98 protein-coding genes, 1 tRNA gene and 1 riboswitch (2 of these 100 running past the window's edge) are annotated in these 115,343 nt (G+C 63.8%); of the genes, 39 read left to right on the top strand and 60 right to left on the bottom strand.

Features of this window, described 5'->3' with window-relative positions; all coding sequences use genetic code 11:
- Window positions 1–1,947, top strand: the 3' portion of a protein-coding gene (locus C7453_RS18665; RefSeq protein ID WP_141288688.1) for a hypothetical protein. It extends 447 nt beyond the left edge of the window; only the last 1,947 of its 2,394 coding nucleotides appear in the window; the start codon falls outside the window, past its left edge; the stop codon is at window positions 1,945–1,947.
- A 37-nt stretch (window positions 1,948–1,984) separates the two neighbouring features.
- Window positions 1,985–2,752: a flagellar hook assembly protein FlgD gene (locus tag C7453_RS04820; RefSeq protein ID WP_114726393.1), complete on the top strand. Its 768-nt coding sequence runs from the start codon at window positions 1,985–1,987 to the stop codon at window positions 2,750–2,752.
- Window positions 2,753–3,073: 321 nt separating this feature from the next.
- Here the strand turns inward: C7453_RS04820 and C7453_RS04815 are convergent, their stop codons facing one another.
- Complete coding sequence (locus C7453_RS04815; RefSeq protein ID WP_114726392.1) at window positions 3,074–3,874, bottom strand: response regulator transcription factor; 801 nt, start codon at window positions 3,872–3,874, stop codon at window positions 3,074–3,076.
- A gap of 636 nt (window positions 3,875–4,510) precedes the next feature.
- Here C7453_RS04815 and C7453_RS18660 point away from each other — a divergent pair.
- The 8 genes from C7453_RS18660 (at window position 4,511) to C7453_RS04775 (ending at window position 14,167) form a co-directional block, all read left to right on the top strand.
- The gene (locus C7453_RS18660) at window positions 4,511–4,759 is read left to right on the top strand and encodes a hypothetical protein (RefSeq protein WP_141288686.1); all 249 of its coding nucleotides are present in this window, start codon (window positions 4,511–4,513) and stop codon (window positions 4,757–4,759) included.
- Window positions 4,760–5,434: 675 nt separating this feature from the next.
- Window positions 5,435–7,594, top strand: coding sequence for a hypothetical protein (locus C7453_RS04805; protein ID WP_245948786.1), 2,160 nt, complete (start codon window positions 5,435–5,437; stop codon window positions 7,592–7,594).
- A 122-nt stretch (window positions 7,595–7,716) separates the two neighbouring features.
- Window positions 7,717–8,133: a flagellar basal body rod protein FlgB gene (locus C7453_RS04800; RefSeq protein ID WP_114726389.1), complete on the top strand. Its 417-nt coding sequence runs from the start codon at window positions 7,717–7,719 to the stop codon at window positions 8,131–8,133.
- 16 nt (window positions 8,134–8,149) lie between these two features.
- A complete protein-coding gene (gene flgC / locus C7453_RS04795; RefSeq protein ID WP_114726388.1) occupies window positions 8,150–8,557 on the top strand; it encodes a flagellar basal body rod protein FlgC in 408 nt (135 codons plus the stop codon).
- Between the two features lie 195 nt (window positions 8,558–8,752).
- Window positions 8,753–9,496 carry a flagellar basal-body rod protein FlgF gene (gene flgF, locus C7453_RS04790; RefSeq protein ID WP_114726387.1) on the top strand — a complete coding sequence of 248 codons (744 nt, stop codon included), beginning with the start codon at window positions 8,753–8,755 and terminating at the stop codon, window positions 9,494–9,496.
- A 175-nt stretch (window positions 9,497–9,671) separates the two neighbouring features.
- A complete protein-coding gene (locus tag C7453_RS04785) occupies window positions 9,672–11,324 on the top strand; it encodes a flagellar hook-associated protein FlgK (RefSeq protein ID WP_114726386.1) in 1,653 nt (550 codons plus the stop codon).
- A gap of 23 nt (window positions 11,325–11,347) precedes the next feature.
- Window positions 11,348–12,445: a flagellin gene (locus tag C7453_RS04780; RefSeq protein ID WP_114726385.1), complete on the top strand. Its 1,098-nt coding sequence runs from the start codon at window positions 11,348–11,350 to the stop codon at window positions 12,443–12,445.
- A 285-nt stretch (window positions 12,446–12,730) separates the two neighbouring features.
- Window positions 12,731–14,167, top strand: coding sequence for a tetratricopeptide repeat protein (locus C7453_RS04775; protein WP_114726384.1), 1,437 nt, complete (start codon window positions 12,731–12,733; stop codon window positions 14,165–14,167).
- Window positions 14,168–14,343: 176 nt separating this feature from the next.
- On the opposite strand, the gene C7453_RS04770 is transcribed toward C7453_RS04775, so the two are convergent.
- The 3 genes from C7453_RS04770 to C7453_RS04760 all read right to left on the bottom strand — a co-directional run bounded on the left by C7453_RS04770 (window position 14,344) and on the right by C7453_RS04760 (window position 18,557).
- The gene (locus tag C7453_RS04770) at window positions 14,344–16,869 is read right to left on the bottom strand and encodes a TonB-dependent receptor (RefSeq protein WP_245948785.1); all 2,526 of its coding nucleotides are present in this window, start codon (window positions 16,867–16,869) and stop codon (window positions 14,344–14,346) included.
- 600 nt (window positions 16,870–17,469) lie between these two features.
- A complete protein-coding gene (locus tag C7453_RS04765; RefSeq protein WP_170143129.1) occupies window positions 17,470–17,850 on the bottom strand; it encodes a cytochrome c3 family protein in 381 nt (126 codons plus the stop codon).
- Window positions 17,847–18,557, bottom strand: coding sequence for a ferric reductase-like transmembrane domain-containing protein (locus tag C7453_RS04760; RefSeq protein ID WP_114726382.1), 711 nt, complete (start codon window positions 18,555–18,557; stop codon window positions 17,847–17,849). The genes C7453_RS04765 and C7453_RS04760 overlap by 4 nt, the downstream gene beginning before the upstream one ends.
- Window positions 18,558–18,834: 277 nt before the next feature.
- On the opposite strand from C7453_RS04760, the gene C7453_RS04755 reads away from it, so the two are divergent.
- From C7453_RS04755 to exaC, 3 genes are all read left to right on the top strand, one after another.
- On the top strand, window positions 18,835–19,620 hold the full coding sequence (locus C7453_RS04755; protein ID WP_114726381.1) for a sulfite exporter TauE/SafE family protein: 786 nt from the start codon (window positions 18,835–18,837) through the stop codon (window positions 19,618–19,620).
- Between the two features lie 502 nt (window positions 19,621–20,122).
- Window positions 20,123–21,016: a helix-turn-helix domain-containing protein gene (locus C7453_RS04750; protein WP_245948783.1), complete on the top strand. Its 894-nt coding sequence runs from the start codon at window positions 20,123–20,125 to the stop codon at window positions 21,014–21,016.
- A 136-nt stretch (window positions 21,017–21,152) separates the two neighbouring features.
- The gene (gene exaC / locus C7453_RS04745; protein ID WP_114726668.1) at window positions 21,153–22,673 is read left to right on the top strand and encodes an acetaldehyde dehydrogenase ExaC; all 1,521 of its coding nucleotides are present in this window, start codon (window positions 21,153–21,155) and stop codon (window positions 22,671–22,673) included.
- A gap of 65 nt (window positions 22,674–22,738) precedes the next feature.
- On the opposite strand, the gene C7453_RS04740 is transcribed toward exaC, so the two are convergent.
- Complete coding sequence (locus C7453_RS04740) at window positions 22,739–25,096, bottom strand: TonB-dependent receptor (RefSeq protein WP_170143128.1); 2,358 nt, start codon at window positions 25,094–25,096, stop codon at window positions 22,739–22,741.
- A gap of 68 nt (window positions 25,097–25,164) precedes the next feature.
- On the opposite strand from C7453_RS04740, the gene C7453_RS18655 reads away from it, so the two are divergent.
- Together C7453_RS18655 and C7453_RS04720 are read left to right on the top strand one after the other, a co-directional pair.
- Window positions 25,165–26,586: a sensor histidine kinase gene (locus tag C7453_RS18655; protein ID WP_170143127.1), complete on the top strand. Its 1,422-nt coding sequence runs from the start codon at window positions 25,165–25,167 to the stop codon at window positions 26,584–26,586.
- Window positions 26,583–27,224, top strand: a complete 642-nt coding sequence (locus C7453_RS04720) for a response regulator transcription factor (RefSeq protein ID WP_114726377.1) — start codon at window positions 26,583–26,585, stop codon at window positions 27,222–27,224. Before C7453_RS18655 ends, C7453_RS04720 begins: the two co-directional genes overlap by 4 nt.
- Window positions 27,225–27,361: 137 nt before the next feature.
- On the opposite strand, the gene C7453_RS04715 is transcribed toward C7453_RS04720, so the two are convergent.
- From C7453_RS04715 to C7453_RS04705, 3 genes are all read right to left on the bottom strand, one after another.
- Window positions 27,362–28,966: a porin gene (locus C7453_RS04715; RefSeq protein WP_114726376.1), complete on the bottom strand. Its 1,605-nt coding sequence runs from the start codon at window positions 28,964–28,966 to the stop codon at window positions 27,362–27,364.
- Between the two features lie 179 nt (window positions 28,967–29,145).
- Window positions 29,146–30,330, bottom strand: coding sequence for a cytochrome c (locus C7453_RS19295; RefSeq protein ID WP_170143126.1), 1,185 nt, complete (start codon window positions 30,328–30,330; stop codon window positions 29,146–29,148).
- Window positions 30,331–30,340: 10 nt separating this feature from the next.
- On the bottom strand, window positions 30,341–32,092 hold the full coding sequence (locus C7453_RS04705; protein WP_114726374.1) for a methanol/ethanol family PQQ-dependent dehydrogenase: 1,752 nt from the start codon (window positions 32,090–32,092) through the stop codon (window positions 30,341–30,343).
- Between the two features lie 630 nt (window positions 32,093–32,722).
- Between C7453_RS04705 and C7453_RS04700 the strand changes: the two genes are divergently transcribed.
- From C7453_RS04700 to C7453_RS04670, 8 genes are all read left to right on the top strand, one after another.
- Window positions 32,723–33,499 (top strand): c-type cytochrome, encoded by a 777-nt coding sequence (locus C7453_RS04700; protein WP_170222008.1) that lies wholly within the window; start codon window positions 32,723–32,725, stop codon window positions 33,497–33,499.
- The gene (locus C7453_RS18880; RefSeq protein WP_170143124.1) at window positions 33,496–33,654 is read left to right on the top strand and encodes a hypothetical protein; all 159 of its coding nucleotides are present in this window, start codon (window positions 33,496–33,498) and stop codon (window positions 33,652–33,654) included. The genes C7453_RS04700 and C7453_RS18880 overlap by 4 nt, the downstream gene beginning before the upstream one ends.
- 16 nt (window positions 33,655–33,670) lie before the next feature.
- Entirely contained in the window at window positions 33,671–34,201 is a 531-nt protein-coding gene (locus C7453_RS04695; RefSeq protein ID WP_114726372.1) for a cupredoxin domain-containing protein, read from the top strand.
- A complete protein-coding gene (locus tag C7453_RS04690) occupies window positions 34,198–35,943 on the top strand; it encodes a cbb3-type cytochrome c oxidase subunit I (protein ID WP_114726371.1) in 1,746 nt (581 codons plus the stop codon). The genes C7453_RS04695 and C7453_RS04690 overlap by 4 nt, the downstream gene beginning before the upstream one ends.
- Window positions 35,944–35,950: 7 nt before the next feature.
- Window positions 35,951–36,556, top strand: coding sequence for an SCO family protein (locus C7453_RS04685; protein ID WP_114726370.1), 606 nt, complete (start codon window positions 35,951–35,953; stop codon window positions 36,554–36,556).
- Entirely contained in the window at window positions 36,553–37,293 is a 741-nt protein-coding gene (locus tag C7453_RS04680) for a cytochrome c oxidase assembly protein (protein ID WP_114726369.1), read from the top strand. The genes C7453_RS04685 and C7453_RS04680 overlap by 4 nt, the downstream gene beginning before the upstream one ends.
- A 154-nt stretch (window positions 37,294–37,447) precedes the next feature.
- Window positions 37,448–38,251, top strand: a complete 804-nt coding sequence (locus C7453_RS04675) for a prephenate dehydrogenase/arogenate dehydrogenase family protein (protein ID WP_114726368.1) — start codon at window positions 37,448–37,450, stop codon at window positions 38,249–38,251.
- A 35-nt stretch (window positions 38,252–38,286) separates the two neighbouring features.
- Window positions 38,287–38,622 carry a host attachment protein gene (locus C7453_RS04670; RefSeq protein ID WP_141288680.1) on the top strand — a complete coding sequence of 112 codons (336 nt, stop codon included), beginning with the start codon at window positions 38,287–38,289 and terminating at the stop codon, window positions 38,620–38,622.
- Between the two features lie 26 nt (window positions 38,623–38,648).
- On the opposite strand, the gene C7453_RS04665 is transcribed toward C7453_RS04670, so the two are convergent.
- Window positions 38,649–38,960: a hypothetical protein gene (locus C7453_RS04665; protein ID WP_141288678.1), complete on the bottom strand. Its 312-nt coding sequence runs from the start codon at window positions 38,958–38,960 to the stop codon at window positions 38,649–38,651.
- A gap of 190 nt (window positions 38,961–39,150) precedes the next feature.
- On the opposite strand from C7453_RS04665, the gene C7453_RS04660 reads away from it, so the two are divergent.
- The 3 genes from C7453_RS04660 (at window position 39,151) to lptG (ending at window position 42,766) form a co-directional block, all read left to right on the top strand.
- On the top strand, window positions 39,151–40,425 hold the full coding sequence (locus tag C7453_RS04660; protein ID WP_245948781.1) for a glycosyltransferase family 4 protein: 1,275 nt from the start codon (window positions 39,151–39,153) through the stop codon (window positions 40,423–40,425).
- 170 nt (window positions 40,426–40,595) lie between these two features.
- Window positions 40,596–41,690, top strand: a complete 1,095-nt coding sequence (gene lptF / locus C7453_RS04655; RefSeq protein WP_114726666.1) for an LPS export ABC transporter permease LptF — start codon at window positions 40,596–40,598, stop codon at window positions 41,688–41,690.
- Window positions 41,687–42,766, top strand: a complete 1,080-nt coding sequence (gene lptG, locus C7453_RS04650) for an LPS export ABC transporter permease LptG (protein WP_245948780.1) — start codon at window positions 41,687–41,689, stop codon at window positions 42,764–42,766. The genes lptF and lptG overlap by 4 nt, the downstream gene beginning before the upstream one ends.
- 87 nt (window positions 42,767–42,853) lie before the next feature.
- On the opposite strand, the gene C7453_RS04645 is transcribed toward lptG, so the two are convergent.
- From C7453_RS04645 to C7453_RS04620, 6 genes are all read right to left on the bottom strand, one after another.
- Window positions 42,854–43,810, bottom strand: a complete 957-nt coding sequence (locus C7453_RS04645) for a CDP-alcohol phosphatidyltransferase family protein (RefSeq protein ID WP_245948779.1) — start codon at window positions 43,808–43,810, stop codon at window positions 42,854–42,856.
- A 55-nt stretch (window positions 43,811–43,865) separates the two neighbouring features.
- Window positions 43,866–44,582 carry a phosphocholine cytidylyltransferase family protein gene (locus tag C7453_RS04640; protein WP_114726363.1) on the bottom strand — a complete coding sequence of 239 codons (717 nt, stop codon included), beginning with the start codon at window positions 44,580–44,582 and terminating at the stop codon, window positions 43,866–43,868.
- A complete protein-coding gene (locus C7453_RS04635; RefSeq protein WP_114726362.1) occupies window positions 44,582–45,709 on the bottom strand; it encodes an inositol-3-phosphate synthase in 1,128 nt (375 codons plus the stop codon). The genes C7453_RS04640 and C7453_RS04635 overlap by 1 nt, the downstream gene beginning before the upstream one ends.
- Window positions 45,699–45,890, bottom strand: coding sequence for a hypothetical protein (locus C7453_RS04630; protein WP_114726361.1), 192 nt, complete (start codon window positions 45,888–45,890; stop codon window positions 45,699–45,701). Before C7453_RS04630 ends, C7453_RS04635 begins: the two co-directional genes overlap by 11 nt.
- A gap of 386 nt (window positions 45,891–46,276) precedes the next feature.
- Window positions 46,277–47,416, bottom strand: a complete 1,140-nt coding sequence (locus C7453_RS04625) for a glycerate kinase (protein ID WP_114726360.1) — start codon at window positions 47,414–47,416, stop codon at window positions 46,277–46,279.
- Between the two features lie 262 nt (window positions 47,417–47,678).
- Window positions 47,679–48,995 (bottom strand): MFS transporter, encoded by a 1,317-nt coding sequence (locus tag C7453_RS04620; protein WP_245948778.1) that lies wholly within the window; start codon window positions 48,993–48,995, stop codon window positions 47,679–47,681.
- A gap of 189 nt (window positions 48,996–49,184) precedes the next feature.
- Between C7453_RS04620 and C7453_RS04615 the strand changes: the two genes are divergently transcribed.
- From C7453_RS04615 to C7453_RS04605, 3 genes are all read left to right on the top strand, one after another.
- Window positions 49,185–50,423 (top strand): sugar diacid recognition domain-containing protein, encoded by a 1,239-nt coding sequence (locus C7453_RS04615; RefSeq protein WP_114726359.1) that lies wholly within the window; start codon window positions 49,185–49,187, stop codon window positions 50,421–50,423.
- An 84-nt stretch (window positions 50,424–50,507) separates the two neighbouring features.
- The gene (locus C7453_RS04610; RefSeq protein ID WP_141288676.1) at window positions 50,508–50,891 is read left to right on the top strand and encodes a hypothetical protein; all 384 of its coding nucleotides are present in this window, start codon (window positions 50,508–50,510) and stop codon (window positions 50,889–50,891) included.
- A gap of 123 nt (window positions 50,892–51,014) precedes the next feature.
- Window positions 51,015–51,194 carry a CsbD family protein gene (locus tag C7453_RS04605; protein ID WP_114726357.1) on the top strand — a complete coding sequence of 60 codons (180 nt, stop codon included), beginning with the start codon at window positions 51,015–51,017 and terminating at the stop codon, window positions 51,192–51,194.
- A gap of 33 nt (window positions 51,195–51,227) precedes the next feature.
- Here the strand turns inward: C7453_RS04605 and C7453_RS04600 are convergent, their stop codons facing one another.
- Entirely contained in the window at window positions 51,228–51,689 is a 462-nt protein-coding gene (locus C7453_RS04600) for an Lrp/AsnC family transcriptional regulator (protein WP_114726356.1), read from the bottom strand.
- Window positions 51,690–51,795: 106 nt separating this feature from the next.
- Here C7453_RS04600 and C7453_RS04595 point away from each other — a divergent pair, with 106 nt between their 5' ends.
- Complete coding sequence (locus C7453_RS04595) at window positions 51,796–53,298, top strand: aminotransferase class V-fold PLP-dependent enzyme (protein ID WP_114726355.1); 1,503 nt, start codon at window positions 51,796–51,798, stop codon at window positions 53,296–53,298.
- A gap of 78 nt (window positions 53,299–53,376) precedes the next feature.
- Here the strand turns inward: C7453_RS04595 and thiC are convergent, their stop codons facing one another.
- Together thiC and pckA are read right to left on the bottom strand one after the other, a co-directional pair.
- Window positions 53,377–55,257 (bottom strand): phosphomethylpyrimidine synthase ThiC, encoded by a 1,881-nt coding sequence (gene thiC / locus C7453_RS04590; protein ID WP_114726354.1) that lies wholly within the window; start codon window positions 55,255–55,257, stop codon window positions 53,377–53,379.
- A 67-nt stretch (window positions 55,258–55,324) separates the two neighbouring features.
- Window positions 55,325–55,436, bottom strand: a riboswitch (TPP riboswitch).
- 115 nt (window positions 55,437–55,551) lie between these two features.
- Window positions 55,552–57,171, bottom strand: coding sequence for a phosphoenolpyruvate carboxykinase (ATP) (pckA, locus tag C7453_RS04585; RefSeq protein WP_114726353.1), 1,620 nt, complete (start codon window positions 57,169–57,171; stop codon window positions 55,552–55,554).
- Window positions 57,172–57,471: 300 nt separating this feature from the next.
- On the opposite strand from pckA, the gene C7453_RS04580 reads away from it, so the two are divergent.
- The 3 genes from C7453_RS04580 (at window position 57,472) to C7453_RS04570 (ending at window position 61,122) form a co-directional block, all read left to right on the top strand.
- Window positions 57,472–58,863 (top strand): sugar porter family MFS transporter, encoded by a 1,392-nt coding sequence (locus tag C7453_RS04580; protein WP_114726352.1) that lies wholly within the window; start codon window positions 57,472–57,474, stop codon window positions 58,861–58,863.
- Window positions 58,864–58,945: 82 nt separating this feature from the next.
- Complete coding sequence (locus C7453_RS04575) at window positions 58,946–60,091, top strand: aminotransferase class I/II-fold pyridoxal phosphate-dependent enzyme (RefSeq protein ID WP_114726663.1); 1,146 nt, start codon at window positions 58,946–58,948, stop codon at window positions 60,089–60,091.
- Between the two features lie 155 nt (window positions 60,092–60,246).
- On the top strand, window positions 60,247–61,122 hold the full coding sequence (locus tag C7453_RS04570; protein ID WP_170143123.1) for a retroviral-like aspartic protease family protein: 876 nt from the start codon (window positions 60,247–60,249) through the stop codon (window positions 61,120–61,122).
- On the opposite strand, the gene gluP is transcribed toward C7453_RS04570, so the two are convergent.
- Together gluP and C7453_RS04555 are read right to left on the bottom strand one after the other, a co-directional pair.
- On the bottom strand, window positions 61,055–62,281 hold the full coding sequence (gene gluP, locus C7453_RS04565; protein WP_245948847.1) for a glucose/galactose MFS transporter: 1,227 nt from the start codon (window positions 62,279–62,281) through the stop codon (window positions 61,055–61,057). The genes C7453_RS04570 and gluP overlap by 68 nt on opposite strands.
- A gap of 520 nt (window positions 62,282–62,801) precedes the next feature.
- Complete coding sequence (locus C7453_RS04555; protein ID WP_114726662.1) at window positions 62,802–63,458, bottom strand: LysE/ArgO family amino acid transporter; 657 nt, start codon at window positions 63,456–63,458, stop codon at window positions 62,802–62,804.
- A gap of 75 nt (window positions 63,459–63,533) precedes the next feature.
- Between C7453_RS04555 and C7453_RS04550 the strand changes: the two genes are divergently transcribed.
- Window positions 63,534–64,430, top strand: a complete 897-nt coding sequence (locus C7453_RS04550; RefSeq protein ID WP_114726348.1) for a LysR family transcriptional regulator ArgP — start codon at window positions 63,534–63,536, stop codon at window positions 64,428–64,430.
- A 60-nt stretch (window positions 64,431–64,490) separates the two neighbouring features.
- Here C7453_RS04550 and C7453_RS04545 read toward each other — a convergent pair whose 3' ends face one another.
- From C7453_RS04545 to C7453_RS04470, 16 genes are all read right to left on the bottom strand, one after another.
- On the bottom strand, window positions 64,491–66,197 hold the full coding sequence (locus tag C7453_RS04545) for a methyl-accepting chemotaxis protein (protein WP_114726347.1): 1,707 nt from the start codon (window positions 66,195–66,197) through the stop codon (window positions 64,491–64,493).
- Window positions 66,198–66,560: 363 nt separating this feature from the next.
- Window positions 66,561–68,069 (bottom strand): NADH-quinone oxidoreductase subunit M, encoded by a 1,509-nt coding sequence (locus tag C7453_RS04540; RefSeq protein ID WP_114726346.1) that lies wholly within the window; start codon window positions 68,067–68,069, stop codon window positions 66,561–66,563.
- A 180-nt stretch (window positions 68,070–68,249) separates the two neighbouring features.
- The gene (mutL, locus tag C7453_RS04535) at window positions 68,250–70,136 is read right to left on the bottom strand and encodes a DNA mismatch repair endonuclease MutL (RefSeq protein WP_114726345.1); all 1,887 of its coding nucleotides are present in this window, start codon (window positions 70,134–70,136) and stop codon (window positions 68,250–68,252) included.
- A gap of 141 nt (window positions 70,137–70,277) precedes the next feature.
- Complete coding sequence (locus tag C7453_RS04530) at window positions 70,278–70,805, bottom strand: DUF3035 domain-containing protein (protein WP_114726344.1); 528 nt, start codon at window positions 70,803–70,805, stop codon at window positions 70,278–70,280.
- Window positions 70,806–70,815: 10 nt separating this feature from the next.
- On the bottom strand, window positions 70,816–71,352 hold the full coding sequence (gene lspA, locus C7453_RS04525) for a signal peptidase II (protein WP_114726343.1): 537 nt from the start codon (window positions 71,350–71,352) through the stop codon (window positions 70,816–70,818).
- Window positions 71,349–74,240 (bottom strand): isoleucine--tRNA ligase, encoded by a 2,892-nt coding sequence (gene ileS, locus C7453_RS04520; protein WP_114726342.1) that lies wholly within the window; start codon window positions 74,238–74,240, stop codon window positions 71,349–71,351. Before ileS ends, lspA begins: the two co-directional genes overlap by 4 nt.
- A gap of 119 nt (window positions 74,241–74,359) precedes the next feature.
- Window positions 74,360–75,307, bottom strand: coding sequence for a bifunctional riboflavin kinase/FAD synthetase (locus C7453_RS04515; RefSeq protein ID WP_114726341.1), 948 nt, complete (start codon window positions 75,305–75,307; stop codon window positions 74,360–74,362).
- Window positions 75,304–76,029 (bottom strand): acireductone synthase, encoded by a 726-nt coding sequence (mtnC, locus tag C7453_RS04510; protein WP_114726340.1) that lies wholly within the window; start codon window positions 76,027–76,029, stop codon window positions 75,304–75,306. Before mtnC ends, C7453_RS04515 begins: the two co-directional genes overlap by 4 nt.
- A 7-nt stretch (window positions 76,030–76,036) precedes the next feature.
- Window positions 76,037–76,576 carry a 1,2-dihydroxy-3-keto-5-methylthiopentene dioxygenase gene (locus C7453_RS04505; RefSeq protein WP_114726339.1) on the bottom strand — a complete coding sequence of 180 codons (540 nt, stop codon included), beginning with the start codon at window positions 76,574–76,576 and terminating at the stop codon, window positions 76,037–76,039.
- Window positions 76,573–77,199: a methylthioribulose 1-phosphate dehydratase gene (locus tag C7453_RS04500; RefSeq protein ID WP_114726338.1), complete on the bottom strand. Its 627-nt coding sequence runs from the start codon at window positions 77,197–77,199 to the stop codon at window positions 76,573–76,575. The genes C7453_RS04505 and C7453_RS04500 overlap by 4 nt, the downstream gene beginning before the upstream one ends.
- Before the next feature lie 40 nt (window positions 77,200–77,239).
- Complete coding sequence (locus C7453_RS04495) at window positions 77,240–77,506, bottom strand: twin-arginine translocase TatA/TatE family subunit (RefSeq protein WP_114726337.1); 267 nt, start codon at window positions 77,504–77,506, stop codon at window positions 77,240–77,242.
- A 143-nt stretch (window positions 77,507–77,649) separates the two neighbouring features.
- Entirely contained in the window at window positions 77,650–78,126 is a 477-nt protein-coding gene (locus C7453_RS04490; RefSeq protein WP_114726661.1) for a CHAP domain-containing protein, read from the bottom strand.
- An 11-nt stretch (window positions 78,127–78,137) separates the two neighbouring features.
- The gene (locus C7453_RS04485) at window positions 78,138–78,809 is read right to left on the bottom strand and encodes a regulatory protein RecX (protein ID WP_114726336.1); all 672 of its coding nucleotides are present in this window, start codon (window positions 78,807–78,809) and stop codon (window positions 78,138–78,140) included.
- A 114-nt stretch (window positions 78,810–78,923) separates the two neighbouring features.
- Window positions 78,924–79,637 (bottom strand): tetratricopeptide repeat protein, encoded by a 714-nt coding sequence (locus C7453_RS04480; protein WP_245948777.1) that lies wholly within the window; start codon window positions 79,635–79,637, stop codon window positions 78,924–78,926.
- Window positions 79,638–79,763, bottom strand: a complete 126-nt coding sequence (ykgO, locus tag C7453_RS04475) for a type B 50S ribosomal protein L36 (RefSeq protein ID WP_012223099.1) — start codon at window positions 79,761–79,763, stop codon at window positions 79,638–79,640.
- A gap of 108 nt (window positions 79,764–79,871) precedes the next feature.
- A complete protein-coding gene (locus tag C7453_RS04470) occupies window positions 79,872–80,804 on the bottom strand; it encodes a hydrogen peroxide-inducible genes activator (RefSeq protein ID WP_114726335.1) in 933 nt (310 codons plus the stop codon).
- A gap of 132 nt (window positions 80,805–80,936) precedes the next feature.
- Here C7453_RS04470 and C7453_RS04465 point away from each other — a divergent pair, with 132 nt between their 5' ends.
- From C7453_RS04465 to C7453_RS04455, 3 genes are all read left to right on the top strand, one after another.
- Window positions 80,937–81,479, top strand: a complete 543-nt coding sequence (locus C7453_RS04465; RefSeq protein ID WP_114726334.1) for a peroxiredoxin — start codon at window positions 80,937–80,939, stop codon at window positions 81,477–81,479.
- A 229-nt stretch (window positions 81,480–81,708) separates the two neighbouring features.
- Window positions 81,709–82,251 (top strand): carboxymuconolactone decarboxylase family protein, encoded by a 543-nt coding sequence (locus tag C7453_RS04460; protein WP_114726333.1) that lies wholly within the window; start codon window positions 81,709–81,711, stop codon window positions 82,249–82,251.
- A gap of 142 nt (window positions 82,252–82,393) precedes the next feature.
- Window positions 82,394–82,470, top strand: a tRNA-Asp gene (locus C7453_RS04455).
- A gap of 69 nt (window positions 82,471–82,539) precedes the next feature.
- Here the strand turns inward: C7453_RS04455 and C7453_RS04450 are convergent.
- The 14 genes from C7453_RS04450 to C7453_RS04380 form a co-directional block, all read right to left on the bottom strand.
- On the bottom strand, window positions 82,540–83,649 hold the full coding sequence (locus tag C7453_RS04450) for a PQQ-dependent sugar dehydrogenase (protein ID WP_114726332.1): 1,110 nt from the start codon (window positions 83,647–83,649) through the stop codon (window positions 82,540–82,542).
- A gap of 19 nt (window positions 83,650–83,668) precedes the next feature.
- On the bottom strand, window positions 83,669–84,148 hold the full coding sequence (locus tag C7453_RS04445) for a low molecular weight protein-tyrosine-phosphatase (protein ID WP_114726331.1): 480 nt from the start codon (window positions 84,146–84,148) through the stop codon (window positions 83,669–83,671).
- A gap of 93 nt (window positions 84,149–84,241) precedes the next feature.
- On the bottom strand, window positions 84,242–85,099 hold the full coding sequence (gene nadC / locus C7453_RS04440; RefSeq protein ID WP_114726330.1) for a carboxylating nicotinate-nucleotide diphosphorylase: 858 nt from the start codon (window positions 85,097–85,099) through the stop codon (window positions 84,242–84,244).
- Window positions 85,096–86,637, bottom strand: coding sequence for an L-aspartate oxidase (locus C7453_RS04435; protein ID WP_114726329.1), 1,542 nt, complete (start codon window positions 86,635–86,637; stop codon window positions 85,096–85,098). The genes nadC and C7453_RS04435 overlap by 4 nt, the downstream gene beginning before the upstream one ends.
- The gene (nadA, locus tag C7453_RS04430) at window positions 86,634–87,617 is read right to left on the bottom strand and encodes a quinolinate synthase NadA (RefSeq protein ID WP_114726328.1); all 984 of its coding nucleotides are present in this window, start codon (window positions 87,615–87,617) and stop codon (window positions 86,634–86,636) included. Before nadA ends, C7453_RS04435 begins: the two co-directional genes overlap by 4 nt.
- 186 nt (window positions 87,618–87,803) lie before the next feature.
- Window positions 87,804–88,691, bottom strand: coding sequence for an NUDIX hydrolase (locus C7453_RS04425; RefSeq protein ID WP_114726327.1), 888 nt, complete (start codon window positions 88,689–88,691; stop codon window positions 87,804–87,806).
- Between the two features lie 94 nt (window positions 88,692–88,785).
- Window positions 88,786–89,709 (bottom strand): dihydrodipicolinate synthase family protein, encoded by a 924-nt coding sequence (locus C7453_RS04420; RefSeq protein WP_114726326.1) that lies wholly within the window; start codon window positions 89,707–89,709, stop codon window positions 88,786–88,788.
- A 70-nt stretch (window positions 89,710–89,779) separates the two neighbouring features.
- The gene (locus tag C7453_RS04415; RefSeq protein WP_211311021.1) at window positions 89,780–90,955 is read right to left on the bottom strand and encodes a M24 family metallopeptidase; all 1,176 of its coding nucleotides are present in this window, start codon (window positions 90,953–90,955) and stop codon (window positions 89,780–89,782) included.
- Between the two features lies 1 nt (window position 90,956).
- Window positions 90,957–92,063: a mandelate racemase/muconate lactonizing enzyme family protein gene (locus C7453_RS04410; RefSeq protein ID WP_211311020.1), complete on the bottom strand. Its 1,107-nt coding sequence runs from the start codon at window positions 92,061–92,063 to the stop codon at window positions 90,957–90,959.
- Window positions 92,060–93,229 carry a M20 family metallopeptidase gene (locus C7453_RS04405; RefSeq protein ID WP_114726325.1) on the bottom strand — a complete coding sequence of 390 codons (1,170 nt, stop codon included), beginning with the start codon at window positions 93,227–93,229 and terminating at the stop codon, window positions 92,060–92,062. Before C7453_RS04405 ends, C7453_RS04410 begins: the two co-directional genes overlap by 4 nt.
- Window positions 93,230–93,242: 13 nt before the next feature.
- Window positions 93,243–94,019 (bottom strand): amino acid ABC transporter ATP-binding protein, encoded by a 777-nt coding sequence (locus C7453_RS04400; protein WP_114726324.1) that lies wholly within the window; start codon window positions 94,017–94,019, stop codon window positions 93,243–93,245.
- Window positions 94,016–95,572, bottom strand: coding sequence for an ABC transporter permease subunit (locus C7453_RS19085; RefSeq protein WP_211311019.1), 1,557 nt, complete (start codon window positions 95,570–95,572; stop codon window positions 94,016–94,018). Before C7453_RS19085 ends, C7453_RS04400 begins: the two co-directional genes overlap by 4 nt.
- 158 nt (window positions 95,573–95,730) lie before the next feature.
- Window positions 95,731–96,651 carry a GntR family transcriptional regulator gene (locus C7453_RS04385; RefSeq protein ID WP_170143122.1) on the bottom strand — a complete coding sequence of 307 codons (921 nt, stop codon included), beginning with the start codon at window positions 96,649–96,651 and terminating at the stop codon, window positions 95,731–95,733.
- Window positions 96,652–96,754: 103 nt separating this feature from the next.
- Window positions 96,755–97,927: a pyridoxal phosphate-dependent aminotransferase gene (locus tag C7453_RS04380; protein WP_114726322.1), complete on the bottom strand. Its 1,173-nt coding sequence runs from the start codon at window positions 97,925–97,927 to the stop codon at window positions 96,755–96,757.
- Window positions 97,928–98,222: 295 nt separating this feature from the next.
- Here C7453_RS04380 and C7453_RS04375 point away from each other — a divergent pair, with 295 nt between their 5' ends.
- Together C7453_RS04375 and C7453_RS04370 are read left to right on the top strand one after the other, a co-directional pair.
- Window positions 98,223–98,996 carry an SDR family oxidoreductase gene (locus C7453_RS04375; protein ID WP_114726321.1) on the top strand — a complete coding sequence of 258 codons (774 nt, stop codon included), beginning with the start codon at window positions 98,223–98,225 and terminating at the stop codon, window positions 98,994–98,996.
- Between the two features lie 56 nt (window positions 98,997–99,052).
- On the top strand, window positions 99,053–101,641 hold the full coding sequence (locus C7453_RS04370) for a TonB-dependent receptor plug domain-containing protein (RefSeq protein WP_114726320.1): 2,589 nt from the start codon (window positions 99,053–99,055) through the stop codon (window positions 101,639–101,641).
- A gap of 134 nt (window positions 101,642–101,775) precedes the next feature.
- On the opposite strand, the gene C7453_RS04365 is transcribed toward C7453_RS04370, so the two are convergent.
- From C7453_RS04365 to C7453_RS04320, 10 genes are all read right to left on the bottom strand, one after another.
- The gene (locus tag C7453_RS04365) at window positions 101,776–102,903 is read right to left on the bottom strand and encodes a sulfate/molybdate ABC transporter ATP-binding protein (protein ID WP_114726319.1); all 1,128 of its coding nucleotides are present in this window, start codon (window positions 102,901–102,903) and stop codon (window positions 101,776–101,778) included.
- Window positions 102,900–103,715, bottom strand: a complete 816-nt coding sequence (cysW, locus tag C7453_RS04360; protein ID WP_114726656.1) for a sulfate ABC transporter permease subunit CysW — start codon at window positions 103,713–103,715, stop codon at window positions 102,900–102,902. The genes C7453_RS04365 and cysW overlap by 4 nt, the downstream gene beginning before the upstream one ends.
- Window positions 103,715–104,560 (bottom strand): sulfate ABC transporter permease subunit CysT, encoded by an 846-nt coding sequence (cysT, locus tag C7453_RS04355; protein ID WP_114726318.1) that lies wholly within the window; start codon window positions 104,558–104,560, stop codon window positions 103,715–103,717. The genes cysW and cysT overlap by 1 nt, the downstream gene beginning before the upstream one ends.
- A gap of 11 nt (window positions 104,561–104,571) precedes the next feature.
- Entirely contained in the window at window positions 104,572–105,606 is a 1,035-nt protein-coding gene (locus C7453_RS04350) for a sulfate ABC transporter substrate-binding protein (RefSeq protein WP_114726317.1), read from the bottom strand.
- A 61-nt stretch (window positions 105,607–105,667) separates the two neighbouring features.
- Complete coding sequence (locus C7453_RS04345) at window positions 105,668–107,338, bottom strand: OprO/OprP family phosphate-selective porin (RefSeq protein ID WP_114726316.1); 1,671 nt, start codon at window positions 107,336–107,338, stop codon at window positions 105,668–105,670.
- Window positions 107,339–107,627: 289 nt separating this feature from the next.
- Window positions 107,628–109,253, bottom strand: a complete 1,626-nt coding sequence (locus tag C7453_RS04340) for an OprO/OprP family phosphate-selective porin (RefSeq protein WP_114726655.1) — start codon at window positions 109,251–109,253, stop codon at window positions 107,628–107,630.
- A 356-nt stretch (window positions 109,254–109,609) separates the two neighbouring features.
- Window positions 109,610–111,205: an isocitrate lyase gene (locus C7453_RS04335; RefSeq protein ID WP_114726315.1), complete on the bottom strand. Its 1,596-nt coding sequence runs from the start codon at window positions 111,203–111,205 to the stop codon at window positions 109,610–109,612.
- A gap of 197 nt (window positions 111,206–111,402) precedes the next feature.
- Window positions 111,403–112,896 (bottom strand): CoA-acylating methylmalonate-semialdehyde dehydrogenase, encoded by a 1,494-nt coding sequence (locus tag C7453_RS04330; protein WP_114726314.1) that lies wholly within the window; start codon window positions 112,894–112,896, stop codon window positions 111,403–111,405.
- Between the two features lie 30 nt (window positions 112,897–112,926).
- On the bottom strand, window positions 112,927–114,297 hold the full coding sequence (locus tag C7453_RS04325; protein ID WP_114726313.1) for an MFS transporter: 1,371 nt from the start codon (window positions 114,295–114,297) through the stop codon (window positions 112,927–112,929).
- Window positions 114,298–114,324: 27 nt separating this feature from the next.
- On the bottom strand, window positions 114,325–115,343 hold the 3' portion of the coding sequence (locus C7453_RS04320) for an iron-containing alcohol dehydrogenase (protein WP_114726312.1). It continues 139 nt past the right edge of the window; only the last 1,019 of its 1,158 coding nucleotides appear in the window; its start codon lies beyond the right edge, outside the window; the stop codon is at window positions 114,325–114,327.

The following is a 115,343-nucleotide window of genomic DNA, read 5'->3' as shown; positions in this document are numbered from 1 at the left end:
ACATCCGATCTGACGTCTCAGAACCAGAGCCTGCTGACAGACATCCTGTCTCAGACCCTCGGACTGCAGCAGAACCTTCCTCCTTCGTCATCGCAGCCACAGGGGCCGGCCAACCAGACAGACGCCGCCATCTCCGTACCCCCGTCGTCTCAGTCGCCCTCTGCTCCCGCACAGATCGCCGCAAGCCAGCAGACCCCGGTATCCATGTCCGAGCCGCAAGTCGCACTCGCGACTCCGTCCGACACTGCAATGACCGATCCGAATTCCTTCGCCGCTATCCTGGCCCAGGTTCCGGACAACCAGCAGGCCACGACCACCGCCTCTCAGTCTGCAGCGACGTCCTCTGCGGCAACCACCCAGAGCAATCCCACAACCGCGTCGACGCAGAGCATGGCACGCGCGGCTGGCCAGGCCGCCTCCACGCAGTTACCGGCCACCCCACAGATCCTGGTCTCCACCTCATCGCAAACAATGGTGTCAACCGCTCAGAACAGCAGGATGGCCACATCGACGCAGACGCAGAACGGCAACGCGCAGATCCTGGCCAGCACTGCGCTCCAGCCCGCTACAACCACGTCGGCAACCGCCATCCGGAACAGCACCACGGCCACGCAGACGCCCGACAACCCGCAGACCCTGGCCAACGCCGCGCCCCAGTCCAATACAGCCACGTCGGCAGCAGCCCCCCAGGACAGCACCACGGCCGCGCAGACGCCCGACGACCCGCAGACCCTGACCAACGCCGCGCCCCAGTCCAATACAGCTACGTCGGCAACCGCCATCCTGAATAGCACCACGCCAACACCGGACAGCCCGCAAACCCTAGCCAACGCCGCGCCCCAGTCCACTACAGTCACGCCGGCAGCTGCCCCCCTGAATAGTACCACGCCAACGCCGGACAGCCCGCAGTTCCTGACCGCTACCACCTCTCCCGCAGGGCAATCGGCGCTCCCGGCCTCTGCAACTACGGCAAACGACCGCAGCCATGCATCGCATGACACGTCTTCCATCCAGAAAGACAGTGCGACCGTCGCCACGGCATCCGCGACCAGCGAATCGTCCTCGCCGCTCCGGCAATCCGCCTCAGCGAATCAGAACACTCAGCGCCGCAGCCCCGCATTGGCCGCGCTATCACTTTCGCCTGACGATGCGACAGCTCCGGTCTCCAGCCTCACGCCTCTTCCCGACGGCTCGGACGGCCCTGCCACACAATCAGGCGGACATAGCGGCACGCATGGAGAATCCGCCTCCGCCGAGGACAATCGCGACGAAGCGAACGCCCAGACTGCCTCGTGGACAACCACCGGCCTCAATCTGCCCCTTAGCCTCACGCCGTCCGGTGCCTTTGTAACCGCGCTGAACGATACGGGGTCGGCACCCCAGGGGGACTTCACCTCGAAAGAGACTGGTACGTCGCGTGAAACGGACGGCAAGACGATAGCTTCCCCGCTTACGGTACAATCCGATGACGGATCGACATCTCTTTCCATGACCATCATGACCGACGATTCCACTCCAGTGCATGTGCGTCTCGAAGGTACAGATGGCCTGACAACCGGGGTCTTTCTTCAAAGCGAAGACGCAGGCACCGCACGCCACATGGCCGACAACAGACACGAACTCGTCGCGGCACTCAGCGCCGCCGGTGTGGATGTGAGCAACCTGAAAATTGACGTTGTCACCGCCAGCAGCAACAATGGCGATAATTTTCAGAACCAGAACCAAAACCAGAATGCCGACGGCACCGCATATAATGGCGGTTTTTCCGGCAACATGTCTGGCGGCAGCTCTGGGCAGAACGGTCAGCAATCGTACGGCAGCAGCGCCGGGAGCACCAATAGCATCGCGTCCGACCAGGGCGCAGGCAATCCCGAGACGCAAAGCGGCTCGCATTCCACAAGACCGTCCGGCCCCTATGCCGGGAGCGGCGTCAACATTACCGCATGACCCCAATGGCCGTCGCGGGGAGAAAGGGAACAGGCAAATGACGACGACATCGAGTGTCAGCAACGAGACCCAGCTTATTCAGGCAGCGGAAGCAGCCGCCAAGAGTGCCGCGAACACATCCGCTTCCAGCAGTTCGAGTTCAAGCAGCAGCGGCAGCACGACTTCGGCCCTGTCTTCTCTGGCGAATAACTACACCACCTTTCTGTCGCTCCTGACCACGCAGTTGCAGCATCAGGACCCGAGCAGCCCGATGAATACCGACACCTTCACGTCGGAACTCGCGCAGTTTGCCGGGGTAGAGCAGCAGGTCGAGACGAATTCGAAACTCTCCTCGCTGATCTCGCTGAACGAAAGCAGCCAGATGACCGACAGCACCGCGCTGGTCGGCCAGAAGGCAACCGCAAGCACGACGACGCTGCCGCTTCAGAACAGCTCCGCCTCGCTCAGCTTCTCCGGCACATCGGGCTCAACGGTCGCCATCGCAGTGGCCAATTCCGCCGGCACCATTGTCAAGGATGTCGTCGCAACCGCCGCCAGTGGCACCAACACCTGGACATGGGACGGCACCGACAATAACGGCAACCAACTAGCTGACGGCGCCTATAGCGTTTCGGTACAGACGATCAGTTCCACCGGGACCACATCCAGCGTTCCCTTCACCGTAACGGGAACCATCACCGGCGTCCAAAAAGGAGATTCCGATATGGAACTCGAAATGGGCAGCGCCACCATCCCGATGTCGAACGTAACCAACATCTCATCGGGCACCACAAGCAGCACCGGTTCAAGCAGCGCCAGTTCCTGAAAATGCGCCTCTTCCGGCATCATGCCCCGGAAGAGGCCCCCAGCCCGGACAATCCCGATCGCGAGGACGCATGACGTGCACCATGCGTCCGGGGGTGTTTTTTGAGCATTGGAACGGAAGCGCCTTGATGGCCGGCCCGTCACGAAGCGCACAGCATCGCCACCAGATCGACATCAGTGGGCCACTTTGAAACAGTCCCTCCAGATTCCGTTGCCGTGAACAGGCAATTTACAGGAAGCACGCGCCAGCCTATCGCCCGCGCGCGGCTCCGGGCAATCCAGCCATCAGACACATTCCGGCGTGCGTTGCCCCTGCCGCAAATTACACAAGATCCAACGTCGTCGACGACATGATGTTGATGCCGGACATGACCGGAATACAGGACTCCTTCGCGGGTTGTCCGGTCCGGCTTTCTACGGCATTCGCTCTCGCTCCCAGCGGAGCAAACGCCACCTCATTCAGCCGGTAGCCAATTCCCCACAGGGTGGTAAACGGCTCATCAATGCCGAAATTGCGCATTTTCTTACGTATCTTGCAGATCATGACATCGATAACCTTGCCATAGGGCTCACTTTCCCCGGCATAGAGGCTATCCAGAACCGTTTCCTTGCTCAGAACCTGCGTCTTGCGCAGGGCCAACAGTTCCACAAGGTCGTACTCTCTGCGCGTCAAGGGCACCGGCTTGGAATCGACATGAACTTCCCGTCTGTCGACACCAACCGTCAAGCGGCCGATATGCAGGGTCAGGCTGTCATGTCCGCTGACCCGCCTGACAATGGCGCGCAGTCGGGCCAGAAGCTCCGCGGGATCAACCGAAGCCAGCACACAATCATCGGCACCGATAGATAGCAGTTCGGCCACTTCCAATGGCGTTGACGTCAGGGCAATGACCATAACCGGCGTCGGCACCCGGCTGTTGCGGATATGACGCAGCAATTTCATATCGGGTGAAGCCTGCTGGATGACGACGATATCGTAATGCGACCGCCGCAATGTTTCCACGACTCCGGCAGAACCCGACATCGTTATCGAGACCGACCCATCCACCGCGGCCTTGGACAATCCCTCGTAGGGTCGACCATTTCCCCGAGTCGAATCTTCGCCAACGCAGAGTACGCGCATATCCACTTCCGCCTCAAATATATGGTCGCTTATCGCGAGGAAATATAGGACTATACTTGTCCTCTATCCAATTTTCTGCTGCTTCCGCCAGACAGCCACGTCTGTTCAATATCGGAACTAGGTGGTGTGTCCAAAAGTCCCCATATAGCGGCAAGTGTCAAGGCCGACACATCACGGCAGCACCGTTATCATCGGAAGAACACTACCCTGTCCCCAAGCCTTCACATACCTGCCACAGACAGCAACAACTGCACAGGCTCCGCAGCCTTGAACGATTATCGGCGGCACGCCCTGAACAGCAAAAAAGCATCTTGGCGAAGCCGCAGCCATCTCATAAACTGAAGGGAGCATAGTTCGGTTATACTATGAGATATGACTGAATCATTTCTGTAGCTTTCGCACCGCGTTTCCTCGAAACGAAAGCCGGGACGTGTAGCCGCATAACTGGATTGGGTCCGGGAAAGACGCACTTTGTCCGACAGGGAACGCTTATCAGGGATAATCTGCCTTATAGCCCCTCGTGGCTGGACCATATGACTGCCGCCCGGCACACCGGCGGATCGGGAATGTGAGGCATCTCGCGGCTGCGTTTTCAGCCGGAATTTATTTTGCTTTCTGGTTTTGAAGGATAACGAAATGGTTGACACCACGGCTGCCTCGCTTCTCGCGTCCAGCCTCCGCCAAGCGACCTCGACGGCCTCTCACGTCGCCTACCGCAGCGCGCGCCCCGCGCATGCCGCAGCGACTGGCGTCAATATAAGTTCCAGCGGCATTGATGGTTCGTCCTCGTCCATAAAGTTCGACGCCAGCGGCCAGATGGTGCCGACCGGCACGAAGAACAAGAAGGAATCCGCGACAGCCAGCGCCGTTGATCTCTTCGCCTGATCGATCGCCGCCGGCCGGCATATTCGCTGCCAGCATGGCTTTGCCGTATGACCGGCCTGCTGGCAGATGGAATCCGTCCGGCTTTGTTCTTCCCGATCGATCCACAGCGTCCCGTCTGACGACATGGCTACTCCAATCCTGTCTTCGCGGACATCTAGCGATAAGATCCGTTCAGAGACGATGACCTCGAGACAGCGGGGAAATACTCCCCGTCAGGATTAAAGACACGTGCCTTTCAGCCGACCTTCCCGCGTAAGACACCGTGTCACGCTTTCAGTCCTCGTATGTCTGTCCTGCTCCACCCTTCCGTCCGCCATGGCGGCAGATCCACATGCGACGGCCCACCGCCATACCGGACGAAACGCCGCCTCGTCTTCCAGCCCTCCCCCAGCACCTGCAGTTCCAGCCGCGAAGCCGACGCCCGATCCGTCGCAGGATGTCGAACTGCCCGATTCGATCCTGCTCAAGGGCTTGCCCTCCTCCTGGCGGGCAACGCTCATGGACCCTCCGCAGCCGCCAGCCGCGACACCTTCCACCGGACCAGCCACCGCGAAGAGCGGTACGAAAGAGGCGTCACGCGTATCTTCATCGAGGACGCCCGCGACAGCCGGTGCCGGGGCTCCCCCACAAAGCGTTGCGTCCACCAGCCGCATTCTGCTTCCGGTGCCGTCGCACATGGGCATCGCTGCCTTCCAGAGCGGCGACAGATTCATTATTGTCGTCGACAATGCGGAGCCGATGGATACCAGCGCCCTGCGCGGTGACGGCCTCTTCTCGACATTGTCCGTCAAGACCCTCCCGGACGCGACCTTGATCCAGGTCCGCCTCCCGGATACGCGACGTCTCTACCTTTCCCAGCAGGCGGAAGGGTGGGTGCTGGGCGACAAGCCGCCTCCAGGCGACCATTACGACGACAGGCGCGTGATCAATCCGCAATATACCGACAGCGGCATCCTGTATCCGATGCGCCGATCCGGTCGCGTCCTTTCGATCTCGGATCCCGCGTCCGGAGACCGGCTGCTGGTCGGCACGTCGATCCTGGACGATGGCGGTATTCTCTCCCTGCGAAACGGCGACGGCTATGACGTATGGCCGACGTCGGAAGGCGTCGTGATCGCGGCCCACTCGCCACGCATTGACCTGAAACCTGTCCCCAGCGGCATCCTCCTGACCCAGGACGGCAAGGGCTTTCTGGATCACGGCGAAGCCGCCTATGCCAACGATGTCGATCTGAAATGGCTGGGGCTGCAGACTCTTCCCCTCGACGCCCTGACCCGACGCTATCACGCCGCTCTTCTCGCCGCCGCGGATTCGGATCCTTTCCATCGGTTCACGCAGCGGCTGAAGGCGGCGAAAGCCGCCTTCAGCCTCGGTGCCTTCGTCGAGGCCCGCGGCATCCTCACCGTCGCCCTCCAGGACGACCCGGAAGAAGCCGCCCTGCCCGACGTCCGGTTCCTTCTGGGCGCCGCCGAGTTGCTGTGCGGCGACATGGACGGCGCCTCGATGCTCAATGGCCCCTGGCCTGCCAGCCAGAAGCGCGCGACCCAGCTATGGCAGGGGCTCTATCTGGCCGCCACCGGCGAGAATGACGTGGCAGCGGCCCAACTGCTGGCTCGCGATTTCGCGCGGCTCAAATCCTACCCCACCCCGGTTCGCGATGTACTCCTGCCCATAGCCTCCGAGGAAATCGCCCGTTACGGCACGCCGGACGATCTCGCGGCGCTGGACGACCTGCCCACCGGCTCTGCCTATCAACTCGCAACAGCATTCAGACAGATGCGCTCCGGCAAGCGGGACCTTGCCTATGCCGCGTTCCAGAAACTGGCCGACAGTCGCGATCCCCAGGTCGCCGAAAAGGCGCTCGAACAGAAAACATCGATCGAACTCGCCGATGGCCGCATCAAACCGGACGCGGCGGCCGAACTCTTCGAAACCATGATCCCCGACGCGCGACTGGCCGGCCGCGAGGCCAAAGTCCGCCTGATGCAGGCCGACGCCTATATGCAGACTCAGCGCTGGAGCGACGCACTCCAGGCCATAGACGCAGCCCGGCTGCATCCCGACACGTCGTCAAAGGACATGGTGGCGCCATTACTGTCCCAGGCCCTCACCGGCATTGCCGATTCGATCCCGCCCGCATCGGACAAGAAAGGTCTTCTCCACGATACGGCGATGCTGAAGGTCCATCTACCCGATCTGCCGCCAGGAGCACGGAAGGGCAACATTCTGGTTTCTTACGGCAGGATGCTTCTCGCTCTCGGCCTGCCGGATGATGCGGCCCAGGCGTTTTCCGATGCCATTCCCATGCTCACCGCCCCCGATCTGCGTGCGCTGGCAGGCGCGGCACTGGCGGAAACCAATATCGAAAGAAGGCTTCCCCAGGAGGCGGCGCAGGCTTTGACGATCACGGACGATCCCTCCCTTCCGGACGATATCAAGACCACCAGACAGGTGCTCACCGCCCGCATCGCGCTTGCAACTGGCGACCAGGCCAAGGCCCTGACCCTTCTCCGCAACAGCGCGAACACCTCCGCGCTCGACCTGACGGCCCGCGTGCATGAACAGAAAGGCGAATGGGCAGCCGCGGCCAGCGACGTCCGCAAGATGGCAGCAGACCTGCTCCCTCCAACCGGCCCCCTGACCGATAGCCAGCAGATCCTGGCCCTCCGCCTGGCCTCGGATGCCTCGCAGGCGGCCGATCAAACCCTGTTGGGCTGGGTGGCCGACCGCGTCGGAGACCGGATGCCGGACGGGGATCGTGGACGCATGTTCAGGCTGATGACCAAGTCGCCGGACGGAGGCGCAGACACGTCGCCCGCGACGGCTCCCCTCTAACCAGACTAAAAAACTGCCTTCTTGCCATAAAGGCACGCTATTCAGACGCCAATACACACTATATACGAAAAGCACGCGCTCAGGATCTGAGCCAGAACGAAAACCAGGGGAATTGACAGCGTATGCTGGAAGCCTTGTCATCCCAAATGTCACAGGCTCATAGCGGCACCGATGTGCTGGACTTAGCCGGGCGCCGCCTGCAATGGCTGCAAAATCGCGAATCCGTGCTGGCTGGCAATGTCGCCAACGCGAATACGCCGGGCTATGCACCCAAGGACATCGCATCGTTTCAGGGTGTGCTGCAAAACCAGATGGCCATGACGCTGGCACAGACCGCTCCGGGCCATCTGGCCGGACGCAGCACTGCCGGCAGCGCAACGCGAACAGGCACCAACACCTCCCTCGACGGAAATCAGGTCAACATCGAAGGCGAACTTGAAAAGATCGCGGACACCAACGACCAGCAACGTCTCGCGACGAACGCCTACAGCGTCTATATGTCGATGTACTCGATAGCCCTCGGCTCCTCATCCTCCTGATCGCACGAGGCCTGTCATGGATTTCTCCGATACAATGGGCATCTCTGCCTCCGGCATGCGTGCCCAGGCAAAGCGCCTTCAGGTCGCGGCCGAAAACCTGGCCAACCAGGAAACCACCGGCACGACAGCCGGCGCAGACCCTTATCGGCGTAAGACGATTACGTTCAAGGAAACCCTGAATCGCACCTCCGGCGTTTCCGGTGTGGACATCAAGGAAATCGGACAGGACCAGACCCCGTTCGAGACAAAATACGATCCGTCCCATCCCGCAGCCGATGCCAACGGCCTGGTCAAGATGCCGAACGTAAGCGCGATGGTCGAAATCCTGGACACGCATGAGGCGCAACGTTCGTACGAGGCCAACCTCAACACCATGCAGATCACGCGGTCCATGCTGACACGCACGATCAATCTGATGAAATAAGGACAAGCCGGACGGCGTCATTTGGCAGCGCCACAGGCCGCAGACGCGCGCCTCACCTGTTGCCGTTGCACGAGCAATTCGTTACTCTTGGCACGCATGGTCCGTCGCCGTTTCCGCCTGCCGGGCTTGCTGGTCAAATGATCGGGCGGACACCGGCCTGAGGGCACTCCGCCCGGTTCCTTCTGGAGAGCGACATTGGACAATACCACCTATATTGCCCTGTCCCGCCTCGATACATTGACGCGCGCTCTCGATGTAACGGCCAACAACCTCGCCAATGCCAACACGGACGGCTTCAAGGCGAGCAGGCAATTGTTTTCCGAATATCTCGTCAAACAGAAAGGGCCGAACACCCTACCGGGAGACAAACAGGAATCCTACACGCAAGATCAGGCAACCTATCGCGACCAGTTGCAAGGTCCGTTGAAGTCCACCGGCAACCTGACCGATTTCGCCATCAACGGCGAAGGCTACTTTACCGTTCGGACCACTCAGGGAATCAGGCTGACGCGCAACGGCCAGTTCCACCGCCGCATGGATGGTACGATCGTCGACGGATCGGGCAATCCCGTTCTGGACAATGCCGGCCGGAATCTGGTCCTGCAGAACGAAGAAGACCTGCTCTCTGTCGCGACCGATGGCAGCATCTCGACCCAGACCGGCGTCATCGGAACGATCGGTCTGGTAACGGTCGACAATCCCCAGACATTGATGCCCGAAGGTCATTTTCTTCTTCGGCCAACCACCCAGACCCATACCGTCGCCCGTCCGGAGATCCGGCAGGCCATGCTGGAATCGAGCAACGTCAATGCGGTCTCGGAAGCGACCAGAATGGTTGAGATCCAGCGCGATTATGATCTGACATTCCAGCTTATACAGACCGAATCGACCCGCAACATGAACGCGATCGACAAGATCACTGCCGAACCGTCGGCCTGAAACAGGTCGCTTTGAAGAAAGACCGTTCCGCGATAGCGGGCGGCACTGCGCGTAACCTTTTAGAAACCATTAACGGATAGCAAAATCCATAACATAGTCTCGTCGTCCGCCATGCTTCGGCGGCAAACGCGAATGTTCCGTGGACAGGTGGCTAGGTACAGGGAATTTTACAACAATGGATCTGTTATCTTCTCTCTCGACAGCCACCAGCGGACTGAATGCGATTGAATATCAATATTCCGTCACATCCCAGAATGTCGCCAACCAGAGTACCGCAGGCTATGTAAGCGAGACGGCCACCGTCACGAGTGCCGTCACCGCTGGCATCGGAAATGGTGTTCGCATCGGTGCGACGCAACTGCACATCAATCAGGCGCTGCAATCCGCCCTGTATGCGCAGAATGCCCAGGTCGCCTCCTACACCGCGATGGACAATTCACTCGCCGCGCTATCGGCGGTCCAGGGCACGACCGCAGCAAGTTCGACAGACACCACCGCGGCTGGCACCACCAATACGCTGACCGATCAACTGGGCAATGTGCAGGCCGACCTGACATCGCTGATTTCCACACCATTGCAGAGCGTGTCGCAGACAGAGGTGGTTACGGGCGCGCAGTCCCTGACCAATACGATCCATACGCTGGCATCGACCTATGCGACCCAGCGCCAGAATGCTCAGGACAGTGTCGCATCGACGGTCCCGGACATCAATTCCGACCTGACGCAGATCGGCACTCTTTCCCAACAGATCACGAAACTCAAAGCACTCGGCTCCGATACGGCCGATCTCGAGAACCAGCGCCTGGGGGTCATGACCGACCTGTCGTCGAAGCTGTCGGTCACGTTTTCCGAGTCATCGAACGGCGACATGATCGTCCGGACCGAGGACGGCACGAAACTGCCGACCCGTCCCGACCAGATCGGACTCAGCGACAGTTCACAGAAGCTGCCTTCCACGACCTGGCCGCTCAGCACCAGCGACGTGACCGTTACATCGGCTATGTCCTACACGGGTGGCAGCACCTCGGCGATCCCCGGCATCATGCTGAACGGCAAGGACATCACCTCGCATCTCACCGGCGGCACGCTCGGCGCAAACATTACCCTGCGCGACGAGACCTACCCGAAGATGCAGGCGCAGTTGGATTCGTTCTCCTATACATTGATCAACCGCTTCAATAACGCAGGCCTCTCGCTGTTTACGAACGGTACCGACGCCACGGGCACGACGGTGGCTCAATCGTCCAATACGACGCAAACGACGCCAGCCGGCATCGTCGGCCTATCCTCCGCGATCAGCGTCAGCACCATGTATGCCACTACGCCGTCTCTGCTGACGACAACGACGACCACGACCGACAGTTCAGGCAACACGACCACGGCGGCGGCCACCAATACGACCACCGGCACGACCACGACCGGCGATTCGACCATCATTCAGCAGGTTCTCAGCCAGGCATTCGGCACCAGTTCCGCCAATGTCAGCGACCAGACCAGTTCGGGCGGCCCGGATCTCGAGGCTCCGACAAATAATCTGGGTGTGAACGGAAATATCTCGACCGGTTACACCGGCTCCCAGGGGCTGCTTCAGTTGGCAACGGCGCTCACTTCAGACCAGGGCGCGACCATCGCGGCGAGCAGCAGCAACCTGACAGCCAGCACATCGGTCCAGACCGTCCTGCAGGCAAAAGTCGCCGATGTATCGGGCGTCAACGTCAATGACGAACTAGCCAAGGTCGTGGCCTTGCAGAACGCCTACACCGCCAATGCCAAGATCGTATCCGCGGTCCAGACGATGTTCACCGCGTTTCTGAACGCCATCAACTAATTCAAGATCGGGATAGAAAACTGATGAGCTCGGCAATCAATCAATATGGCGGCGGCGCGACATCACTGATTCTTTCCGCCGGCATCAAGGCCATGTCCCTCCAGCAGGAAACCCTGACCTGGCAGTCCAGCAACGGCACCATTGCCCCGACCTTCGCCGGGATCGGTTCCACACGATCAACAGCGATCAGCCTTACGCCGAAAATCACCCAGATCAAGGCTTGGCAATCCAATATCACGAATGCACAGACCGATCTGACGGTCACGGCTAGCGCTCTGGCCCAACTGGTCTCACAGGCCCAGGCCATGGCGACTAGCCTGCTCAGTGTTTCCGGCACAGCCGAGACCAGCGCCGTATCGGCCGTTGCCGAACAGGCCACAAGCTCCCTGGCCGCCCTCAAGAGCGTCCTCAATACGACCAGCGGATCGACTTATGTCTTTTCCGGAACCGATAGCAATACGCCGACGATCACCGGCTCAGGGTCACTCGCGAACAGCAAGCTCGCAACGACGATCTCGGGGATCATGAACTCGCTTGCCACCGATGGAGCAACATCGGCGCTGCAACAGGCCACGACGGCTGCCGGAACGAACGATGCGTCTTCCAGTGATCCGCTCTCTGTCTTTGCGTCGTCCATTTCAGTTTCAGCCAATTCGGCCAAGGACCAGCAGCGTGTAACGGTGACGAACAACGATTCAACGACAAATGTCGGTATCGTCGCAACACAAAGCTCGACGACCTCCGCAGCGTCCTCGACGTCGACGGGATCGCCGATCCGCGACCTGATGCGCGACATGATGATCACCTCGGCCATGGGTGGCATGTCATCATCGACAAACGGCTTTTCAGACATGGCGAAGCAGCTTTATTCGTCACTGCAAACCACCATCAGCCAACTCACCGAACTGGAATCGTCGGTCGGCACCACCCAGAATAACCTGACGGCACAATCGAGCCTGCTGACCAATGTCCAGTCGACGCTGGAAGATCAGCTTGACGATTCCATGGGCGTCGATGCCGCGACCGTTGCCACCCAGGTCGCATCCGTCAAATTGCAGCTTGAAGTATCCTACAAGCTTGTTGCCGACATGAAGGGCATGACGCTGGCGGATTATATCTAATCTTCGCAGGTTTTAGCCTTTCCGCGCACTATCTAGAGACCAGAAAAACGCACCCTGATATCCGCACGTTTCCTCTCCAGACGATAGCGTGCCGATATCAGGCCCAACCTTCTTTCTTCGATGCCGGCTTTGTCGGCGCTGTTCGGCCATCAGCTGTTTTCATTCGTTCTGAAGCGCATCCTTCCGTCTTCCGTCAGAACATGCAGGCGTCAGGCCGATTTCCCGAAAAATCGCGCACCTCCGTCGCCATTTTTCTTCTCCCAAGAGCATTAAGGGGTGCACGTCATGTCCCAGACGGTCGGGTCTTCTGCGGAACAGGCGCTTCATCCCGAAGACAGTGCCGAGGCATTGCAGCTTGCCGGACGCCTGCACGAGGCCGCAGCAGCCTATCAGATCCGGCTGGCATCCACCCCGAACGATCCCAGAACTCTGAGCAATTACGGTGGACTGTTAAACGCAAGCAGCCGTTTTGACGATGCATACATAGTCCTCACCCGGTCGATTGCGCTCGACCCGACCCAACCCGATGCATGGTCCAACCTGGGCAACACATTGCTGCACCAGGCACGCTACGATGACGCGATCGCGGCATACAGAAACTGCCTGCAACGCAATCCGGCGCACGCCCTGGCCCTGAGCAATCTCGGCTTGCTTCTCGACCATCGCGGCGCACATGAACTGGCCCAGAAACTTCATCAGGTCGCCATACAGCTTACACCCGACAACGTGCATACACGCACCAACTATGCCATCTCACTACTGGCGCAGGGCGATTATCTCGCCGGTTTTCGAGAATATGAGTGGCGTTGGACAACGCACAGTTCGCGCAGCTACGGCATGACCGTGCCACAATGGAAGGGCGAGGATTTCCCTGGCCGTACCCTCATGATCCATACCGAGGGCGGCTTTGGCGACATGATCCAGTTCTCCCGCTTCATTCCCTTGGCCGCTCAGCGGGGCGGCCATGTCATCGTCCGGGCACGGAAGGAATTACTGACCCTGCTGCGGCAATCTTTTCCCGAACAGCAGTTTTTTTCCGAAGACGATGTGGTGCCGCCGCACGACCTCCAATGCCCTGTGCTCAGCCTGCCCTTCGCACTGGGCACGACCCTGACGACCATTCCCGGCGCCGGCGGCTTTCTTCACGCAGATGCGCAAAAGACATCCTTTTGGCACCAGATGTTTCATCAGGACGACGCGGCAAACGGCGCATGTCCCGATCCCCTCCGCGTCGGTCTGGTATGGGCAGGCGCTCCGCATCCCGAGATCCAGGCGGCCGAACTGGCCGACCGGCGACGTTCGACCGACCTTGCAACCTTCGCGCCTCTAGCCCGGACAGATGCGAATATTCTCTTCTACAGCCTGCAAATCGGCGAAAAATCATGGCAGGCCCGAACCCCGCCTACCGGTATGCATCTGGTCGATCATACCCCCTTGTTGCACGATTTCAGCGACACTGCCGCGCTGGTCAATGCGCTCGACCTGGTAATCGCCGTTGACACGTCAACCGCGCATGTCGCGGCCGGACTTGGGAAGCCGGTCTGGATGCTGTCCCGCTACGACCAATGCTGGCGCTGGCTTTCCGGCCGCACCGATTCCCCATGGTATGACAGCCTGCGCATCTATCAGCAGGCCGCACCTCTAGACTGGTCGGACCCGATCCGCCACATCGTCGCTGACCTTCAGGTCCTCGCGACACCCCGTCGCCGGCCACCAGCCTGAACTGAACCGTCACGCGTATGATCACCGCACCGGCTCCGGTCGCGTCGCCAGTCGCATCAGGCAACGGACATTTCCCCCCCCCCAAAAAAATACGGCGCAGTGGCCATAAGCCACTGCGCCGTATTCCGCTTGATGGGATCATGCCCGCAGGCACGATCCCGAAAAGGCTATAGAGATCAGAAATCGCTACCGATCGTGGCCATCGCCGCGAAAGGCGACGCGATCGAGTAGCTCGGAGAGCTGGCCGCAATCTTCGTGCCATTCACGCCAACGGTCGCCACCGCATTGCCCTGCGGCGAAGTGACATAACCGAGATAGCGGTTGTCGGAGATGTTCTGCAGGTTCAGGCGGATCATCGGGTTCTGGAAGAAACCGAGCTTCGGCAGACGATAGCCGACATGGATGTTCATGCGAACATAACCAGGGATGCTCTGGTCATTCATGAACGTCGAATACTGCCGCGCCACATATTTCAGGTTGAACCCGGCGAACGCATTGCCATCATCATAATCGAGGCCGAAACCAACCTGGTATTGCGGTGCCTGCGGCGCGATCTTGCCCTTGGTCCGCAGATAGTCGCCACCGGCAGGCATGTTGCTATCGGTCACGGCATGCAGATACTCGAACGAAGCATACGGGCGCAGATGATAGCGCAGCGGTGCCGTTCCCACCTCAACGTCGACACCGTCGGAATGCGAACTACCGGCATTGATGTTGGTCGTGGTCACCTGGTCCGGCAGCAACTGGGTATAGAGACGACCGGTGAAGGCATAATGGAAATAGGTCACCGCCGCCGAGATCAGGTTATCCTGATAGCGCCAACCAGCTTCCTCGGAAATCGAAATTTCCGGCGCCTGCTTAGGGTTAGGCACCGTGCTGTAGCTGTGCGTCTTCGTGTTGTATGTGCCGGAATCATAAAGCGAATAGTTCTGCGGCATACGGAAATTGGTCGAAACTGAGGCGAAGACCTGGTTGTGCTCGTCGATCTTGTAGCGGATCGCACCGGTCGGCAGCGCCACCCGGTAATTGGTGGTAACATATTTCTGCGATGGCATCGGCAGATAGTTGCTGCCACTGCGATCGACGATGGCATATTTTAGCCCCGCGTCGATCGTCAGTCGGTTATTCAGAAGCGAGAGCTGATCACCGATAAATGGCGTATGAACCCGGGTCTGCGTGAACGAATCACGATACTGGAGGGTCTCGCCGCGATACGGACCGCTGGTGATGACCAGGTTGCCGGTATCGTCCGCCGAATTCAACGGCGCGCCATCCTCGCCAACCCGGCTGTAGGGCGACGTCTGGGTCTGCTTGGAATATTCGAACCAGTAACCGATCATCAGCCGGTTGACGCCGGTCGTCAGGGTGACCTTGGCTGTGTTGCCCGGACGATAGGTCTGGGTCAGGCTGGTGTAGTAGAAGGGATAGGTTCCCGACGTCACGCCATCGACCGACCCGGTCACCGTCTGGCCGACCACCGACATCTTGTTGGCGCTACAGGAACTACCATCGAGGCAATAATTCGACAGGCCGCCACCGCCGCCGCCATACCCGTACCAGAAATACGGCGTATCGGTCAGGACCACGCCGTGGCCCAGGTTGAACGTCGAAGGCATCGAGGAATAGATGTTCGTAAACGGATTGGGGTGCAGCTTGTAGTAGTTGCTGTTGTAGGTCTTCGTCCCGTTCGACGAGACCGTATAGGGAATGGCACTGTAGTTCGCCGGCGGGTTCAGCGGGTTCGAACCCTTGTCGCCATACTGCAGATACTGGTTCCAGCCGGAAAGCGAGACAGTACGGTAGGCATTGTTCTCCATGCCGTTGCCGACCACGGCCCACGACCAGCGGTTGCCGTCACCCCAGTCGGAGACGAGCTTCATTTCGCCGTGCTTCTTGTCCTCGACACCGGGGCCGCGCCAATGGTCCTGACGCGCCTGCGAGTAGGAGAAATAGGCCCGCAGGTTGGTATTACCCAGATAACCGGTATCGAAACGCAGGAAGCCACGCGTACCATTGTACGAGCCGTAGCTCATATTGACATGGCCACCCATCTTCGCCTTCGGGTCGATCATGTACATATCGACCGTGCCGCCCGTGGCACTCAGATGAGGACTGTCGAGATCCGCCGAACCCTGGGCCAGGCGAATCGTCTTCAGATTTTCCGAGTCGACGATTTCCTGCGGGTAAACGGCGAAGTTACCGATGTCATTGATCGGGAAACCTTCGAGCGTGAAGCCCATCTGGCTTTCGGTCAGGCCGCGTACCGACATGTTTCCGCCCGTCATCCCCATCGGATCGGTGTCGGAGGTATTGACGCCGGGCAGCAGCGCGATCAGCTGCATCGGGTTCTCCGCCGGATTCTGCTTGGAAATCCAGTCGCGGGTCACGGCCGAGATGGATTTCGGCGCATCTTCCTTACCCATCAGTCCGCCGCCGAAGGCGCGGCCGGTAACACCGTCACCCAGCGTACGCACGCCGCGTACCTCGATACGTTCCTGATCGGTCGGCCCGGTCGCCCCCAGCATCGTCGGACGGGCGTCGACCACCTTATCGGCCGGGCGCGCCTCTTTGGTCATGGGCGCCTTGACAACCGGCTGGGATGACGACGGCGCAACGTCCTGCGCGAACGCCGCTCCCCCGATCGACGAAAGCATAGTCGAAGACACCAGAGCGAGCATCGTCGACCTGATATAGTTTGTCATACAATCTCCATTGATGAAAGATGACCCCCCGAGGTCATTTTTCCGGGAACCTGACCGATTGGTCTGGTTTTGTATAGAGAGCAGCAGAAATTTCATTAATTATTCAAACTCATTTTTCAAAACGAATGAAAAATCCATTGCGCGTGACAAAGTTGCAACAAATGTCTCCATGCCCGGCCCCCTGTCGCCCCGCAGGATCTATTGCCGTTTCCACGTCATGCTTCCTGGCCCCCCATTGCCGCGGCAATCGCGAACATCTGTTTATTTAATTGTTTTTATTGCCGTTTTAACTCAGACAAACCAGCCTGATGAAGCAGGTGCTGCATCCTGCCCCGCCCTGCCGCCGATGCTCCGGTCGTCGCACGATATACTCCGACGTCGAAGCCCACTGCGGCCAACATCACACATATAATTCCGTCAAAGAAACAATAATCCCCCACCCGGGGGGGGGCTGCCTCATGCGACTGCCGCCGATTCTATTGCCTCCAACGGCCTCGGCTCCGACAGGACGGGTCGGAACGCGTTGTGCACGTCCTGCCGATGCGACGGGAGGGGAAGCAAACCACCCGGCCGTTTAGCGGCCCGCGGAAATCCGGCGATTCAGAAGATATCCTGCCCCTTCTTGCCCTGCGGCGGCAGGTGGCAACCGCGGCACGACCGAACAGGGCCGGCCGTGCCATGCTCGCGACGACGTGCCAGATGGCAACCCTCGCAGAAATCATGAAATGTCGACAATGCCAGGGCCGCCTGATCCGGTCGCGTCCGGTGACAGCCGATGCATGTCCGGTCGGGGGCGGAAGCCAGCGCGGGCTCCAGCACGTCATGATGGCACTGCACGCAATTATAGGCCGCGTGGTCGCGATGCATGAACACGACCGGGATCGGCACCGCGTGGCTGATGCCCGACCCACACCACCATGCCACGCCGCCCCCGAGGCCAAGAATCGCGGCCAGTACCCAGACAGGGAGCCAACCCTTCATGGCGCCAGCCATTGGCTGAGACGCACTCCATAGAGAACGCAGACCCCCAGTGAGACACCGCCAACCACCATTGCCAGACGAACGGCGACAGGCGCGGTATGACGCCGCCGATGCCCGGCAGGCCGAGGCAACCTGCCATAGCGGCCCACCCACGGCAGGGCGGCGCAGCAGGCGGCGATCACCGACAGCGCGATCATCTGCTCCCTTGCCCGCACATGCAGGCGAGCCCCCGTGATATGAAAGCTGGCCGTGCCGAGCAGGACGAGTGCCATCAGCCCATGCGCCTGACGAAAGCGCGCCGCTTTCCGCCAGATCCGACCGCGAAGGGCATGAAAGGACAGTCCGACGGCCAGAACTGCCAGCAGCAACCCCACAAGGGCCGCCAGCATGTAGCCCGGACCACCCGGCAAAAGGTAGCGACCCGTCAATGGTTCGGCCCACAGCGACAGGCCGACATGCAGAACGATGAACCCACCCGCAACGCACCCGAGCAGGCGATGCGCAACAGTAAAAAACTTGCCGTCATTGAAAGGAAACCGCAGCGGGCGCCCCGTCAGGAAAAACAGGAAGGCCACCAACACATAGGCGATGAAGCCGCAGGCCATCGCACCATCCCATGACGGAGCATTGGCAGGCAGATCCGCGCCGATGAAGAAGACCGAGACCAACAGCCCGCACAACACCAGCAACGGCAGAAGAATGATCACACGCCCCTCCGCGCCGGCACGATACGACCTCGGCGTGCCTGTCGCCCTCCGGCGGTTGCGGCTCCATCCGTCAGGCCGCGAATAAGAATGGCATCGAAACAATAGAACGAACAGGCCGCGATGCCGACGATATCGGATCGAGGCCGCAAATCTTATCACCACATTCGATCGTTGATTAAAAGAAATACCGCACTATGATGCGTCAGACTTCGAGGACCGACCTGTTTGTCGCATATCGACCGTACATGATGGTTTTTAACCCGCCGGAATTCCCGTAATGAGTTTTATTGACACGATCCAGCCGTTATATTCGCTGTCCGGTCTGGGCGTCGGGTTTCTGGTTGGTCTTACCGGCGTCGGCGGTGGATCTCTGATGACGCCGCTCCTGATCCTGCTGTTCGGCGTACATCCCCAGACGGCGGTGGGCACCGACCTGCTTTACGCCGCGATCACCAAGGCGGTCGGCACAGGCGTGCATGGTTTCTCCGGCGGGGTAGACTGGAAAGTGGTCCGCCGCCTGGCCAGCGGCAGCATACCCGCCTCCGCTCTGGCCCTCATCGTGCTGCACACCATGGGTGCGCCGTCCCTGATCACCACCCACCTCATTACCCGCAGCCTGGGCGTCGCCCTGCTGCTGACGGCTCCCTGCATTCTGTTTCGCGCCGCCATCATGCAACGTCTGGCCGGTTTCTCCGCCAGCCTGTCCGACCGCCGGACCCATATCCTGACCATCGCCGTCGGAGCACTGCTCGGCCTTTTGGTCTCACTGTCATCCGTCGGCGCGGGAGCCATCGGGGTCACGGTCCTGCTGGTCCTGTATCCCAGACTGTCGACGGCGCGGATCGTCGCGGCCGATATCGCGCATGCGGTGCCGCTGACCCTGGTCGCCGGTCTGGGCCACTGGCTCCTCGGCTCGGTCAATGGCGGCATGCTGCTGTCCCTGCTGGTCGGCTCAATCCCTGGCATCATTCTGGGCAGCCTCTTCGTCGGCATGGTCCGCGAAAGCGTCCAGCGCACGGTTCTGGCCACCGTGCTCACGATCGTCGGTATCCGCATGATCTAACGACCTTCCTGGCAACGCATATTTCCCAACAGGGCACATTGCCAAACGGGTTCTGACGGACAACCCGAACGCCCCTCCCGAGCCGCCACGATTACAAAACCGGTCCTTCGTCATCATCGTCGGGTTCAAACGGTCCCTCGTCCGGCACCTCGCCAGGGATCGGCTCATCCGGATCATACGGTCCAGGTGAGGGCGTCGGCATCGGCCGCCGAGGCCCGGAATGGTCATGTTCACGTATGGACATCGCAACCTTCCCCCCCGTTACGGCCATTCAACCGCATTCAGCCGCGCGGGTTTCCTGCGCGGATCCAGGACAGATTCCTCCCCCCCAGGATCCCGCGCATTTGTGAACACGACATGATTGCCCGGCCGATCGTATCAGGATTAGCGTATGGGCATAACACATATGCACGAAATGCAGAGGCCAAGAGTGACGAAAACAAGATCACTCGACAATCATCACGCTTCAGTGAGCATTCACCACGCGGATCGCGTCTACAGCATGCTGAGAGATGAATCCGCGTCCGGCCGCTCGGCACTCGCGGCCTCCTGGTCGCGCTCGCTGCGTCATTACGGCCTGAGTCCGAATCATAACGCTCCTCCACACCGTCTGGACGCCCCAGGCTATCGCGAGGCACGCGAACGCAGCGCGCTGCTGCTGCAAGCCGCACAGCCGGTTCTGGACCGACTGACCTCGGCAGTCCGGCGCGGCGGCTTCTGCATGCTGCTCAGCGACGCGCGCGGCATCGCGCTGGAACAGAGATGCCTGGCCGCCGACGAAGAGATCTTCAGTTCATGGGGCCTCAATCTCGGCGCCGTATGGGACGAAGCCCATGAAGGCACCAACGGCATCGGCACCTGCCTCGCCGAAGACCGGGTGCTGACGATCCATCGCGACCAGCATTTCTTCTCCCGCAACGCGGGGCTCAGTTGCACCATGGCACCGATCCACGACCCCTCGGGCAGCCCGATCGGCGGGATCGACATTTCCTCATGCCGCACGGATTGCGACACGGCGACCCTCTCCTTCCTGACACTGGTGGTCGAAGACGCCGCCCGCCGCATCGAAACCAGGCTGTTCGGCGAAGCCTTCGCCGACCACCGCATCATCTCGCTGGGCAACGAGGCACAGGCCCTGCTGGCGGTCGATGAAAACGAGGTGATCGTCGGCACCAACAAGGCCGCCCGCGCCCTGTTCGGCCTCCGCGCCGACAAACCCATGACGCTCCCTGACCTGCTGTCGGATACCGGCCACGAAGATCCCGCACGCGCCGCCCACGCCGCCCTCCAACGGGTGCTGAAACGCTGTAACGGAAACATCTCTGCGGCAGCGCGAGAACTGGGCGTCAGCCGTGCCACGCTGCATCGCCGGCTGAAACGTCACGAAGCCCACTGAAGCCCCGCCACTGTCGCGGAACTGCGACAGATCAGGCTTCATACCAATCCCGGCCGGCTGACAAATCCAGTACCCATCGCCACTCTTCCGAATGTTGACCGCGCTCCATCCGCGGCGACCAAGAAGGAGAATGACCATGGACTCGCTGGAAAGCCATCGAATCGACATGTCGTCACCGTTCAAGGCGCAGTACGACAATTTCATCGGCGGCCGTTGGGTGCCCCCTTTCGCCGGGGAGTATTTCGACGATCCGTCACCGGTCGACGGGCGCATCCTGTGCAAGGTCGCCCGTTCCAGGGCCGAGGATGTGGAACGAGCACTCGACGCCGCCCACGCCGCGCGCGATGCGTGGGGCGAGACCAGCGCGGCCCAGCGCGCACTGCTGCTCAACCGCATCGCCGACCGCATCGACGAGAATCTTGAACTGCTGGCCCGTGCCGAAAGCTGGGACAACGGCAAGCCGCTGCGCGAGACGCTGAACGCCGACCTCCCCCTATGCGTCGACCATTTCCGCTATTTTGCCTCCTGCATCCGCGCACAGGAAGGCGCGCTGTCGGAAATCGACCACGATACCGTCGCCTACCATTTCCACGAACCGCTGGGTGTTGTCGGCCAGATCATCCCCTGGAACTTCCCCCTGCTGATGGCCGCCTGGAAACTGGCACCGGCCCTCGCAGCGGGCAATTGCGTGGTGATGAAGCCGGCCGAACAGACCCCGGCCTCGATCATGGTCCTGGCCGAACTGATCGCCGACATCCTGCCGGCCGGCGTGCTCAACATCGTCAACGGCTTCGGGCGGGAAGCCGGCACGGCGCTGGCTTCCAACAGCCGGATCGCCAAGATCGCCTTCACCGGATCGACCCCAACCGGCAAGATGATCGCCCACGCCGCCGCCGACAATCTGATTCCCGCCACGCTGGAACTGGGCGGCAAATCCCCCAACGTCTTCTTTTCCGACATCGCCGCCGAAGATGACGACTTTCTCGACAAGGCAATCGAAGGCTTCGTCCTGTTCGCCTTCAACCAGGGCGAGGTCTGCACCTGCCCGTCTCGCGCCCTGATCCACGAATCCATCTACGACCGCTTCATGGAACGCGCGCTGCGCCGGGTCGCGGCGATCAAGCAGGGCAATCCGCTGGACCTCGCGACAATGGTCGGCGCCCAGGCATCGGTCGACCAGATGAACAAGATCCTGTCCTATATCGATATCGGACGGCAGGAAGGGGCCCAGTTACTGACCGGCGGCAGCCGGGCCGACGTGGGCGACGCGCTGTCAAACGGCTGTTACATCCAGCCTACCGTCTTCAGGGGCGACAACCGGATGCGGATCTTCCAGGAAGAGATCTTCGGCCCCGTCGTCTCCGTCACCACCTTCCGCGACGATGCCGAGGCGGTCAAACTGGCCAACGACACGCTGTTCGGCCTGGGTGCGGGAATCTGGACCCGCGACGGCACCCGCGCCTATCGCGTCGGGCGGGCCATCAAGGCGGGCCGCGTCTGGACCAACTGCTACCACGCCTACCCGGCCCACGCCGCTTTCGGCGGATACAAACAGTCGGGCATCGGCCGTGAAAACCACCGCATGATGCTGGACCATTACCAGCAGACCAAGAACCTTCTGGTCAGCTACGCCCCAAAGAAACTGGGGTTCTTCTGACCGCCCGCCCCCAACGGGTCAGCCGGGTGCCGACAGGCACCCGGCCTGGAGGGCCCATCGGGTTCTCAGAACGTCACACGCACACCGCCAAACCCACCGATCGGCGCGGCGGGGCTGTAGCTACGCGGATTGGTCGCCCCCGGTGCCTGCGCCAGATAGACCGAACCGGTCGGCGAGAACGTGCCGAAAGTGTAGTAATGCCGGTCAGTAACATTCGAGATGCTGCCGAACAATTGCAGAGAGCGCGTCACCTGGACCGACGTATGCAGGTTCAATACGAAGAACCCCGGCAGGCGCGGCGTCAGGTTGGCTTCGTCGCCAAACAGATACTGCCCGCCCTGCAAGAGAAAATCACCACCGACGGTCCAGATCGGGGTAACACGCACATCCACCCCGCCGGTCAGCTTGTCCAGCGGAATCCCCGGCAGACGGTTGCCCCGGCGCACGGTAATGTCGCCGTCTTCATCACCGGCCGGGTTGCTGCCCGCATCCTCGACGAAGCCGCTGCGATAGGTCGCATCGGTATGGGTATAGTTCAGCCAGGCCGACCAGCCATCCGCCTGCCAGGCCAGATGCACCTTGCCCCCCTGGCGGCGGGTTGCGCCGATATTGGCGAAAAACGCACGGTTCAGCGTCTCGCTGTTGATGAACACGATGTCATTGTCGGCATCGGTACGGAACAGTCCCAGATCGTAGCTCAGTCGTCCGGCAGTCCCGATCGTAAAGCCACCCCGCAGGCCGGCCTCGAACGTATGCGCCCGCACCTGCTTCAGTTCGGGATCGCCGACGAAGAAATTGGCCAGGCTGCACGCATTCTCCGGCCCGGCGCAGGAGAGTTCGGCAGGCGTCGGCGCACGGTTCGCCTCGGCATACCCGCCATAGATCGTGGCCCAATGCGTCAGCCGATAGCTGACCCCGCCCCCCGGATTAATCGCCGAATAGGCATGCCGGCCGCTCAAATCCCCGCCATTCTGGTCCGCCAGATTGATCTGTGCAAAATTGTAGCGCATCGACCCGGTCAGCGAGAGGCGCGGTGTCAGATCGATCGTATCGGTCGCAAACACACCGACATACGCATCATTCACCCGCACCCGCACCGGTACGGTCTCCCCCGGTTCGTCGATCACATAGCCAGGGCCATAATATTCCCGTGTCACTGGGGTCAGCCCCCCCAGCACGGCAGAGCCGGTGAACATCGTCTGCGCACCGTCGAAGCTGACGCCCGCGACTTCATGATTGCGCAGGCCGAACACCGAATGGTCCTCCGTTTCCTGCATCGACACGCCATAGCCGTTGGTGTTCGTCGTCTGCAAATCCAGTTCGGAATACGCACCACCATCCAGAAAATCAGGAATCGTCGCCCCGCCCCGCGTGGTCGAAGGATCGCCATCGTCGGTGCACATCAGGCCCGATCCATCGTCGCACGGCGCATCGTTGGGCGCGTTGCCGTTGATCACCCGCTGCTGGAAATAATCGTAATGCACCTGCCCCTGCACCGAGAGCGTGTCGGTAAAGCTGTGCCGGCCATTCACGGCGAACTGGATGAATTTGTTCGCCATCTGATTGGGCGCGGTGAACTGCGCCCTGGGGTCGGCGCGCAGCAGTTCCACCGGCGACGTTCCGGGGCCGTTCAATACCGAATTGGCCAGATCGAGACTGCCATGCACCTCGGTCGCCAGCCCTTTCCAGCCAAGGTCGGCATACAGGCTCTGGATGTCGGTGCTTTGCAGGTCCCGCCAGCCATCCTCATGAACTTCCCGGCCGGCGACATAGAATCCCCAGTTTCCCCGTCGCGCGGCATAATCGCCCTGCGCCACGATCCGTCCGAACGACCCGCCGGACAGATCGGCTTCCCCTCCGGGTGCGGTATTGAAGGCATTCTTCATCCGCACATTCAGCGCCCCACCCAGAGCGTTCAGGCCGAAGACGGGGTTCGCCCCCTCCACCGCCACCCGCTCGATCGCCAGATCCGGGATCAGGTCCCAGTTCACCGTATCGCCAAAGGCCTGGTTGAAGCGCACACCATCGAGATACACCGCGATACCTTGGGACGTGCCCTGCAACGGCGACGCCTGAAAGCCGTTCATGACGATGGTGGGCTGATAAGGGTTCCCTGCGGGCGAATTGAGGCTGACACCCGCCAGACGGCTGTCCAGCGCATGCAGCAGGTCAGCGGTACCGGTCAGTTGCAGGTCACGCGCGGTCACGATGGCGGTCGTCGCCGGAAGCCGGTCACGGTCGATGCCCGAACCGGGCAAAGGCGAGGAACCAATCACAGTAATGTCTTCCGGCTGCACGCCAGCCGACACACCGTCCGCAGCCGTCGCCGGTACCGTCTGCGCCAGCACCGCTCGGGCGGGCAGAAAGCACAATGCGGCAGACGCCAGATACATGGCCCTCCGCCCGGTCATCTTTTCAAACATGCTTTTATTCTTCTCTTTTGATTGGCATGCCACGCGGTCCATCAGACCGAACGAAACCAGGGAAGTCGATGGGATATTTTCCCGACCGCCGCAGAAACAGCCCGTTCCAGACGCGATTTTTCACGTCGCGGCCCCTCACCGCACGCCTGGGCCTGCTGGGGCGCCTGCTGCTCGCACTCGCGGTCGCAGCCATGATCGGCTTTACGGCCGGTTCCGGCCTCGCCGCGTGGCAGGCAACCCGCTCGATCCGGGTCGAACTCACCGCCGCCCTGGCGAATGCCCAAGCCGACATCGCCGCGACGCCGCCCCCGGCAGCCGCGTCCACCGCCTCCTGGCCGGCGGAATTGTGCGACAGTTTTGACGGCAACCGCCATATCCAGGCGCGGATAACCGATCAGGCCGGGCGTGTCCGGCACCGATCCCGGCTGGCCACCGGTCCCCGCCCTCCCGCCTGGTTCCTGCGCACCACCGCACCGGCCATGGCCCCGATAACGCTGTCCCCCACCGGTTTCCCGGCCGGATGGCAAGTGCACCTGCAAGCCGATGCGACCAACGAAGCCGCCGAACGCTGGGGAGAATTCCGGGTACAGATCGCCACTATCACGCTGGTGGTCCTGCTGATCGCCGGATCATGCTGCGTCATCGTGGTGCGCGGTCTGCGCCCCCTTGCGACATTGTCCCAAGCCTATGCCCGCATCGCGGCAGGCGACGAAATGGTGAACCTCCCCGAAACCGGCCCGGCCGACATCGCCGGACAAGCCGCCTCCTTCAATCGCATGGCGTGCGCACTCCGCACCGCAACCGCGCAAAACCGCCATCTCCAGGACCAGATCGCCCGCGTTGCGGAAGAAGAACGCGCCGAAATCGCGCGCGACCTGCATGACGAAGTCGGCCCCCTGCTGTTTGGCATCACCACCTTCGTCGCCACCCTCGCCCGTTCCGCCACCGAGGGCCGCCACGATGCCATCCCCGCCCAGATCCGCGCGATACAGGACGCCACCAGTTCCATCCAGCGCACCCTGCGCGCCATCCTGAAGCGGCTGCACACCGCACCCGGCAGCGGCCTGCCCGAATCCCTCAACGGGATCATCCTATTCTGGAACAATATAGAACCAAACATTATCTTTACACTTTCCTGCGATCCCATGCTCGCCACCCTGGACGATGGAACGCGTGCGGCCCTGTTCCACGTCGCCCAGGAAGCCGTCTGCAACGCCGCACGCCACGGGCACCCCTCCCACATCGCCCTGGAGGCAACGCGCGGCGAAGGCCGGATCATCCTGTCGATCCGTGACAACGGCATAGCGGGCACCGGCACACCGGGCCTCGGCCTCGCCGGCATGCGCCGCCGCCTCGCGGACCTCGGCGGCCATCTGGTCATCACGCACGAGCACGGCTGGACCGTCACCGCCACCCTGCCGGATCCGAACGCCCACCCGATGCCGCCCCCCACCCCCCGCACCATGGCGCCGGAGGCGCACGACGCATGAAAATCCTGCTGGTAGACGACCACACGGTGGTGCGCGCCGGCCTGGGACAGTTGCTGTCAACAGCCCTGGGCGCCACGATCCTCGAAGCCGCCGACACCCCGACCGCCCTCGATCTGGCCCTGCACACACGGCCGGACCTCGTGGTGCTGGATCTCGGCCTCCCCGGCCCCGGCGGCCTGTGGTTGCTGCCCCGCCTGCATGACGCAGGCCTGCGCGTGCTGGTCCTGAGCATGCACGCCGATCCGATCTACGCCCGCCGCGCACTGGATGCCGGGGCCACAGGCTATGTCTCGAAGACGATCGGCGCCGACGACCTGCTGGACGCCATCCGTCAGGCCATGAGCGGACAATGTTACGTCGAAGCCGGAATCGCCGCCATGCTGAACGAACATCGCGACGTTCTGGGCCGCGATTTCGGGCGCCTGACGGCACGCGATCTGGATATCATGCGGTTTCTGGGCGAAGGACGCAGCCTGTCCGACATCGCGGCAACTTTGGGCGTCAGCTACAAGACGGTCGCCAACACCGCCGGCATGATCAAGACCAAGCTGGGCGTCGCCCGCACCGTCGACCTGATCCGACTGGCCATCGCCACGCAGGCGGGAGGAACCATGGATGAGATCAGACGAATGCCATAAGGTCCGAACGATTCCTTTGTTTTACAAAAAGGAAGAAAAAGGACGTTCATTCGTCTGGGCCATCGTCTCAGGGCGATGGCCTTCGTAAAGCCGTTCGAAATAATCCGGGGGCACCCATGCCCCCGGACAGAAACCCCTCAGAAGAACAGGATCGCACCGCCCGAAACGGTATTGTCGTTAGCGGAGTTGCCGTTATGCGCAGCCGCTTGGGTATGCGCATATTCGGCCACCAGCTTCAGCCAGTCCGTCAGATCGTAATAGGCCGCGCCGACCTCGGACTGATTGCGCCGCACCAGTCCGGTCGCCGTATCGCCCGCCGCCAGGTAGAGATTGCTGACGCCATAACTCCCCACCAGCTTGAAACGCTTGGTGAAATTATACGCACCCTGAACGTAGTAGCCTTCCGAATCACGCTTGCGCCCATTCTCCGCGATCCCGTCGAAGAACAGCCCCGTCGTGCCGAGGCCACTGCCGCGGTAGTAATAAACCACCGCCTGGGCCGGGCCATAGGTCAGCTTGGCACCGATTTCGCCAGCCTCGGCCATGGCGCCTCGTCGATCCGACTCCGCCAATATGGTGCTCGTCAGGCCCTGCTGATGCTGGATCAGGAAGCTGGACCAGATCTTTGTCGTCAGATCACCGACCTTGAACGTATAGGTGATCTTCCCCTGCACCATCGGAGAACTATGCTGCGTCGACCCTGCGGACAGGCCGCCCCCGGCATAATTGTAGGCATCCAGAGGCTGGAAGACGCCAACCGACCCCTGGAAACCGGCGACGACCGGCGAGGCGTAGGAAATCTGCGGAATCCAGTCGGCATAGACATACCCCAGGCCGATACGACCCAGCGAGGTATTGGCCGGCGAGGTATTGCTGCCCGTCGAGCCGACACTGAGCAGCGTCGCATCTTCCAGAATGGCGTCGGAGCCGAACAGCGCCAGGTCACGACCGAGCTTGACGGTGCCGAAACTCTTGGTTCCCGCCGTCAGGTAGACCTGACGAAGATCGATACCCGCCGTCCCCAGCCCGACCGGACTCCCACCGGAATTGGCGTTGAAAGCACCCGGATTGGCATTGTTGAGGCCGGGATACATCCCCAGCACCGCCGACATGTCGATCCCCGACTGCGTCGTGGACAATTTGAGAACAAAGCCGGCCGGCAACAGGCCGTTGCGCACCGCCGACGAATCGAACCCGCTTCCTCCGCTCGACAGCCCCCCCGCCACCGGCAACCCGTGCCCAGGCATGTTGTAACTATAGAACCCGTTGATGAACCCAGAGAAATTGATATCGATCGGCCCGGCCTTGAAGGTCAGCCCCTTGCCGGAAACATAAGGTGCGACCCGAACCACACTGGGGCTATCGATCGTGCTGCGCGCCGCCAGCATCGAGGCTTCGGCGGCACGGGCACTCGCTGCCGCGCTGTCGGCGGCACGCTGTGCGGCCAGCACCGCCGGCATTGCCGCTCCATCCGCGGCAGCGCCGGCCGTTACGACCGCGCCATGACGCGCGGCGCCCCGCCCCCGTCGCGGTGCCTGAGCCGAAGCCGGTTCCGCCGCATGATGCCGATGTTTGGCCAGCAGGGTCGAATATTCAACCTGCGTCAACGCACCTTTGGCCCGAAGAATATCAAGAAGATCACTGTAATCGTCAGCCCGGGCGCACCGAGCCGACAGCATGGATACGCCGCCAGCAGCCAGAACGGCCGTCAAACCCACATGCGCCCAATGTCTTGCCGACATCTGACAAACTCCATCGTTTCTTGTTTTTATTATAGAGCGTCCATCTATGGCGCGAACCACCAAACATGACAGAACTGTATATATTCCGGTAACGTCTTGGAGGGCATGCGGCCACTCTGCGCTCCGTGCCGATGCGGCCAGGCCCCTTGCAGAGCCTGGCCGTGCCCACCTCTGCGCCGTTACTCGCCGCTATACACCAGCGGCACGGTCGACGATTTGGCCCCATCGAACGTCAATTCGGTCGAACCGGCGGGCATGCCGTTCTGCTGGAGCAGAAACGCCATGATATCCACATAGACATCATGCGGCAGGCTGGCCGGCTGGGTCGCCGGCATGTTCTGCGACACGATGGTAAAGATATCGCCAACATGGAAATTCGCCTTGGGCGAGGCGAAATGCTTGCCCTTGAGCGCCGGACCGGCCATCCCTTCCAGATTGTCGCCGTGGCATTGCGCGCAATTGTCGGCATAGGCTTTCTTGCCCGCATCGGCCTGCGCCGCCGTAAAGAGCGCGGGCTTCTCCCCACCGGCAACCGGTGCGGCCGCAGCCGCCGGGGCTGCCGGCACGTCCGCCGCCGCCAGGACGATCGGATTGGCCGGCGACATCGCATACGGGCTCAAAAGGGCCGCCAGTTGGCCGGAACGCCGCAGCGCCTCGACACTCTTCTGAAACGAAGCCGCCGCCGCCGCACCCTGCGGGCCATACAATGCCACCACGTCCCAGGCCGCATGGGGCTCGTTCAGCGCATGGATGCAATAGTCGCGTGCCTTTTCCCCGCCGGGCAGATAAGCCACGGCACTGGCGCGCCACACCATCGCCGCCCGGTCCGTATGATGCACCACACTGGCAATCGTCTGCGCGTCCGTCGGATAGATATCGGCCTGCACATTGGGATGCTTCACGAAATACAGGTTCGGCGCCGTCAGGTAGGTCACCGCCACATCCGTTCCATTCGGCAGCACCGCCAGCGTTTCCGCCTCATGGCCGCGTGGCGTCACCAGCACGAATCCCATCCGCGCATAGGGCGCCGTGGCCCGCACCCCCTCAGGCACCGCGCCATGCTGGGCATCCACGGGAAAGCCCAGCACCAGCGCGCAGCGCGAGGCCGCGAGCGTGCTGAATGTCTTGACGTCGAACCCATCGTCGTCCCCTTTTCCGCTGCCGTCGAACGTATAGATCGCGGCATCCGTACCCTGCTGATGCGCAACAGCCTGGACGACCCGGCGATCCATCGCATGAGCCGGATTGGAAGAATCGATACAGACCGAGACGGTCGCCCCGGCCGGCCGGGCGGCCATCAGGGCTCCGATCGCGACAGCGCAAACCAGGGCGCGACGCGACAGGCTGGCAATATTTTGGCGCATGCGGTCCTCCTTACAGCGCAAAGACATACAGATGGCCACCCAGCGGAATGGAGCGGACACGCGGGTCCTTCGCCATGTCCCCACCCCAGATGGGCACGCCGCCGCCCCAGCCGGCATAAACGCCGACATATTGCTTGTCGCCGACCTTCCAGGTGCTGGGCACACCAATCACGCCCGACGACATTTTCGGACTCTTCCAGAGTACGGAACCTGTTTTCGCATCAAATGCATACAGGTATCCGTCAGCGCTACCCGAGAAGACGACCCCGCCCGCCGTCGCCAGCATGCCGCCATTCCACGGCAGCGCGGATTTGAACGACCAGGCCTGCTTGCCGGAATTCAGGTCGATGGCCTGCACCGAACCCCATTCATCAGGGTGCTCCGGATCGCGCATGACAGTAAACGTCTCGCCCAGGAACGGCAGGCCCGCCTTGTACGAAACAGCGGCCCCTTTCATCTTCATGCAGGTGTGCAAGGTCGGCACATAGGCGAAATGGGTCTGCGGATCGACGGCGATGGGCCACCAGTTCTTGCCACCCAGGAAGCTGGGGCAGGTAAAGACCTCCTTGTCCACATCCGGCCGCATGGCGGCATCCGTAATCGGCCTGCCATCCTTGAACCCGGAAACCGACGTCGCATGCGCGAATTTCTCGGCATAGATCAGTTTCCCGTTCGTCCGGTCGACGGCATAGAACCAGCCATTGCGGCTGGCGCTGACCAGCGCCTTGTACGCCTTGCCCTGATAGGTCAGGTCGGTCAGCACTGGCTCGTTCGTGCCGTCATAATCCCACGTATCGTTCGGCGTGTACTGGTAATGCCACTTGATCTTGCCGGTCGCCGGATTCACCGCAATCACGCTGTCGGTATAGAGATTATCGCCAGGCCGCAGCACCGCCAGCCACGGTCCCGGGTTTCCCACGCCCCAGATCAGCGAGTCGGTCTGCGGGTCATAGCTGCCGGTCAGCCAGGTCGCGCCGCCGCCGGTCTTGTACGCGCCCTTGGGCCACGTATCGCCGCCCGGCTCGCCCGGCGCGGGAATCGTCGATTGCCGCCAGACCTGCTTGCCGGTCTTGGCATCCAGCGATGCAATAAAACCCCGTCCGCCATACTCGCCACCCGATACGCCGACGATGACATGGCCCTTGACCACCAGCGGTGCCAGCGTCATCGCATAGCCCAGGTCAGGCGCCTCCAGCGCCTGGTCCCACACCACCTTGCCGGTCGTGGCGTCCAGCGCCAGCACGTGATTGTCCAGCGTGGCCATGTAGACATTGGTGCCGTATAGCGCGACGCCCCGATTCACCACGTCGCAGCAGATCGTCTTCAACCCCACGTCGGACAGGTCGCGCTGATATTTCCACAACAGCTTGCCAGTACTGGCCTGAAAGGCCAGAAGCCCGTTCTTCGGCGTGGTAATGAACATATAGTCGCCATTGACGATCGGCGGCGCCTCATGCCCGCTCTTCGACCCCGTCTCGTAATCCCAGACGGGTTTGATCTGGGCGACATTGCCCGCATTGATCCCATCAAGGGCCGAGTAGCCCGTGCTGGAATAATCATGCCGGTACATCAGCCAGCCATCATCCTGCGCCGCATGGCCCAGCCGCTCGTTCGTCACCGGCTGATATGGCCCGGCCGGGCCTTCCGCCCGCACGGGGGATGAAACCGTCAGCGTGGTCGCACAGGCCAGTGCGACCGGCAGGGCCAGCACCGCCTTGCGCAGGGGCTGGCGGGTGACACTGGTACGGTAAGCGAACTTCATCTTGGATCTCCCGCAACACTCTTCCGGTAAGAATCGTCAGGACGGCGGTACCTGCTTTCAGCAACTGAAGGCCGCGCCCGACCGGCCGGAACGCCGCCCGGCGAGGGGCGGGACGATCCAACGGCGGATCCGGCTGCAGGATCCCTCACTTAACTTCAGGCAAAACCGTTCATGACGATGCTCCACCTGCACGTTGTCGTTCTTATGTGTCAGGCCTCGCAGCATTTGCCGGTTCAGTCGTTTCTGTCACGTCACCAAAAGGGCATGGAGCGATTGGACTGTCGCAAAACTGCGACAAGTCCCGGCCGGTCCAGACAAGAACACGGTCTGAAAATCATGGTGCGATGCAGAAAAGCCCGGATGGCGCTTTTCTGCCCGGCGATATCGATACGGATTGACTATAATCACGTTTCAGAGATTATGGCTGCCACGATGAAAGCGCCCATAGTCCTGCCTCGATATTTCGGATTACCCCGCCCTGGGCGCGCGATCCTGTCTCAATTCTGCGACAGGTCGGATATCCGGATCGGCGGCGCCCCCGTGACACGCCATCGCCGACAGCGGAAAGTCCCGGCTACAGCACGCGCGGGACAATAAGCACGAACATCGCGACGTGGGGGAATGCGGGATATGCCCGCTCCCCGGCAATCGCCTATAGCGTATCATATCGGCAAGACAGCCGAACGGGAGAAAGGCATGCATGAGGCGGCGGGAAGCATCATCCGTCCGGGCCGGCGACGGGCTGGCGTACTGACGCTCTTTGGGTTTGTCCTGCTGGCCGCGCAACCGTCCCACGCGGCCGATACGCCGGATGCGGCGGCAGGGCGGACGATCGCGGAAACTGGTGTCCTGACCGGCCATGTCGGCTGTTCAGCCTGCCATCTGATGAACGGCGCGGGCCAGCCCGACGTGGGCATACCGCGCCTGGCTGGCTTCTCGGCCGCCTATCTCGAACAGCAACTGGGCTACTTCGCGACCGACAAGCGACGCGATAGCTGGATGGCGCCCTACGCGCGGATGCTCACGCAGAAGCAGATGCAGGACGTCGCAGCCTATTATGCCGGCCTGTCCGAACCGCCTCCCCCCGAGGCCGACCCGGCAAGCGACGGGCTGCGCGCGCGCGGCAAGGAAATATTCGAGAAAGGGGTCATGGCAAACGGCGTGATGCCATGCGGAGGCTGCCATGGCCCGGCAGGCCAGGGCATGGGCACCTTTGCCCCGCATCTGGCCGGCCAGTCCGCCCCCTATCTTCTGGAACAGTTGCGGGGCTGGCACCAGGGCAAGGATCGCGATCCGATGGGCAAGATGATGGCGACGGAAGCCCACGCGATGACCGACGCCGACATGCAGGCCGTGGCAGCCTATCTGCAAAACCTGCCAGGACCGAATGCGGGAGCCGCGAAATGAGCACACCGACCACACAGGACGACGGCGACAACGGCCGCGCGCCGCCCATGATCGATGTCCGGCCCGTCGGCACCTGGGTCCTCAGCGGCGTACTGCTGGTGGCGGTGCTGACGGTCTGGATCCTGGTCTCGGTGATCTTCCTGCATCGCGCGTGACGGAAGAGGAACGGTTATGAACGACAATACGGGCATGAGCCCTCTCGAATCCGCCTTCCACGCCTCGGCCGAACGGCACGAACGGTTCTGGATCTTCGGCGTACTGGTGATGCTGGTCCTGCTGACGATCGGGACGATGTTCTACGTCGTCCATGATTACGGCCTGGTGACCAGCACCCACTCCTACGCGACCGACCCGCAGGCCCCGCCCCGCGAAGCCGCGTTCCAGGACGGCAAGGTGGTACGCACCGGCCCGAACGCCTACGCGGTCTACATGGTCGGCCGCGCCTGGCACTGGTCGCCGGACGTGATTCACGTGCCCGAAGGCGCCGAAATCACCTTCTACGTCACCAGCGCCGACGTACTGCACGGTTTCGAAATCCAGGGCACGCCGGTCAACCTCACGGCCGTTCCCGGCGTGGTCGGCACGGTGAAATACACGTTCCACCATACCGGGCTGTTCCGCATCATCTGCAACGAATATTGCGGCATGTTCCACCACGCCATGGTGGCGCGCATCATCGTCGATCCGGCAGGTACGCCATGAGCATCGAAATCGCAGCCGACACAATCCCGTCCGCTTTCCCTCAGACAGAATCCGAGCGCGTTGCTGCCAGCACGCGGCGGTTGATGCTCGCCTTCCTGATCACGGGCTTCTGCGCCCTGCTGGTCGGGGCGACGATCGGCCCATTACAGGCACTGAATTACGGCGGGGTGGATGCCTATCCCGCGCTGCGCCCGCTGCTGCAAAGCTATTATCAGGGCCTGACCATCCACGGCGTCATGAACGGCTACGTCTTCACCTTCTTCGTCACCTGCGGGCTTCTGGTCTACCTGCCGGCACGCGAACTGGGGGTCACGCCGAATCTCACGATGTGGCGCGCCTGTTTCGCGATCATGGCCGTGGGCGCGCTATGCGTGCTCTATGCCATGGGCGACAATTCGTCGTCGGTGCTCTGGACGTTCTATCCGCCGCTCAAGGGCAGCCCATTCTTCTATATCGGCATCACACTCCTGGCCCTCGGCAGCACGATGCCGCTGTCGATCCTGCTGCAGATGCGCGCCACATGGCGCCGCCACCGCCCCGGCGAAATCACGCCGCTGGTCACCTACATGTCGCTCACCACCATGCTGATGTGGGGACTCGCCGGCGTGGGCGTGGTGGCCGAACTGGTGCTGCAGCTCGACCCATGGTCGCTGGGGCTGATCAGCACCGTCGACCCGATCATCAACCGCACGCTGTTCTGGCTGACGGGCCACCCCATCGTCTATTTCTGGCTGATGCCGGCCTATGTCTCCTGGTACGGCCTGCTGTCACGCCAGGTCGGCGGCAAGCTGGTCTCCGACCCGATGGCGCGGATCACCTTCGCCCTGCTGATGATCTTCTCTCTGCCCGTGGGCACCCATCACCAGTTCTCCGACCCCGGCTTCTCCTCGATCTGGCGCGGCATCCTGGTGGTGCTGACCATGTCGGTGGCGACCCCCAGCCTGGTGACCGCCTTCACCATCGGGCTGAGTCTGGAATATGCCGGCCGCCTGCGCGGCGGACAGGGCTGGTTCGGCTGGTTCCGGGCCCTCCCCTGGAGCGATCCCAGCGTGGCGGGCCAGATCCTCGCGGCCATCACCTTCATCCTCGGCGGCGCCACCGGCATCGTCAACGGAAGCTGGCAGCTCAACGCCATCGTCCACAACACCACTTTCATTCCCGGCCATTTCCACGTCACCGTCGGCAGCGTCACCGCCATGACCTTCATGGCGATCACCTTCTGGATGGTACCGCACCTCACCGGCCGGCAACTGATCAGCCGGCGGCTGGCCCTGTTCTCCGTCTGGGTCTGGTTCGTCGGCATGACGATCTTCGCCATCGGCATGACGTGGGCGGGCCTGTACGGCGTGCCGCGCCGGGCATGGGTCTCCGCCCTGCCGCACGGCACCTATCACGCGCTCTACGGCGCGGCGTCGGTCCCGCTGGCGCTGGTAGCCATCGGCGGCGTCCTGCTGTGGGTGGCCAGCTACAGTTTCTTCGCCGTCTTCTTCGGCACCCTCCTGTTCGGCCGGCGCGCGGCCCCGCCGCCCATTCCCTTCGCCCAGTCCTTCGGCGGCCCGGCCAGTTCCACCATCGACTCGCCGCCAAACCCGGCCCGGTCCGCCTCGCCGCTCATCCGCGCGCTGGATCACATCTGGCTGCTGACCGGCGTCACGGCGCTGGCCACCATCGCCGCCTACATCCCCATCCTGTGGCCGTTCCTGCATCATGTCACGCGCGCGCCGGGCTGGATTCTCTGGTAGGGCGCGCATGACGGCGCTCGCGCCACCGCTCCGGCAGTCGCTCCGCCGCGCCGCCTGCACAGTGGCGGCCATCGTGGCGCTGCTGGCCCTCTATGCAGGCTGGAGCGGCGGCTTCAGCCTGTTCGGCTCTCCAGTCCCGCCGGTCCCGGCCCCGAGCCTCGCCTTGCAGAACGATCAGGGCCACCCGTTCGACCCGGCAACACTGCACGGCCGGGCAACACTGGTCTATTTCGGCTATGTGCGCTGTCCCGATGTCTGCCCGACGGTACTGGCAGCACTTGAACAGGTCTTCGCCCGACTGGGCCCCGACGCGGCGCGGACGGGCGTCCTGTTCGTCACGCTGGACCCGGCCCACGACACGCCGGCCGTGCTGCATGCCTACCTCTCCCACTTCCAGCCCGCACCCACCGGCCTGACCGGCCGCCCGGCCGAACTGGCCGCCACGGCCCGCGCCTGGGGCATCGGCTGGACGGGAACCGACGGCCACATCAACCACAATTCGGTCCTGACGCTGGTCGGCCCGGACGGACAGATGCGCGCGCGCTACGGCATGACGCAACTGAACGCTCCGGAGTCCATGGCCGCCGACATCCGCGCGGTCCTGTCCCGATGAGAGGCTGGAGTCCGCTTTTCCAGGCCGGCTGGATTACCGCCGGGCTGCTCGCCGGCACCGCGATCCTGCTCCTGGCCGCCCGGCACCGGCACCCATCCTGGCGGCTGGCGGCGGCGGGCGCCGGCACGGCCCTGCTGACGGCCTCCTGCGTCGGCCTGCGCGACCCTCTGGCTTCGATGACTCAATATACCGCCGGCCTGATGGTGCTGGGCCAGGTCGTCCCGCCGTTCCTCCTGCTCGCCATGCCCATGACGACAAACCGTCGCCCCGCCCATGTCGCGGGCTGGGCCCGCGACCCCGGCGTGGCAGCGGCCCTGTTCGGCGGGCTGGCAATCGCCACCGGCCTGCCCTCGATCCTCGACCGTTCGCTGGCCAACGCCCTGTTCAGCGCCCCGCTGGGCCTGCTGGACCTGCTGGCCGGCCTGCTGTTCTGGGGCCAGTTGATGCCGGGCAGCCGGGTCATCCGGCATAACCCGCTGGCCGGAGCCTATGCGCTGCTGGGCAGCCTGCCGATGACAGTGGTGGCGGTCGTCTGGATGACGGCGCCGCGCGTGCTGTACGCCCCCTATCTGGACGTGCTGTGCCGATGGGACCTGACACCGCTCGAAGATCAGCACTGGGCAGGGTTCGTGATGCTGGTCGCCGGCCTGCCGCTCCAGGTGGTCGGAACATGGCTGCTGGTCGCCGCCCCGGCAAAGCCCCCGCCGCCCTTGACCGGCCCCGCCAAATCTCCTTAGGTGCGTCGCATGAGCACCCCGTCCTTCCTCTCCGGACTGTATTACGCGCCGCATTCATAGCGGCGGGGGCGTATTATCATGTTCAACCGCTGCGTCGTCAGCGGTCGAACATCCGAGAGTCCTCCTGGCAACGCAGCTTCCCGAAAGCAGTGCCATGTCAGACGGATCGTCTCTCTCCTCTCCCTCCCCGGCTCCTCTTCCCCTGGTCGGCCTGTTCGGCTTCGGCGCCTTCGGCCGGCTGATCGCCGCCCATCTGGCTGCCCATTGCCGCATCCGCGTCCACGATCCCGTCCTACAGTCCGGCCCCGTCATGCCCGGGGTTACGGCAACGACGCTGGAGGACGCAGCCGGCTGCCCGATCGTCATCCTGGCCATTCCGGTCACGCGGATGCAGGCGGTCGCGCGTGCCATCGGGCCGCACCTGCCACCTCATGCGCTGGTCGCAGATGTCGGATCGGTCAAGATCCTGCCGGCGGACATCCTGTGCCGCGAACTGCCCGCACATGTCCGCATCATCGCCACTCACCCGCTGTTCGGCCCGCAGAGCGCGCGCAACGGCATCGCCGGCCATCGCATCGTGCTCTGCCCGCTACGCGGCATCCGGCTGGGCCCCATCGCCGCGTTCCTGCGCCGCACCCTGGGGCTGGACGTCATCGTGACCACGCCCGATGCCCACGACCGAGACGCCGCGATGGCACAGGGCCTGACCCATCTGTTGGCCCATATCCTCTCCGAAATGGGTCCGATGCCCGAACGGATCAGCACCAGCAGTTTCGACCTCATCCGCGCCGCCGCCGCCATGGTGCAAAACGATGCCCCGGAGGTCTCCCACGCCATAGCCCACCTCAACCCCCATGCCCGCACAGTCCGCCGGCAATTCTGCGCCATAGCAGGCCGGATCGCGGAAAGTGATGATGCGCACGGCGTATCCCCCTTCCCGGAACATTCATTCGGGTGAAAGATGATGACGTCTTCGACAGGGAGAAGAAGATCATGACAACGATCGACCCCGTGACGTATGTCGTCGCCGACGCGCATACGGCGCGCCTGCTGCGCCACGAAGGGCATGCGCTGCACACGACCGACCACATCGCACCCACCGAACATTTCGCCGCCACCATCGCCGAGGCGCTGAATCGCGGCGTGACCGACGGCACGATCAGCCGTTTCATCCTGGCCGCGCCGGGTCATCTCCTGCACGCCATCCGCGCCGAACTGACCGGCGTCGCGCAGGACAGGCTGATCCTGGCCGTGCCCAAGGAACTGGCGCAACTGCCCGAACACGACCTGATCCAGCATTTCGACATTCCGGCAACCGGCTGGCCGTAACCCTCTCTTCGGTTACAGCGCCGGAGTCAGGCTCCGGCGCCCTCGGTGCCCGCGCCGGGACGCCGGGCCCACGCCTCCAGATCGAGAAAAGCCTCGATCATCCGTTCCAGCGCGATCGCGCGGTTCGGCAGGTCCGACTGCCGCGCCTGCCAGTCCTCGACGCGCCGGAGAACGGAAACATTCAGCGTAACCGTTACGCGCTCGCCGTCTCCCATACCCTGCGAAGGCAGAGGCGACTGCACGGTCCGGGGCGCCTGCAAGACCGAATACAGCCCCGCCACCTGGGCGCGCAGCGCAGTCAGGTGCGACAGGATCTCGATGGCGGTCAGATCAGCCATGGTCGTTTCCTCCGAACCAGACAGGGACCGAAAAAGACACGGCCACCCGTCTTCGTAGCGCGCCATGCCTGCCATGGTTGCATTCCCTCCCCGGCGCGGCGGGCCTCACTTCTGGACACCCACCCACGTTCCCGGTCATATGCGCCATCGGCGGGCCAGCGCCCGGACAAAAGCCTGATGGATGCGACCATTGAGACAAAACGGCCATGCCGGAAACCCGGATGCAGGGATCAAGATCCTGTTTGCGTTCGAAAATCCGCTCCCCAGTGCCGAGGCCGACGCCGAAGTCTTCATCACCACCGCCCGCTACCTGGCCCGCCTGACCTCCCGCGCGCGGCTGCACGTTCCCATGCGCGACCGGGCCTCCTGCACGGCCCTGGCCGAGGCCACGGGCCTGGACATCGTGCGCGCCTGGGCACCGGCCAGCCCGGCCGCCCTGCGTCACCTGATGTGCGGCCTGACCATCGTCTGCCGCAGCGCCTTCCGCCAGGCCGACCTGGTCTATACCCGCAATCTGTGGATCGCCTGGATGGCCATCCGGTTCGGCCAGCGCGTGGTCTTCGACCATTATCGCCCGTGGCCCGACCAGATCCCCCCGCTCCGCCGCTGGCTGCACCGGCTGATGAACCACCCGCGCTTCATCCTCCATATCTGCCATTCGGACTATACGCGGCGGAAATATCTCGAACTGGGGATTCCCGCCGCAAAACTGCGCTGCATCCATAACGGCTTCGAACCCGGACGGCTGGATGCGATCCCCGCCCCGGACGTCGCGCGAAAGGCCCTGTCCATTCCCGCAACCGCCCGGACGATCGTCTATACGGGCCGGATCAACCAGAAGAAGGGCCTCGATGTCGTGATCGAGGCGGCGCGCCTGCTGCCCGACCGACTGTTCATCCTCGTCGGCTCCTATGGCGAAGGACCGATCGAGGAAAAGGCCCGCCCCCTGCCCAACGTGCGGATCGTTCCCTTCCAGCCATCTGAGGCCCTGGGCCAGTATGTCGCGGCGGCCGATCTCCTGCTGATCCCGCCGTCGCTCCAGCCCCTGACGCGGTTCGGATCGACGGTACTGCCGCTCAAGCTGTTCTTCTACCTGGCCTCTGGGCGCCCGATCCTGGCCGGAAAGACTCCGGACGTGCAGGAAATCCTGCGCCACGAAGAGAACGCGTATCTCTGCCAGCCTGATTCCCCCCAGGCCCTGGCGGACGCCGTGCGACGACTGACCGACGACCCCACCCTGTGCGCACGCCTCGCGCAGGCCGCACAGGCGGAAAGCCGCACCCTGACATGGGAAGCCCGCGCCACGCGAATCATGACCGCGATCTCCGAACGCCTGGCCGCCGCACCCGATCCGGTCGAACGCTGGAAGGCACCCCAATGGCGGCAGTACCGGCACCAATCCTGGCGCTGGCTGAACCATCTGATGCGTACAGGGTCGCCGATCCTGCCGCCCTCTGGCTCCTGAAGCCGGCGGGCCGCCTGCGGTTTGACGAAAATGGGCCTCTCTTTTATCCTCGAACCGTCACGGGCATGTTCCCATGCGGCACAGACCGCACCCGTCCCGCGTGACAGGGCGAAGAGAGTCACTTGTACGCCCCGCCGCGATCCATGCCCCCGACGGACGGTTTTCATACCTTGATCATTCGCACCTATCTTCTGCGCGAAATCGGGAAGCCCCTGGCAGCCATGCTTGTGGTCTGCATGGCCCTGTTCGCCGGCTACAGCGCCGCCGATTTCCTGTCGGACGCGGTCAACGGGCTGCTGTCCACCAACACGATCGTGGAACTGATCGTGCTCAAGCTCCTGATCAGCCTGGAAGTCCTGGTCCCGGTGGCGCTGTACCTGTCCATCGTGCTGGCACTGGGCACACTGTACGGCAATTCCGAAATCACGGCACTCCATGCCCTGCGCGTCACCCCCGGCATGCTGCTCCGCCATGTCATGACACTGGCCGGATGCGTCGCCATCGGGGTCGGCATCCTGTCACTGGTCGTGCGCCCCTGGGCGTACGAGCGCCTGCATGCCCTCTCGCGCAGCGCCGAACTGACGCTGGACGTCGACGCAATGCAGCCCGGTACCTTCTACGTCGTGCAGAACGGCGCGCGCGTCATCTTCCTCACCCGACGCCAGGGACCCAACGGCCCGGCACGGGATATCTTCGTCCAGTTGCGCCGTCCCAATGACACCCGGATCATCCATGCCGAACTCGGCTATCCCGTGGCCGACGACGTCAACGGCCGAACCGATTTCTACGTGCGGCTGAAGAATGCCCATATCTACGATATCGGCACCCGGCCGGGCGCGCATGACCAGGTCATGACCGTGCGCGAAATCACGCAGGACCCGAACCGCCATGTGGTGGACGCGCCGGACGACAGTTCGGTGACCACTGGCAGCCTGAGCATCGCCGCCTCGCACCAGCCAGCGGACGTGGCGGAATTCCAGTGGCGCCTGTCCACGCCCTTCACAACCATATTGCTGGCGATGCTGGCGGTGCCGCTGGCACGCGGTCGCCCCCGGCAGAACCGCTACGGCAAGCTGGGGACCGCAATCCTGATCTTCTTCGTCTATTACCTGCTCTATACGTCCGCCCGCACCTGGGTGCAGCACGGCATGGTGGCCGCATTCCCCGGCATCTGGTGGGCGCCCGCTCTGCTGGCAATCCTGACCGGCTTCATGCTGCGCGGCCAGATCGCCGATCTTCTGTCCCGGCGGGCCGACGCGCCATGAAACTGAAACGATTCGACCGCTATATCCAGCTTGTCACGCTGCGGGCCTTCGTCCTGGTCGCACTGGGGCTCACGGCCCTGTTCAGCCTCCTGGAATTCGTCGACCAGCTCTCCTTCGTCGGCCAGGGACATTATCGCCTGGCCGATGCCGCCGCCTATACCGCCCTGCTGGCGCCGGCACGCTTCATGCAGGTCACGCCCATCGCCCTGCTGCTGGCATGCCTGCTGGGCCTGGGCGGCCTCGCCAAACATTCCGAGCTTACGGCCCTGCAAGGGATCGGACTCTCCGAAATGCAGATCATCGGCGCCGTACTGCGCCTGATCGTACCGACGATCGTCCTGCTGTTTCTGGTCGGGCAGTTCGTCGTGCCCTCGGCGCGTCACATGGCGCAGCAGGGACGTGCCACCGCCCTCACCTCCGGCGTGGTAAACGCCGCGGACAACACGGCTTTCTGGGCTCATGGCGACCAACAGTTTCTCGGCGTCCACCGCTTCGTCAACGAAAGGCTGGGCGAAGACATCGACATCTACCGTTTCGACGACCGGGGCGCGCTGACACGCTATCTGCACGCGGCCCACGCCACGATCGGCGCGGACGACAACTGGGTTCTGACGGACGTCACGCGCAAGGACATCGTCGCCGACCAGTTCCACACGAGCCATCAGGACAGCATGACATGGCATGCCTTCCTGTCGTCGCGGCAGATCCGTTTCCTCAGCCTGCCGCCCGAGAGCGTACCGCCCATCGCCCTGTATCGCTACATTCGCGATCTCAAGCGGCATCATCTGCCGGCCACACGCTACGAGCAGGAATTGTGGTCGCGCATCAGCACGCCATTCGCCATGATCGCGCTGATCACCTGCGCCGCGCCCTTCGTCTTCGGGCCGCCGCGCTCGCAGAGCCTTGGCTATCGCATGGCCATCGGCATCGCGATCGCCATCGTGTTCTCACTGGGGCAGGAAATCACCAACCGGCTGGGCCTGCTGCTGGACCTGAACCCGGCGATCACAGCCCTCACCCCTCCCATCCTGCTGATGCTGTCGGCGGCCTATCTCTTCATCCACACCAGAGAATAAAGAACCAAGCCCCCAATCACCCGAAAACGAACGGGTTTCCAAAGGGCGACTGCCCTTTGGTGGGTCAAGGGTAAACCCCTTGCCGCATCACGGTACGAGCGACGCTTCCGCCTCGACCGCGAACACCGCCTGATCGCGGCGGCGTTCACCGGGGCAAGGCACGTCCCCGGCCAGACCATCCAGTCCGGCCATGAACGCCCCGTCGCACATGCGCTGTCGCGCCAGCAGCAGCATCAGGATCGCCGTGAACCCCACGATCTCGAACACGAAATAAGCCAGCGGCACGCGGCAGATCACGCAGAGAAAGATGCCGATCGTCCGATAATTGGCGGACAGGATCGACCAGCCACGCAGCAGCGGCGCAAAAGCCTCGCGATAGGCCTGGCGGATCACCGGCGCCCGGTCTGGATGTGCGGCCAGCAACACCGTCAGCCGCTGGTTCAGCCCTGCCTCTCCGCCTGATGCCGTCAGCGCCTCAAGCCGATTATACAGCCCGAACAGCAGGTCGCCCACACGCCGGCCGGAGGCAACTTTCGCCCGCGCCACCGGCGCCGATCCACGCGCCCAGCCCCAGAAATTATAATCCTGCCGCTGCCGTTCATAGGCAGCCGACTGCACCGCATGGCATCCGCCCGCCAGCACGACCAGCGCCCAGACCCACGCGCCATACAGGGCGGAAAGCGCCAGCGCCAGCCCGACATAAACCGAGACGAACGTCACATAATCGCAGATACCGTCCAGAATCTTGCCGGTCTGCGACTGCTTGCCCGTCAGGCGCGCTAGCTGGCCGTCTGCCCCGTCCATGACATGCCAGACGACCATGAGCAGGAACCCGGCAACCGCGAAACGCCAGTCGCCGACATGGTGATAGGCCACCCCCGCCAACAGCCCGGCCGTCATCCCGCCGAGCGACACGGCATTGGGCGCCACCCCAAGACGCGCGAAATGCCGTGTCAGCCATCCCGAAACCGGATGGATAACATACAGGTTGGTCAGTTCTTCGATTTCCGACGTGCGCCGCACGGGATCTGTCTGCTGCAACACGATGGCACCCTTGTTTCCCTGATCCCCCGCGCCATACGAGCAGGGGTGGTCCATGTCAAAGCAGCCCTTGGGCCATCAGACGTTCAGCCTTGTCGTAGGCTACCGGATCATCGACATCGATCCACAAATGTTCGCCGATATCGAGGACATACGCCTTGTGCCAGCGGGCCAGCGTGTTCATGGCACCGGATATACTGTCCTCGCCCTCCGCCTGGCTGCTTTCCAGCGCGTCGAACATCTCCGGCGTACACCGGAAGATCCCGGTATCGAACGCATTGAACTCCGCCAGCGACTTGCCGATACGCTCGATCCGTCCGTCCCGACACAGAACGCGCGTCACGTCGTCCGGATCGTTCAGCATACGCTCCACGTTGCTGTCGACGCCCAGCGTCACACCGTCCCGGCCTGTCGGGATCGCCGCCATCAGGCGATTGATCTCCGGGTCCAGCACATGGTCGCACATCGTCAGCAGAAACGGCCCGTCGAGAAACGGCCGGGCACAGAGAACGGAAACCCCGTTGGCGCGGTCCCATGCCGGATTATGAACATGGGTCACGCGCACCCCGTCACATTCCGCCATTTCGTCCAGGGCCATACGCAACTCATCGCCGCGATAGCCATTGATAATGACGAATTCATCGACCCCGCCACGACGGGCACGGTCGATGACCTCGGCGATCAGGGGCCGCCCCCGGATCGTGACCAGGGGCTTGAGCGGCCCCTTGTCACGCAGGCGGCTACCCTGCCCGGCGGCAACGATCAGGCACTTCATCAGGCGGGAACGGCCTCGGTCGAATGGGTGGTGATGAATTCTTCGACCATCTTGTACGCCTCGTCATCCGTGTACTGGACCAGCGGATGCTTGCAGAAATAGGCGCTGGGCGCTGCCAGAACACCACCGACGCCGGAATCGAGCGCCAGCTTGCAGCAGCGGATCATGTCGATGGCCACACCCGCCGAGTTCGGCGAATCCTGCACCGACAGGCGCAGTTCCAGTTCCATCGGCACGTTGCCGAAGGCATGGCCTTCCATGCGGATGAAGCAGACCTTGTTGTCGTTCTGCCACGGCACATAGTCGCTGGGGCCGACATGGATATCCTCGTTCTCCATGCGCGCCTTCGCGACGGCCTGCACGGCTTCGGTCTTCGAGGTCTTCTTCGACGCCAGACGCTCCTGATTCTTCATGTTCAGGAAGTCGGTGTTACCGCCCGTGTTGAGCTGGTACGTATGCAGCAACTTGACGCCACGCTTGGCGAACAGGTCGGTCAGCACACGATGCACGATGGTCGCACCGAGCTGCGACTTGATGTCGTCACCGATGATCGGCACGTTGCGCTCGGCGAAGCGGGCGGCATATTCCGGATCGCTGGCGATAAAGACCGGAATATTGTTGATGAAGCCGACCCCGGCCTCCAGCGCGCATTCGGCATAGAAGCGCGTGGCCTTCTCCGATCCGACCGGCAGGTAGTTCACCAGGATCTCGGCACCGCTGCGGCGCAGTTCCGCCACCACGTCTTCGCGGCTCGGCTCGGGGGCGTCCGCCCGCACGAAGCTGCGCTTCTCGTCATAATTGGCCATGTGCTCGGACACGCCATCCAGCACCGCGCCCATCCGCACGGTCACGCCGCTGTCGGGGATGTTCGGCTCGAACTTCACCACGCAGTTGGGGGCGGAGAAAATGGCACGGCTGACATCGGTGCCGACCTTGCGCGCGTCGATATCGAACGCCGCCACCACCTCGATGTCGCTGGGACGATAGCCACCAAGGCTCTCGTGCATCAGGCCGATGACTTCCTCGTTGTGGCGGTTCGGGCCGTAATAATGAATGCCCTGGATCAGGGCACTGGCACAATTGCCGACACCCACGATCGCGATACGGATACCGCCCTTAGTCTTCATAATGTTCCCCTGCCCTCTTCGAGACCTTAAAAAACGAACAGTCGCGGCGGCCGCCGGCCGAACGACGCATCAAAACGCACATTGTCGCCTGAAAGAACCCGGTACCGGCATGCGGTGCGGCCTCGGCCCACTCGATCGCCATACCGCGCCACTCCCTGATGCGATCCTCACCGATCGCCACGAGCCTCCTGCTCCTTTGGCAAGCTATCGGGGAAATCAGGCACCAGATCAAGAATGCGTCCCCGCCGGATCCCCCTCTGCGGACATGCCGCCACGCCCATTGCACGCGTCCGTGGCCCGGATGCGACCGCTTCAGGCTCTATATGTTACAAGGAACGATGGTCTTTTAGTTAAATTAAGTTAACATAAAGAGTGCAAAAGGCCCGTTCTCCGCAACCACCGCAGGCCATATTTCCACGTTATTTTATTAATAAGCAATAACTTAACAAAAAATGGTCCATCCAAGCAGAACAGACTAACCACAAAATCACCGTCTTCATTCTGTCATATTTGACATAAAATAAAATCAAACTCAGCCGCAACCTCGCCTCGTTGGTTACATTTTGCTCAGCTTGCCCGAAAAATTGCACTCGTGGCGGCCACGTTACGTGCCGTCACCCGCACATTGGTCGCCGCCTCGGCCAAGGCCTCCTCCAGCGTGCAGGGTCGGTTGACGACGCTGAAGACGGCGTCGATTCCATGGGCATGCACCTTTGCCGCATCGTGCCCCAACGACCCGGCGATGCCGATCACCGGTCGTCCGTGCCGGCGGGCGACACGGGCCACGCCGATAGGGGCCTTGCCATGCACGGTCTGCCCGTCGATCCGGCCCTCGCCGGTAATCACCAGGTCGGCGTCGGAAAGGATGGCATCCAGCCCCAGCGCCTCCATGACAATCTCCACACCTGGCCGCAGGGTGGCACCGAGGAACGCCAGCGCCGCCGCCCCCATCCCGCCCGCCGCGCCGGCACCAGGAACGGCGTCGATCTCGCGTCCCGTCGCGGCCGCGACATGCCGGGCATATCCGGCCAGCGCGCCATCCAGCAGGCCCACCATCTCAGGCGTCGCCCCTTTCTGCGGACCGAAGACTGCGGAGGCTCCAAACGGGCCGGTCAGCGGATTATCGACATCGCAGGCCACTTCGACCCGGCAGCCCGCCAACCGGGCATCGAGGCGTGAGAGGTCGATGCACGCCAGGCGCGCCAGTTCCGCACCACCGAACGCCAGTTCCTCCTCTTCACGGTCGCGCAGCGAAGCGCCCAGAGCCTGTGCCATGCCGGCCCCGCCGTCATTGGTGGCGCTGCCGCCGAGCCCTAGAATCACATGCCGGCACCCTTCGTCGAGCGCCGCGAGGATCAGTTGCCCGACACCGTAAGTCGTGGCCGTCAGCGGATCGCGCCGGTCACGCGGCACCAGCATCAACCCAGCGGCGGCGGCCATTTCCACCACGGCCGTCTGCCCGTCACCCAGAATGCCGAACGCCGCCATGACTGGCGTCCCCAGCGGCCCGGTCACCTCCCGCGTCAGCATCCGCCCGCCCGTGGCCAACACCAGCGACTCCGCTGTCCCTTCGCCCCCATCGGCGGCCGGCAGCTTCACATAAGTCGCGTCGGGATAAATTTCGCGAAACCCGTCCTCGATCGCATCGGCCACCTGAAGGGCCGACAGGCTTTCCTTGAAGGAATCACACACGATCACGATCTTCATCGCCGTTCCCCGTTTTTTATCTTATCGGCCAAACCTGTAAGCCTGATTGGAAACGCGCGTCGGATCGCCACAACGCACATATTCCCTCAATACCAGCAAAGCGTGGCCGGACATGTGGGCTGGTGAGCGAGAGCGACCCGCCCAGGGTCGCGCCCGTCGTGTGTTTCCGAGCACCGGAGCGGAGCGGCCTCAATGGCCGTGAGCACCGGAGCGCAGGAAACGCGCGTCGGATCGCCGCCAGCGCGCATGTCCGGCCACGCTTTCAGCGGTTGACGCGGGAGGGGGGCATACGCAGCACCAACACCACGCCCAGCACCGCCATTGCCGCCAGCAGCGCCAGCGCTCCATCGGTCCGCTGCGTCGCATCCTTGACCCAGCCAACCAGATACGGGCTGACGAACCCCGCCAATTGTCCCATCGAATTGATCAGCGCCAGCCCTCCGGCCGCCGCCGCCGGGCTGAGATAACCGTTGCAGAGCGGCCAGAACATCGGCAACCCGGTCAGCGCGCCGGCAGTCGCCACCGTCAGTGCCCCCAGTGCCACAGGCATCGAATCCGGAAACCGCGCCGCCAGCGCCAGGCCGGCCGCCGCCATAAGCAGCGGGACGGCCAGATGCCACCGCCGTTCACGCATCCGGTCCGCCGAACGCCCCATGACGATCATGAACAGACTGGCCCCCACATAGGGCACGGCACTCAGCCAGCCGATCATCGCCGCATCATGAATGCCACTGGACCGGATGATCGTGGGCAGCCAGAAATTGATCGCATAAACGCTGGCCTGGATGCAGAAATACAGTAGCCCCAGCATCCAGACGGCCGGATTGCGCAGCACGGCCCCGAAATTGTCGGCCAGTTGCTTCGGCTGCTCCAGCCGGTCGCGCCGCAACGCCTCGCCAACAGCCGCCCGTTCCTGCGGTCCCAGCCACGCCGCCTGTTCGATCGTGTCGCTCAACAGCATTACCATGCCGATGCCCAGCGCCACGGTCGGCAGTCCCTGGAGCAGGAACAGCCACTGCCACGCCGCCAGCCCACCGGGCGCAGAGGCGAAATGCGACAGCATCCAGCCCGACAGCGGGCCACCAACTACGCCGGAAAGCGGAATCGCCGACATGAACAGCGTCAGCGCCCGCCCCTGCCGTTCGGAAGGGAACCAGCGCGTCAGATACAGCACCAATCCCGGAAAGAACCCCGCTTCCGCCGCTCCGGTCACAAACCGCAGCAGATAGAAGCTGGCCGGACCGGCCACGAACATCTGCGCGGCCGACAGCAGACCCCACACGACCATGATCATCGCCAGCCATCGCCGCGCGCCCACGCGCTGCAACATCAGGTTGCTGGGCACACCGCAGGCGATATAGCCAAGGAAGAAGATCCCGGCACCGAGACCATAAGCGCGCTCGGACATATGCAGCGCATCGAGCATGTCCAGCTTGGCGAAGCCGACATTCACCCGGTCCAGATAATTGAACAGGTAACAGACGAAAATATAGGGCACCACCCTGGCCGCGACCTTGCGAAAGGTCGCATCCAGCCGGTCCACGGCCGACGGCGAGGGTACGGAGGCTACGTGCATCATTCTTCCCCGATGCTTGTTCTTCTTGCCCGCCCATGTCCCGGGGCGGGATACGGACGGGACGCGCGACACCATGCGGTGTTCGGGCCTTTGCATCGACCCTACGGGCAGAACCGCCCCGCCGTCTTGGTGCATATGCACGATAAATATGCCAGAATCGGCACAAAATTCCGGGCAGATGACAGGCAATCCATGAGAATATCGGACCCAACCGCCCAGCCCGCCCCGCCCGACGGTTCGGGCCGTCCGGACATCGACCCCGCCCTCTCCCAGGCGATCGTCGATCGCTCGATGGCCATTACCGGCTGCAATATCAATGTGATGGATGCCCGAGGCGTCATCATCGCCAGCGGCGACCCCGACCGGCTGGGTCAGGTTCACGACGGCGCCCTGCTGGTGCTGGCGCGCAGCAGCGCGGTCGAGATCGAGGCCCGCGCCGTCCGGCAGTTCGGCGGCGCACGGCCAGGCGTCAACCTTCCGCTGCGGATCGGCCGTTCCATCGTGGGCTGCGTCGGGCTGACCGGCGCGCCTGGCACGCTGCGTCCCTATGCCGAACTGGTCCGCATGGCAGCCGAGACGATGCTGGAACATGCGCGTCAGAACCGTACCCTGTCGCGCGAGGCCCGCCTGCGCGAGGAACTGGTGCTGAGCCTGGTACGCGAGACCACCACGCCACCGGCCCTGGCCCGGTCGGCGGCACGGCTGGGCATCGACCTGCGACAGCCACGGGTGGCCGCGATCATCGAAATCCGCTCCGAAGGCCCCGACGCCGCATCGCTCCTCGGCGAGCGGCATCAACTGATCACCCTTCTCTGCGAGCCCGAACGCGGCAATCTGGTCGCCCCCCTGTCGCTGGCCGAAATCGCGGTGCTGAAACCGGCCCTGACCACCAAGGGCACCTGGAGCCTGGACTGGCATCGCGAGCGGGCACACCGCCTGCTGGCGCGGGCACGCGCCGCCACCGGGCTGGACCTGCGGCTGGCACTGGGCGGCTTCGTCGAAGGGACGGACGGGCTGGTACGCTCCTTTCACACGGCGCGGGCCACGCTGGATGTCGGGCGGCGCCTGCACGCGACGCGCGATCTTTTGTTCTATGACGAAATGCGTCTGGCAGTCCTGCTCGATACCCCCTCCCAGGATTGGCGCACGCAGGAACTCCGCGCCCCGTTGCGCCCCCTGCTCCAGGCCCCCGGACACGCGATGCTGCTGCATACGCTGCGGACATGGCTGGCCCACGGCATGCGCCCACAACCCACCGCCGCCGCCCTCGGCCTGCACCGCAACAGTCTCGACTACCGTCTCCGGCGGATCGAAAGCATCTGCGGCCTGGACCTGGGGTCCAGCGCGGATATCGTCGCGCTGTATCTGGCCCTGCACCTCACCCCGGACATACCCCCGCTGACCAGACCCACGCCGGAAGAGCTTCTCTGATGCCAACCCGTTACAGACTGTTTCTTTCCCTTCGGGCCGCCCGTGCCCATCATCGTCTCCTGTTCATTCATGGAGGCGCTGACCATGCCGTTGACCCGAATCCTGCTGCCCTGCCTGCTCGTTGCCTGCCTGCCCCTGCTGGCCGCCTGCGGCGGTGATGATTCCGATAGCGCCTGCCGTTCGGGACGTGGAGAGCACGGCGGCTTCGGCGGCCACCATGGTGGCATGGGTGGCATGGCCGGGGGGATGGGCGACGGCGGATTAGGGGGAGGCATGGGTGGAGGAATAGGCGGCGGCGGCTTCAGCATGGGTGGTGGCGGCATGCATCACGGCATGGACGGCATGAGCCGGGACGACAATTCACCGCCCACACCCTGCTCCCGGCCCAGCCATGTCAAAGGCAAGACACCCACCCGGATGCACGAGGCCTCGCCCGATCAGGCCATGATCGGCGACGAGCAGCACTGACCCGCTGAGGGCATGGCTGCGTTCTCCGCCCAGCAGTGCCTGCACGCAACCCCGCCCCAACCGTGGCGTTTCAATCCATGCCCGCGTCCACCCCAAGAGGCGCGAAACCAAGGAGGCACGGAAATGGGCGAATTCAAGGACAAGATCAAAGGCCACGCAGACACCGTGGTCGGCGAAATCAAGCGCAATGTCGGCAAGGCGACCAGCAATACCAGCCTGGAAGCCGAAGGCGAGGCGCAGAAGCTGAAGGGCACCGCCGAAAAGGCGAAAGGCGCCATCAAGGGCACGATCAACAAAGTCTGAGCCCCAGGCATCTAAGATCTCCGGGGCCTGCCGTCACAACGGCAGGTCCCGCCGATCGCAGATCGCCTCCATCGCCATGTACGACGTAACGGTATCCAGTTCGACCCGCGCGATCAGCGAACGATAGATGGCGTCGAAGGCATTCATGTCCGTCGTCACAATCTTCAGCATGTAGTCGTAATCGCCGGCAATCCGGTAGAAATCGATCACATTCGGCACCGACACCACCGCCTCGCGAAAGCGGTCCAGCCAGTCCTGGGAATGGTGGCGTGTACGTACCATCACAAAAACCGTCAGCCCCAGCCCCACGGCTTCAGGATCGAGCAGCACCGTCTGGTGCCGGATCATCCCGCGCTCGCGCAATGCGTGCAGGCGCCGCCAGCAGGCATTCTGCGACAGCCCGATCCGCTCGGCCAGATCGCGCTGCGACAGTCCGGCATCGCGTTGCAGGGCCTGAAGCAATGCTCGATCAAAATGATCCAGTTTTTCCGCCATAACCGATCATATGACCCAATTCCGACCGCTTCAATCAAGAAAACGATAAAGTTCTTCCACCAGATCCCGTCTATTTTTTGCCACCCATTGAAGGAGGCAAACGGCGATGCGCGACGGGCAGGATCTCTTCTCGGATTTCACGATGTCACTGCGCGCGGGCGGCCTGGACGGCCTCCGTGCCGGCCTGATCGGAGAAGGCGCCCCCATTCCCGGCCCCTTCGGCACCCAAAAGCTGATCTATGCCGATTACGTGGCCTCGGGCCGGGCCGTGCGCCAGGTCGAGGAGTTCGTGATGAATCACGTCCTCCCCTGGTACGCCAACAGCCATACCGAAGCCTCGTTCTGCGGCCGGCATGTCAGCCGCCTGCGCCACGCGGCGCGGGCTACCATCGCCCTTTTATGCGGCGCCGACGCAGGATTTTCGACCATCTTCACCGGGGCCGGCGCCACGGCGGGGCTGAACCGGCTGGTGTCCCTGCTGGGCGTGCCGGAGGCGGTGCGCAACGGTTCCGCCCCCGTCGTCTTCATCGGCCCTTACGAGCACCATTCCAACATCCTGCCGTGGCGCGAAAGCGGTGCCGAGATCGTGGAAATCGACGAGGCCCCGGAGGGCGGACCCGATCTCGCCCATCTCGCGGCAGCCCTTGCGGAAGCCGGCTCGTCACGCCTGAAAATCGGTGCTTTCTCGGCCGCTTCCAACGTCACCGGCATCATCACCGACATCGACGCGGTCACGGCGCTGCTGAAAGCCAATGGCGCCCTCGCGGTCTGGGACTATGCCGGCGGCGGCCCCTATCTGCCCATCGACATGAAGCCCAACACGCCTTGGGAAAAAGACGCCATCGTGGTGTCGCCGCACAAATTCATCGGCGGTCCGGGCGCCTCGGGCATCACGATCATCCGCGACGCGGCCGTGACGCTGACCCGTCCGGTCGTGACGGGCGGCGGCACGGTGCGCTTCGTCTCCCCCTGGGGCCACGATTACGCCGACGGCATCGCCACACGCGAGGAAGCCGGCACCCCCAACGTGGTCGGCGATATCCGCGCCGCCCTCGCCTTCCTGGTCAAGGACGCGATCGGGCAGGATTTCATGAACACCCGCAATGATACGCTCTATCTCGCAGCCCGCGCGGTCTGGGACCACAACCCCAATCTCGTCATCCTCGGCAACCCGGCCGCCGCACGGCGGCTGCCGATCTTCTCGATGCAGATCCACGACCGGCAGCGCGGCGGCATGATCCACCAGCAACTCTTCACCCGCATGCTGTCCGATTGCTACGGCATCCAGGCCAGGGGCGGCTGCGCCTGCGCCGGCCCCTACGCCCACCGCCTGCTGGGGATCGATCGTACGGCGTCCGACGCCCTGCGCGCCGCGATCCTGTCGGGCGAGGAAATGCGCAAACCCGGCTGGACACGCCTGAATTTCAGCGTGCTGATGGATGACGCGAAAGCGGCAAAAATCATCGCGGCAGTGGACGAACTGGCCCGGGCGCCCTACCCCATGGCCGATTTTTACGAGGCGGATCCTGCCACCGCCCGGTTTCGTGCGGCGGCAGGAAAATCTTCTTTTTCTGAAGAAAAAGAAGAAAAAAGACTTTTATCCATTTAGGGTTTTACGACGCCCGCAGGACAACCTTTAACAGATCAAAAGTTTTTTGGTTCTTTTTTTCAAAAAAGAACAGAAATCTCACTCCACCGCCACGTTGATCGCACTCCCACCAACCCGGAACTTCTCCCCCATCTCCGCCAGCCCGGCAGTAATTTCGGCGGCCGACATTCCGGCCCCGTCATTCTGGCCACGCGCCGCGTCACGAATATCCTGGCTGATCTTCATCGAGCAGAATTTCGGCCCGCACATCGAACAGAAATGCGCCGTCTTGTGCGCATCCTTCGGCAACGTCTCGTCATGGAAAGACCGTGCCGTCTCCGGGTCCAGTCCCAGATTGAACTGATCCTCCCAGCGGAATTCGAAACGCGCACGCGACACCGCATCGTCGTGCAGCCGCGCCGCCGGGTGCCCCTTGGCCAGGTCGGCGGCATGGGCCGCCAGCTTGTAGGTGATCACACCGGTCTTCACATCGTTGCGGTCGGGCAGGCCCAGATGCTCCTTGGGCGTGACGTAGCAAAGCATGGCCGTGCCGAACCAGCCGATCATGGCCGCCCCGATGGCGCTGGTGATATGGTCGTATCCAGGCGCGATATCCGTCGTCAACGGACCAAGCGTGTAGAACGGCGCCTCGCCGCAATGGGCCAGTTGCTCGTCCATATTGGCCTTGATCTTGTGCATCGGCACATGGCCCGGCCCCTCGATCATCACCTGGCAGCCATGGTCCCACGCCACACGGGTCAGTTCGCCCAGCGTGCGCAGTTCGGCGAACTGGGCGACATCGTTGGCATCGGCGATCGACCCGGGGCGCAGCCCGTCCCCCAGACTGAAGCTGACGTCATATTCCCGCATGATCTCGCAGATCTCGCCGAACTTCTCATACAGGAAGCTCTCGCGATGATGCGCCAGGCACCATTTGGCCATGATCGAGCCCCCACGCGAGACGATGCCCGTCACCCGCCGCGCCGTCAGGGGCACATAGGCCAGCCGCACTCCGGCATGGATGGTAAAGTAATCCACTCCCTGCTCGGCCTGTTCGATCAGCGTGTCGCGGAAAACCTCCCACGTCAGGTCCTCCGCCACGCCACCGACCTTCTCCAGCGCCTGATAGATCGGCACCGTGCCGATCGGCACCGGGCTGTTGCGGATGATCCAGTCGCGGATATTGTGGATGTTCCGGCCGGTGGACAGGTCCATCACCGTATCCGCGCCCCAGCGCGTGGCCCACACCATCTTGTCCACTTCGTCGGCCACATGGCCCAGCACGGCGGAATTGCCGATATTGGCGTTGATCTTCACCAGAAAGTTCCGGCCGATGATCATCGGCTCTAGTTCCGGATGGTTGATGTTCGCCGGCAGCACGGCCCGTCCCCGGGCGATTTCCTCGCGCACGAATTCCGGCGTCACGAAATCCGGAATGCTGGCACCGAAATCCTCGCCATCCCGCAATGCCTGATCCGTCGCCGCACGGCGTTGGTTCTCGCGGATCGCGACATATTCCATCTCCTCGGTCACGATCCCGGCGCGCGCATAGTCAAGCTGCGTCACCGGCCGCCCCGACCGGCCACGCCACACCACCCGCCCGGTATTGTCGAAAGCCGGCGCCAGCGTCGCCCCGCTGGCCCCTCCATTATCTTCCGGCCGCACTTCTCGCGGCTGCTCCACCAACGCGCAATCGCCACGCCGCGCGATCCATCCGGCACGCAGGGCAGGCAGGCCGCGCGCAATATCGATCTCGGCGGCAGGATCGGTATAGGGGCCGGACGGATCGTACAGCGTCACCGGCGGCTCGCCGGAACTGGTGTGCAGATCGACCTGCCGGAAGGGCACCCGCAGGTTCGGAAACAGCGTGCCGTCCTGATAGACCTTACGGCCGCCAGCACGCGGCCCGACCGTAACATCGCCGGTCGCGGGCGTGCGCGTCGGCTGTCGCGGCGGGCTGGGGGGTGTCTGGATATTCATGGCGCGTCCTCTTTGCTCATTGAGGGGGCGCGCCGGCGCGAAATGTCATGACGGCGGCACATCGCAGCACCGCGCTCAATTCCCATCCCTTCGCCGGCATGACCCGGATCAGGTTCGACGGGTCAGGGGGAAAACACCCCTCTCTCAGCCGCTCGCATGCGACTCCCCGGAGAACGGCGCGATCTTAATCCTGCCCCAAGGGCCGGGGTCAAGAGCAAGCCGCATCGCCGGGCCATACGGCACGTCACATTGTCGCGCGACGGGCGGGCCGTCCCCTCGACCCGCCCGCACCGGTCACGATGCGCGGGGACGGATCGCAGCCTCCCGAACCTCGGGCGCACACCCCTCCCGGAAGGTCTCGAAATTCTGCGCGAACCGCGCCGCAAGATCGGCCGCCGCACGGGCATAGGCCGCCGGATCATCCCAGGTCGAAGCCGGGTCCAGCAGAGTGTCGGGCACGCCGGGCACATGGGTGGGAATCGACAGGCCGAAATGCTCTTCCACCCGAAACGGCACGTCGTCCAACCGCCCGTCCAGCGCGGCGTTGACCAGCGCGCGCGTCTGCGCCAGCGCGATTCTCCGTCCGGTCCCATAGGGGCCGCCGGTCCAGCCCGTATTCACCAGCCAGCACGTCACCGGCGTCCGCGCCAGGCTGGCCGCCAGTTGCGCGCCATACAGTTCCGGCGGGCGCGGCAGGAACGGCGCGCCGAAACAGGCGCTGAAGGTCGCCTGCGGCTCCTTGCCCAGCCCCTTCTCGGTCCCGGCGATCCGCGCCGTATAACCCGACAGGAAATGATACACCGCCTGCGCGGGCGTCAGCCGCGCGATGGGCGGCAGCACGCCGAATGCATCGGCCGTGAGCATCACCACATGGCGCGGCACGCCGCCTCGCCCGTCCGGGCTGGCATTAGCCACGAAATCGATCGGATAGCAGGCGCGCGTGTTCTCCGTCAGGCCACCATCCATGAAGTCCGGCACACCATCGCGAGCAGCCATCACGTTTTCCAGCACGGTGCCGAACCGGTGCGATGCGTCCCATATCTCGGGCTCCGCTTCCCGCGCCAGGCCGATCACCTTGGCGTAACAGCCCCCTTCGACGTTGAACACACCGTCCCGCGACCAGCCATGCTCGTCATCGCCGATCAACTGGCGCGCGGCGTCGGACGACAGCGTGGTCTTGCCGGTGCCCGACAGGCCGAAGAACAGGGCCACTTCGCCGCCAGGCCCGATATTGGCCGAGCAATGCATCGGCATCACGTCCTGTTCCGGCAGCAGCCAGTTCATGACCGTGAAAATGGATTTCTTGATCTCCCCGGCATATTGGGTGCCCGCGATCACCACCAGCCGCTGCTCCAGCGACAGGATCACGCCGGTGGAACTCCGCACCCCATGCGTCGCCGGGTCGAGCGCGAGGTCGGGCGCATGCAGGATCACGAAATCCGGCACGAACGCCGCCAGTTCGGCCGTCGGGGGCCGAATGAACATGTTGCGCGCGAACAGCGCGTGCCAGGCATGGGTCGTCACCAGACGCACCCGGATGCGATGGGCCGGATCGGCCCCCGCGTACAGATCCTGGATGAACAACTCCTGCCCTTCCAGATAGCCGCGCACATAATCGCAGGCCCGCTGGAACGCCTCCCTCGGCAGGGCGGCATTGATGCTCCCCCACCAGACACCGTCGCGCGTCGAGGGTTCGTCGACGATGAACTTGTCCTGCGCCGAACGACCTGTATGCAGGCCCGTGCGCACCATCAGCGCCCCACCGGAGGACAACGCGCCTTCCTCCCGGCGGATCGCATGCCCGATCAGTTCGGGCGCATGAAGGTTGGCATGAACTGCCCCGGCATGGCGCAGGCCGGTTCCCGCTATCGCGTCTTCTGAATCCGCAGGCCGGAAGATCTTATTGCTGTTCATTCTTTTCCGTTTCCTGATCATTGTTCCCCGGTGTGTCGCCCCGGAATGACAAGTGTGACCCGATCAGCATGGCAACTTCCTGATCGACATCAGATCTCTCAATCACAAATACGTGATTGATCATCCCCAACTATATCTCCCCCTTCCCCGTTATCACCCTTCCGACTGCACGCCATCCGTCCGAAAAGTTTCTTGCAGGACGATAAAAATTATCACAAACCCGCCTGGGATTGCTGTCTTTTTATAACGGCCACCCGGCTTTTCTTTGATTTTTGTCCAATCTCTTCATAAAATAATTGGATGAATGAAAAAGAAAATCCGCAGTCAAAGCTGCTCATCAACGTCATCGCGGGCATTTCCGCCGCGGGCGGCCTGCTGTTCGGCTACGATACCGGCATCATCTCGGCGGCCCTGCTGCAGATCACCCCGCAATTCCACCTGGATATCGGCGGCCAGCAGATCGTCACCTCGGCCATCATCGCCGGCGCGCTGGTCGGCTGCATGGGGGCGGCGCCGCTGTCCGACCGTTGCGGCCGCCGACGCACCGTGATGGTGGCGGCCGCCATCTTCATCATCGGCACGCTCGTCGCCGCCCTGGCCGACAGCACCTCGATGCTCACCGTGGCGCGCTTCGTGCTGGGCCTGGCGGTGGGGGCCGCGTCGCAGATCGTGCCGCTCTATATTTCCGAACTCGCTCCGGCCCACCGGCGTGGGCGCCTGGTGGGCCTGTTCCAGTTCGCGGTGGTCTCCGGCATCCTGGTCTCCTACATCGCCGGCTACCTGCTGCGCCATGAAAGCTGGCGGCTCATGTTCGGCCTCGGGATCATTCCCGCCGTGATCCTGCTGCTGGGCATGGCCTTCCTGCCCAACAGTCCGCGCTGGCTGGCCATGCGGGGCGATTTCGACGGGGCGCGCACCGTCCTGCGCCGGGTCCGCTCCAGCCACCGCACGGCGGAGCAGGAACTGCAAAGCATCATCGACGCGCACGACCGGCAGGCCCCGTGGTCGGAACTGGCCCGCCCCTGGATCCGCCCCGCCCTGGTCGCGGCGGTCGGCGTCGCCCTGCTCTGCCAGCTCAGCGGCATCAATGCCGTCCTCTATTACGCCCCCACCATCTTCTCCGGCGCTGGCTTCGGCGAGGGCTCGGCGCTCCTCACCTCGGTCGCAGTGGGCGTGGCAATCATCGTGGCGACGCTGTTCGGCAACTGGGCGGTCGAGGCGATCGGCCGACGGGCCCTGCTGCTGTGGTTCCTGCCCGGCGCCAGCCTGTGCCTGCTGGTTCTGGCCGAACTGTTCCATATGCAGGCCACGGGCACATCCCATCCCTGGCTGATGGTCGCGGCCCTGCTCGGCTATGCGGTGCTCAATGTCGGCAGCCTGTCGGTCACCATCTGGATCATCGGGGCCGAGGTCTTTCCGCTGTCGGTGCGCGGCAAGGGCATGGGCCTGGTGGCGGCCGCGCATTGGGCGGCCGACCTGCTGATCTCGCTCACCACCCTGTCGATGGTCCAGAGCTTCGGCGCGGGGGGCACTTTTCTGCTGTTCGGCCTAGTCAATGCGCTGGCCTTCCTGTTCGTGCTGCGCTTCGTCCCCGAAACGCGCGGCCTGTCGCTGGAGGAAATCGAGGGCCGGCTCCGCGAAGGCACCTTCCTGCGCACGGCCAGCGGCCACCGGCTCGGCCGGGCGCGCTGACGGCGTCCGATCCGACAGCTTGCCGGAGGCCGGCATGGCGACTATGCCGACAGGGTTCGCCACTCCGGACGAGGCCCCGCCCATGACCGTCCCCCGTATCGATCCCTTCCATGCCGTCGGCCTCAGCACGCTGGCCCACCAGATGGCGGCGGAAGGGCGCGATATCGTGCATATGGAATTCGGCCAGCCCTCGACCGGCGCACCGAAAGCCGCGATCGCCGAAGCCCACCGCATCCTCGACAGCGACGGCATGGGTTATTGGGAAAGCACGCCGCTGAAGGCGCGCATCGCCCGCCATTACCTGGAAACCTACGGCGCCACCGTCCTGCCCGAGCAGATCTGGCTGACCTGCGGCGCCTCGCCGGCCTTCGTGCTGGCGCTGAACAGCGCCTTCACGCCCGGCGCCCGGATCGCATTGGCCCGACCGGGCTACGTCGCCTATCGCAACACCCTGCGGGCGCTCTATATGGAACCGGTCGAAATCCCCTGCGGCCCGGCCGAGCGGTTCCAGCTTTCAGCCGCCGCCATCGCGGCGCTGGACCCGCCGCCCGACGGTATCATCCTCGCCAGCCCGGCCAACCCCACCGGCACGATCCTGTCGGATGCCCAGATGCAGGCCATCGTCATCGTCTGCCGGGACCGGGGCATCCGCATCGTGTCCGACGAGATCTACCACGGACTCAGCTATGTCGGCCCGGTCCGCTCGATCCTGCAGGACGAGCCGGAGGCCCTGGTCGTCAACAGCTTCTCCAAATATTTCAGCATGGCCGGCTGGCGGCTGGGCTGGCTGGTCGCCCCTCCATCGCTGATCGAGGCCGTGCGGACGCGCGTGGGCAACATGTTCCTCACACCGCCCTCGCTCAGCCAGCATGCCGGTCTCATCGCCTTCGACTGCCGCGAGGAACTGGAAGGCCATGTCCGCATGTACCGCCATAACCGCGACCTGCTGCTGGAACGCCTGCCGGAACTCGGGATCGAGCGGATCGCCCCACCCGACGGCGCCTTCTACATCTATGCCGATATCGGACACCTGACGAATGACAGCCTGGCCTTCTGCGCCCGGCTGCTGGCCGATACCGGGGTCGCCACCGCGCCGGGACTGGATTTCGATCCCGTCGAAGGCAACCGCTTCATGCGCTTCAGCTTCGCGGTCTCGACCGACCGGCTGGAAGAGGCCCTGCGACGCATGGTCCCCTGGTTCGCCCGCGCCGGCAAGGCGGCCGACTGAACGCGCGGCATGGTGCCGGCGGCTTGTCAGGATTTCCCGACTGGCCCTACTATGGCTGCATGCTTCGCTCCCTGCGCTGGTCGCTGCTCTGCATCCCCTTCGTTCTCAGCGCGTGTGCCGAGAACGGCTCCTGCACCATCGCATCGGTCGGCGATATGCCGGTTCTGAACGAGCAGGGTTCCCCCATCGTCAAGGCGTCCATCAACGGGCACCCGGTGGCATTCATCGTCGATACGGGTTCGCTGATCACCGCCATCTGGCCGCAGCAGGTGGACAAGCTCGGCCTGTATTCAACATTCCGCCAGGTCCAACTGCGCGGCGTGGGCGGCGACACCCTGGGCACGGTCGTCACGGCCCGCGCGATGGGGCTAGGCGCGGCCACCGTGTCGGATGTGTCCTTCGTCTCCGTGGGCAAGATGATGGATGGCCGCGCAATCAACGGAATTCCCGTCGCCGGACTGCTCGGAGCGGATTTTCTGTCCAGTTACGATGTCGTCTTCGACCTGCCGAACCATCAGGTCAATCTGTACGATGTCCGGGGATGCAAGGGACTCATCCCACGCTGGAGCGGCGGCTTTTACAGCGTCCCCACCGATGAAGACCACATCGACCAGACCAAGATCATCGTCCGCGTCAAACTCGACGGTCATCCCATGGACGCGATTCTCGACAGCGGCGCGCAACACACCCTGATCACCACCGATGACGCAGGCGGCGCGGGTGTGACGAAAGCCGATCTCGCCAAAGACCACAAAGGGATCGGCTTCGGAATCGACGACGAAAAGCTGGTACGGTTCATGCATCGCTTCGAAAGTTTCCAGATCGGTCCCTTTCACTTCGAGCATCCTGTCATGTCGGTCAGCGAGACCGATCACAGCCTGCTGGGTGCGGAATTCCTCCGCCGTCACCGGGTCTGGATTCCCCGAGCGCGGAACGAAATCTTCGTCCAGCCAACCGGCCCGTTCACCCCGATAGACTCTCCGGCAACCGCTCCCGCCGATGCAGCATCAGGCCGCAATAAGCCAGAATGACCAGGTAAGCCGGCCCCGCGACCCCGACAAAGGCCGCCTGCACCCCGCAGGATCGCGCCAGATGCACGAAAACCTGCGGCAGCACGCCCCCACCGCAAAACGCCATCACCAGCAGGGCAGCGGCATGGTCGGCATGCCGGCCCATCGCCCGCATCACCACCGGGAACAGCGCCGGCATGATCATCGCATTGGCAAAGCCGAGCAGCGCCACGCACAGCACGGACAGCAGGCCCGTCGTCATCCACGCTGCCCCGCACAGGGCCAACCCCATGGCGCAGGAGACCGCCATATAACGCTCCTGCGACACCCGGCGCGGCACAATCACCATCCCGGCCAGATATCCCGCCAGCATCGCCGCCAGCGTCACGGCGGTAAAATATTTGGTCACGTCCAGCGACAGGCCGAAGGACCGGCCATACAGCCCGATCGCATCCCCGGCCATCACCTCCACGCCGACATACAGAAACGTGCTGAACACCCCCAGGGCCAGCAGTAACAGGCCCCCGTCACGCCCCGTGACAGGCCCATCTACCTCCCCCCCGATCCCGATCGCCGGCAGGCGCGACCGCAGGACCCATACCGCCATCACCAGCAGCAGCACGGCCATGAACAGATAGGGCGCATGCACGGCGCGGGTAAACTGCGACAGGATAGCCTCGCGCGCCGCGGTCGAGGGCGCGGCCTGCACCAGGGTCGCAATGCCGCCGATATCGCGCATCACCAGGGCGGCGAAGATTAGCGGCGCCAGAATGCCGGCGAACTTGTTCGCGGTCCCCATGATCGCGATCCGTTGCGCCGCACGTTCATGCGGCCCCAGCAGCGTGACGTAAGGATTCACCGTCACCTGCAACAACGACAGCCCGGCCCCGATCACCCCCAGCCCGGCCAGCGCACCGGAATACCAGCGCCCGGTCACGCATTCGCCGAACAGGGCCGTACCGGCCGCCATCACCATCAGCGCAATCGCCATGCCGGCCTTCAGGCCGGTCCGACGCGCCAGCAGCGTGGCTGGCAATGGGAAAATGAAATAAGCCAGATAAAAGCAGGATGGTACAAGAAACGCCGCGACATCGCTCAGGCTGAAAGCAAGCTGCACGAACGTGATCAGCGGCCCGTTCAGCCAGGTCACGAAGCCGATGCTGAAGAACAGCAACGCCATGATGACGATCGGCGACCAGCCATAGCTTCCCGCCGGACCGCCGATGGAAACCTTCCTCGCGTCGCCTTCGCCTGCCCTCACGATCGCCGCACCCTGCCGCCGCGCACAGGCGCACGCGGCCATCCGGCCCTCATGTGTCCTGCCCGCCCCAGCGCCATCTCCATCCTCCTTCCGTCTTTGCCGCGCAGATCACGAGAATCACGACCAGGACAACGGAATCGACGAGGATTTCGATAAAAACCATACTGGCGGAATGAAGGAAGAGAGAAAGCGCCGAAACGCCGGAAAGAACCGCGAAGCCCCCAAGCATCACCACCCATCCCTGCCATGCGATCGGCAGGCCCGACCCGACCCCATAACGTTTCGCGGCAAACCATGGCTTTGACGGCGGGGCTGGCATCCGGACATTCTCCTCATCTCGTCTCTGTCATGCAACGATCGAAGCACATATCCGCCGGCCATGACCAGCCTTGGGTCGCCGCGTCAAAACGCCGCCGGGCGAGCGGCCACCGTTTACAACTCAGAACCAGTGCAGCGCTGCCAGGTACGGGGCAGCACCGCCGACACCCCGCACCGCCAGCATCCCGGCCAGCATCAGCATCACCGCCGCCACCAGACCGTCCAGCACGCGCCACGCGGCAGGCCGGGCAAAGACCGGGCGCAGCAGGCGCGCGCCAAATCCCAGTCCGGTGAACCACAGCGCGCTGGCCGTCGCCGCCCCCGCCACGAACAGCGGCCTGGCCGCGCCGGGCAGGCCACCGCCCACCGCCCCCATCAGCAGCACCGTATCCAGATAGACATGCGGGTTCAGATAGGTAAACGCCGCCGCCCGCCCCAGCGTACCGACCAGGCTATGCTGCCCTTCATGCCCATCGGCCACCATGGCAGCGGGCGCAAACGCGCGCCGCAGGGCACCAAGCCCGTACCACGCCAGAAACACCGCGCCACCCAACGACATGACCCAGATCAGCGCGGGCATCCGCTGCACGATCACGCCCATCCCCAACACGCCGGCCGAGACCAGCAACATGTCGGACAGGGTACAGAACATCACCACCGGCACGACATGCCGGCGGAGCAGCCCCTGACGCAGGACGAACAGGTTCTGGGCGCCAATGGCGACGATCAGGGCGGCCGCAAGGCCGAACCCGCTGGCAAAGCCGGAAGGAATCAACATGGCCGCTTCCATGCCGGGGGATCATCGCGTAATCCAGCTTAATTCCCTTTACCTGATTAAGCGGAACTAAATCCCATGCTCGACTACGCCGCCCTCGCCGCCGTGGCCGCCGTCGCACGGGAAGGCAGTTTCGAACGCGCGGCAGCGGCACTGGGGGTCACGGCCTCGGCCGTCTCGCAGCGCGTACGCACGCTGGAAGACCGGCTGGGCGCCGTGCTGATCGCTCGCGGACAACCCTGCACTGCCACGGCGGTCGGTACCCGGCTGTGCGCCCATGTCGAACGGGTGCGCCTGCTGGAAGGCGAAATGGCCTCCGCCCTGCCGGGGCTGGCCAGTCAGATCGCCGAATCCGGGCCGCCGACGATCCGCGTCGCGGTCAATGCCGACAGCCTGGCCACCTGGTTCATTCCCGCCATCGCCGCCTTTGCCGGGCGCGGCGACCGGCTGGTCGACCTGGTCATAGCCGGCGAGGACCATACGGCCGAACGCCTGCGCTCGGGCGACGTCCTGGCCGCCGTGACCACCGACCACGCACCCGTCCAGGGCTGCCGCACCGTGCCACTGGGTGCCTTGCGTTATGCCGCGACGGCGTCACCCGCCTTCGTGGCGCAATGGTTCGCAAGCGGCGTCGATGCCCCATCGCTGGCGCGGGCACCGGTCCTGCGTTTCGACCGGCGGGACGATCTGCACGCCCGCTGGGCCCGCACCCTCTTCGGACCGGAACCGGAGATGCCGACCCACTGGATTCCCTCCACCCACGGCTTCATCGACGCCGCTCTGGCGGGGATGGGCTGGTGCATGAACCCGATCCCACTGGTCGCAGCACATCTGCGCACCGGCCGGCTGGTCAGCCTGACGCCGAATCACCATCTGGACGTACCGCTTTACTGGCAGCACGCGCGCATCGGCACCCGACTGCTGGACGCCCTGACGCGCGACGTCGTCACGGCGGCAAAAAATGGTCTTCTCTAAAGCATTTCGACCGAAAGCCAGTTCGGCGACCCTGCGCGCATTGCCAGCGCGCCGCCCCTTTCAGGCGGCCGAACGCGATGCCATGACCGGCGAAAGGGCCTTCAGAACCTGCGGTTTGTCGCGCGTCTCAAACCGGCTGATCAGCCGCATGAGTTCCTGCGATTCATGGCTCAGGCTGGAGGCCGCAGCCGTCGCCTCCTCCACCATTGCCGCGTTCTGCTGGGTCACCTGATCCAGTTGGGTAACGGCTTCGTTGACTTGCGTCAGCCCCATCGCCTGCTCCTCGGTCGACTGCGCGATTTCCGAAACCAGCGCGTCGATCTCGGAAATCTTCGTCACCACCGCGTTCAGCGCAACTCCGGTTTGCTCGACCAGTTTCGCGCCGCGCGTCACCTCGCCGCCCGATCTGACGATCAACGCCTTGATCTTGCTGGCCGCCTCGGCCGAACGTTGCGCCAGCGTCCGCACTTCCGACGCCACCACGGCAAAACCCCGGCCGGCATCGCCGGCGCGCGCGGCCTCAACCCCTGCATTGAGCGCCAGCATGTTGGTCTGGAACGCAATCTGGTCGATCATGCCGATGATCTGGCCGATCTCCTGCGACGAACCCTTGATCTCCTCCATCGCGACAATGGCCTCACGCACCACCTCGCCGGACTTCGCGGCATCGGCGCGCACGTCCGAAGCGGAAGTCGAGGCCGCCCTGGCCCCGGCGGCACTGCGCGTCACCACACGGGTGATTTCCCCTAAGGTCGTCGCCGTCTGCTCCAGGTTGGCCGCCTGCATCTCGGTGCGCCGCGCCAGATCGTTCGAAGCCGAAGCGATCTCCTGCGCACCGTTCCCCACGCTGCCCGCCGAAGCCGAAATCGCCCCCATCGTGGCTTCCAGCGTCTCCATCGCGGCGTTGAAATCGCGCCGCAGCTTTTCGTAGGCAGGGTCGATCGGCTTCACCAGACGGTGGCTGAGCGCATTCCTGGCCAACTTGTCCAGGCCACCGGCAACCTCGTCCACCGCCTGGACACGGCTGGTCACATCGGTCGCGAACTTGACGACCTTGGCAACGCGCCCATGATGATCAAAAATCGGATTATACGAAGCCTGAAGCCAGACAATCCTGCCGTTCCTGCCAATCCGCTTGAACTCGGCCGCCACATACTCGCCAGCCTGCAATTTCCGCCACAGGGCCGCATAGTCCGGAGAACGGGCGAAATCCGCCTCGACAAACATCCGATGATGCTGCCCCCTGACCTCGTCGAGGCTGTACCCCATGGAGGAGAGGAACGCCTCGTTCGCGTTCAGAACCTCCCCGTCCGGCGTAAACTCGATCATCGCCTGGACGCGGGAAACCGCATCCATCTTGCCCTTGAAGTCGGCAATCCTTACCGCCTCATCGGTCGTGACCGTCGCGACTTTGACGACCTTGTAGGGCTTGCCAAGAAAATTGCGCACAGGGTTGTAGGACGCCTGGATAAAGACCTCTTTCCCGCCCTTTCCAATGCGCACATATTCACGGGCGTCGAATTCACCCCGGCGCAACTTGTCCCAGAACGCCTTATATTCGGGGCTCCTTGCGTAATCGGGATCGACGAAAATGCTGTGATGCCGCCCTCGGATCTCGTCCAGCCGATAGCCCAGCGCCCTACAGAAATTCTCGTTCGCGGTCAGAATCCGGCCGGCAAGATCGAATTCGATAATGGCCAGCGAACGATCAAGCGCGGCAAGCGTCGCTCGTGAATCTCCCAGACGCCATTTCAGAAAGCCGAACATTCGCACTCATTCCTCAACCCCGACCAGATCAGTTCGCCCCCGCCAGCCACCGGGCTCCGGCCCGGACAAACCCCTGCAGGAAAATCACGCATCGCGGCGAAATGGGATGATCGGCATTCTTCACACCCGAAGCAGAACGTCGAACGAACGGCAATTCGTCCCGTCGTCTTTACACACGCGCTCTCATCGGTAACCGGTAGTGGTATCAATACCCGCAACACCTCGCAAGAGCGTGATCGGCATATCCGCTATCCGGTCGCAGACACCATGCCCTGCATGTGGGTATCGCCGGCCGCCATCAAACGAAAACAGGGCACGGCGAAAATACGCCGCGCCCTGTTCCCTTCCCGGATGCGGGCTCGGTCAGCGGAAAGCGAGATGGACCGGTGCAAGGGCCGCCTGGGCGGCAGGCGCCGAAACGGCATTGACCACCGCCGGATCGAACACCCGCAGAAAGCTGGTGGGATGGATGCCCATCCACAGCGTGACCAGCGCGCAAGGCACCAGAACCGCCAGTTCCGGCCCGGTCAGGTCACGCAGCATCGCCACCACGCCACGTCCCGGCGCACCTAACATCACCCGGCGATACAGCACCAGCATATAGACCGCACCGAGGATCATGCTGCTGCCCGCCAGGAAGGCGATCCAGAACGAAACATGGATAGCGCCGACCATCACCAGCCATTCGCCGACGAAGGCACCGGTACCCGGCAGGCCGATATTGGCCATGACGAACAGCATGCCCAGTGTCGCCAGCACCGGCATCTTGTGCGCAACGCCCGAGAAGGCGTCGATCGACCGCGTCTCCGCCCGCCAGGACACTGCAGCCACGCAGAAGAACAGCGCGGTAATGATCACGCCGTGCGACAGCATCTGGAAAATCGCGCCGTCGATGCCCTCCGGCGTCAGGGTGAACAGCCCGACCGCGATCACCCCCATATGCGAAAACGAGGAATAGGCGATCAGCCGCTTCATGTCCGTCTGCGCCAGAGCGATGATGGCGGCATAGATTACGGCGATGACCCCCAGCGTCAACACATAGGGCGCGAACAGCCGGGCGGCATCGGGGAACATCAGCACGCCGAAACGCAGCAGCCCATAAGCGCCGGCCTTGGACAGCACGCCCGACAGCAGCGCCGTCGTCGGCGTGGGCGCCTCGGTATAGGCATCGGGCAGCCACGCATGCAGCGGGAACAGCGGCAGTTTCACCCCAAAGGCCAGGATAAAGCCAAGCAACAGCCAGCACTGCATGGCCGGGGCGAAATTCGCGTGCATCAGCACAGGAATGTCGGTGGTGCCCGTCATGGTCCACATCGCCAGCAGCGCCAGCAACATGAACAGCGATCCGCCGAAGGTGAACAGGAAGAACTGCATCGAGGCCCAGACCCGCTTCGGCCCACCCCATATGCCGATCATCAGACTGCCCGGAATCAGCGTCGCTTCGTAGAACACGTAGAAAAGAACCAGATCCAGCGCCGAAAACAGGCCGACCAGCGTGGTTTCCAGCAGCAGCAGCGCCACCATGTAGTCCCGCACCCGCGTCGTCACCAGCTTCCACCCGCCGATCACCGCCAGCGGCGTCAGAAAGGTGGACAGCAGCACGAACAGCAGGCTGATCCCATCGACACCTGTATGGTACGACACGCCGAACGACGCGGCCCAATCCGCCTGCTGCACGAACTGAAAGCCCGGCACCCGCGGGTCGAACTCGGCCCAGATCACCACCGACAGCGCAAAGACCAGCAGGCTGGTCCACAACGCCACCCATCGCGACGCGGTCTCGATCGCCTCGGAGGTGCCGCGCATCATGAAGATGGCAAGCGCGCCGCCCAGCGGCAGATACGTGACCAGGGAAAGCAGGATGGGATGCACGTCGGTCTCATCGTCCGTGAAAGATGGCGAAGCCTATCCCTGTTCCGGCAACGAGACTACCCAGGCGCCGCATCACGTTCTCCCGAGCGGCACCGGTTTTCCGCACTTTACGCAACCGGGGCCACGCGCTGACGTTGAAGCAGCCCCGCATTTTTCATCACGCGCCGTCGTGCGCACCGATTATCGCCGGCCGAACAGGGTCTCCAGATCCGCGCGACTCAGCTTCACCCAGGTCGGGCGCCCGTGCGAGCAGGTGCCGGCCCGCGGGGTGCGTTCCATGTCGCGCAGCAGCGCATCCATCTCCTCCCGCGTCAGGCTACGCCCGGCCCGGACGCTGCCATGGCACGCCATGCGGGCCAGAATGGCATCCAGCCGCCCATCCAGCGCCTGCACCTCATCGGCGTCGGCCAGGTCGTCCTCGGCCATTTCCTCGGCCATGTCGCGCAGCAGCCCGGCCGGATCATCGGTCCCCAGCAGCACCGGCAACGCCCGCACCAGCACCGCATCCCCCCCGAACGGCTCGATCTCCACCCCCAGGGCCGACAGCGTGCCGGCACGGGCCAGCACTGCCTCCGCCCCGCCACGCGGCAACGTCACCACTTCGGGCAACAGCAAGCGCTGGGCGCGCAGCGTACCGTCCAGATACTGGGCCCGCAGCCGTTCATGCGTCAGGCGCTCATGCGCGGCATGCTGGTCCACCAGCACCAGCGCCCCGTCGCCCGACACCGCGATCACGTAGGTGCCCATCACCTGCGCCACCGCAGCCCCCAGCGGATAATCCGCCGGATCGGCCAGAACGGCACGGTCCTCTTCCACCGGCCCCGAACCGGCCCCCGGCCCCGGTGGCGCAACAGGCAACACGGGGTCCAGGACGCGCGCGGCCGGCCGATCCCCCAGATCGAGTCGTCCGCCGGAAAACGCCGCCGGGCCAGGCGCCGCAAAGACCGGTACCGCCGGGCGCGCGGGAGCGGGTGAGGGATCGGATGGCGGATACCAGATCCGCGCCGGCCCCGCCGTGCGCGACTGCAACAGCCCCGGCCGCACCCCGGCCACGCCGGCACCGCCGCCCAGCGCCCGGCCCAACGCACCGATCACCAGCCCCCGCACCGCCGCCGGATCGGCAAAACGCAACTCGGTCTTGGCCGGGTGGACGTTCACATCCACCATGTCCGGCGGAATGGTCAGCGACAGCGCCACCACCGCATGCCGCCCATGCTCGATCACATGCCGGTAGCCGACGCGCACCGCCGTCCGCAGCACCGGATCGACCACCGGCCGGCCATTGACGAGCAGAATCTGTCCCGCCGCCGTCGCCCGGTGCACCGACGGGCCGCAGGCAAACCCGCTCAGCACCAGGTCGCCTTTCACCCCCTCGACTGGTAGCATGCCGTCCGCGCCCTCGGTCTCCAGAATGGCGGCGACCCGCTCCGCCATGTCCTGGCACGGCAGGTCGAACACCACCCGTTCGTCCAGTTGCAGGCGAAAGGCCACATGCGGCACCGACAGCGCCAGCCGCCGCACCGTAATATCGGCATGTCCGGCCTCGACCCGGGGGCTCTTGAGGAACTTGCGCCGAGCGGGCGTGGCGAAGAACATGTCCTCCACCACCACGCGGGTTCCTGCCGTGCCGGCGCAGGGCGCGGGCGTCCCCACCAGCCCACCTTCCACCGTAACCCGCCACGCGCTGTCGGCCCCATGCGGGCGCGAGGTCACCGAAAGCCGCGCCGCCGCCCCGATCGACGGCAGCGCCTCGCCCCGAAACCCCAGGGTTTCGATCCGCACCAGCGTCTCGTCGCGCAGTTTCGAGGTGCAATGCCGCTCGACCGCCAGCATCAGGTCGTCTGGCGTCATGCCGCACCCGTCATCGACCACTTCGATCCGATTGATCCCGCCCTGTTCCAGCAGGATCGAAATCCGCCGCGCGCCGGAATCGATCGCGTTCTCGACCAGTTCCTTCAACGCGGCGGCGGGGCGTTCGATGACTTCGCCCGCCGCAATGCGGTTGACCACCTGTTCCGACAAACGCCGGATCACCGGTCGGGCGGGCAGGCTGGACGAATCACTCATGGGCGCAGGCTAAACCATCCGCCCCAACGGAGCGAAATCCTTTTCGGTGGAGGGAAACCAAGGTCAAAATGAAAAAGGACCAGCCAAGGCTGGTCCCCTTAATCCATGCCGGCCGGAAACCCGGCCAGGCCATCCCTGGTTCTACTTGCTGGGAGCCTTGCTCTTGACGGTCGGCGTGGCGCCCTGGGTCGGGCTGTTGCCCAGTGCCGAATTCTGGCGCAGGCGGCGGTTTTCGGCCTCGCCGTCCACCTCGCCGCCGGCTCCCCCGCCATTCCAGAACATCAACTGGTTGATAAAACCCTGCCCGGCCGGACCAAGCTCACCCTTGTCCGAACTGTCCGAAGCCGCATCTGCCTCGTTCACCAGCGCGGCCTGGCCGGCGCTCGGCGTGCCATCGGCACCCTGAAGCGCGACGTTGGGCGACAGGGTTTCCAGCGCCTGCAATCTCGGACTCTCGTCCTGCGGGCGCGACGAATCGCTGTGCGGAACCGCCAGTTCCTGCGTCGGCGGCATCGACAGCGGGGCGCGCGTCGTCACCGTATATTCGTCCGGCGAATCGCGTTCCAGGCCGAAGGCCCGATTGAGGTCCGAGCCGGAGCAACCGGCAAGAAGGACTCCGCTCGACAGCAGAAGTGCGAACGGAACCAGACGAGGGAATAGGGGCGCCATGCTTCGCTTTCTACCGCTCCTGCCCGGTTCCGGCAAGGCCACGCCGCTCGGTCAGGCTGTCGAACAATAAAATGGCAACGCCGCAATCGATCGCGGCATCCGCCAGGTTGAACACATAGAAACTGTGCCCGTAGGCATGCAGGTGCACGAAATCGACCACCGCGCCATAATGCAGGCGGTCGATCACATTGCCGATCGCCCCGCCCATGACCGCACCCAGCCCCGCGGCCACCCACGGGCGGGTTGTGCGCGCCAGCCAGATCGTCAGCACCAGCACCACCGCCAGCGCCACGACCGTGAAGACGATCCGCCCCATCCCAGCCATGCCGCCCAGCATGCCGAAGGTGATGGCGTGGTTCCACACCATGGTCAGACTGAAGAACGGCAGCACGGGAACCGAAACCCGGTTCGGCAGGTCCAGCCCATACAGAATCCAGTATTTGCTGCCCTGATCCAGCAACAGTACGAGCAGAAACAGCGCCGCGCCGATGACCCGGCAACGCAGGGCCGGCCGGAAAGCGCCGCCCCCCAGCACGGCCTCACTCATGCGCCGGCCCGCGCATCGACGACCGCGACGCAGCGCAGGCACAATTCAGGATGGGCAGTCTGGCTACCCACCTCGTCCAGCACCTTCCAGCAGCGGGCACATTTATGCCCCGACGCCGCAGAGATGACCGGCGCGCCATGGGCACCCACAGCCCCACCGTCACGCTCCTCGCCCTCACCCGCCAGGAAGATCGACGCCGCCCCCGGCTCCACCGTGATCGATGCCTGCGACACAATCGCCAGTTCGCACCAATCGACATCGGCAAAGCGTCCGGCCTCTTCCTCCGACAGTTTCAGTTCCAGCGACGCCTGAAGCGACGACCCCACGATGCCGCCGCGCCGGGCCGCCTCGATCTCGGTCGTCACCACCCGGCGCACGCCGCGCAGCGTCATCCAGCGATCGGCCAGATCGGGGCGGATCCATTCCTCGGGCAGCGCGGGGAAGTATTGCAGATGCACGCTCTCGGCCTCGCCGAAACGCGCGGTCCACGCCTCCTCGGCCGTAAAGACCAGCACCGGCGCCAGCCATGCACACAGGCAACGATGCAGTTGGTCCAGCACCGTACGGGCGGCCCGACGACGCAGATTGTCCGCGCCGTCGCAATAGATCGCATCCTTGCGCACGTCGAAATAGAACGCCGACAGGTCGGTGGCGCAGAACCCATGCACGGCGGCATAGACGCCGACCCATTCATGGGTCTTCACCGCCCGGTCGATCTGCGCGCCCAGTTCGGTCAGCCGGTGCAGCACCCACTGTTCCAGTTCGGGCATCTGCTCGTAGGGCACGCGCTCGGCGTCGGTGAACCCGTCCAGCGCGCCCAGCAGCCAGCGCAGCGTATTGCGCAGCCGGCGATACAGTTCGCCCTGCTGTTTCAGGATCTCGTTGCCGATGCGCAGGTCTTCGTTGGTGTCGGAATTCATCACCCACAGGCGCAGGATATCCGCGCCCAGCGAGTCGTTCACGTCCTGCGGGGCCACCACATTGCCCAGCGACTTCGACATCTTGCGGCCCTGCTCGTCCAGCACGAAGCCGTTGGTCACCAGCGCACGATAGGGCGCGATCCCGCGCGTGCCCACGCTTTCCAGCAGCGAGGACTGGAACCAGCCGCGATGCTGGTCGGACCCTTCCAGATACAAATCGGCCGGGAACGGCATGCCGTCACGCCCCAGCACGAAGGCATGGGTCGATCCGCTCTCGAACCACACATCGACGATGTCGAACACCTGTTCATAATCGTCGGGGTTGCGATCGTTGCCCAGGAACCGGCTGGCGGGCGCGCTGTACCACACATCCGCCCCCTCGGTGCGGAAGGCGTCCACGATGCGCTGCATCACCACCGGATCGCGCAGCACCTCGCCGCTCCGCTTCTCGACGAACACCGCGATCGGCACACCCCACGCCCGCTGGCGGCTGATGCACCAGTCCGGGCGCCCGGCAACCATCGAGGTCAGGCGGTTGCGCGCCTGGGCGGGCACGAACGTCACGTCTTCCAACGCACGCAGGGCACGGGCGCGCAACTGGCCCTCGCCATCCATGCGGATGAACCATTGCGGCGTGGCGCGATAGATCACCGGCGCGCGCGACCGCCAGGAATGCGGATAGGAATGCACCAGCTTCGCGCGCGCAACCAGTCCGGCCGGCGCATCGCCAGCATCATTGGCCTTCTGCATCGCCTCGGTCAGCGCCACGCAGACCGGCTCGGCCGCCTTGAAGACATGCCCGCCCGCGAACAGCGGCACCCAGTCGGCATAGCGCCCGTCATCCAGCACCAGTTCCGGCACCTCGATCCCGTTCGCCACCGTCAGCGCGAAATCGTCCTCACCATGGGCCGGCGCCATGTGAACCAGCCCGGTGCCCGCATCAGTGGTCACGAAATCGCCGCCCAGCAGCGGCACGTCGAAATCGTAGCCCTGCCCGCGCAGCGGATGGGCGCAGATCGCCCCCGTCAGCGCCTCGCCCGGCATGGTGTAGAGCACGTAATGCTCGGTGATCCCGGCGGCGGCGCAGAACGGCGCGATCAGCGCCTCGGCTACCAGCAGGCGGGCGCCCGGCTCCAGCAACGCATTGTCGGTCACCCCGTCGACGCGCAGCACCGCGTAGGTGATCTCCGGCCCGAAGGCGATGGCGCGGTTGCCGGGAATGGTCCAGGGCGTGGTCGTCCAGATTACGGCCGAAACGTCTTGCAGCGCCCCGGTCGGCGTCGGGTCGTGGATGAACGGAAACGCGACATGGATCGTGGTCGATTCATGGTCGCGATATTCGATTTCGGCCTCGGCAAGCGCCGTCTTCTCCACCGGGCTCCACATCACCGGGCGCAGTCCGCGATAGAGCAGCCCGTTCAGCAGGAAGCGGCCGATTTCCTCGGCGATCGTAGCTTCGGAGGAGAAATCCATCGTGGCATAGCGCTCGTCCCACTCGGCCTGCACACCCAGGCGGCGGAACTCGGCAGCCTGGATCTCGACCCATTTCGCGGCATAGGCCCGGCATTCGGCGCGGAACTGCAGAACCGGCACCGAATCCTTGTCGCGCCCGGACTTGCGATATTCCTCTTCGATCTTCCATTCGATCGGCAGGCCGTGGCAGTCCCAGCCGGGGCGGTAATGCACCGCGAAACCGGCCATGCGATGGGCGCGATTGACCACATCCTTCAGGATCTTGTTCAGCGCGTGGCCGATATGCAGGTTGCCGTTCGCATAAGGCGGCCCGTCATGCAGCATGAAGGACGGCCGCCCTTCGGCCTGCGCGCGCAACTGCCCGTCCAGGCCGCTCGCCGCCCAGTGCGCCAGAATCTCCGGCTCCCGCTTCGGCAGGCTGCCCCGCATGGGGAAGCTGGTTTTCGGCAGGAATACCGTATCCCGATAGAGATCCTGTGACTTCGACTCGGTCATGACCCTGAATTTCTGGCTACTGACGACAATGAACAACGATGCGACGGAAAGATTATTCCCCTCGCGGACCCAACCTTATGCGGAGCCGCACGCCAGATGGTCAAGCTTGGCAGGCAGGATCACACGCCCGTCCGCGTCAGGCGGTCCAGATATGCCCGGGCAGTCGCCGCATCCTCGGCAATCTGCGTCTTCAGCGCATCGAGCCCGTCAAAGCGCCGTTCGTCGCGCAACAGCGTATGCAGCGCGACGGAAAGCGTCTGGCCGTACAGATCCCCTTCGAAATCCAGCAGATGGACTTCCAGCCGGCTTTCCTGCCCGTCATTGATGGTCGGGCGCCGACCGATATTGGCCACCCCCGGCCACGCCTGCCCACCCGGCAGCCGCACCGTCACGGCATACACACCGCGCGCCGGCTCCAGATGCCGGCCCAGCGGCACGTTGGCTGTCGGGAAGCCCAGCAGGCGGCCGCGCTTGTCGCCATGCTGCACCACACCCCGGATCGCCCAGGGCCGCCCCAGTTCCTCGGCCGCACGCTCAGGATAACCGTCCTGCAACAGCCTGCGGATGCGCGTCGAGGAATAAGGCCCCCCCGCGTCGGCCAGAGCCGGCACAGTGGTCATCCCGATCCCCAGTTCTTCCGCCCGCTCGGCCAGGAAGGCAGCATTGCCGCCCCGGCGATGACCGAAGGCAAAATCGGTGCCGCAGGCCAGGTGCCGTAGGCCGAAGCCCTCATGCAACACCTCGGTCACGAACCGCTCGGCGGTCATGGCGCTGAAGGCGGCATCGAAAGGAATCTGGAAGACATGCCTTACACCCAGAGCAGAAAGGGCGGCCAGCCGCTCCTCGGCCAGGGTCAGGCGGAAAGGCGGGTCTTGCGGGCGGAACATCTCCCGCGGATGGGGTTCGAACGTCACCACCGCCAACCCCAGATCGGGCCGCGCGGTATGCAGCGTGTGCAACAGATGGGCGTGGCCCAGATGCACCCCGTCGAAATTGCCCAGCGCCGCCGCCATGCCCCGCGCCTCGTCGGGGATATGCAGCCAACCCGTATGCAGATGCGCCCTCATGGCGTGCCGGGCAAAGCAAACAGGCGCGCCACCTCATCCAGCGTGGCGGCCACCGGATGCCCCTCGCCGGGGCGGGTGCCATCCTCCGGCCGGGCAAGCTGGCAGGTCCGCAGCCCCGCCGCCACGGCGGCATCCAGTTCGGCCACGATATCGGAGAGAAACAGCGTGCGCCCCGCCTCCCATCCGGCCTCGGCCAGAATGGCGCGATAACTGTCCGCCTCGCGCTTGCCGCCGATCCGCAGGTCATAAAACCCGTCGAAGAGGCCGCGCACGTCGCCCTCGGTCGTATGGCCATAGATCAGGCGCTGCGCCGCCTCCGAGCCGGACGAATAGACCGCCAGCCGCAGGCCGCCTTCATGCCAGCGCCGCAAGGCCGGCAGCACGTCGGGATATAGCGCCGCCTGCAAGGCTCCGGTGCGGTAGCCTTCCGCCCATGCCAGCCCCTGCAACGCCTTCAGCGGCCCGATCTTCTCGTCCCGGTCCATCCAGGCATTCAACTGCACCAGCGGCGCCACACCGGGCGCCAGCCGGGCAATGTCGGCCACGGCGTCCCGTACCGCCGGCTCGTCACCGCGCGTCGCCAGCAACTCGGGCAACGCCTTGCGGGCATAGGGAAAGAGAACCTGATGCACGAAGGCGACCGGAATCGTCGTGCCTTCGATATCCAGCAGAACGGAGTCGATCCCCCCGTCCGCATGCGTCGCCGCTTCGGCCACCGTCATCCGCTCCTCAGGCTGCTGGAAAGCGCCGGGCGATATCGTCGCCCGTATATTGGGCGATCCAGCCGGTCTTGTCGGTAAAGATCCGCAACGCCACCACATCGGGCTCCATCCCGGCATCGAACCAGTGCGGAATGCCGGCAGGCACCGAAATCAGGTCGCCCGCCACGCAATGCACGTCATAGACGCTGCCGCCGACATGCAGCACGAAATTGCCCCAGCCATGGACGAAGAACCGGACCTCATCCTCGCTATGGATGTGTTCCGAAAGGAATTTCGCGCGCAGTTCGGCCAGGTTCGGGGTCTGGGTCGTAATCCGCACCACATCGGCCGATCCCGCCCCGGTCTCCCCCATCAGCTCGTCCAGATAGGGGCGATAGGCGTCCAGCACGGCTTCGGGCGAGGCGTCGGACGGCGGCACCACCGGACTGTCCCAGCGCTCGAACCGCACGCCGATCCCCCTCAGGGTGTCGGCAATCTCCGGCGCGCTGTCGGTCCGCAACACGACGCGGCCCGGATCGTCATCGCGATAGACGGTCAGGCGACTCATCGGCGCAGCTTCCTCTTTTCCAGTTCGCAGGCCAGCAGAAACTCCAGCCCCTCCAGCCGGGCCAGAGCCACGTCCATGGTGGCGCCCCACACATAAACGCCATGGCCGCGAATGATGTATCCCGCCGGCATCCGCCCCAGGTCGGGCGCCACGACGGTGCACAGCCGCGCAATGTCCTGGTCATTGTCGAACACCGGCACACGCACGCTGGCGTCATGGGTGGTCTGCCCCTCGAACACCTTCTGGACCTCATAGTCCGCCAGGGTCAGGACCCCATCGGCCGTCGCCATCGACAGCACCGTCGAAGCGACGGAATGACCATGCAGCACCGCGCCGATGGCCGGGTCATGCGCGTAAAGCTGGCAATGCAGCAGGGTCTCGGCGCTGGGCCGGTCGCCCGGATGCACGGCCCTGCCGTCCATCCCGACCTCGATCACGCCATCCTGCGTCAGGCAGCCCTTGTGCCCGCCCGACCGCGTGATCGCGATCCGCCCGTCCGGCAGGCGGCGACTGATATTGCCCGCCGTGGCCGGCACCCAGCCAAACCGGTCCATCCGCCGGCCGGCGGCGATGACATCCTGCACCGCGCCGGCCCACAGATCCGTCGTCGTCATCTGGTCCATATCGGAAAATGATCCTGAATCGTTCGCCCGGGCCGCAGCCTCAGGGGGTCGAGGAACCAGAGGGGCGACCGGATGCCGAGAAGCTGGCATCGCGCTGCGCGCCGGCCGCCGGCCCCGGCGGAGCGATATGGCCGCCCTGCCCCGGATTGCTGTTTTCCATGCTCTCGTCGTCGGCCATGTTCTTCTTGAACGATTTCACGCCGCGCGCGACATCGCCCATCAGCGTGCTGATCTTGCCGCCGCCGCCAAACAGAACCAGCACGACGGCCAGAACGATCAGCCAGTGCCAGATGCTCAAGCTACCCATAACACACACCCTCGTTTCCGCGCCGTGGCGCCGTCGGCTTCCGGACCGACCCCGATCCGCCCGGACAATCCCGACATCACATGAACCCCGATAAGACATGGAACCGGGAAGCCCGCCATGCAAGCGCCCCGTCCCGCACCCGGTCAAGCGTCCGGCGACGGACGATCCGGCAGGTCGCGCGAGATGAACCCATATGTGGGATAGACGCTTTTACCCATGCTGTGAACCGGCTGCCACCAGACCCGCACCGCAGACCAGTCATTGGCCTGCGAGACATCGACCACCGGAATGCCCCGATCAATGCGCCCCGGCACCCAGTTCGCCTGATCGACCAGGATCGCGCGCGACCCACGCACCTGCCGCACAACCGATACATGCCCGTCCGGAAGCCGACGGGTGGAGCGGAACACCAGCACCTCGCCCGGCGCAGGCACCCGCGTATGCGCATACGCCCCTTCCGATTGCCGCCACCAGCCGGCGGCGGCACCGCTCAACCGCAACCCGGTCACCGAACGCGCATAGGGCGCGCACTGCACCGGCCCGTTCCAGCCCCGGCCGCTTCCACCGCCGCAGGCCGCCAGCGGCAACAGGCCGCACAGCATCAGCCAGCGCACGAGCATGTCGCGAACCGTCACGCCGATTTCATCCGAATGATCCGGTCCTCGGCTTCCTCGGGGTCCATATCCAGCGCCGCCTCGGCCGTCGCGCGACCAAAACCGGCCCGCGCCATGGCATCCAGCACCTTGCGGCGCCGCACCGCCACTTCGTCACCTGGAACCGCGTCCTCGTCCCCCTCCCGCGCGGGGGCAAACGGCCCGGCACGGCGCCGCCGCGCGAAAATCAGCGCCGCCGCCAACTCCACGTCCTGGCCATCCTGCCCGCGCTCGCCCAGCGCGTCATCCAGCACGGCTCCAACCGTTTCCGCCTCGACCCCGCGCGCGGCCAGATGCGCCTGCACCGCCCGGCGCGACCGGCCGGAGCGCGTCAGCGACCGGGCGCGCGACCCGGCAAAGGCCGCATCATCCACCGCGCCCAGCTCCACCATGTCGGCCACCACCTGCGCGATCACGGCCCCAAGCGGCGCCGCCCGGCTTTCCACCTCTTCCGAGAGTTCGCCGCCCTCGACGGCCCGCCGCGCCCAGCGCTGCACGCGGCGTTCCAGCACCTGCGTCAACCCGACGCGGGTCGTGCCGAAGCGGGCCAGATGCGCCAGCGCGGTCGCACGCAGCAGCGCACGATCCGGCACCGGCCCGACCGCCCGGCGCCCACCCGTCGTCGTTCCACGTACGGCCTGATCACTCATACAGCCAGCATGCCATAAAATGTCAGGAATCGCGACAGTTACGTCACACAACGCGGGCAGTTCACACCCACGCCCCAGACATATGTGCGAGGCATATATCCGCAGCACTGCCCCTCAGGTCGGGCGGCCGAATGCCTTCAGGTGCAATTGCTCACCCTTGGTGCGGCCGCCCTCCACCATCGGGTCGAGTGCCATCACCTGCTGCCAGGCCCGCTCGGCCGCCTGCCAGTCGCCGCGCTGTTCCTCGATCGCCGACAGCAACCGCCACGCCACCGCATCCTGCCCATCACGCTGGAGAGCAACACCCAGGTCGGCAATCGCCCCGGTCAGGTCGCGCGCCGTCAGCCGTGCCCGCGCCCGATCACGCCACAGGATCGCTACATCCGGCTGCAACACCAGCGCATCGTCCAGATCCTCGACCGCACTCAACGCCTTGCCCTCGGCCAGATGCGCCACGGCACCGCGTTGCAACAGGCGGGTGGTGGGAGAAAGTGCATGTCGCCGTGCCTGCTCCAGCCGAACTTCCAGATCCGCCGCAGCAGCCCGGGAGGACGCACGCGCCAGTTGAGCCGTCAGAACAGACAGGTCCGGAGTCGCAGATGGGTCGGGATGGGTCTCTTGCCCCGCCCCAGCGGAAGAAGCAGGCGCCGGAGCGGCACGCCCAGCAGGCGCATCGGCCCACGCAGGCACAGCACAGCCCAGCCACAAACATGCCACCGCCAGCACACGTACGCGCGAAAACCCGCGCCAACCACCCGGAATCCAGGGGCAGGCACGGGTTTTCGCGTCACCAAAGAAGAACGGAACGGCCAAGGCCGCCCGCAACATTCAGCCCTGACGGGCCTTCATGCGGGGGTTCTTCTTATTGATGACATAGACCTTGCCATGACGACGGACCACACGGCAGTCCTTGTCACGAACCTTGGCCGACTTCAGGCTGTTTCTGATCTTCATGACCCGACCCTCACTGGCGGCGGTAAACCGCGAAGACGGGCCGAATACCGGTCGAGCGCCCCCGAGTCAACCATCCACCCCCGTTTTCGGCCCTTCCGGCCGGTATTTTCAGCCCTCGACCGAGGCATCCGGCGCCGGTGGGCGAACATGCGGGGCCAACAGGCGGAAATCCCCTGCGCGCGGCGAGCGCGCACGCCAGCCCAGCCCGATGGTGCGCCACGCCTGACACCCCGTCACCGGTCGCACCACCAACGGATGGTCGCGCAGGATACCCGACTCCACTGCCAGTTGCGGCAAAAGCGCAATCCCCAGCCCATCCGCCACCATCTCGACCAGCGTATAGAGCGAGGTCACGACGAATTCCTCCTCGCCCTCGGTGCTGGTCCATCCCCGGTCCTGCCGGCACAGCGCCAGGGTCTGGTCACGCAGGCAATGGCCGTCTTCCAGCAGGACCATCCGCTCGCCGGCAATACGCTCCACCGGAATCGAGTCCAGCGCCGTCAGCGGATGATTGGCCGGCAGGACAAGCATGAATTCATCCCGCCACAAGGGCAGCATTTCGGCCCCCTCGCATGGGCAGGGCATGGCCAGCAGCACCAGGTCCAGCCGGCCCAGGGCCAGCTTGTCCAGAACATTGCCGGTCAGGTCCTCGTTCACCGACAGGCGGATCTGCGGAAAATGCCGGCGCAGCCGCGCCACCAGCCCCGGCAGCACGAAGGGCCCGATGGTCGGAATCACTCCCAGCCGCAGCAGACCCGTCATCGGCGCGCGCGACGCATCGGCCACGTCCTGCACGGCCTGCAGCGCCTCCAGCGCGAATCGCGCCCGCGCCGCCACCTCGTCGCCGATGGGCGTAAAGACCACGCGCTTGCCCACATTGCGGTCCAGGAGTTGAATGTCCAACTGCCGTTCCAGCGCCAGGATACCGGCCGAAAGCGTGGATTGCGTCACCGCGCAGGCCTGTGCCGCACGGCCGAAATGCCGCATCTCAGCCAAAGTGATCAGATAGCGCAGTTGCTGGGCCGAAGGCAGAGGCGTCATCGACTCACTCGATCATCTGGATATAAATTATTCATTGGCATGATATCGCCTTCGGAGCCATAGATACAACCCATGCCGTGACCGCCTTCTGTGGCCACGGTCACGACCACCTAATGCAAGGGAGCAAAACCGATGCTGACAGTCGGCGATAAATTTCCGGAATTCGATCTCGCGGCCGTCCCCGGCGGCCCGGAAGGGCTGAAGGGCGATTTCGTCCAGATTTCGGACAAGACCGATGCAGGCAAGTGGAAGCTCGTCTTCTTCTGGCCGAAGGATTTCACGTTCGTCTGCCCGACCGAAATCGTCGCTTTCGGCAAGCTGGCCGGCGAGTTCAAGGACCGTGACACCGTGGTCTACGGCGTCTCGATCGACAGCGAGTTCGTGCATCTGAACTGGCGCCTGCATCACGAAGACCTCAAGGGCCTTCAGATCCCGATGCTGGCCGACATCAAGCGCGAGCTGTCGACCGCCCTGGGCGTCCTGTCGCCGGCGGCCGGTGTCGCCAACCGCGCGACCTTCCTGGTCGACCCGGAAGGCATCATCCGTCACGTCAGCGTCAACGACCTCTCGGTCGGCCGCAACCCGCAGGAAGTCCTGCGTATCCTGGATGCGCTGCAGAGCGACGAGCTGTGCCCGTGCAACTGGAAGCAGGGCGAAGCCTTCCTGAAGCCCTGATCCTTTCCCGATCAGGACGGTCCAGCCACCAGGCCGGACCACGCCGCCTGTCCGGGGCCCGGACAGGCGGACGCGGGCCCCGCCCGCCACGAGGTGCCGGATCACCACACGGTGATGCGCCGATAAACGACGACGGAAAACGCCCGTCTCCCTTTATTCATTCGCCGGAGCCTCCCCGCGACCGTCCGCATGGCCGCCCGGACGCCTCCGCCCAGCAGGTCACGCCGCCATGTCGATCGAATCGCTAAAGGAACGCCTTCCCGATTACGCGAAGGATCTGAAGCTCAATCTCAGCTCCCTGGCCAACGACATCACCCTGACGCCGCAGCAACTGGCCGGAACCTTCGTGGCCTCCGCCCTCGCCGCGCGCAACGAGGACGTCACGCGCGCCATCGTGGCCGAATACAAATCGGTCCTCTCGCCCGAAGCCCTCGAAGCCGCCAAGGCCGCCGCCGCGATCATGGGCATGAACAACATCTATTACCGCTTCGTGCATATGGTCGAAGGCGATTACGCCAAGATGCCCGCGCGCCTGCGGATGAACGTCATCGGCCGCCCCGGCATCGAGAAGCTGGATTTCGAACTCTGGTCGCTCGCCGTCTCGGCCATCAATGGCTGCGGCATGTGCGTCGAAAGCCACGAGCGCGTGGTACGCGAGGGCGGCCTGTCCGCCGAACAGGTCCAGACGGCCGTCCGGGTCGCCGCCACGGTCCACGGAATCGCCGTCACGCTCGATGCCGCCAAGGCCTTGGGCGAAGCCGGCGCGAACTGAATTTCCCCCGCCCGGCGCCCCACCGCGCCGGGCAGGTTTTTCGCCGACCGTCATTTTTTTCCGTGTAGCCTGTTGCCAGAATCGCCGGGCTTTGTTAATTCGCCCTCCACACACGGACATGGGGCACAAACCCCAAGCCGATGCGGGTGTAGCTCAGTTGGTTAGAGCGCCGGCCTGTCACGCCGGAGGTCGCGGGTTCGAGCCCCGTCACTCGCGCCACCCTTTCCCAAATCATCATCGCTTTGATCTGCGACGCCAGTCTCCCGACGCCGGCAGGCAAGCCGCAGCCTATGGCGCGCTATAGGTCACGCGATAGATCGCACCGGCCAGGTCGTCGCTCACCAGCACGCTGCCATCCGCCAGGGGCTGCACATCCGCCGGACGTCCCCAGGGCGTCTCATCGGCCTGAAACCCGTCCAGCAGCGGCGTGTAAGACGTCACCCCGCCCTCTGGGCCAAAACGCACCGCCATGACCCGATAGCCCGCCAGCCGGCTGCGGTTCCACGACCCATGTTCCGCAATCAGTGCCGCCCCCCGATAGGATTCGGGGAACATGCCGCCATGATAGAATCGCATCCCCAGCGCCGCGACATGCGCGCCCAGCTTCAGCACCGGCGGGGTAAAATCGCGGCAATCCTGCCCGCGCCCGAAAACCGGGTCCAAAATATCGCCCTGATGGCACACCGGATAACCAAAGGACTCGCCAGGACGGTTCAGCCGGTTCAGCTCGTCACTGGGCATATCATCCCCCAGCAGGTCGCGCCCGTTATCGGTAAACCACAGCGCCCCGCTGCCCGGCTGCCAGTCGAACCCCACACTGTTGCGCAGCCCCCAGGCAAGATCCTCGCGACCGGACCCATCCGGGTTCATCCGCATCAGCTTGCCGAAACGATGGCCGACGTCGCAGATATTGCACGGTGCCCCGATCGGCACATACAGCTTGCCGTCCGGCCCGAAGGCGATGAATTTCCAGCCATGGTCGCCCATCCGCCACGGCAGGTCCGTGACCGCGACCTCGGGCTTCGGCGGGTCGTCCAGATGGTCCTCGATCCCGCGCAGCACCACGATGTCGCGCACGTCGGAAATATACAGGTCACCATGGCGGAACGCGACGCCCACCGGCATGGTCAAGCCGCGCGCCACGATCCGCACCCGCGCCGCCCGTTCAGGCCCGCCCGTCACCGCATAGACCACACCGCCGGTCATCGAGCCGACGAACAGCGTGCCCCGCGCCCCCACCGCCATTTCCCGCGCCGAAGGAACCTGGTCGGTATAGACCGAGACATGAAACCCCGCCGGCAGGCGCAGCCGCTCGACCGGCGGCGCGGTACGCCCGACGGTCGGCATCACCAGTGCCAGCATGGCCCCCAGACAGGCGATCAGCCCCACTCGCGTCATCGCGCGTCTCCCTCGCCGGTCAATCCTGCGTTGCGCGGGCCAGTTTCAGCGCCAGGGCTTCGGCTCCCTGCCGCACATCGTCCCACGTCACGTCGAACGCCCGCGCCTCCCCGTAATACGGGTCGGCCACGCCCTGCCCCTCACGCCCCGGCACATGATCCAGCAGCAGCGAAAGCTCCGCCGTCGAATCCATCGGCCTGCGACCGCGCAGGATCTTCAGATGACCCGGATCGAGGGCCACGATATGGGTAAAAATCCGGTAATCGTCCGCACCGACGATCCGCGCGCGATAATCGCCGATATCGAGCCCATGCCGCCGCGCCACCGCCTGCGCCCGCCGATCGGGCGCAGCGCCCCTATGCCAGTCGCCGGTTCCGGCCGAATCGACCAGCACCTCCAGCCCATAACGACCGGCCGCGACCCGAAACGCGGCCTCCGCCAGCGGCGAACGGCAGATATTGCCGGTGCAGACAAACAGAACGGCGGGACGCAGGGACATCGCGCGGCTTCCATCATCGGCGGACGCACCAGAGCGCCCTGCCGGTCATGATGAACAGGGATATGCCGGCCTGTCGAGCCACCAGCCCGATTTTCAGGCGGCCGCCTCATAATCCAGGCCGATATCCAACGCCCGCACCGTATGAGTCAGCCACCCGACCGAGAGGATATCCACCCCCGTCGCGGCGATCTCCGGCGCGCTATCGGGCGTAATCCCGCCCGAGGCCTCGGTCACGGCACGCCCGTTCACCATCGCCACCGCCTCGCGCAACTGGTCGGGCGTCATGTTGTCCAGCAGGAAGGCATCCGCTCCCTCCGCGCGCAGCGCCTGGGCCAACTGGTCGAGCGTATCCACTTCCAGTTCGATACTGACCAGATGCCCCGCCCGCGCCCGCGCCGCCGCCAGCGCATGCGCCACATCCCCGCCGGCCAGGGCAATATGATTGTCCTTGATCAGGATCGCATCATCCAGGCGGAAACGATGATTCGCCCCCCCACCCGCCCGCACGGCATATTTCTGGATCGCGCGCATCCCCGGCAGCGTCTTGCGCGTGCAGCACACCCGCGCCTTCGTGCCCGCAACGGCCCGCACGATCCCGGCGGTGGCGGTGGCAATCCCGCACAGATGCGACAGAAAATTCAGCGCCACCCGCTCGCCGCCCAGAATGGCCGGCGCCGGCCCGGTTACGCGCGCAATCCGGTCCCCCGGCGCCACCACGCTGCCATCCGGCCGCTCGACCTCGAAACGCACCGATGGGTCCATCAGCGTAAAGGCCAGCCGGGCCATCGCCAGCCCCGCCACCACGCCGGGCTGGCGCGCCACCAGGGCCGTGCGCAGCATCTGGCCGGGCAAGGCCAGCGCATCGGTGGTCAGGTCGCCGCCGCAGCCGAGATCCTCCAGCAATCCCGCACGCACCAGCGGTTCCAGCATCAGGTCGGGCAAAGGGGTCATGGCACGGTCAATCCATCGGCAGGAGTGGAAACAGGCGCGCCGGACGACAGCGCATCCAGCATGGTCAACGTCCGCGCCAGCGTCAGGCGCGAATGCACGGCAGTCGCGGCGGTCAGCGGATAATCGGTGCGATAATGGCCACCCCGGCTTTCCCGCCGCTCCAGCGCCGCCAGACACACCATCGCGCCCACCAGCGCACGATCATCGGTGGCCACATGGGGCACCAGCGCCCGCGCGGCGCGCGCCAGCCCGGCCCCATCGCGCAAAATACCGGCGGCGCGACCAAGGCAGGCATGCATGTCGGCCAGCCCCACCCCGTCCCCTTCATCCGGCACCGGTTCACCGACCGGGCCGGGCGCGGGCAACGACACGGCATCGAGATCCCGCGCCACGAACCCCGCGCAGACAAAGGCTTCCAGCAGCGAATTGCTGGCCAGCCGATTGGCACCATGCAACCCGGTCGATGCCGCCTCGCCGCATGCCCACAGGCCGGGCACGGTGCTTCGCCCGTTCAGATCGGTCTCGATCCCGCCCATATGATAATGCACCGCCGGCCGCACCGGCAGAGGCTGACGGTCGGGGTCCAGCCCCCGCGCCGCGCAGGCCCGCGCGATGCCAGGAAAATGCTGCGCAAACGCCCCATGCGTCGCCGCCCGCGCATCCAGCAGCACCTGATGTCCGGCCGTCAGATGCGCCTGGATCGCCCGCGCCACCACGTCGCGCGGTGCAAGCTCGTCGGTAAAGCGCGCGCCGGTCTCGTCCACCAGAACCGCCCCGGCCCCCCGCACCGCCTCGCTGACCAGCGCCCGCGGCGCCCCCGCCGGCCCATCGGCCAGCGCCGTGGGATGAAACTGGACGAACTCCATGTCCCGCAACACCGCGCCGGCCCGCGCGGCGCAGGCCAGTCCCAGCCCCTGCCCGCCCACCGGGCTGGTCGTCGCGGGAAACAGCGCCCCCACCCCACCGGTGGCAATGACGCAGGCACCGGTCGACAGGGTCAGCATCACCCCACCGCGCACGATCTCTACACCGGCCACCCGCCCGTCACGCACAATCAACCGCCGCAGGCGCGCACCCTCCATTACCGTAATGCGCGGCGTGGCCCGCACTCGCGCCACCAACGCGCGCATGATCTCGGCCCCCGTTCCATCCCCCAGCGCATGGGCAATGCGGGCGCGGGAATGCGCGGCTTCCAGATGCAGGTCCGGCGCCCCGTCGGCGCTCAGATCGAACAGCACGCCCAGCGATCGCAGTCCCGCCACCGCATCCGGCCCGGCCCCGACAATCGCCGCAACCGCGTCCGGCACGCACAGCCCGGCCCCCGCCACCAGCGTGTCCGCCACATGCAGGGAAACCGAATCATCCGCCCCGATCGCCGCCGCAATTCCGCCCTGCGCCAGCGCGCTGGCGGCATCCTGCCCCAGCGGGGCCGGCGACAGCAGCACGGAGGGCCGGTCCATCAGCAGCGCGGTCGCCAGACCGGCCAGCCCGCCCCCGGCAATGACCGGCTGCCCGGCCAGGGCGGCGAAACCGGTCACGCCGCCAGCATCCGTTCGACCGCGCGACGGCCGCCCGCCACCAGATGCTCAGGGATCGTCACCTCGTGGCTCATGGTCTCCAGCGCATGGCGGATGGCCCGCAGCGTAATGCGCTTCATGTGCGGGCACAGATTGCACGGCCGGACGAACTCCACGTCAGGATGCGTGGCGGCCAGATTGTCGCTCATGGAACATTCGGTCACCAGCAGCACCTTGCGATGCGCACCGCTGGAGACGAAATCCGACATCGCCGCGGTCGAGCCCGAAAAATCGGCCTCCGCCACCACGGCAGGCGGGCATTCCGGATGCGCCAGCACCGCCACGTCGGGATTGTCGGCGCGCCAAGTGCGGATTTCCTGCGGCGTGAAACGCTCGTGCACCTCGCAATGACCGCGCCAGGTGATGATCTCCACGCCGGTCTCGCGCTGCACGTTCTGGGCCAGAAACTCGTCGGGGATCATGATCACCCGCGGCACGCCCAGGCTTTCCACAATCCGCCGCGCATTGGCCGAGGTGCAGCAGATATCGCTTTCCGCCTTCACCTCCGCCGTGCTGTTCACATAGGTCACGACCGGCACGCCCGGATGCGCGCGGCGCAGGGCGCACACGTCCTCGGCCGTGATCGAATCGGCCAGCGAGCACCCGGCCTCCAGCGACGGCATCAGCACCGTGCGGTCGGGGTTCATCAGCTTGGCGGTCTCGGCCATGAAATGCACGCCGGCCATCACGATCACCTCGGCATCCAGCCCCTGCGCATCGCGCGCCAGCGCCAGACTGTCGCCCCGGATGTCGGCAATGCAGTGGAAGATCTCGGGCGTCTGGTAATTATGGGCCAGGATCACCGCATTGCGCCGGCGCTTCAGCTCCAGGATGGCCGCGATATCGTCGGCGAACAGATCCCACTCCAGACGCGGGACGACGCGGGCGACACGATCATAAAGCGCGTCGAGCTGAGACGGAGCAGCAAGGGTTTCGGACATCACGGTCTCCTTCGACCTTTATACTCATGTTGAGCATAATACGGCTATATAACGTCGCACTCGTGCTGTTCAACCCGCCCACAGGCCGCGTCAAGCCATGAGGGCAAGCAGCCTGCTCCGCATCACGAAAAAAACGGCACAGTTCCAGTTTATTGGCTTATGAAAACATATCCGTGAACATCGCCCTCAGATAGCGCGCGCCAGCGGCAGCTTGGACCCCGCAATCCGCCGCGCGCCGATCACCTCACGCCGGAAGCGGAACAGCCGCGCCGGTCGACCCCGCGTGTCCGGCGCCACCTCACCCGTTTCCTCGATCAGCCCCTGCTGGGCCACCAGCCGGCGGAAATTCTGCTTGTGCATCGGCTGGCCGGCCACGGCTTCCACCGTGCGTTGCAGATGCAGCAACGTGAAACTGTCGGGCATCAGTTCGTAGATCACCGGCCGATAGCGGATCTTGGCCCGAAGGCGCGCCATCGCCGTGGCCAGCACCCGCCGCTCGTCCCGCGCCATGCCCATGCCGGGTAGCACCGCCTCCCCCGACGGAGCGGATTCCGGCACCAGTCCGGCTTCCCACAGCAGTTCGTAGCGTTGCAGCACCAATTCGTCGTCCCAGCCCAACCCTTCCAGCCCGAAGGTCAGGGCCACGCGCTGGCGCCGGGCCTCCTGCCTGGCGGCGGACGGGGCACGACCGGCCCATCCCTCCAGCAGCCCCGCAATGCGCACCACCAGGTCACGCCCTTCGGGCGCGGTCTGGTCCTCCCACGGGAAATAATCGTACCAGCCGCGCCACCCACGCTCCCCCCGGCGGATGCGGGTCAGCGCCAGGTAGGAAATCATGACCCGCCGCTCGTCAGGTCCCCCATCCACCGGCGCATCGGCAAAGGTATATAACTGTTCGACATGCCCCAGAGCATGACCGGTCTGGTGTTCAACCCACAGCCGCAAACCGGTCTGAAGCGACCGATGGCCGGCCTCCAGCGGTCCGGACGGCAGCAGGCGACCACCGTCCAGCGTCAGCACCATCGGCCGGTCATCGCTGACCGCGATCAGCACCGCGATCAGTTCCGGCGGCATGGTGCGTTTCCTTCAGAGGGCATGAGGCCGGGCCATATCATCCCCTCCCCCTTCCGGAAAAGACTCTATCGACCCTACCCCACCCGGACCGTACTCAGTCCGCCAGTGTCAGGCGACAATCCGGGTCCCGTGCCATGTCACGCAGGACAGACGCGAGCGCCGTTTTCTCCTGCGCGTCCAGGTCCTGCAACGGCGGCCGGACGGCCCCTCCGTCAAAACCACGCATCGTCATCGCCGCCTTCACCGTCTGAGGCTGGCCATATTGCCGTGCAAGGGCACGGAATTCGTACCAAAGCCGATGCAGCCGACCCGCCAGAGCGCTGTCCCCGGCCTCGATCGCGCGATAGCTCTGCAGGAGCAATTCCGGAAACGCGCCACTATTGGTCGAGCTGATACCGTCGAACCCTGCCGCCATCGGGCCCAGAAATGCCAGGTCCGAAGCACAGAACAGGCGGATACGGTCCTTCAGCCGGCCCACGATGCGATCGATTGCCGCAGGAGACAGGTCTCCCTGCTTGATCGCCACCATTCCCGGCAGGTCGGCGATCTGCTCCAGCGTGGCAGGCGAAAGCGTAATACCGATCCCCGGCGCGTTGTAGACCAGGATACCGGTTCGGGACAGCGGCGCCATTTCACGGAAGAACGCCACGATCTGCTCGTCCGTCACCTCGGAAACGAAAGGCGGCGTCACCATGGGAATACCCCCAAGATCACCGGCAAGGCCCGTCAGTTCCCGCACCACCCGCGGGTCCGACCCTGCCGCGCACAGCATGACCGGCACCCTGTCCCCCACGACATCCATCACATGCCGGAAGACATCCGCACGCTCCTGCGTGGAAAGCGCGGGAAACTCGCCGTAGGTCCCGCCGATCAGCAGACCATCGAATCCCAAGTCCAGAACGCGCTCGACATTGCGCGCGAGCCCCGGAAAATCAATCGCATGGTCGGCCGTAAACGGCGTCATGGTGATGTTGAACAGGCCGCGCAGGCGCGCACGGCTCTCCTCGAGCGTTTTCATTGATATATTTATCCTGAAAGAAGAAAAAAACGCGGGTCAAAGGCGACTTGCGCATCGGACCCGCAAGGGATCACGCAGGACGCAGCACCATTCCGCGATCGAGCGTTCCCAGCACGCGATGGCCGGTCTCCGTCACGACGATCGTTTCACTGACCCCGACCGTGAAACGGCCGTAGATCCGCAATGCCGGGGGAAGATGAAAAGCCATTCCGGGTTCAAGCTCGGTTTCAACCCCGGCATTCAGGCTCAGGATACCCCCCTCGCCCCAGTCCGGGGCAAACGAGATTCCCACGCTGTACCCAAGACGTTTACGGAAATTCTCCGTATATCCTGCCGCATCGATAATGCGCTGGCAGACATTATGCGGCGTCTCGCAGGTCACTCCCGGACGGATCGCCTCCAGTGACGCCGCCAGGGCGTCCTGGCAGACCTTCATCATTTCACGCGCCTGCTCCGGTGGCGTCCCGACCCATGCGGTGCGCATGAGAGCCGCGTGATAACGGTCATGACAGGCCGCCATTTCCAGAAAGACGCCGTCACCGGACGCGATCGGCCCGCGGCGCCACGTGCCATGCGGCACACCGCTGCGCCGCCCTGCGGAAACCAGAGGCTCCATCCCCATATATTCCGAACCGGCGGCAATAGCGTCATGCATCATGGCGGCGACGAGATCGTTTTCCGTTCCACCGGCCCGTACCTGGCCCAGGCCGGCTTTCATGCCCGCATCGACATAAGTCGCGGCACGCGCCAGCTTCGCGATCTCGGCGGGCGACTTGATCGCGCGCAGGGATTCGGTAATGCCCCCTGCATCATGCAGCGTCCCCAGGGCGGCAACCATCCGGTCATAGACCGCTACGGGAAAGAACCAGCCGCTCTTCTCCACACCGACCCTGCGGCCCTTCAATCCTTTCTGCTGGAGCAGCGCATTGAGCACGGCCATCGGGTCGTCGCTATCGCCGAAAGGATGGATATCGGTCAGGAACGTATTGGCGACCAGATTGAAATATTCCAGTTGCCTGACGACGAATGACGGCTCGCCGGAAACCGGCAGAAGCAGACACTGGAACGTATAATATCCCGGCGTCTGCTGCCCCGTCAGATAATAGATGTTCTCCGGGCTGGTCACCAGCATGGCATCCAGGCCCGCCTTCTGCATGGCCTTTCGGGCCCGGTCCTGCCGTCCGGTAAATTCGTCCCGGGTAAACGTCGCTTCCATTCCAGACGTGACGTCCTGTGCTGCCATCATGTCAGCAGGTCTCCATGAACAATTGGGGTTGAGTAAGGGTCGCATCGAACGCAAGGCCAAAGCCCGACCGCTCCATCCCGGCCAGACCCACCGCACCATCCTGGTAGACGAGGCCGGAAGCCGGATCGTCCGCCAGACCGTCCGCGCCATACAGTTCCGCAAAGCGCGGGGTGAGCACGCACGCGGCATGCAGCGCGGCCGCCGTGGCAATCGCCCCTTCGTTCATCTGTCCGATCATCAGCGTCACACCGGCAGCCTGGAGCATCCGCGCGGCCGAAAGCAGCGCGGCCAGCCCACCCAGCTTGACCAGTTTCAGATGCGCCATGGGCGGGCGTGTCATCTCCGCCAGCCTGCGGCAGGCCGCCATGTCGGCCAGGCTTTCATCCAGCATCAGCGGCACTGGGCTGCGCGCCGCGACACGCTCCAGCATGGCCCAGTCCCCTGCCGCGACAGGCTGCTCGACATAGTCGAGACGGAACGCCGCCAACCTGTCCAGCGCAGTCAGGGCCGCCGGCTCGTCCCACTGCCCGTTCGCGTCAGCCGACAGCGTAATCTCCGTACCGAAATGGTCGCGCAACCAGCGCAACCGTTCCAGATCGGCATCCAGATCCGCTCCGATGCGAATCTTCAGTTGCGTGAATCCCCGCGCTACATACGCAATGCAGCGACGCTGAAAGGTCGGCATACCGCTGAAGAACAGGGTCTGATTGGTCGGATAACGAACCACCCCGGTCCCACCCAGCATGTGGGCCAGCAGAACGCCCTCGCGCCGGGCCAGAAGATCATGGACGGCCAGATCGACCAGCATCCGCACGGGCGCCGGCACCGAAAGAGGCAGTCCCACGACAAAGGCCCGCAAATCCGCGCTCGCCTCGGGCCAGTCGCTCTGCGATACGAAGCGCCGTGCCGCATCCAGCACCTCCTGCGGCGCCAGACCGGTCAGATAGGCTATGTTCAGCCGGACTTCGCCGACGCCCCGATGCACGCCGTCGTCCAGCAGAAGATACAGCGCGTCCAGCGCCTGCACCGCGCCGGAGGACGCGGTATGCACCGCCATCCCACCCGCATAGTGCAGTTGCGCGCGTCGCAGGGTGGCGCGCAGGCTCATCCCTTCACCACCGGCGGCATCAGACGGCAGACGATATCGACATAAATGCACGTGGCATCGGCCAGTTCACCGATGGTCACGAACTCGTCGGGCTTGTGCGCATTGGCCAGGTCGCCCGGACCGATCACCACGCCTGATGCGCCAGCCTCGCGAAAATGCACGAGATCGCATGCACCCTGAAAGCCGAACGGCCCCGGCCGGGCAATATCCGCCGCCGACGCCGCGGCCAGAGCGGCCACGCTCAGGGGCGCGTCGGGCGCGGTCTGCGTCGCGCCCCCCGTGGTCGGCTTGTAACCGATCACCTTCGCCACGATACCCTCTTCCTGCCGGGCACGCTCCAGCAGGGCCAGGATATCGGTCTTGGCTGCCTCTTCGTCCTCGCCCGGCACCAGGCGGCGGTCCAGCAGCAATTCACAGGCGTCCGGCACCACATTGTCGGCCTTGCCGCCGCCGATGCGCGTCACACACAGGCTGGCATTGCCGACCAATGGATGCGTGATATGGCGGATCACCCCGCCATGATGCGCTTCGATCCGTGCCATCAACCGCCCCGCGTCATAAATCGCGTTCCGGCCCAGTTCCGGTGTGCCCGAATGGGCGGTCACACCCTCGACCAGCACGATCGGGCGCAGGCTTCCCTTGTGCGCCGTAAAGACGGCATTCGAGGTCGGCTCGCCGATAATCGCAAAATCGATCGCCGGACAGTCGCGGGTATAAAAGCGCGCTCCCTGGCTGGAAACCTCCTCGTCCGCCACGAAAACGGCAATCAGCGTGCCAGACCACGCCGCGCGCGAGGTCGCAAGAATACGCGCGGCCTCCAGCATGGAGGCCAGCGAGCCCTTGCAGTCGCATGCGCCACGCCCATACAGCCGCTCGCCCTCGCGCGTCATGCGCAGCGCCTCATGCGTCCACCCCGATCCGACGGGCACGGTGTCCATATGCGTGTTGAAGGCGAAGACGGGGCCAGGGCCATTGCGCAAGGTGGCGGAAATATTGGGCCGATCTGGCGCATATTCGGCAATGGCGATTTCGAAGCCCAGCGGCTCCAGTTCCCGTGCGACGAAACGCGCCACTTCCGTCTCATGTCCAGGCGGATTCTCGCTCGGCATGGCGATCATTTCCGCCAGATCGGAAACCAGCCTGTTGATATCCGGACTACAGCTCATCGTAAAAAACCATCTACAGATCGGTTGAAGAAGAAAATGCACCCGCATGGGGCATCGCATGCGTCAGGAACCGGCGCAGGCGGGGACTGGCATCCACGGAGAAAGCCTGGCCGGCGGCAGCCTCGGCCACGATTTCCCCGCCTTCCATGAAGACGATGCGATCCGCGACCTTGCTGGCGAAGGCAATGTCGTGCGTCACGATGATCTTGGTCATTCCGACCAGGGCATCGGACCGGAAAAGTGCCTGAAGCGCCTCGATCGATTCCGGATCGAGAGCTGATGTCGGTTCGTCGAACAGCATCAGTTCGGGCTGCATGACCAACGCGCGCGCAATCGCGACACGCTGCTGCTGGCCACCCGACAGTTCATGCGGATAGCGGTCCGCCTTGTCCGCCAGTCCGACAGCCGCCAGCAGATTCATTGCCCGCACATCGGCATCCGCCAGAAACCCAGCCCCGGCTGTCCGGGGCGCCAGCAGAAGATTGGCGCGTACATCGAGATGTTCGAACAGGCAATAATCCTGAAAGACCATGCCGATCATCCGCCGGACCTCGGTGGCCGACACATGCCGAGCCATCAGGTCTCGTCCCCGAAAGAGGATCTGCCCGCTATCGGCACGGAGCAGCAGGTTCAGGCATCGCATCAGCGTGGACTTGCCCGAGCCCGATGGCCCGAGAATGACCACGGTTTCCCCTTCTGCCAGATCCAGCGTGCAATCGTGCAGAATCCGATGGGTCCCGATCGTCAGGCAGAGGCCGCGCAGCGACAGTACGGGTGCCGATCCGCTCATCGCACATCCCCCCCGGCCGGCAGAAGATGACGCAGCCATCCCCGTCCGTTATCGCTCCTGCGGCGGGGCGAGAAATATCGCTCCAACCTGTATTGAAGCAGCATGAACAGGGTCGTGAACGCCAGATAATACAGCGCGGCGGCGCTCAACGCTTCCAGATAACGGAAATTGGCGCTGGCAGTCTGGTCCGCGACCAGCAGAAGTTCCTGCACGGCAATGACCGAGACGAGAGAACTGGTCTTCAACATCCCGATGACCTGGTTGCCCAGCATGGGCAACACGACCCGAAATGCCTGCGGCGCCACGACATGACGAAACACCGATACCGGCGACATGCCTAGCGCCAGCGCAGCCTGCCGCTGACCCGGTCGCACGGCATCCAGGCCCGAGCGCACGATTTCAGCCATATAGGCACCTTCGTTGAGCGACAGCGCGACGATGGCGCTGGTCAACGCCGGCAGGCGCACGCCCAGCAGAGGCAACACATTGTACACGAAGACGATTTGCAACAGCACCGGCGTACCCCGGAACAGCCACAAATACAGAAAGATCGGCCCACGCAGGAAACGACCGGCCTGCCCGAGTTGCCCCAGTGCCGCCAGCACCCCGACGAAACTGCCCAGCACCAGCGAGGCGACGGTCAGGAGCATCGTCATGCCCGCACCGCGCAGGAAGGGCGCGGAGACGACAAAGTCACCGATATAGGCAAGCCCATCCCACACCGGGTGGACCACCCTGGCAGCCTCCCCCGTCCCGCCGGGCAACCGGTCGGCCTCCAGATGCCACTTGCGCAACAGGCGGTCGAACGTGCCGTCGGCATGCAGCCTGTCCAATGTCTGCTGCAGGCGGGCATGGAGTTCGCCATCCCCCTTGCGAATGGCGAACCCGATCCGGGCGTTCTCTCCGAACGGTGTACCGACGACGCGATATCCGCCCGGTACCTGCGCCTCCAGCACCGCGGCTCCGAAGCGCGACGTAAACGCACCGTCGGCACGCCCCTGCAACAGATTCAGGGCCGTATCCTGCGCAGTGGGATAGGCCAGCACCGTCAGGGGCGGCCGCCCCGCGTCGCGGCATGTGCGATCCGCGACATGAGCATCGCGTTCCTCGATCCCGCCAAGCGTGACCGCAATACGTTTTCCGCAAAGGCTCAGATCATAACCGGTAATCGCCGATATCCCCTCCGCCCGGACCAGCACCATGTTGTCGATGGTCATGTACGGAACGAATTCCACCGCCTGCTCCCGCTCGGGGCTCAGATACATGGCGGAATTGATCAGATCGATCCGACCGCCCTGCAATGCCGGGATAAGGCCACCGAACTCCATGTTTACAGCGTCGGCCTGCACCCCCATCTTTCCGGCCACGACCTGGGCAAGGTCGATGTCGAACCCCGTCAGCGTTCCATTCTGCACGAACTCGAACGGCGCAAACGTCGCAGCCGTCCCGTAGGTCAGCTTCCCGGCCACAGCCAGACCTTCAGCCCGCGCGGGCAGGATCGCACCGAACAACAGAAGAGGCAAAACAAAAGACCTGAGGTCACGCAGCGACATGAGATTCCAGAGCGTTTGGATACGTGCAGGATTGTCTTTTTTTTATAAATTAAGACAACTCCTTTCGCACGATCATGTCAAGCACGAAATGAGAAGGCGTCCCTCACCCCGTACCCTGCTTGCCGAAGTCGGAAAATTGTCTCTAAAGTATAAGAAAATCAGGCGTTTGGGATATCGATCAGCACATGGGCCGCACTGAGGGCCTGATCGAGATGCAACGACATAAGAATGGAGGCGCGTTGCAATTTCCCCTCACCTAACGCCGCCATGACGGCCAGATGCTCCTCGCACCAAAGATGCACACGCGCGCGGTTCGAGTAACCGCCGAACTCCAGCAGCCGACGCAGACGGCTCTGCTGTCGCATCGCCTGGACGACGAAAGTGTTATGAGAAAACTCCGCAACCATCTCATGAAAACGACTGTCCGCTTCGAACAGGACCCGAGGCTCCAGCGCATCGACATCGGCGCACGCAATCTGTCGATGCTGCTGGATGCTCAGCTCCAGTTGCGCATGATCGACCCGGAAACCGGGTAGAAGAATCGCCTGGGGCTCGAACATGCGACGAAACTGGAAGCTTTCTTCAAGGGCCGCCCCGTTATCCAGTGCCTGCACGAACGACCAGTTCCGCGCCCCGTTCGATTGCAGCAACCCGTCATCCGTCAGTCGCCGAAGCGTCTGGAGCATCACGGTCCGGTCAGCCTTGTAAAGCGCGGCAAGGTCTCTCTGCGTGAAGTCGTTGGTAATCCGCCCGGCCAGCCGATCCCGGACCAGACGGATATAAAGATCCTGGTCAGGCGTCGGAGGAGGCGACAGCGCGATCTCGTTGATCGAATCCAGCGCCATTTCCAGGAAATATCCCTGGTTGCGCCGCGCCTGGACAATCCCGCGCGACGCCAGGATCTGCAATGCGGACCGCACCGGCGTACGCGAAAGGCCCAGTTGATCACTCAGCCATTGCTCGCGCAGATGGTATCCCCGCTCCGCCCGCTCCCGTCTCAGAAGGTCGACGATCGCGTTGGCTATCGTATATTGCCGATGGACACTCGACCGCACGGGGAGCAAGGCACTCGTATTCACTGTCATTCCTGCAATGCGACATGTCGGAGAGGCGACGCCCGACATGCTATCATAAGCATGCCGGTATGCATTGCCAAACGGCGTCCGCCGGCAACGGGGCCCGTCAGACGGGGATGCACGCCGCGACGATGCGCTCGCAGGTCGCCCGCAGCGTATCGGTCTCGATGGCAAAGGCCAGTCGCAGATGCCCCGGTGCCCCGAACGCCGTCCCCGGCACCAGTGCCGCCCGTGCGGACCCGATCAGCCATGCCGCCATGCCGACATCATCGACAATGCCCAGCGGCTGCCCCGAGCCAGCCAGCCACTCCCTCACGTCGATAAAGACATAAAAAGCACCCTCCGGCCGCCAGGCACGCAGGCCCGGAATCCGTGCGACCATATCCATGACGATCGCCCGGCGGGCTGCCAGCGTTTCCAGCCACCCCTCCAGAAAGACAGGCGGCTCGACAAGTGCCGCAATAGCCGCGCCCTGGCTGATACTGCTGGGGTTCGACGTGCTCTGCGACTGCAGAATATCCATCGCCCGCACCAGCCATTCCGGCCCCGCTGCATAGCCCAGCCGCCACCCCGTCATGGCATGGCTTTTCGACACGCCATTGACCGTCAGAACACGCTCACGCATGTCCGGCCTTACCTGCAGCGGCGTGGAGAATGGCACCCCATAGCGCAGCGGCTCGTAAATATCATCCGCCAGCACGAGAATATCGGGAAACCCGTCCAGGACCTCCAGCAACGCACGCAGCTCCGCGGCTGTGTACACCGCCCCCGTCGGGTTGCCGGGGGAATTGAGCACCAACCAGCGCGTACGCGGCGTAATGGCAGATCGCAACGTTTCGGGCTGTAATTTCCATCCCGACGCCATGGTCGTACCCACCGCAACCGGCCGCCCCCCGGTCAGGCGGATCATATCGGGATACGACACCCAATACGGCGCAGGCAGGATCACCTCGTCACCATCATCGAGCGTCGCCAGAAATGCATTGAAAATAAGCTGCTTGGCACCATTCCCCGCGATAATCTCCGCATTCCGGAACGAAATGCCGTTGTCGCGTTCGAATTTTTTCCGAATCGCTTCCTTCAAGGACACCGTTCCGGAAACTGCGGTATATTTCGTCTCTCCACGGTCGATCGCGCACTTCCCCGCCATCACGACATGCGCTGGCGTCGCGAAATCCAGCTCTCCCTCGCCCAGATTGGTGATGGCGATTCCCTGCGCCGCGGCCGCACGCACCCGGTCCGAAACCGCAGCCGTCGGCGACGCCCCAACGCGCGACATCCGGTCAGAGAGACGCCCAGAACGGGTCGCCGCAGCGGAAATCTCAGACAAATTATTATTATTCAATGCATTAATCCCACATCACGAGCCAATGAAACGGCTCGGGGCGCGCCGATGCCCCCGCTTTCCGTCACGCATTGTATTTATTTTGTCATTTAGATCAATCTGGGCTGGATTTTTATTTCGATAATGGATTATGTGCATGTCAGGACGTCACGAAGTCAGAACGTTACAACTCGAATTCGAAGTTGCCTGAAAGCGGCGCAGAATATCGGAAGATTGAAAAGGTATTCGAATGAACCTCGAACTTGAAGGACGAACTGCCCTGGTCATGGGTTCCAGTCGCGGTCTTGGAAAAGCGTGCGCTGAAGCGCTTGCCCGCGAAGGCGCACATGTGATCCTAACCGGGCGAAAGAAAGAGACCCTGCAGGCGGCGTGCGATGCCATACGCACCAGTGGCGGCAGCGCATCCCTCTGCGTCGCGGATTTTCAGAATCTTGAAAACGTCGCTGCGGCCCTGTCCTCGATTGACTCAGTCGATATCGTCATCACGAATTGTGGCGGCCCGCCGCCTGGTCCGATCGCTGCCGTCGACATCGCCACTCTTGGGCGCCACTTCGATACAATGGTTCGCGTCCCCGTCGCGATCGCCAGCAAATATCTTCCCGGCATGCGCGAGCGTGGATTCGGCAGAATCCTCAATATCGTCTCGTCGGGTGTCCTTCAACCCATCGCCAATCTGGGTCTCTCGAACATGCTCCGCCCCGCCATCGTTGGATGGGCCAAGACTTTGGCGGCGGAAGTCGCGGCGGACGGCGTTACGGTCAACTCGGTGGTGCCCGGCCGCATCCATACCGAACGCGTCGACGAACTCGATGCGGCGGCTGCCAAACGGAGAGGACTTACCCCCGAGCAGATCGCCCAAGCCTCACGCAGCGCCATTCCCATGCAACGCTATGGCGACCCGGCTGAATTTGCGGAAACGCTCACTTTCCTCGCGAGCAGGCGAGCCAGCTACATCACAGGCAGCCTTGTCCGCGTGGACGGCGGGCTGATCGCAGCGATCTAACCCACTTATTTAATTAGATAATCTCTTAACACACATATTTAGGAGAGACAGAAGCCATGCGCCGCCACTTCCGCAGCATTCACCTTTTACTCGCGACAACAATTCTGACCATTGGTGCCGCACACGCGGCATCATCAACCGTATCAGCGCCCCTTTCCAACAAGAATGCGTCGAAAAGCGATGGTGCAGACCACTTAAATAGTTCCAAATACGGAACGAAAAAGATTCCAGGTAATAATGTGCCTCAACAGGGGGCCAGCGCATCTTCTTCCCCACCTCGACAGACAAGTGCAGTACCGCAGGGACCGGTTTCCGCCAATGAAGCCGTCATTGTGACCGGTACGCACGCCTACAATCGCCGCGCGCGCGATTCGACCGCCCCCATCACGGTAATCAATGCGGCCACCTTGCGCCGCTCAGGCGAAGTCAATCTCGCGCAGTCACTGACAAGGCTCGACCCCTCTCTCAATATTCAGGCTGTAGGGATCACGGCCGGCGCTCTCACGGCTTCCCTCAGAATGCGCGGCCTCAATCCCAACGAAGTCCTGGTATTGGTCGACGGAAAAAGACGACACACCACCGGCAACATATATGCCGACCAGGGGCCCAGCCAAGGCTCGACTCCCGTCGACCTCAACATGATTCCCTCAAACGCCATCGATCATATCGAGATTCTGCGTGATGGCGCAGCCGCCATGTATGGTTCCGACGCCATAGCCGGTGTCATCAATATCATTCTGAAAAAAACTCCTAGCGGATTGAACATGTCTGCGCAGACCGGTGCGAATGCCTATACTGGCAATGGCTGGCAATATCAGACGAATATCGACGGTGGCTGGAGCTTTCTTGGTGACGGTTACGTCCATATGAGTGGGCAGGTCTACCATACCGACCATATGGTCGCGACTGCCTCCGATCTGCGCCTGACGCCGGGCAATTCCGAATATCTGGGACTCAAGGTTCCGCAGCACTCGAACGTGCAGACAAGCACTCCGGAGGAAACGAGAGAAAATCTCGGAATCGAGTTCGGGAAACCATTTTCTGAAAATATCGAGGGCTACGGCCTGATCACCTACGGCCACAGACACTCGGAATCCAACCAAATATATCGTCTACCGACGATAGCACCGTCAGCCTACCCTTACGGCTTCACCCCCCTTCTCACGATCGAGGAAAACGATTACGCCGCGACTTTGGGGGTAAAGGGACATCACCTTCTCGGCTTTGACTTTGATCTCAGCACGACCTATGGCGCGGACGAGGACGACATCGGCGTCAAGAATTCCTTCAACACCAACCTATATTCCATCACCGGATACAGTCCGACGACCGTCCGTGCCGAATCCTATCGCATGGCCCAATGGACGAATAACCTCGATCTGCGTCGGAACATCAATATTCTTCACCGCGTTCCGATGACATTAGCACTCGGGGCCGAACACCGTCTGGAAACCTACAATATAACGGCCGGTGAACCCGCCTCATATCTCTATGGCGGAACCCAGGCCTATGGCGGCATACGGCCGGAAAGTGCAGGCACCTGGGATCGCGACGTCTGGGCCGGTTATCTGGATGGCGACTTTCATCCTCTCAAGCATTGGGATCTCGATTTCGCTGGCCGCTTCGAACATTATACGGACGCTGGAAATACCGAGAATGGCAAGATATCGTCCCGATACGATTTCAGCAAACGCATTGCCGTGCGTGCCACAATCAGCAACGGCTTCCGCGCTCCCACGCTGTCCGAAGAACATTACAGTTCCCTGATCTCATCCCCGACCGGCGCAACCGGCCTTTTGGCGACGACCAGCGCAGGCGGCCGTCTGCTTGGTGCCTCTCAGCTCAAACCCGAGCGATCAACAAACGTCGAGGGGGGGATCATCTTGGAGCCGATCGACGGATGGCACGTATCGGCCGACGTCTATCAGATCAATATCCGCGACCGCATCTTCGGGGGTGGATCGACCTATGGCGACCTGGCACGCCAGGCGATCGAATTGAGCGGCATTTCAATTCCGTCGGGTATTAACCCTTCCAATATCGTTGCCAACTACTTCGCAAATGTCGGCAACACCCGCACCCAAGGGGTAGATATCGCCTCCGACTACCTCCTCAAGTTAAAACAATACGGTACGGTCAATCTATCCCTGTCGCTGAACATTAACCGTACCCGCATGTCTCATATAGCGACCAACGCCAATGGTCAGCCGCTATTGAACGAACAAACGGTTTCCTATCTGACGACTGGCTCCCCGCAGAGCAAGATCATCCTCAACGCTTACTGGTCCATAGGCAACTGGGGCATTAACGTTCGCCAAACACGTTACGGCGAAACGGTTTCCATGCTCACATACCAGGATGCCACGCCGGCCGGCCTGACGTGCAATGGTGCCCAACTGCGCTACTCGAACGTATGCTGGGGACGCTTTGTAAACACGCCCGCATGGCTGACAGATATCGAGGTCAATTACCGAATGAACAGACATTGGACTTTCGCTGTAGGTGCCAACAATGTCTTCAATATTCGCCCTCGCAGACTTCCCAAGGATCTCAGCATTTATGGCGGAAAACTGTATGATTTCACATCATCCAGCCTGGGCATCCAAGGCGGCTATTATTACGGCCGGATCAACGCTTCCTTCTGACCTTGCTCAACTCTGATCGCTTACCTCAGCTCAATCCCTCCGGCCACAACGCCATCCTGCCTGGTCCCGCCGGACTGGCTGGATAAGGCTCCCGACGGCCCGCCCCATGACAGCAGGCGGCCGTCGGTTGGTATTCAGACGGAATCCGTCACTGTACCGTTGTGGCGTTGTTTGCCGTGCCCAGGTTCCGGAGGACGGAGTGAAATATGCTGCAAAGCCCTATCGTCTCGAAACAGACGTGCACGGCCAATGTCCAGCGCCACATGATCCCTCCCGAACAGCCCGACTTGATCCGTAACCAGCAGGATCTCAACCTCCCGAGTTCCCAGTTCGACCTTCAGGCGCCGCAGACCACCCGACCCGCCCGCCAGCGGTATGGCGCGCCCTCTCCCCTCGCCGGCGACCAGACGAGTCTCATACGGGCGCAGAAGCGCAGTAACCAGCCCGTCATCCACACCGCCACCGACATGAAAAGACAGCACATTACTATCGTCCGGCAGGAACCATCCATCGACAATCCGACCGCTGAATTCCAGCGCCTCGCCCAGAAACTCCATCACGAACGGCGTAGCTGGCGCAGTATCCAGCATCTCGGCCGGCGCCTCCTGCACGATACGGCCATTCTGCATCACCACCAGCCGGTCAGCCACCTCCAGTGCCTCGTCATGGTCATGGGTCACCAGCACCGTCGTCAGTCCAAGCTGATCGTGCAGCCCGCGCAGCCAGCGGCGGATCTGCCGCCGCACGATCGGGTCCAGCGCACCGAACGGCTCGTCAAGCAGCAGCAGCCCCGGTTTCGTCGCCAATGCACGCGCCAGCGCCACCCGCTGCCGCTGGCCGCCGGACAACTGGTCCGGATAGGCATCCCCCAGCATCGGCAACTGGATCAACTCCAGCAATTCGGCCACCCGACCGGCAATCGCCCCCCGATCCGGGCGTTCCCTGCGTGGCAGCACATCCAGCCCGAAGGCAATATTGCGCGCCACCGTCATATGGCGGAACAGCGCGTAATTCTGGAACACGAAGCCGATCCGCCGCTCCCGCATCGGCCGCCCCGCCAGCGTCCGGCCATCGACCAGCACCGTTCCTTCGTAAGGCCCATCCAGCCCCGCGATCGTCCGCAGCAGCGTGGTCTTGCCGGCGCCGGACGGCCCGACCAGCGCGACGAACGCCCCGTCCTCGATGCTCAGCGACACATCGTCGAGCATCTTGCGCGACGCATTCGGCGCATGCCGCGTCAGGGACTGGATCTGGACGCTCATGACGACGCCTTCCTGAAATCATGCTCGAGAAACGACCGCAGCAGAACGGTGGCCATGGCGATCAGCGCCAGCAGCGCCGCCATGGCGAAGGCGGCGACCGTCTGGTAGCCATTATAGAGTGTCTCGATATGCAGCGGCATGGTTTCGGTCAGCCCCGGGATATGGCCCGAGACGACCGACACCGCACCGAACTCCCCGATCGCCCGTGCCGTCGTCAGCAGAATGCCCGACAGCAGCGCCCAGCGCGCATCCGGCAACGTCACCCGCCACAATGTCCGCCAGAACCCGGCTCCGAGCAGAAATGCCGCTTCCTCCGCCTCACGCCCCTGCTGTTCCATCAACGGCATCAGCGTCCGCGCGACATATGGAAAGGTGACGAAGAGCGTCGCCAGCAGAATACCCGGCGTGGCAAACGCGATCTGGATATGGTGTCGGTCCAGCCAGTCACCCCACCAGCCCTGCCGTCCGAACAGCAGCAGCCAGACCAGCCCCGCAATCACCGGCGAAACACTGATCGGCAGTTCGATCAGCGCGACCAGGGCCGCCCGCCCGCGAAACCGATATTTCGTCACCAGCCACGCCGCCATGACCCCGCCGACGGTGTTGACGATCACAGCGACCAGCGTCACCTCCAGCGTCAGGCGGATCGCGGACAGTGCATCCGGGTCCAGCAGGCTGCGCCACGCAGCCCCCAGCCCCGCGCGCAGGGCCTCCACCATCACCAGCAGTACCGGCAGCACCAGCACGGCCAGCACCGTCAGATAGGTACAGGCGACCAGCACCGCATTGCCACCACGCGAGGGTCCGCCCATCACGCCGCCCCCCGCGCCACCAGCCCGCGCGACACGCGGCGGCGCAGCGCGGCAACCCCGGTCATGCATATCAGCGCACTCAGCAGCAGGATCAGCGCAATGGCGGTGGCGCCCTCATAGTCAAATTCCTGCAACCGCACCACGATCAGCAGCGGCGCGATCTCGCTATGGAACGGCTGGTTGCCGGCAATGAAGATCACCGACCCGTACTCGCCGATACAGCGCGCGAACGCCAGGCTGAATCCCGCCACCAGCGGCGGCAGCAAGGGCGGCAGGATCACCCGGCGAAAATTCTGCCACGGGCTCGCCCCCAGCAGCAGCCCCGCTTCCTCCAACTCCGGCGGCAGCCCCCGCAGCACCGGCTCCACCGCCCGCACGATAAAGGGCAGGCCGACGAACATCAGCGCCACCACGATCCCGGCAGGCGTGTAGGCCACGCGGATGCCGGCACGGGCCAGCAGCGCACCGATCCACCCAGTGGGTCCATAGAGAGTCGCCAGCGTAATACCCGTCACCGCGGTCGGCAGGGCAAAGGGCAGGTCGATCAGCGCATCGACCGCCCGTCGGCCCGGCAGGCGCGCCCGCACCAGAGCCCACGCCAGCAGCAGGCCCAAGGGCACGTCGATCAACGCCGCCAGCGCGGCACAGCTGAAACTGACGCGCAGCGCCGCATACATGCGCCCGTCATGCAGTACCCGCAGCATCACCGCACCGCCATCCTGCCAGGGGCGCAACACCAGGGCCGTCAGCGGCAGCACGACAATCAGGCCGATCCAAACCAGCGTAAAGGCAATGGATATGGAAAGGCCCGGCAGCCCATCGCGCCGCCGCAGGCAAAACACCATGAAAGAATCCGTTATCGGCTGTAAATCTGGTCGAACACACCGCCATCGGCGAAATGCGTCTTCTGGACCTTAGTCCATCCCCCCAGACTCGCGACATCGAATGTTGTCGTCTTCGGGAAGACCGATGCCGTTTCCGCCACGATCGCCGGGTCGACCGGCCGGAAATAATGCTTCGCCCCGATCCGCTGCCCCTCGGGCGTGAACAGGAAATCGAGGAAACCCTTCGCGACCTCCGCCGTGCCATGCGCCTGCACGTTCTTGTCCACCACCGCCACAGGCGGCTCTGCCAGGATCGTCACCGGCGGCACCACGATATCGAACTTGTCCGGTCCCAGGTCACGCGCCGCCAGCAGCGCCTCGTCCTCCCAGGCGATCAGCACGTCGCCCAGCCCGCGCTGCACGAAACTGTTGGTGGCGCCGCGTGCCCCGGTATCCAACACCGGCACATGGGCGAACAGCGATTTCAGATACGCGGTCGCGGTTGCTTCGGACCCGCCGGGCTGGCGCAGCGCCCACCCCCAGGCGGCCAGGTAGTTCCAGCGCGCGCCGCCCGAGGTCTTGGGATTGGGCGTAATCACCTGCACGCCGTCCCGTAGCAGATCGGGCCAGTCATGGATGCCCTTGGGGTTGCCCTTGCGCACCAGGAACACGATCGTGCTGGTGTACGGCGTGGAGTTATGCGGCAGCCGCGTCTGCCAGTCCGCCGCCAGCAGGCCATGCTGGGCCAGAATGTCGATGTCATAAGCCAGCCCCAGCGTCACCACATCAGCCGGCGCTCCTTCCAGCACCGAGCGCGCCTGCGCGCCCGACCCACCGTGCGAGGACGTCACCACCACCTGATCGCCCCCATGTGCCTTCGCCCAGAAGGCGGCGAAGGCCCGCCCGGCATCGGCATAAAGCTCGCGCGTCGGATCATACGACACATTCAGCAACCGGGTCGCTGCAGCCGCCGGACGCGGCCGCGCCCCGATGGCGAAGGCTGTGGCGGCGGCAGCCGTTCCGGCCAGAAACCCGCGCCGCGACGGCACCGTGAAACCGTTTTTCATATCGTTTCTCATTCCGATGACAGTTGCCGATGAAATATCGAGATATGCAGGGAAGACCGGTTCAGAACGTGGCCTGCACGCGCCCGGCGACGGCATTGCCCGTCCGCCCCAGCAGATCCACGCCACCCGAGACACCCTTCGACCGGGTCACGATGAAATGGTCGAAATCCAGCATGAACTTGAAATGCTGGTTCGGGTACCAGTTCAGGCCGCCAGCCCATACCGTCTGCTGGTCGCCGTTGACGCCCGTGCCGCCCTGGTTGGCCACATCGGACAGATCCGTCACGCTCCAGCGGCCGCTGAGTTCCAGCGCCCCCCATTCCCCCCGCGCCGGGTCGAAATCATGCTCGACGCCGGGCGTGGTAAACGCACCGCTCTTGACATTGTATGCACGCCCCCGACCCAGCAGCGTATAGTTGGCGGCGACATACCATCCATCGAAATTCAGCGACGGCAGCGGCGTCGCCCCGGCATTGTGTCCGCGCTCCACACCGACATGGTAATACTCGCCCTTCAGCAGGAAATTCCGCCAGCGAAAGGCCAGTTGCGGTCCCGCCGCCCATATCTGGGACACATTGGTCAACGCTCCCGATGTCAGCAGCGAAGTCTCGCCCAGCGGCACCTCCATATTGTCACTGAAGGTATAATTGCGGCCATTCGCATTCTGATTGACCTTGAAGGCACTGGTCGCACCCGCGCCGACATGGACGTCGATATCCTTGCTGACATAAGGCCGGCCGACGATACGGGCCACCGCGCCGGTCTGGCTGTCGGTAATCGTCGTATCCTTGTTCCGGTCGCCGAATTTCTGCCCGGTGAAATAGGCCGCCGCCTGCCAGCGATTTTCATAATGCTCGCCACCGACGCTGAAGCGCGCAACGCCCCCCGCCAGGTTGCGCACCAGATCGACGATGGTCGGGCGTTCAAGAAATTCGAACGACGATGCCCGCTCGGCACTTTCCTCTTCCATACGCGGCTGGAAGTAACCGACGGTCAGCGTCGTATGATGCAGGCCGGTATAGTTCATGTTGGCCTCGAACAGGCTGACCGACCCATCCACCGAACTGGATCCGAATTCCGGCGTGACGTTCGCCACCCAATCCTTGTAGCGCCAGGAGAAATAGATGCGCAGACGCCGGGCATTCTGGGTAAATTTATTGAAATTGCCGTTCGCCTCGCCCCGTTTCGGGCCGGCACCGATAAACCCGCCCAGATCCCCCTGCGCCGTCAGGCCGATCGAAAAACTGTAGGCACCATCCTGCGACGAAATCGTTGGCCGCCCTGCCGGAAAGCCGATCCGCATACCGCCCACCTGCACGGTCTCGTCCCGCGCGCTGGCGGCCCGGATTTCCGCCCAGGACGGAATCGGTCCTTCCGGCGTGACCAGCCGTGTCTCGGCATCGGTGCGGGGCCGCCGCGTGGCCGCCGGTCCCTGCGGCTCGCCGATCGCAGGTAACGGGCCTCCGGCCCAGCGATGCGCGTGCACCACATGCGGCGCCCCCACGGCGGCATGGCCGGCCGTAACCGGCGTCGCCCTTCCCTCGTCGCGGGCGATCCGGGCCTGAAGCACCCGAATCTCATCACGCATCTGCCGCTGCATCTCCCGAATTTCACGACGCAACGCCGTGACTTCTTCATCCTGCGAAGCCGCCTGCGCCAGAGCCGGCAGAAAAGCAGGAGACAGGGCCGTGGCCACGGCAAGCAGGCGCCGGACTTTCAAACCTTCTTTCATATTCTTACGAAACCTCGACCCGGCACACAGACATATTTCACGACATTTTTCGCATTTAATGCGAACCGCAACGATTGATGTCACGTTGCAATTTACCGGTCAATAGCGTGCAAGTTGGATTGTCTGGTTCGATTTGTTTAATTTAGACAGACCACAAGCCAGAAAGAAATATTTCCACTATTTTTATTTGTTATTTATCCCCTCTGAAGCCGTATGGCGTCGATGCCCACAGGCACCAGACACACGGGGAAAGGCACGCCGTCCTCCCCCGCCTCTTCCACTCGGCGCCTCAGAAACTGGCCTGGATCCGCCCCACAACGAGATTCCCACTTCGGCCGAACAGGTTGACCCCATCAGCCACCCCCTTCGAGCGACTGACGATGAAATGGTCGAAATCCAGCATGAACTTGATATGCCGGTTTGGGTACCAGTTCACGCCCCCCTGCCACACAGTCTGCTGGTTGCCGTTCACACCAGCCCCACCCTGGTTCGCGACATCCGACAGATTCGTGACGCTCCAGCGGCCACTGATCTCCATCGCCCCCCAATCGCCATTCAGCGGATCGAAATCATGCTCGACCCCCGGCGTGATGAACGCGGCGATTTTGGGATTATAGGATCGCGGCCGCCCGAACAGCGTATAATTGGCCGCGACATACCACCCGTCGAAATCCAGCGACGGCAGCGGTGCCGCGCCCGCCTCGCGGCTGCGCTCCACACCGATATGATAATACTCGCCCTTCAGCAGGAATCGCCGCCAGCGCACCCCCATCTGCGGGCCGGCCGCCCAGATCTGCGCCACGTTGGACAACGCCCCCGACGTCAGCAGTTCCGTCTCGTCCAGCGGCACCTCGACATGGTCGGTAAACGTATAGGATCGACCCTTCTCTCCCTGATTCACCTTGAAGGCGCTGATGGCACCAGCCCCAACATGCACATCGACATCCTTGCTCACATAGGGCCGGCCGGCGATGCGCGCGACAGCACCGGTCTGGCTGTCGGTGATCGTGGCATTCTTGTTGCGGTCACCGAATTTCTGCCCGGTAAAGTAAAGCGCCGCCAGCCACCGATCCTCGTAATGCTCGCCCCCGATGCTGAATCGGGCAACGCCCGCCGCGATGTTGCGCACAAGATCGACAATGGTGGGGCGCTCGAGGAATTCGAACGCCACCGGACGCTCGGCACTTTCCTCATCCATACGCGGCTGAAAATAGCCGACCGTCAGCGTCGTATGCCGCAACCCGGTATAATTCAGGTTCGCTTCGAACAGGCCGACCGCCCCATCCGCATTCAGCGAGCCGAAATCGGGGGTAACTTTCGCCACCCAATCCTTGTAGCGCCACGAGAAATACATGCGCAGCCGTCGCCCGTTCTGGGTAAAGCTGTTGAAATTGCCCTTCGCCTCGCCCGCCCTGGCGCCGGTGCTCAGAAAGCCACCGATATCCTCCTGCAACAGCCCGCCGACCGAGAAACTGTATGTCCCGTCATCCGACGATATCGTGGGCCGGCCGGACGGAAAGCCGATCCGCATGCCGCCCACATGCACGCTCTCGTCCTTCTCCGTCGCGGCCTTCACGTCCGCCCAGGACGGGATCGGCCCTTCCACCATGACCATCTGGCTCTCGGCGTCCGACCGGGACCGCACGGGGCCAGGTCCATGAGGCGCGCCGATCGTGGGCAATGGCCCGCTCCAGGTGCGCGGCACTGCATGGACGACACGAGGGGACGCCGCCGCCGGATGCGCAACATGCGCCTGTGGTACGTGGCCCTCGTCCCGGGCGATCCGGGCCTGAAGCACACGAATCTCTTCGCGCATCTCACGCTGCATGTCCCGCATTTCGCGCCGCAACGCCGCAATTTCATCGTCTCGGGGCGCCGCCTGGGCAAGGCTGGGCAGACCGACAACCGGCACCATGGTTGCCGCAAAAAACAAATGCCGTGTTTTCAATAAAATAGTCACTATCGCTCGAACACTCCGTGCCACCCCCGCAAGAACGCAATGGATCGCACAGGTTTCCCGTAATCAACCACAGGAATGCTAAGGACCGCCAGTGAACCGGTCAATGCTGCCGGATCGGCATGACGCAATAAATGAATAAATACCATTCCATAATTTTACATTATTTATAGACCAGACTTTCTATTCTCATCCCGCACTCCGTTGCGTGACCATAAAAAAACCCGGTCTTCACCAGGAAGACCGGGCCAGTAGGGGAGATGAGGAGAGACGTTATTTCTTGTTGTTATTCCTGCACGCCAGGAGACGCGGCTTCAGCCGAACTGCCCCATGGTGTTATGCGCGCCGCCGGCCTTCAGGGCCGCTTCGCCAGCGAAATACTCCTTGTGATCGTCACCGATATCCGACCCGGCCATGTTCTGGTGCTTGACGCACGCGATCCCCTGACGGATTTCCTCGCGCTGGACATTCTGCACGTAGCCCAGCATCCCTTCCTCGCCGAAATATCTCTTGGAGAGATTGTCGGTCGACAGCGCCGCTGTGTGATAGGTCGGCAGCGTGATCAGGTGGTGGAAGATGCCCGCCCGCTTCGACGCATCCCGCTGGAACGAGCGGATGCGCTGATCCGCCTCCGTCGCAAGGTCGCTCGCGTCGTAGTTCTGCGCCATCAGCTTCGTGCGGTCATAGGCCGAAACGTCGCGCCCTTCTTCCTTCCAGGCGTCATAAACCTGCTGGCGGAAATTGAGCGTCCAGTTGAAGGACGGCGAGTTGTTGTAGACCAGCTTGGCATTCGGCACCGCGTCGCGGATCCGGTCCATCATGCCGGCGATCTGCTCGATATGCGGCTTTTCGGTCTCGATCCACAGCAGGTCGGCGCCGTTCTCCAGCGCGGTGATGCAGTCCAGCACGCAACGATCCGCACCGGTGCCGGGGCGGAACTGGTACAGGTTGCTGGGCAGGCGCTTCGGGCGCAGCAGCTTGCCTTCGCGGGCAATGATCACGTCGCCGTCACGCACGGTGCCGTCGGTCACCTCCTCGCAATCCAGATAGGCGTTGTACTGGTCGCCCAGATCGCCCGGCTCGCTGCTATAGGCGATCTGCTTGGTCAGGCCCGCACCCAGACTGTCGGTACGACAGACGATCACGCCATCTTCCACCCCCAGTTCCAGGAAAGCGTAGCGCACGGCACGCACCTTCGCCAGGAAGTCCTCATGCGGCACCGTCACCTTGCCGTCCTGATGCCCGCACTGCTTTTCGTCGGACACCTGGTTTTCGATCTGGATGGCGCAGGCGCCTGCCTCAATCATCTTCTTCGACAGCAGGTAGGTCGCCTCGGCATTACCGAAACCCGCGTCGATATCGGCGATGATCGGCACGATATGGGTCTGGTGGTTGTCGATCTTCTCCTGGATCTCGGCCTGGCGCGCCGCATCACCCGCCCCACGCGCGGCGTCGAGGTCACGGAACAGCATGCCCAGTTCGCGGGCATCGGCCTGGCGCAGAAAGGTGTAGATCTCCTCGATCAGCGCCGGCACCGCCGTCTTTTCGTGCATCGACTGGTCGGGCAGCGGGCCGAATTCCGACCGCATCGCCGCAACCATCCAGCCGGAAAGATACAGGTAACGGCCCTTGAGCGACCCGAAATGCTTCTTCACCGAGATCATCTGCTGCTGCGCGATGAAACCGTGCCAGGCCCCCAGCGACTGCGTGTACTGTGCCGGGTCGGCATCATAGGCGGCCATGTCCTGGCGCATGATGGCGGCCGTATAGCGCGCGATGTCCAGCCCGGTCTGAAAACGGTTCTGAAGGCGCATGCGCACGACATAGTCGGGGTTGATCCCGCCCCAGGTGCCCTGCTTGGCCTGGATGATCTGGTTGAGCTTGGCGGTTGCCGATTCCTGATATGACATGTGACGGTTTCCATTATTCTTGGAAGGCGTGGCATCACAAGGATTAACGCCATCATGCCCGATACTGGAAGCTGGAAACCAATAGTCACGCTGTATTTCTGTAAAGTATTTACAGACAGTAATTTCCAATTGAAAAAACTTTATATACTGCCGGGGCGGGCCGGCCACACCTGGGTGCAGCCGGCCTTGTACCAGCCCTAGCCGTGCGTCGGCATGGCGAATTCCGCGCCAGAGCGCGTCCCGGTCGGCCAGCGGCTGGTCACGGCCTTCATGCGTGTAAAGAACCGCACACCTTCTGGCCCATGCATATGATGGTCGCCAAACAGCGAATCCTTCCAGCCGCCGAAGGAGTGAAAGGCCATCGGCACCGGAATGGGCACGTTGACGCCGATCATGCCCACCTGCACCCCATGGGTGAACGCCCGGGCCGTGTCGCCGTCACGGGTAAAGATCGCGGTGCCGTTGCCATAGGGGCTTTCATTGATCAACGTCAGCGCGCTGTCGAAATCCGGCACGCGCACAACGCACAGCACGGGGCCGAAGATTTCCTCCCGATAGATCGTCATGTCCGTCGTCACGTGATCGAACAGCGATCCACCGATGAAGAACCCCTTCTCATGCCCGGCCACCACATGGTCGCGCCCGTCGACCACCAGGGTCGCGCCCTGCTCCACCCCGGCATCCACCAGCGCCCGCACGCGGGCCAGATGCTGGCCGGTAATCAGCGGCCCCATCTCGTTGCTGTTATCGGTGCCCGGGCCGATTTTCAGCGTGCGCGCGCGCTCGGCCAGCTTGCTCACCAGCGCATCGGCAACCGGCCCGACGGCCACGGCAACCGAAATCGCCATGCAGCGTTCGCCGGCCGAGCCGTAGGCCGCCCCCACCAGCGCATCCACGGCCTTGTCCAGGTCGCAATCCGGCATGATAACAGCATGGTTTTTCGCACCACCCAGCGCCTGCACGCGCTTGCCGGCCGCCGTGCCCGTCGAATAGACATGCCGGGCGATGGGCGTGGAACCGACGAAGCTGACGGCCTCGATATCCGGATGCGCCAGAATGGCGTTGACCATGTCCTTGTCGCCCTGCACGACCTGAAACACGCCATCCGGCAACCCGGCTTCCTTGAAGATATCGGCCAGGATGACGGCAGCGGACGGATCACGCTCGGACGGCTTGAGAATGAAGCAATTGCCGGTCGCCAACGCCATCGGCGCCATCCACAGCGGCACCATCACCGGGAAGTTGAACGGCGTAATACCCGCCACCACCCCCAGCGGCTGACGCATGGTGTGGGCATCGATCCCACGACTGACCTGTTCGGTAAACTCGCCTTTCAGCAGTTCCGGCGCGGCGGTGGCGAATTCCACCACTTCCAGCCCGCGCGTCACCTCGCCCTGCGCGTCGGAAAGAACCTTGCCATGCTCGGCGGTAATCACGGCCGCCAGTTCCCCCATACGGGCCTCGATTAGGTCCCGTGCACGAAAGAGGATGCGCGCACGGGTCAGCGGCGGCGTCTCGGCCCAGGCAGGAAAGGCACGGCGCGCGGCGGCGATCGCAGTCTCCAGGTCGCTTTGCACCCCCAGCACGACCTGCGCCGCCACCGAGCCGGTCGCCGGGTTGAACACATCGGCGCGGCCCGTTCCGTCGCCCTCGCTATGCCGTCCATCGATAACGTGAGGAATGATCTTCATGGTTCTGGTCCTTCGTATGCGTTTTGACAGTCAGATTTCCTGCCCGGATTCCGGAATCAGCGCCGACAGCGATGCCGCCTGGCGTTTCCGGTCGCCACCGACAGGCAGCGTTTCAGGCACGAAGAAAAGGGTGACGAGAAAGCCGACGATGCAGACCGCAATCGGATAAAGCAGCCCTGCGAAGACATTCCCGGTGAGATTGACCAGGCTGAGGCCGATCAGCGGCAGGAAGCCACCGAAAATCCCGTTGCCGATATGATAGGGGATGGAAATCGACGTATAGCGGACCGCCGGCGGAAAACTCTCGACGATAAAGGCGCCATAAGGCCCGTAAATCATGGCGGCAATCACCACCAGCAGAAACACCGTTCCCGCGACAGGCAGAAAATCGATCGTCGTGCCATGCACCGCAGAGCGCAGCAGCATGAACATCGGCAGGTAGAGAACAACCGCCGCCGCCATCCCGCACAGCGACAGCCGCTTGCGCCCGATCCGGTCCGACAGAGCCCCGAAGACAATAAAGAACGGCAGCCCGCACACCGCGCCCAGCGCCACCGCCAGCGTGGCGGAGAGGAAATCCACATGCATGACGCTTTGCAGGAAATAGAGGGCATAGAACTGCGCGGTATAGAAGGTGATGGCCTGCGCGCAGGCCACGCCGAACAGAAAACTTACGATCCGCCGTGCATTGCCCGGAATGGTGAAGGCATCGCGGATCGGCGAGGCCGAGAGCTGCTTGTTCTTCTGCATGTCCAGAAAGACAGGCGATTCATGCAGCCGCATGCGAATCCGAAACGACACGCCGACCAGCACGATCGAGACCAGGAACGGCAGGCGCCATCCCCAGGCACCGAAACTCTGCTCCCCCAGCCCCAGCCGCAGGCCAAGCACCATGGCCAGCGACAGCACGAACCCGCCCGACGCCATGGCCTGGATATAGCTTGCCCATTTGCCACGCTCATGCGGCGGCGCATGTTCGGCCACATAGGTGGCAGCACCCCCATATTCCCCGCCCAGCGCCAACCCCTGGACGATCCGCAGCGAGATCAGCAGCACAGGCGCCAGATAACCCGCCGTGGCATAGGTCGGCAGAAACCCGATGGCGGCAGTGGAACAGCCCATGATCAGCAGCGTGGCCAGAAACGTAACCTTGCGCCCGAACCGGTCCCCCATATGGCCGAAGATCAGGCTGCCGAGCGGCCGCACGGCAAAACCGGTGGCGAAGGTCGCGACACTGATCAGCGTCCCTGCCACCCCGTCCTGCGGCGGATAGAACAGTTTGGCAAAGAAGATGGCCAGGCTTCCGTAAAGGAAGAAATCGTACCATTCGATAATGGTGCCGACACTGGAGGCGAAGACCAGCCCATACATCGGACGGGCGGCAGCATCTTTATTCTGCATGACGGTCAATCCCGTGTGCTGATCGGTTCAGGCCCAGACGCGACGATAAAGGTCCACGATTTCGGTCGCGGTCGGCACACGCGGATTATTCGCGGGCGAGCCGGAAGCCAGCGCCTGATCCGCCATCAGCGGCAGCAGATTGTCCCAGCGCGCGGCATCCAGCCCGAAGGATTGCGGTGACGGCACCCCCAGTTCCGCATTGCGCGCCCGCAGCGCCGCCACCAGCGCCTCCCCTGCCGCCGCATCGGACACATCCGCGCCCACCACGCCCATGGCCCGCGCACATTCGGCGTAGCGTCCAGGCGCCCCCGACAGCGACCACGCCGTGATCTCCGGCAGCAGCATCGCGTTCGACAGACCGTGCGCGACATGAAAATGCGCCCCGATCGGCCGGCTCATGCCATGCACCAACGCCACCGAGGCATTGGAGAACGCCATTCCGGCTTCGAACGCGCCTTCCATCACGGCAGCGCGGGCTTCGCGATTGCCGGGCTCGACGCAGCAGGTGGGCAGATGGGTCCAGATGCGCTTCATCGCCGTCAGCGCCAGCGCATCGGTAAACGGACTGGCCTTGCGCGAGACATAGGCTTCCAGCGCGTGGGTCAGCGCATCGATCCCGGTATCCGCCGTCAGGCGGGCCGGCATCGACAGGGTCAGTTCGTAATCGACGATGGCGATCCGGGGCTGATAGGCCGCCCCCATGCACAGCATCTTCTCGTCCGTGGCCTCGTCGGTAATCACGGTCACGCGCGTGGCCTCCGATCCGGTGCCGGCCGTGGTCGGAATGGCAATGATCGGCAACCCTGGCGCATCCTGTACAAACGGCGCCTTCAGCCGTGCCGGGGTGGTCTCATGCACCGCCAGCACGGCCACCATTTTCGCCGTATCGATGGGGCTGCCGCCGCCAAGCCCGATCACGCAGTCATGCGCGCCCTCGCGCAGCATTGTCAGCGCGTCCCCCACACAGGCCACCGTGGGATCCGGCACCGTATCGGTGAAAGCCCGCACTTCGATGCCTTCCTGGCTCAACAGTGCATGGACCCGTT

Origin of the sequence: Gluconacetobacter liquefaciens (genome assembly GCF_003350405.1) — a bacterium.
Classification (GTDB): domain Bacteria; phylum Pseudomonadota; class Alphaproteobacteria; order Acetobacterales; family Acetobacteraceae; genus Gluconacetobacter; species Gluconacetobacter liquefaciens.
This window is presented reverse-complemented; position numbering and strand designations above follow the sequence as displayed.

Bases quoted from the DNA above. Each gene is read 5' to 3' on its own strand.
- C7453_RS04550 (WP_114726348.1), top strand. From the start codon at position 63,534: ATGCTCGACTACGCCGCCCTCGCCGCCGTGGCCGCCGTCGCACGGGAA.
- C7453_RS04755 (WP_114726381.1), top strand. From the start codon at position 18,835: ATGAGTTTTATTGACACGATCCAGCCGTTATATTCGCTGTCCGGTCTG.
- C7453_RS04330 (WP_114726314.1), bottom strand. From the start codon at position 112,896: ATGAAGATCATTCCTCACGTTATCGATGGACGGCATAGCGAGGGCGAC.
- C7453_RS04605 (WP_114726357.1), top strand. From the start codon at position 51,015: ATGGGCGAATTCAAGGACAAGATCAAAGGCCACGCAGACACCGTGGTC.
- C7453_RS04680 (WP_114726369.1), top strand. From the start codon at position 36,553: ATGAGAGGCTGGAGTCCGCTTTTCCAGGCCGGCTGGATTACCGCCGGG.
- C7453_RS04775 (WP_114726384.1), top strand. From the start codon at position 12,731: ATGTCCCAGACGGTCGGGTCTTCTGCGGAACAGGCGCTTCATCCCGAA.
- cysT (WP_114726318.1), bottom strand. From the start codon at position 104,560: ATGGTGTTTTGCCTGCGGCGGCGCGATGGGCTGCCGGGCCTTTCCATA.
- mtnC (WP_114726340.1), bottom strand. From the start codon at position 76,029: ATGACGGTGGCCGAAGCGGCGACGCATGCGGACGGGGGGATCGACTCC.
- C7453_RS04380 (WP_114726322.1), bottom strand. From the start codon at position 97,927: ATGTCGCGCGTTGGGGCGTCGCCGACGGCTGCGGTTTCGGACCGGGTG.
- C7453_RS18660 (WP_141288686.1), top strand. From the start codon at position 4,511: ATGGTTGACACCACGGCTGCCTCGCTTCTCGCGTCCAGCCTCCGCCAA.
- C7453_RS04335 (WP_114726315.1), bottom strand. From the start codon at position 111,205: ATGTCATATCAGGAATCGGCAACCGCCAAGCTCAACCAGATCATCCAG.
- C7453_RS04785 (WP_114726386.1), top strand. From the start codon at position 9,672: ATGGATCTGTTATCTTCTCTCTCGACAGCCACCAGCGGACTGAATGCG.
- C7453_RS04495 (WP_114726337.1), bottom strand. From the start codon at position 77,506: ATGGGTAGCTTGAGCATCTGGCACTGGCTGATCGTTCTGGCCGTCGTG.
- C7453_RS04675 (WP_114726368.1), top strand. From the start codon at position 37,448: ATGTCAGACGGATCGTCTCTCTCCTCTCCCTCCCCGGCTCCTCTTCCC.
- C7453_RS18880 (WP_170143124.1), top strand. From the start codon at position 33,496: ATGAGCACACCGACCACACAGGACGACGGCGACAACGGCCGCGCGCCG.
- C7453_RS04620 (WP_245948778.1), bottom strand. From the start codon at position 48,995: ATGATGCACGTAGCCTCCGTACCCTCGCCGTCGGCCGTGGACCGGCTG.
- exaC (WP_114726668.1), top strand. From the start codon at position 21,153: ATGGACTCGCTGGAAAGCCATCGAATCGACATGTCGTCACCGTTCAAG.
- C7453_RS04800 (WP_114726389.1), top strand. From the start codon at position 7,717: ATGCTGGAAGCCTTGTCATCCCAAATGTCACAGGCTCATAGCGGCACC.
- C7453_RS04750 (WP_245948783.1), top strand. From the start codon at position 20,123: ATGCTGAGAGATGAATCCGCGTCCGGCCGCTCGGCACTCGCGGCCTCC.
- C7453_RS04580 (WP_114726352.1), top strand. From the start codon at position 57,472: ATGAATGAAAAAGAAAATCCGCAGTCAAAGCTGCTCATCAACGTCATC.
- nadA (WP_114726328.1), bottom strand. From the start codon at position 87,617: ATGTCCGAAACCCTTGCTGCTCCGTCTCAGCTCGACGCGCTTTATGAT.
- C7453_RS04740 (WP_170143128.1), bottom strand. From the start codon at position 25,096: ATGTTTGAAAAGATGACCGGGCGGAGGGCCATGTATCTGGCGTCTGCC.
- mutL (WP_114726345.1), bottom strand. From the start codon at position 70,136: ATGAGTGATTCGTCCAGCCTGCCCGCCCGACCGGTGATCCGGCGTTTG.
- nadC (WP_114726330.1), bottom strand. From the start codon at position 85,099: ATGACCCCTTTGCCCGACCTGATGCTGGAACCGCTGGTGCGTGCGGGA.
- C7453_RS04695 (WP_114726372.1), top strand. From the start codon at position 33,671: ATGAACGACAATACGGGCATGAGCCCTCTCGAATCCGCCTTCCACGCC.
- C7453_RS04815 (WP_114726392.1), bottom strand. From the start codon at position 3,874: ATGCGCGTACTCTGCGTTGGCGAAGATTCGACTCGGGGAAATGGTCGA.
- C7453_RS04425 (WP_114726327.1), bottom strand. From the start codon at position 88,691: ATGCCGCCGGAACTGATCGCGGTGCTGATCGCGGTCAGCGATGACCGG.
- C7453_RS04690 (WP_114726371.1), top strand. From the start codon at position 34,198: ATGAGCATCGAAATCGCAGCCGACACAATCCCGTCCGCTTTCCCTCAG.
- ykgO (WP_012223099.1), bottom strand. From the start codon at position 79,763: ATGAAGATCAGAAACAGCCTGAAGTCGGCCAAGGTTCGTGACAAGGAC.
- C7453_RS04505 (WP_114726339.1), bottom strand. From the start codon at position 76,576: ATGAGTCGCCTGACCGTCTATCGCGATGACGATCCGGGCCGCGTCGTG.
- C7453_RS04625 (WP_114726360.1), bottom strand. From the start codon at position 47,416: ATGAAGATCGTGATCGTGTGTGATTCCTTCAAGGAAAGCCTGTCGGCC.
- C7453_RS04365 (WP_114726319.1), bottom strand. From the start codon at position 102,903: ATGAGCGTCCAGATCCAGTCCCTGACGCGGCATGCGCCGAATGCGTCG.
- C7453_RS18655 (WP_170143127.1), top strand. From the start codon at position 25,165: ATGGGATATTTTCCCGACCGCCGCAGAAACAGCCCGTTCCAGACGCGA.
- C7453_RS04420 (WP_114726326.1), bottom strand. From the start codon at position 89,709: ATGAAAACGCTCGAGGAGAGCCGTGCGCGCCTGCGCGGCCTGTTCAAC.
- C7453_RS04445 (WP_114726331.1), bottom strand. From the start codon at position 84,148: ATGTCCCTGCGTCCCGCCGTTCTGTTTGTCTGCACCGGCAATATCTGC.
- C7453_RS04705 (WP_114726374.1), bottom strand. From the start codon at position 32,092: ATGAAGTTCGCTTACCGTACCAGTGTCACCCGCCAGCCCCTGCGCAAG.
- C7453_RS04765 (WP_170143129.1), bottom strand. From the start codon at position 17,850: ATGAAGGGTTGGCTCCCTGTCTGGGTACTGGCCGCGATTCTTGGCCTC.
- ileS (WP_114726342.1), bottom strand. From the start codon at position 74,240: ATGACCGAGTCGAAGTCACAGGATCTCTATCGGGATACGGTATTCCTG.
- C7453_RS04410 (WP_211311020.1), bottom strand. From the start codon at position 92,063: ATGAGCCTGCGCGCCACCCTGCGACGCGCGCAACTGCACTATGCGGGT.
- C7453_RS04450 (WP_114726332.1), bottom strand. From the start codon at position 83,649: ATGACGCGAGTGGGGCTGATCGCCTGTCTGGGGGCCATGCTGGCACTG.
- C7453_RS04515 (WP_114726341.1), bottom strand. From the start codon at position 75,307: ATGAGGGCGCATCTGCATACGGGTTGGCTGCATATCCCCGACGAGGCG.
- gluP (WP_245948847.1), bottom strand. From the start codon at position 62,281: ATGGCGTTGCTGTTCTTCAGCATCGGCTTCGTGACCTGGCTGAACGGG.
- lptG (WP_245948780.1), top strand. From the start codon at position 41,687: ATGAAACTGAAACGATTCGACCGCTATATCCAGCTTGTCACGCTGCGG.
- C7453_RS04640 (WP_114726363.1), bottom strand. From the start codon at position 44,582: ATGAAGTGCCTGATCGTTGCCGCCGGGCAGGGTAGCCGCCTGCGTGAC.
- C7453_RS04600 (WP_114726356.1), bottom strand. From the start codon at position 51,689: ATGGCGGAAAAACTGGATCATTTTGATCGAGCATTGCTTCAGGCCCTG.
- C7453_RS04820 (WP_114726393.1), top strand. From the start codon at position 1,985: ATGACGACGACATCGAGTGTCAGCAACGAGACCCAGCTTATTCAGGCA.
- C7453_RS19295 (WP_170143126.1), bottom strand. From the start codon at position 30,330: ATGCGCCAAAATATTGCCAGCCTGTCGCGTCGCGCCCTGGTTTGCGCT.
- C7453_RS04670 (WP_141288680.1), top strand. From the start codon at position 38,287: ATGACAACGATCGACCCCGTGACGTATGTCGTCGCCGACGCGCATACG.
- C7453_RS04780 (WP_114726385.1), top strand. From the start codon at position 11,348: ATGAGCTCGGCAATCAATCAATATGGCGGCGGCGCGACATCACTGATT.
- C7453_RS04530 (WP_114726344.1), bottom strand. From the start codon at position 70,805: ATGGCGCCCCTATTCCCTCGTCTGGTTCCGTTCGCACTTCTGCTGTCG.
- C7453_RS04480 (WP_245948777.1), bottom strand. From the start codon at position 79,637: ATGTTGCGGGCGGCCTTGGCCGTTCCGTTCTTCTTTGGTGACGCGAAA.
- C7453_RS04715 (WP_114726376.1), bottom strand. From the start codon at position 28,966: ATGTCGGCAAGACATTGGGCGCATGTGGGTTTGACGGCCGTTCTGGCT.
- C7453_RS04370 (WP_114726320.1), top strand. From the start codon at position 99,053: ATGCGCCGCCACTTCCGCAGCATTCACCTTTTACTCGCGACAACAATT.
- pckA (WP_114726353.1), bottom strand. From the start codon at position 57,171: ATGAACAGCAATAAGATCTTCCGGCCTGCGGATTCAGAAGACGCGATA.
- C7453_RS04465 (WP_114726334.1), top strand. From the start codon at position 80,937: ATGCTGACAGTCGGCGATAAATTTCCGGAATTCGATCTCGCGGCCGTC.
- C7453_RS04350 (WP_114726317.1), bottom strand. From the start codon at position 105,606: ATGAAAAACGGTTTCACGGTGCCGTCGCGGCGCGGGTTTCTGGCCGGA.
- lspA (WP_114726343.1), bottom strand. From the start codon at position 71,352: ATGAGTGAGGCCGTGCTGGGGGGCGGCGCTTTCCGGCCGGCCCTGCGT.
- C7453_RS04575 (WP_114726663.1), top strand. From the start codon at position 58,946: ATGACCGTCCCCCGTATCGATCCCTTCCATGCCGTCGGCCTCAGCACG.
- C7453_RS04470 (WP_114726335.1), bottom strand. From the start codon at position 80,804: ATGACGCCTCTGCCTTCGGCCCAGCAACTGCGCTATCTGATCACTTTG.
- C7453_RS19085 (WP_211311019.1), bottom strand. From the start codon at position 95,572: ATGTCGCTGCGTGACCTCAGGTCTTTTGTTTTGCCTCTTCTGTTGTTC.
- C7453_RS04545 (WP_114726347.1), bottom strand. From the start codon at position 66,197: ATGTTCGGCTTTCTGAAATGGCGTCTGGGAGATTCACGAGCGACGCTT.
- C7453_RS04400 (WP_114726324.1), bottom strand. From the start codon at position 94,019: ATGAGCGGATCGGCACCCGTACTGTCGCTGCGCGGCCTCTGCCTGACG.
- C7453_RS04665 (WP_141288678.1), bottom strand. From the start codon at position 38,960: ATGGCTGATCTGACCGCCATCGAGATCCTGTCGCACCTGACTGCGCTG.
- C7453_RS04805 (WP_245948786.1), top strand. From the start codon at position 5,435: ATGGGCATCGCTGCCTTCCAGAGCGGCGACAGATTCATTATTGTCGTC.
- C7453_RS04635 (WP_114726362.1), bottom strand. From the start codon at position 45,709: ATGAAGACTAAGGGCGGTATCCGTATCGCGATCGTGGGTGTCGGCAAT.
- C7453_RS04485 (WP_114726336.1), bottom strand. From the start codon at position 78,809: ATGAGTGATCAGGCCGTACGTGGAACGACGACGGGTGGGCGCCGGGCG.
- C7453_RS04500 (WP_114726338.1), bottom strand. From the start codon at position 77,199: ATGGACCAGATGACGACGACGGATCTGTGGGCCGGCGCGGTGCAGGAT.
- C7453_RS04700 (WP_170222008.1), top strand. From the start codon at position 32,723: ATGCCCGCTCCCCGGCAATCGCCTATAGCGTATCATATCGGCAAGACA.
- C7453_RS04460 (WP_114726333.1), top strand. From the start codon at position 81,709: ATGTCGATCGAATCGCTAAAGGAACGCCTTCCCGATTACGCGAAGGAT.
- C7453_RS04570 (WP_170143123.1), top strand. From the start codon at position 60,247: ATGCCGGTTCTGAACGAGCAGGGTTCCCCCATCGTCAAGGCGTCCATC.
- cysW (WP_114726656.1), bottom strand. From the start codon at position 103,715: ATGGGCGGACCCTCGCGTGGTGGCAATGCGGTGCTGGTCGCCTGTACC.
- thiC (WP_114726354.1), bottom strand. From the start codon at position 55,257: ATGAATATCCAGACACCCCCCAGCCCGCCGCGACAGCCGACGCGCACG.
- C7453_RS04770 (WP_245948785.1), bottom strand. From the start codon at position 16,869: ATGACAAACTATATCAGGTCGACGATGCTCGCTCTGGTGTCTTCGACT.
- C7453_RS04595 (WP_114726355.1), top strand. From the start codon at position 51,796: ATGCGCGACGGGCAGGATCTCTTCTCGGATTTCACGATGTCACTGCGC.
- C7453_RS04490 (WP_114726661.1), bottom strand. From the start codon at position 78,126: ATGCTCGTGCGCTGGCTGATGCTGTGCGGCCTGTTGCCGCTGGCGGCC.
- flgC (WP_114726388.1), top strand. From the start codon at position 8,150: ATGGATTTCTCCGATACAATGGGCATCTCTGCCTCCGGCATGCGTGCC.
- C7453_RS04340 (WP_114726655.1), bottom strand. From the start codon at position 109,253: ATGGTGCCGGTTGTCGGTCTGCCCAGCCTTGCCCAGGCGGCGCCCCGA.
- C7453_RS04555 (WP_114726662.1), bottom strand. From the start codon at position 63,458: ATGTTGATTCCTTCCGGCTTTGCCAGCGGGTTCGGCCTTGCGGCCGCC.
- C7453_RS04615 (WP_114726359.1), top strand. From the start codon at position 49,185: ATGAGAATATCGGACCCAACCGCCCAGCCCGCCCCGCCCGACGGTTCG.
- C7453_RS04415 (WP_211311021.1), bottom strand. From the start codon at position 90,955: ATGATGGCAGCACAGGACGTCACGTCTGGAATGGAAGCGACGTTTACC.
- C7453_RS04325 (WP_114726313.1), bottom strand. From the start codon at position 114,297: ATGCAGAATAAAGATGCTGCCGCCCGTCCGATGTATGGGCTGGTCTTC.
- C7453_RS04685 (WP_114726370.1), top strand. From the start codon at position 35,951: ATGACGGCGCTCGCGCCACCGCTCCGGCAGTCGCTCCGCCGCGCCGCC.
- C7453_RS04345 (WP_114726316.1), bottom strand. From the start codon at position 107,338: ATGAAAGAAGGTTTGAAAGTCCGGCGCCTGCTTGCCGTGGCCACGGCC.
- C7453_RS04375 (WP_114726321.1), top strand. From the start codon at position 98,223: ATGAACCTCGAACTTGAAGGACGAACTGCCCTGGTCATGGGTTCCAGT.
- C7453_RS04610 (WP_141288676.1), top strand. From the start codon at position 50,508: ATGCCGTTGACCCGAATCCTGCTGCCCTGCCTGCTCGTTGCCTGCCTG.
- C7453_RS04720 (WP_114726377.1), top strand. From the start codon at position 26,583: ATGAAAATCCTGCTGGTAGACGACCACACGGTGGTGCGCGCCGGCCTG.
- C7453_RS04405 (WP_114726325.1), bottom strand. From the start codon at position 93,229: ATGAGCTGTAGTCCGGATATCAACAGGCTGGTTTCCGATCTGGCGGAA.